At 48.7% G+C, this 115,343-nt stretch carries 105 protein-coding genes; 37 read left to right on the top strand and 68 right to left on the bottom strand.

All coding sequences use genetic code 11. The features are described from left to right. Window positions 1-297 precede the first annotated feature (297 nt). From hxlB to FHS16_RS13735, 3 genes are all read right to left on the bottom strand, one after another. On the bottom strand, window positions 298-858 hold the full coding sequence (gene hxlB, locus FHS16_RS13725) for a 6-phospho-3-hexuloisomerase (protein ID WP_183562987.1): 561 nt from the start codon (window positions 856-858) through the stop codon (window positions 298-300). 5 nt (window positions 859-863) lie between these two features. Beyond that, window positions 864-1,496 (bottom strand): 3-hexulose-6-phosphate synthase, encoded by a 633-nt coding sequence (gene hxlA, locus FHS16_RS13730; RefSeq protein WP_183562990.1) that lies wholly within the window; start codon window positions 1,494-1,496, stop codon window positions 864-866. A 129-nt stretch (window positions 1,497-1,625) separates the two neighbouring features. After that, complete coding sequence (locus FHS16_RS13735) at window positions 1,626-1,961, bottom strand: winged helix-turn-helix transcriptional regulator (RefSeq protein ID WP_183562993.1); 336 nt, start codon at window positions 1,959-1,961, stop codon at window positions 1,626-1,628. Between the two features lie 178 nt (window positions 1,962-2,139). On the opposite strand from FHS16_RS13735, the gene FHS16_RS13740 reads away from it, so the two are divergent. From FHS16_RS13740 to FHS16_RS13755, 4 genes are all read left to right on the top strand, one after another. Next, window positions 2,140-2,859 carry a 3-ketoacyl-ACP reductase gene (locus FHS16_RS13740; RefSeq protein WP_183562996.1) on the top strand — a complete coding sequence of 240 codons (720 nt, stop codon included), beginning with the start codon at window positions 2,140-2,142 and terminating at the stop codon, window positions 2,857-2,859. A gap of 247 nt (window positions 2,860-3,106) precedes the next feature. Continuing rightward, the gene (locus tag FHS16_RS13745; protein WP_183562999.1) at window positions 3,107-4,120 is read left to right on the top strand and encodes an LLM class flavin-dependent oxidoreductase; all 1,014 of its coding nucleotides are present in this window, start codon (window positions 3,107-3,109) and stop codon (window positions 4,118-4,120) included. Window positions 4,121-4,272: 152 nt separating this feature from the next. Beyond that, window positions 4,273-6,423, top strand: a complete 2,151-nt coding sequence (locus FHS16_RS13750) for a YhgE/Pip domain-containing protein (RefSeq protein WP_183563002.1) — start codon at window positions 4,273-4,275, stop codon at window positions 6,421-6,423. 80 nt (window positions 6,424-6,503) lie between these two features. After that, a complete protein-coding gene (locus FHS16_RS13755; protein WP_183563005.1) occupies window positions 6,504-7,073 on the top strand; it encodes a beta-class carbonic anhydrase in 570 nt (189 codons plus the stop codon). Between the two features lie 175 nt (window positions 7,074-7,248). On the opposite strand, the gene FHS16_RS13760 is transcribed toward FHS16_RS13755, so the two are convergent. The 4 genes from FHS16_RS13760 to FHS16_RS13775 form a co-directional block, all read right to left on the bottom strand. After that, window positions 7,249-7,731: a GyrI-like domain-containing protein gene (locus tag FHS16_RS13760; protein WP_183563009.1), complete on the bottom strand. Its 483-nt coding sequence runs from the start codon at window positions 7,729-7,731 to the stop codon at window positions 7,249-7,251. A 65-nt stretch (window positions 7,732-7,796) separates the two neighbouring features. Continuing rightward, on the bottom strand, window positions 7,797-8,711 hold the full coding sequence (locus FHS16_RS13765) for a helix-turn-helix transcriptional regulator (protein ID WP_312890903.1): 915 nt from the start codon (window positions 8,709-8,711) through the stop codon (window positions 7,797-7,799). Window positions 8,712-8,765: 54 nt separating this feature from the next. Then, complete coding sequence (locus FHS16_RS13770) at window positions 8,766-9,575, bottom strand: GNAT family N-acetyltransferase (protein ID WP_183563013.1); 810 nt, start codon at window positions 9,573-9,575, stop codon at window positions 8,766-8,768. Window positions 9,576-9,777: 202 nt separating this feature from the next. Next, the gene (locus tag FHS16_RS13775; RefSeq protein WP_183563016.1) at window positions 9,778-10,683 is read right to left on the bottom strand and encodes an NAD(P)/FAD-dependent oxidoreductase; all 906 of its coding nucleotides are present in this window, start codon (window positions 10,681-10,683) and stop codon (window positions 9,778-9,780) included. A gap of 266 nt (window positions 10,684-10,949) precedes the next feature. On the opposite strand from FHS16_RS13775, the gene FHS16_RS13780 reads away from it, so the two are divergent. The 3 genes from FHS16_RS13780 to FHS16_RS13790 all read left to right on the top strand — a co-directional run bounded on the left by FHS16_RS13780 (window position 10,950) and on the right by FHS16_RS13790 (window position 14,112). Next, window positions 10,950-12,425 (top strand): hypothetical protein, encoded by a 1,476-nt coding sequence (locus tag FHS16_RS13780; RefSeq protein ID WP_183563019.1) that lies wholly within the window; start codon window positions 10,950-10,952, stop codon window positions 12,423-12,425. A 24-nt stretch (window positions 12,426-12,449) separates the two neighbouring features. After that, a complete protein-coding gene (locus FHS16_RS13785) occupies window positions 12,450-12,974 on the top strand; it encodes a hypothetical protein (protein WP_183563022.1) in 525 nt (174 codons plus the stop codon). A gap of 169 nt (window positions 12,975-13,143) precedes the next feature. Next, window positions 13,144-14,112, top strand: coding sequence for an MraY family glycosyltransferase (locus FHS16_RS13790; RefSeq protein WP_376769670.1), 969 nt, complete (start codon window positions 13,144-13,146; stop codon window positions 14,110-14,112). Window positions 14,113-14,180: 68 nt separating this feature from the next. Here FHS16_RS13790 and FHS16_RS13795 read toward each other — a convergent pair whose 3' ends face one another. Beyond that, the gene (locus tag FHS16_RS13795; protein WP_183563025.1) at window positions 14,181-15,428 is read right to left on the bottom strand and encodes a TolB-like translocation protein; all 1,248 of its coding nucleotides are present in this window, start codon (window positions 15,426-15,428) and stop codon (window positions 14,181-14,183) included. Window positions 15,429-16,363: 935 nt separating this feature from the next. Between FHS16_RS13795 and FHS16_RS13800 the strand changes: the two genes are divergently transcribed. After that, the gene (locus FHS16_RS13800; protein WP_183563028.1) at window positions 16,364-18,292 is read left to right on the top strand and encodes an acyltransferase family protein; all 1,929 of its coding nucleotides are present in this window, start codon (window positions 16,364-16,366) and stop codon (window positions 18,290-18,292) included. 114 nt (window positions 18,293-18,406) lie between these two features. Here FHS16_RS13800 and FHS16_RS13805 read toward each other — a convergent pair whose 3' ends face one another. From FHS16_RS13805 to FHS16_RS13820, 4 genes are all read right to left on the bottom strand, one after another. Beyond that, entirely contained in the window at window positions 18,407-20,506 is a 2,100-nt protein-coding gene (locus tag FHS16_RS13805) for a glycoside hydrolase family 36 protein (protein WP_183563030.1), read from the bottom strand. 105 nt (window positions 20,507-20,611) lie between these two features. Further along, window positions 20,612-21,931: an ABC transporter substrate-binding protein gene (locus tag FHS16_RS13810; protein ID WP_183563032.1), complete on the bottom strand. Its 1,320-nt coding sequence runs from the start codon at window positions 21,929-21,931 to the stop codon at window positions 20,612-20,614. 130 nt (window positions 21,932-22,061) lie between these two features. After that, window positions 22,062-23,702, bottom strand: coding sequence for a response regulator (locus FHS16_RS13815; protein ID WP_183563033.1), 1,641 nt, complete (start codon window positions 23,700-23,702; stop codon window positions 22,062-22,064). Continuing rightward, on the bottom strand, window positions 23,695-25,527 hold the full coding sequence (locus FHS16_RS13820) for a sensor histidine kinase (protein WP_246431750.1): 1,833 nt from the start codon (window positions 25,525-25,527) through the stop codon (window positions 23,695-23,697). Before FHS16_RS13820 ends, FHS16_RS13815 begins: the two co-directional genes overlap by 8 nt. A gap of 168 nt (window positions 25,528-25,695) precedes the next feature. Between FHS16_RS13820 and FHS16_RS13825 the strand changes: the two genes are divergently transcribed. Further along, window positions 25,696-26,586 (top strand): carbohydrate ABC transporter permease, encoded by an 891-nt coding sequence (locus FHS16_RS13825; protein WP_183563035.1) that lies wholly within the window; start codon window positions 25,696-25,698, stop codon window positions 26,584-26,586. After that, window positions 26,586-27,425: a carbohydrate ABC transporter permease gene (locus FHS16_RS13830; RefSeq protein ID WP_183563037.1), complete on the top strand. Its 840-nt coding sequence runs from the start codon at window positions 26,586-26,588 to the stop codon at window positions 27,423-27,425. Before FHS16_RS13825 ends, FHS16_RS13830 begins: the two co-directional genes overlap by 1 nt. Window positions 27,426-27,736: 311 nt before the next feature. Here FHS16_RS13830 and FHS16_RS13835 read toward each other — a convergent pair whose 3' ends face one another. Both FHS16_RS13835 and FHS16_RS13840 read right to left on the bottom strand, forming a co-directional pair. Then, the gene (locus FHS16_RS13835) at window positions 27,737-29,794 is read right to left on the bottom strand and encodes a methyl-accepting chemotaxis protein (protein ID WP_183563039.1); all 2,058 of its coding nucleotides are present in this window, start codon (window positions 29,792-29,794) and stop codon (window positions 27,737-27,739) included. 104 nt (window positions 29,795-29,898) lie between these two features. Beyond that, a complete protein-coding gene (locus FHS16_RS13840) occupies window positions 29,899-31,488 on the bottom strand; it encodes a bifunctional metallophosphatase/5'-nucleotidase (protein ID WP_183563042.1) in 1,590 nt (529 codons plus the stop codon). Between the two features lie 191 nt (window positions 31,489-31,679). Between FHS16_RS13840 and FHS16_RS13845 the strand changes: the two genes are divergently transcribed. The 4 genes from FHS16_RS13845 to phnE (FHS16_RS13860) all read left to right on the top strand — a co-directional run bounded on the left by FHS16_RS13845 (window position 31,680) and on the right by phnE (FHS16_RS13860) (window position 35,106). Continuing rightward, a complete protein-coding gene (locus FHS16_RS13845) occupies window positions 31,680-32,624 on the top strand; it encodes a phosphate/phosphite/phosphonate ABC transporter substrate-binding protein (RefSeq protein ID WP_183563530.1) in 945 nt (314 codons plus the stop codon). Window positions 32,625-32,741: 117 nt separating this feature from the next. Continuing rightward, on the top strand, window positions 32,742-33,515 hold the full coding sequence (gene phnC / locus FHS16_RS13850) for a phosphonate ABC transporter ATP-binding protein (RefSeq protein ID WP_183563045.1): 774 nt from the start codon (window positions 32,742-32,744) through the stop codon (window positions 33,513-33,515). Further along, window positions 33,512-34,306: a phosphonate ABC transporter, permease protein PhnE gene (gene phnE, locus FHS16_RS13855; RefSeq protein WP_183563048.1), complete on the top strand. Its 795-nt coding sequence runs from the start codon at window positions 33,512-33,514 to the stop codon at window positions 34,304-34,306. The genes phnC and phnE (FHS16_RS13855) overlap by 4 nt, the downstream gene beginning before the upstream one ends. Continuing rightward, window positions 34,303-35,106, top strand: a complete 804-nt coding sequence (gene phnE / locus FHS16_RS13860; RefSeq protein WP_183563051.1) for a phosphonate ABC transporter, permease protein PhnE — start codon at window positions 34,303-34,305, stop codon at window positions 35,104-35,106. Before phnE (FHS16_RS13855) ends, phnE (FHS16_RS13860) begins: the two co-directional genes overlap by 4 nt. A gap of 65 nt (window positions 35,107-35,171) precedes the next feature. On the opposite strand, the gene FHS16_RS13865 is transcribed toward phnE (FHS16_RS13860), so the two are convergent. From FHS16_RS13865 to FHS16_RS13890, 6 genes are all read right to left on the bottom strand, one after another. Beyond that, entirely contained in the window at window positions 35,172-35,537 is a 366-nt protein-coding gene (locus FHS16_RS13865) for a DUF1304 domain-containing protein (RefSeq protein ID WP_183563054.1), read from the bottom strand. 21 nt (window positions 35,538-35,558) lie between these two features. Further along, window positions 35,559-36,173, bottom strand: a complete 615-nt coding sequence (locus FHS16_RS13870; protein ID WP_183563057.1) for a flavin reductase family protein — start codon at window positions 36,171-36,173, stop codon at window positions 35,559-35,561. A 34-nt stretch (window positions 36,174-36,207) separates the two neighbouring features. Beyond that, window positions 36,208-36,822 (bottom strand): alpha/beta hydrolase, encoded by a 615-nt coding sequence (locus tag FHS16_RS13875; RefSeq protein ID WP_183563533.1) that lies wholly within the window; start codon window positions 36,820-36,822, stop codon window positions 36,208-36,210. Next, window positions 36,822-37,769 (bottom strand): ring-cleaving dioxygenase, encoded by a 948-nt coding sequence (locus FHS16_RS13880; RefSeq protein WP_183563060.1) that lies wholly within the window; start codon window positions 37,767-37,769, stop codon window positions 36,822-36,824. The genes FHS16_RS13875 and FHS16_RS13880 overlap by 1 nt, the downstream gene beginning before the upstream one ends. Before the next feature lie 61 nt (window positions 37,770-37,830). Next, window positions 37,831-38,232 carry a DoxX family protein gene (locus FHS16_RS13885; RefSeq protein ID WP_183563063.1) on the bottom strand — a complete coding sequence of 134 codons (402 nt, stop codon included), beginning with the start codon at window positions 38,230-38,232 and terminating at the stop codon, window positions 37,831-37,833. Between the two features lie 161 nt (window positions 38,233-38,393). Continuing rightward, entirely contained in the window at window positions 38,394-38,846 is a 453-nt protein-coding gene (locus FHS16_RS13890) for a MarR family winged helix-turn-helix transcriptional regulator (RefSeq protein ID WP_183563065.1), read from the bottom strand. A 164-nt stretch (window positions 38,847-39,010) separates the two neighbouring features. Here FHS16_RS13890 and FHS16_RS13895 point away from each other — a divergent pair, with 164 nt between their 5' ends. After that, a complete protein-coding gene (locus tag FHS16_RS13895; RefSeq protein ID WP_183563068.1) occupies window positions 39,011-40,006 on the top strand; it encodes a DUF1835 domain-containing protein in 996 nt (331 codons plus the stop codon). Between the two features lie 77 nt (window positions 40,007-40,083). On the opposite strand, the gene FHS16_RS13900 is transcribed toward FHS16_RS13895, so the two are convergent. The 6 genes from FHS16_RS13900 to FHS16_RS13925 all read right to left on the bottom strand — a co-directional run bounded on the left by FHS16_RS13900 (window position 40,084) and on the right by FHS16_RS13925 (window position 45,429). Then, window positions 40,084-41,181, bottom strand: a complete 1,098-nt coding sequence (locus FHS16_RS13900) for an MBL fold metallo-hydrolase (RefSeq protein WP_183563071.1) — start codon at window positions 41,179-41,181, stop codon at window positions 40,084-40,086. Window positions 41,182-41,286: 105 nt separating this feature from the next. Further along, entirely contained in the window at window positions 41,287-41,538 is a 252-nt protein-coding gene (locus FHS16_RS13905; protein WP_183563074.1) for a GlsB/YeaQ/YmgE family stress response membrane protein, read from the bottom strand. A 140-nt stretch (window positions 41,539-41,678) separates the two neighbouring features. Beyond that, the gene (locus FHS16_RS13910; protein ID WP_183563077.1) at window positions 41,679-42,740 is read right to left on the bottom strand and encodes a sensor histidine kinase; all 1,062 of its coding nucleotides are present in this window, start codon (window positions 42,738-42,740) and stop codon (window positions 41,679-41,681) included. After that, window positions 42,737-43,411, bottom strand: coding sequence for a response regulator transcription factor (locus FHS16_RS13915; RefSeq protein ID WP_183563080.1), 675 nt, complete (start codon window positions 43,409-43,411; stop codon window positions 42,737-42,739). Before FHS16_RS13915 ends, FHS16_RS13910 begins: the two co-directional genes overlap by 4 nt. 20 nt (window positions 43,412-43,431) lie before the next feature. Then, complete coding sequence (locus FHS16_RS13920; RefSeq protein WP_183563083.1) at window positions 43,432-45,177, bottom strand: ABC transporter ATP-binding protein; 1,746 nt, start codon at window positions 45,175-45,177, stop codon at window positions 43,432-43,434. A gap of 69 nt (window positions 45,178-45,246) precedes the next feature. Further along, a complete protein-coding gene (locus FHS16_RS13925; protein WP_183563086.1) occupies window positions 45,247-45,429 on the bottom strand; it encodes a hypothetical protein in 183 nt (60 codons plus the stop codon). Window positions 45,430-45,545: 116 nt separating this feature from the next. Between FHS16_RS13925 and FHS16_RS13930 the strand changes: the two genes are divergently transcribed. After that, window positions 45,546-46,526, top strand: coding sequence for a BadF/BadG/BcrA/BcrD ATPase family protein (locus FHS16_RS13930; protein ID WP_183563089.1), 981 nt, complete (start codon window positions 45,546-45,548; stop codon window positions 46,524-46,526). A 147-nt stretch (window positions 46,527-46,673) separates the two neighbouring features. Here the strand turns inward: FHS16_RS13930 and FHS16_RS13935 are convergent, their stop codons facing one another. Continuing rightward, entirely contained in the window at window positions 46,674-47,048 is a 375-nt protein-coding gene (locus FHS16_RS13935) for a winged helix-turn-helix transcriptional regulator (RefSeq protein ID WP_183563092.1), read from the bottom strand. 138 nt (window positions 47,049-47,186) lie between these two features. Here FHS16_RS13935 and FHS16_RS13940 point away from each other — a divergent pair, with 138 nt between their 5' ends. Next, a complete protein-coding gene (locus FHS16_RS13940; protein WP_183563095.1) occupies window positions 47,187-48,215 on the top strand; it encodes a zinc-binding alcohol dehydrogenase family protein in 1,029 nt (342 codons plus the stop codon). Window positions 48,216-48,361: 146 nt separating this feature from the next. Next, the gene (locus FHS16_RS13945) at window positions 48,362-49,048 is read left to right on the top strand and encodes a class I SAM-dependent methyltransferase (RefSeq protein WP_183563098.1); all 687 of its coding nucleotides are present in this window, start codon (window positions 48,362-48,364) and stop codon (window positions 49,046-49,048) included. On the opposite strand, the gene FHS16_RS13950 is transcribed toward FHS16_RS13945, so the two are convergent. The 3 genes from FHS16_RS13950 to FHS16_RS13960 all read right to left on the bottom strand — a co-directional run bounded on the left by FHS16_RS13950 (window position 49,045) and on the right by FHS16_RS13960 (window position 51,779). Next, on the bottom strand, window positions 49,045-49,677 hold the full coding sequence (locus FHS16_RS13950) for a class I SAM-dependent methyltransferase (protein ID WP_183563101.1): 633 nt from the start codon (window positions 49,675-49,677) through the stop codon (window positions 49,045-49,047). The two genes, FHS16_RS13945 and FHS16_RS13950, sit on opposite strands and share 4 nt — an antisense overlap. 27 nt (window positions 49,678-49,704) lie before the next feature. Beyond that, window positions 49,705-50,253: a class I SAM-dependent methyltransferase gene (locus tag FHS16_RS13955; RefSeq protein ID WP_183563104.1), complete on the bottom strand. Its 549-nt coding sequence runs from the start codon at window positions 50,251-50,253 to the stop codon at window positions 49,705-49,707. Between the two features lie 77 nt (window positions 50,254-50,330). Next, a complete protein-coding gene (locus FHS16_RS13960) occupies window positions 50,331-51,779 on the bottom strand; it encodes a DEAD/DEAH box helicase (protein ID WP_183563107.1) in 1,449 nt (482 codons plus the stop codon). A gap of 267 nt (window positions 51,780-52,046) precedes the next feature. Between FHS16_RS13960 and FHS16_RS13965 the strand changes: the two genes are divergently transcribed. The 4 genes from FHS16_RS13965 to FHS16_RS13980 all read left to right on the top strand — a co-directional run bounded on the left by FHS16_RS13965 (window position 52,047) and on the right by FHS16_RS13980 (window position 59,325). Next, window positions 52,047-53,882 (top strand): HSP90 family protein, encoded by a 1,836-nt coding sequence (locus tag FHS16_RS13965; RefSeq protein WP_183563110.1) that lies wholly within the window; start codon window positions 52,047-52,049, stop codon window positions 53,880-53,882. Continuing rightward, entirely contained in the window at window positions 53,879-54,937 is a 1,059-nt protein-coding gene (locus tag FHS16_RS13970) for a hypothetical protein (protein WP_183563113.1), read from the top strand. The genes FHS16_RS13965 and FHS16_RS13970 overlap by 4 nt, the downstream gene beginning before the upstream one ends. A gap of 251 nt (window positions 54,938-55,188) precedes the next feature. Next, entirely contained in the window at window positions 55,189-56,805 is a 1,617-nt protein-coding gene (locus FHS16_RS13975) for a copper amine oxidase N-terminal domain-containing protein (RefSeq protein ID WP_183563116.1), read from the top strand. 285 nt (window positions 56,806-57,090) lie between these two features. After that, window positions 57,091-59,325, top strand: coding sequence for a GDYXXLXY domain-containing protein (locus FHS16_RS13980; protein ID WP_183563536.1), 2,235 nt, complete (start codon window positions 57,091-57,093; stop codon window positions 59,323-59,325). Window positions 59,326-59,395: 70 nt separating this feature from the next. On the opposite strand, the gene FHS16_RS13985 is transcribed toward FHS16_RS13980, so the two are convergent. Beyond that, window positions 59,396-59,854 carry a hypothetical protein gene (locus FHS16_RS13985; protein ID WP_183563118.1) on the bottom strand — a complete coding sequence of 153 codons (459 nt, stop codon included), beginning with the start codon at window positions 59,852-59,854 and terminating at the stop codon, window positions 59,396-59,398. Window positions 59,855-59,936: 82 nt separating this feature from the next. Then, window positions 59,937-60,245, bottom strand: a complete 309-nt coding sequence (locus FHS16_RS13990; RefSeq protein WP_183563121.1) for an MGMT family protein — start codon at window positions 60,243-60,245, stop codon at window positions 59,937-59,939. Window positions 60,246-60,594: 349 nt separating this feature from the next. Between FHS16_RS13990 and FHS16_RS13995 the strand changes: the two genes are divergently transcribed. Together FHS16_RS13995 and FHS16_RS14000 are read left to right on the top strand one after the other, a co-directional pair. Then, on the top strand, window positions 60,595-61,035 hold the full coding sequence (locus tag FHS16_RS13995; RefSeq protein ID WP_183563124.1) for a DUF1641 domain-containing protein: 441 nt from the start codon (window positions 60,595-60,597) through the stop codon (window positions 61,033-61,035). 36 nt (window positions 61,036-61,071) lie between these two features. After that, window positions 61,072-62,253, top strand: a complete 1,182-nt coding sequence (locus FHS16_RS14000) for an NAD(P)/FAD-dependent oxidoreductase (RefSeq protein WP_183563127.1) — start codon at window positions 61,072-61,074, stop codon at window positions 62,251-62,253. Window positions 62,254-62,322: 69 nt separating this feature from the next. On the opposite strand, the gene FHS16_RS14005 is transcribed toward FHS16_RS14000, so the two are convergent. The 5 genes from FHS16_RS14005 to greA form a co-directional block, all read right to left on the bottom strand. Beyond that, window positions 62,323-62,730, bottom strand: a complete 408-nt coding sequence (locus FHS16_RS14005) for a DUF3502 domain-containing protein (protein WP_183563130.1) — start codon at window positions 62,728-62,730, stop codon at window positions 62,323-62,325. A 616-nt stretch (window positions 62,731-63,346) separates the two neighbouring features. After that, window positions 63,347-63,703, bottom strand: coding sequence for a hypothetical protein (locus FHS16_RS14010; protein WP_183563133.1), 357 nt, complete (start codon window positions 63,701-63,703; stop codon window positions 63,347-63,349). A gap of 53 nt (window positions 63,704-63,756) precedes the next feature. Then, entirely contained in the window at window positions 63,757-64,953 is a 1,197-nt protein-coding gene (locus tag FHS16_RS14015) for a ParM/StbA family protein (RefSeq protein ID WP_183563137.1), read from the bottom strand. 271 nt (window positions 64,954-65,224) lie between these two features. Then, window positions 65,225-65,782: a pyridoxamine 5'-phosphate oxidase family protein gene (locus tag FHS16_RS14020; RefSeq protein ID WP_183563140.1), complete on the bottom strand. Its 558-nt coding sequence runs from the start codon at window positions 65,780-65,782 to the stop codon at window positions 65,225-65,227. A 33-nt stretch (window positions 65,783-65,815) separates the two neighbouring features. Next, window positions 65,816-66,295: a transcription elongation factor GreA gene (greA, locus tag FHS16_RS14025; RefSeq protein WP_183563539.1), complete on the bottom strand. Its 480-nt coding sequence runs from the start codon at window positions 66,293-66,295 to the stop codon at window positions 65,816-65,818. Window positions 66,296-66,509: 214 nt separating this feature from the next. Here greA and FHS16_RS14030 point away from each other — a divergent pair, with 214 nt between their 5' ends. Together FHS16_RS14030 and FHS16_RS14035 are read left to right on the top strand one after the other, a co-directional pair. After that, window positions 66,510-67,046, top strand: coding sequence for a sigma-70 family RNA polymerase sigma factor (locus FHS16_RS14030; protein WP_183563143.1), 537 nt, complete (start codon window positions 66,510-66,512; stop codon window positions 67,044-67,046). Window positions 67,047-67,057: 11 nt separating this feature from the next. After that, window positions 67,058-68,059: a DUF4179 domain-containing protein gene (locus FHS16_RS14035; protein WP_183563146.1), complete on the top strand. Its 1,002-nt coding sequence runs from the start codon at window positions 67,058-67,060 to the stop codon at window positions 68,057-68,059. Window positions 68,060-68,150: 91 nt separating this feature from the next. Here the strand turns inward: FHS16_RS14035 and FHS16_RS14040 are convergent, their stop codons facing one another. The 3 genes from FHS16_RS14040 to FHS16_RS14050 all read right to left on the bottom strand — a co-directional run bounded on the left by FHS16_RS14040 (window position 68,151) and on the right by FHS16_RS14050 (window position 71,795). Next, a complete protein-coding gene (locus FHS16_RS14040; RefSeq protein ID WP_183563149.1) occupies window positions 68,151-68,987 on the bottom strand; it encodes a YitT family protein in 837 nt (278 codons plus the stop codon). A gap of 140 nt (window positions 68,988-69,127) precedes the next feature. Next, window positions 69,128-70,204 (bottom strand): dual-specificity RNA methyltransferase RlmN, encoded by a 1,077-nt coding sequence (rlmN, locus tag FHS16_RS14045; protein ID WP_183563152.1) that lies wholly within the window; start codon window positions 70,202-70,204, stop codon window positions 69,128-69,130. A 412-nt stretch (window positions 70,205-70,616) separates the two neighbouring features. Next, window positions 70,617-71,795, bottom strand: coding sequence for an MFS transporter (locus tag FHS16_RS14050; RefSeq protein WP_183563155.1), 1,179 nt, complete (start codon window positions 71,793-71,795; stop codon window positions 70,617-70,619). 315 nt (window positions 71,796-72,110) lie between these two features. On the opposite strand from FHS16_RS14050, the gene FHS16_RS14055 reads away from it, so the two are divergent. Then, entirely contained in the window at window positions 72,111-73,169 is a 1,059-nt protein-coding gene (locus tag FHS16_RS14055; RefSeq protein ID WP_183563158.1) for a phosphatidylglycerol lysyltransferase domain-containing protein, read from the top strand. A gap of 148 nt (window positions 73,170-73,317) precedes the next feature. Continuing rightward, window positions 73,318-74,550: a peptidase T gene (gene pepT, locus FHS16_RS14060; RefSeq protein WP_183563162.1), complete on the top strand. Its 1,233-nt coding sequence runs from the start codon at window positions 73,318-73,320 to the stop codon at window positions 74,548-74,550. A 169-nt stretch (window positions 74,551-74,719) separates the two neighbouring features. Here pepT and FHS16_RS14065 read toward each other — a convergent pair whose 3' ends face one another. Further along, window positions 74,720-75,061 carry a zinc ribbon domain-containing protein YjdM gene (locus FHS16_RS14065; protein WP_183563165.1) on the bottom strand — a complete coding sequence of 114 codons (342 nt, stop codon included), beginning with the start codon at window positions 75,059-75,061 and terminating at the stop codon, window positions 74,720-74,722. A gap of 371 nt (window positions 75,062-75,432) precedes the next feature. Between FHS16_RS14065 and FHS16_RS14070 the strand changes: the two genes are divergently transcribed. After that, window positions 75,433-75,894 carry a MarR family winged helix-turn-helix transcriptional regulator gene (locus tag FHS16_RS14070; protein ID WP_183563169.1) on the top strand — a complete coding sequence of 154 codons (462 nt, stop codon included), beginning with the start codon at window positions 75,433-75,435 and terminating at the stop codon, window positions 75,892-75,894. Between the two features lie 61 nt (window positions 75,895-75,955). Then, complete coding sequence (locus FHS16_RS14075) at window positions 75,956-77,242, top strand: MFS transporter (RefSeq protein ID WP_183563172.1); 1,287 nt, start codon at window positions 75,956-75,958, stop codon at window positions 77,240-77,242. A gap of 95 nt (window positions 77,243-77,337) precedes the next feature. Here FHS16_RS14075 and FHS16_RS14080 read toward each other — a convergent pair whose 3' ends face one another. From FHS16_RS14080 to FHS16_RS14105, 6 genes are all read right to left on the bottom strand, one after another. After that, entirely contained in the window at window positions 77,338-78,249 is a 912-nt protein-coding gene (locus tag FHS16_RS14080) for an NAD(P)/FAD-dependent oxidoreductase (protein ID WP_183563175.1), read from the bottom strand. Window positions 78,250-78,316: 67 nt separating this feature from the next. Next, the gene (locus FHS16_RS14085) at window positions 78,317-78,802 is read right to left on the bottom strand and encodes an RrF2 family transcriptional regulator (protein WP_183563178.1); all 486 of its coding nucleotides are present in this window, start codon (window positions 78,800-78,802) and stop codon (window positions 78,317-78,319) included. Between the two features lie 127 nt (window positions 78,803-78,929). Beyond that, on the bottom strand, window positions 78,930-80,639 hold the full coding sequence (locus FHS16_RS32445; protein WP_183563181.1) for an S-layer homology domain-containing protein: 1,710 nt from the start codon (window positions 80,637-80,639) through the stop codon (window positions 78,930-78,932). Window positions 80,640-80,679: 40 nt separating this feature from the next. Next, window positions 80,680-82,941: a hemoblobin-interacting domain-containing protein gene (locus tag FHS16_RS14095; protein ID WP_183563184.1), complete on the bottom strand. Its 2,262-nt coding sequence runs from the start codon at window positions 82,939-82,941 to the stop codon at window positions 80,680-80,682. 135 nt (window positions 82,942-83,076) lie between these two features. Then, a complete protein-coding gene (locus tag FHS16_RS14100) occupies window positions 83,077-84,213 on the bottom strand; it encodes a response regulator (RefSeq protein ID WP_183563187.1) in 1,137 nt (378 codons plus the stop codon). A 12-nt stretch (window positions 84,214-84,225) separates the two neighbouring features. Then, window positions 84,226-86,010, bottom strand: coding sequence for a sensor histidine kinase (locus FHS16_RS14105; RefSeq protein ID WP_183563190.1), 1,785 nt, complete (start codon window positions 86,008-86,010; stop codon window positions 84,226-84,228). 199 nt (window positions 86,011-86,209) lie between these two features. Between FHS16_RS14105 and FHS16_RS14110 the strand changes: the two genes are divergently transcribed. Further along, a complete protein-coding gene (locus FHS16_RS14110; RefSeq protein ID WP_183563194.1) occupies window positions 86,210-87,127 on the top strand; it encodes an aldo/keto reductase in 918 nt (305 codons plus the stop codon). A 53-nt stretch (window positions 87,128-87,180) separates the two neighbouring features. Here FHS16_RS14110 and FHS16_RS14115 read toward each other — a convergent pair whose 3' ends face one another. Next, window positions 87,181-88,374, bottom strand: a complete 1,194-nt coding sequence (locus FHS16_RS14115) for a YhgE/Pip domain-containing protein (RefSeq protein WP_183563197.1) — start codon at window positions 88,372-88,374, stop codon at window positions 87,181-87,183. A gap of 181 nt (window positions 88,375-88,555) precedes the next feature. On the opposite strand from FHS16_RS14115, the gene FHS16_RS14120 reads away from it, so the two are divergent. Beyond that, window positions 88,556-89,194, top strand: coding sequence for a TetR/AcrR family transcriptional regulator (locus tag FHS16_RS14120; RefSeq protein WP_183563200.1), 639 nt, complete (start codon window positions 88,556-88,558; stop codon window positions 89,192-89,194). Between the two features lie 187 nt (window positions 89,195-89,381). Here FHS16_RS14120 and FHS16_RS14125 read toward each other — a convergent pair whose 3' ends face one another. The 5 genes from FHS16_RS14125 to FHS16_RS14145 form a co-directional block, all read right to left on the bottom strand. Continuing rightward, the gene (locus FHS16_RS14125; RefSeq protein WP_183563203.1) at window positions 89,382-90,239 is read right to left on the bottom strand and encodes a class II fructose-bisphosphate aldolase; all 858 of its coding nucleotides are present in this window, start codon (window positions 90,237-90,239) and stop codon (window positions 89,382-89,384) included. A 275-nt stretch (window positions 90,240-90,514) separates the two neighbouring features. After that, window positions 90,515-92,479, bottom strand: coding sequence for an S-layer homology domain-containing protein (locus FHS16_RS14130; protein ID WP_183563206.1), 1,965 nt, complete (start codon window positions 92,477-92,479; stop codon window positions 90,515-90,517). 158 nt (window positions 92,480-92,637) lie between these two features. Then, window positions 92,638-92,919, bottom strand: a complete 282-nt coding sequence (locus FHS16_RS14135; RefSeq protein WP_183563209.1) for a putative quinol monooxygenase — start codon at window positions 92,917-92,919, stop codon at window positions 92,638-92,640. Window positions 92,920-92,932: 13 nt separating this feature from the next. Further along, window positions 92,933-93,670 carry an NADPH-dependent oxidoreductase gene (locus FHS16_RS14140; RefSeq protein ID WP_183563213.1) on the bottom strand — a complete coding sequence of 246 codons (738 nt, stop codon included), beginning with the start codon at window positions 93,668-93,670 and terminating at the stop codon, window positions 92,933-92,935. Between the two features lie 137 nt (window positions 93,671-93,807). Next, a complete protein-coding gene (locus FHS16_RS14145) occupies window positions 93,808-94,266 on the bottom strand; it encodes a MarR family winged helix-turn-helix transcriptional regulator (protein ID WP_183563216.1) in 459 nt (152 codons plus the stop codon). 187 nt (window positions 94,267-94,453) lie between these two features. On the opposite strand from FHS16_RS14145, the gene FHS16_RS14150 reads away from it, so the two are divergent. Then, window positions 94,454-95,248, top strand: coding sequence for an AIM24 family protein (locus FHS16_RS14150; RefSeq protein WP_183563219.1), 795 nt, complete (start codon window positions 94,454-94,456; stop codon window positions 95,246-95,248). Window positions 95,249-95,352: 104 nt separating this feature from the next. On the opposite strand, the gene FHS16_RS14155 is transcribed toward FHS16_RS14150, so the two are convergent. The 4 genes from FHS16_RS14155 to FHS16_RS14170 form a co-directional block, all read right to left on the bottom strand. Further along, window positions 95,353-96,471 carry a response regulator gene (locus FHS16_RS14155; RefSeq protein WP_183563224.1) on the bottom strand — a complete coding sequence of 373 codons (1,119 nt, stop codon included), beginning with the start codon at window positions 96,469-96,471 and terminating at the stop codon, window positions 95,353-95,355. Beyond that, entirely contained in the window at window positions 96,468-98,201 is a 1,734-nt protein-coding gene (locus tag FHS16_RS14160) for a sensor histidine kinase (RefSeq protein ID WP_183563227.1), read from the bottom strand. Before FHS16_RS14160 ends, FHS16_RS14155 begins: the two co-directional genes overlap by 4 nt. A 214-nt stretch (window positions 98,202-98,415) precedes the next feature. Continuing rightward, entirely contained in the window at window positions 98,416-98,739 is a 324-nt protein-coding gene (locus FHS16_RS14165) for a carboxymuconolactone decarboxylase family protein (RefSeq protein WP_183563230.1), read from the bottom strand. Between the two features lies 1 nt (window position 98,740). After that, on the bottom strand, window positions 98,741-99,145 hold the full coding sequence (locus FHS16_RS14170; RefSeq protein WP_183563233.1) for a tautomerase family protein: 405 nt from the start codon (window positions 99,143-99,145) through the stop codon (window positions 98,741-98,743). Window positions 99,146-99,253: 108 nt separating this feature from the next. Between FHS16_RS14170 and FHS16_RS14175 the strand changes: the two genes are divergently transcribed. Further along, window positions 99,254-100,138: a LysR family transcriptional regulator gene (locus FHS16_RS14175; RefSeq protein ID WP_183563236.1), complete on the top strand. Its 885-nt coding sequence runs from the start codon at window positions 99,254-99,256 to the stop codon at window positions 100,136-100,138. A gap of 130 nt (window positions 100,139-100,268) precedes the next feature. On the opposite strand, the gene FHS16_RS14180 is transcribed toward FHS16_RS14175, so the two are convergent. The 4 genes from FHS16_RS14180 to FHS16_RS14195 all read right to left on the bottom strand — a co-directional run bounded on the left by FHS16_RS14180 (window position 100,269) and on the right by FHS16_RS14195 (window position 104,423). Continuing rightward, window positions 100,269-101,120 (bottom strand): DUF5666 domain-containing protein, encoded by an 852-nt coding sequence (locus FHS16_RS14180; RefSeq protein WP_183563239.1) that lies wholly within the window; start codon window positions 101,118-101,120, stop codon window positions 100,269-100,271. Continuing rightward, a complete protein-coding gene (locus FHS16_RS14185; RefSeq protein ID WP_183563242.1) occupies window positions 101,101-101,598 on the bottom strand; it encodes an RNA polymerase sigma factor in 498 nt (165 codons plus the stop codon). The genes FHS16_RS14180 and FHS16_RS14185 overlap by 20 nt, the downstream gene beginning before the upstream one ends. A 373-nt stretch (window positions 101,599-101,971) precedes the next feature. Next, on the bottom strand, window positions 101,972-103,708 hold the full coding sequence (locus FHS16_RS32450; protein WP_183563245.1) for a HAMP domain-containing sensor histidine kinase: 1,737 nt from the start codon (window positions 103,706-103,708) through the stop codon (window positions 101,972-101,974). After that, a complete protein-coding gene (locus FHS16_RS14195) occupies window positions 103,698-104,423 on the bottom strand; it encodes a response regulator transcription factor (protein WP_183563248.1) in 726 nt (241 codons plus the stop codon). The genes FHS16_RS32450 and FHS16_RS14195 overlap by 11 nt, the downstream gene beginning before the upstream one ends. 195 nt (window positions 104,424-104,618) lie before the next feature. On the opposite strand from FHS16_RS14195, the gene FHS16_RS14200 reads away from it, so the two are divergent. Together FHS16_RS14200 and FHS16_RS14205 are read left to right on the top strand one after the other, a co-directional pair. After that, window positions 104,619-105,647: a M23 family metallopeptidase gene (locus tag FHS16_RS14200; protein ID WP_183563251.1), complete on the top strand. Its 1,029-nt coding sequence runs from the start codon at window positions 104,619-104,621 to the stop codon at window positions 105,645-105,647. Between the two features lie 15 nt (window positions 105,648-105,662). Next, window positions 105,663-106,436, top strand: a complete 774-nt coding sequence (locus FHS16_RS14205; protein WP_246431751.1) for an alpha/beta fold hydrolase — start codon at window positions 105,663-105,665, stop codon at window positions 106,434-106,436. Window positions 106,437-106,574: 138 nt separating this feature from the next. Here FHS16_RS14205 and FHS16_RS14210 read toward each other — a convergent pair whose 3' ends face one another. The 3 genes from FHS16_RS14210 to FHS16_RS14220 are packed head-to-tail and all read right to left on the bottom strand — an operon-like array spanning window position 106,575 to window position 108,768. Beyond that, window positions 106,575-107,006: a hypothetical protein gene (locus tag FHS16_RS14210; RefSeq protein ID WP_183563254.1), complete on the bottom strand. Its 432-nt coding sequence runs from the start codon at window positions 107,004-107,006 to the stop codon at window positions 106,575-106,577. A 10-nt stretch (window positions 107,007-107,016) separates the two neighbouring features. Next, window positions 107,017-107,556 carry a LytTR family DNA-binding domain-containing protein gene (locus tag FHS16_RS14215; protein WP_183563257.1) on the bottom strand — a complete coding sequence of 180 codons (540 nt, stop codon included), beginning with the start codon at window positions 107,554-107,556 and terminating at the stop codon, window positions 107,017-107,019. A gap of 30 nt (window positions 107,557-107,586) precedes the next feature. Beyond that, window positions 107,587-108,768 carry a serine hydrolase domain-containing protein gene (locus FHS16_RS14220; RefSeq protein WP_183563260.1) on the bottom strand — a complete coding sequence of 394 codons (1,182 nt, stop codon included), beginning with the start codon at window positions 108,766-108,768 and terminating at the stop codon, window positions 107,587-107,589. 237 nt (window positions 108,769-109,005) lie between these two features. On the opposite strand from FHS16_RS14220, the gene FHS16_RS14225 reads away from it, so the two are divergent. Continuing rightward, on the top strand, window positions 109,006-110,385 hold the full coding sequence (locus tag FHS16_RS14225) for an SMI1/KNR4 family protein (RefSeq protein ID WP_183563263.1): 1,380 nt from the start codon (window positions 109,006-109,008) through the stop codon (window positions 110,383-110,385). A 274-nt stretch (window positions 110,386-110,659) separates the two neighbouring features. Here the strand turns inward: FHS16_RS14225 and FHS16_RS14230 are convergent, their stop codons facing one another. The 4 genes from FHS16_RS14230 to FHS16_RS14245 form a co-directional block, all read right to left on the bottom strand. Further along, entirely contained in the window at window positions 110,660-111,157 is a 498-nt protein-coding gene (locus FHS16_RS14230) for a DinB family protein (protein WP_183563266.1), read from the bottom strand. A 270-nt stretch (window positions 111,158-111,427) separates the two neighbouring features. Further along, window positions 111,428-113,977 (bottom strand): winged helix-turn-helix domain-containing protein, encoded by a 2,550-nt coding sequence (locus tag FHS16_RS14235; protein WP_183563269.1) that lies wholly within the window; start codon window positions 113,975-113,977, stop codon window positions 111,428-111,430. A gap of 315 nt (window positions 113,978-114,292) precedes the next feature. Beyond that, window positions 114,293-114,757: a DUF8821 family protein gene (locus tag FHS16_RS14240; protein WP_183563272.1), complete on the bottom strand. Its 465-nt coding sequence runs from the start codon at window positions 114,755-114,757 to the stop codon at window positions 114,293-114,295. A 23-nt stretch (window positions 114,758-114,780) separates the two neighbouring features. After that, window positions 114,781-115,260: a GyrI-like domain-containing protein gene (locus tag FHS16_RS14245; protein WP_183563275.1), complete on the bottom strand. Its 480-nt coding sequence runs from the start codon at window positions 115,258-115,260 to the stop codon at window positions 114,781-114,783. Window positions 115,261-115,343: the final 83 nt, after the last annotated feature.

Raw genomic sequence — 115,343 nt, forward strand, 5'->3', positions numbered from 1 at the left:
ACTACTTTTAGATTCAGCTTTACTCCAATGATTCAGTCTTACTCTTAGATTCAGCTTTACCCCTATGATTCAGTCTTACTCTTAGATTCAGCTTTACTCCTATGATTGAGTACTACTTTTAGATTCAGCTTTACTCCAATGATTCAGTCTTACTCTTAGATTCAGCTTTACCCCTATGATTCAGTCTTACTCTTAGATTCAGCTTTACCCCTATGATTCAGTCTTACTCTTAGATTCAGCTTTATTCCTATGATTCAGCTCTACCTAGATAAAGCTCTTCCCACAATGACTACTCTCTTACTCCAAGTTCGCATGATTGCCGTACATCGCCTTGCCGCTCAGCTCCTGCTTTTCCATCAGGCTTAGAATAACCGCATCGCCTACGATCAGCAGTATCTGCTCGAACAAGGAGCCCATAGGCTGCACTGTCGATGCTTCATGCTCCGCCTGATCCTTCGGTGTACCAGGCAGCTTGACTACAAAGTCAGCATTTCTACCAATGGTCGACTCTGGTGCAAGCGTCAATGCGCCTACAACCGCTCCAATCGCTTGTGCCTTCTCCGCCATCGGCACAAGCGATTTGGTCTCGCCCGAGCCGCTGCCGATCAGCAATAGGTCGCCTTTGCCCAAGCTGCGCGTGACCGTCTCGCCAACGACATACACATCGATTCCCATATGCATCAAGCGCATCGCGAACGCCCGCATCATCAAGCCTGAGCGTCCAGCTCCGGCAACAAACACGCGGCCAGCAGAGCTGACTGCCTCAGCCAAATACGTCAGCTGTCCCTGATCAAGCTGAGCTGCAGCTTGCTGCAGCTCCTTCAGTATTACCGCATAACCAGCATCGCTTGTTTTCATAGCGGTTACCCCTGCTTGATCAATTGCTGCATCTCGGATGCAACGGCACTCATGTCATCTTGTCCAGTAATGCCGCCGCCAACAATTACAAGGTCAGGACCGGCAGCGATAACTTCAGGCAGCGTACCCAGCTTGATTCCACCAGCAACGGCTATCTTCGCGTTTTTGACTACGGACTTCAGCGTGAGAAGATCCTCGAATGAATTTTGTCCAACGGCCTGAAGATCATAGCCGGTATGCACGCAAATATAATCAACGCCAAGCGCATCTACCTGCGCGGCACGCTCTGCTAAGTTTTTCACCGCAATCATATCGACTAAAATTTGTTTTCCTTGCTTTTTGGCTTCTTCCACTGCGCCCGTGATGCTAGCGTCCTCGGCTACGCCAAGAATGGTCACGATATCCGCGCCAGCCTCTGAGGCTTTCATCACTTCATAGCCGCCTGCATCCATAATTTTCAGATCGGCAAGCACGGTCATGTTCGGGAAAGCATTCTTTAATGCCTTTACTGCGTGCAGCCCTTCGTTAATGACAATCGGCGTGCCGATCTCCACGATATCCACGTAAGGCTCCACTTGCTTAACGACCTCGATTGCTCCCTCTATGTTAACCAAATCCAGCGCTAGTTGTAATTTCATTTTTTATCGCTCCTCATCCATTTTTTCGTTCCGACAGCCCTTATTCTAGACCCTCTCAGTCAGAAAAAACAGTACGCACTTTTATGGAACGTAGTTCCCATTTGGGTACTATGAGGGACCTCTATTGCCTCACATGCGCTGCTCGGAGAGCCTTTCCTGATGCTGCTCTCCCCACTGAGACATGACGTTTAGCAATGCTTTTACAGATAAGCCATACTCGGTTAGCGAGTACTCTACCTTAGGCGGCACCTGCACATATACCTTGCGGTCGATGATCGCGTCCTCTTCGAGCTCGCGCAGCTGCTGAGTAAGCATCTTTTGGGTGATGGCCGGCATCTCACGCTTCAGCTCGCCGAACCGGTGCGTGCCCTCCGTCAGATGGCACAGAATGACCGGCTTCCATTTGCCGCCGATGACCTTAAGCGTTAACTCTACCGTCTCTTTAAAATGCTGATCTCCCAACATAAACGACTCCTTTTCAATATAAAAATGATACCTGCTTACTATAAAGTTGCTACTTGCTTTACGTATGATGTAGCATAATAATTAAACCTAGCGTATGTGAAGCCTTCTTAAAAGGATATCATATCGTTGTCGCTATGTACGAATCACCCCTATCAACCATTGAAGAGGAGAGATACCCATGGAATTAAAAAATAGATCCGCTATTATTACCGGCGCGGGAAAAGGCATTGGCAAAGCCATTGCAACCGCACTGGCGGAAGAGGGCGTTAACTTGGGGCTGGTTGCCCGCACCCGCTCCGATCTGGAATCGCTGCAAGCCTCGCTTGCAAGCACTTACGGCGTGAAGGTTTTCATTGCTTCCGCAGATATTGCCGTAAAATCTGAAGTGGACCAAGCTGTTTCCACGCTGAAAGAAAACCTAGGCTCTATCGATATTCTGATCAATAACGCGGGAATCGGAACGTTCGGCACGCTGCTGGATATGGATCACGAGCAGTGGGAAAGCATTATCCAAACCAACGTGCTAGGCACCTATTACGTCACGCGTGCCGCGCTGCCGACGATGCTGGAGCAAAGCAGCGGCAGCATCATTAACATCGCATCCTCGGCAGGCGAGCGCGGCTTTGCGACAGGCTCAGCCTACTGCGCATCCAAGTTCGCGGTAATCGGCATGACAGAGGCGCTTATGCAGGAGGTGCGCAAGTCGAACATCCGCGTAACCGTCCTTACGCCAAGCACCGTCAATACGGAGCTTGCTTCGAATGCCGGGCTCAAAATCGGCGATGAGGATCGCATGATGCAGGCCGAGGATTTGGCCGAGCTTGTTCTTGCCGCTTTGAAGCTGCCTGACCGCGTATTTATTAAATCAGCGGGCATCTGGACCACGAATCCGCAATAATCGACAAGCCGAGAAAGCCCCGCAGCCGTACACGGCGTCGGGGCTTTCCGTTCAGGCGCGCCTAAGTCAGTCAGGGCGGCGCGGTTTTCAGTCGAGGCGCCCGCTAGTCAATCACGATATCGAGGATCTCCGTCAAGACGCGCGCTAGTCAATCACGGTATCGAGGATTTCAGTCGAGGCGCGCGCTAGCCATTCAAAGCGAGGCACATCTGCTGCCTTCGCATATAACGAGGAGGTATTTGTACCAATGACGATTTCGAACATTCCTTTATCCATACTCGATCTGGCACCAATCGTAACCGGCGGTTCGCCCGCACATTCCTTCCGCAACACACTGGATTTGGCGCAGCACGCCGAGAAATGGGGCTATCACCGCTACTGGGTGGCCGAGCATCATAATATGCCCGGCATTGCAAGCTCCGCGACCTCCGTCGTTATCGGTTACATTGCAGCGGGCACGGAAAAGATCCGCGTCGGCTCAGGCGGTATCATGCTGCCAAACCATGCGCCGCTCGTCATCGCCGAGCAGTTCGGCACGCTCGAATCGATGTATCCAGGCAGGATCGACCTCGGGCTTGGAAGAGCTCCGGGGTCCGATCAGGTGGCCGCCCGTGCGCTGCGGCGCGGCCTTGGCTCGAACGGCGAGGATTTCCCTGAACAGCTGAAAGAGCTGCGGCATTATTTCAACCCAACCGAGGAAGGCCGAGGCATCATGCCGCGAGCCGTTCCGGGCGAAGGACTCGACGTCCCGATCTGGCTGCTTGGCTCCAGCGGCTTCAGCGCCCAGCTTGCCGGGCATCACGGCCTTCCGTTTGCTTTCGCAAGCCACTTTGCGCCAGACTTCCTGGTTCCGGCCTTAAAGCTGTACCGCGACAGCTTCCGTCCTTCTAGCGTGCTCGATAAGCCTTATGCCATGGCGGGCATCAACGTCATCGCAGCGGATACGGATGAGGCTGCCGCTTACCTTGCAACGTCGCAGGAGCAAGCTTTCTTGAACCTGATCCGCGGGCGCATGGGGCAGCTCAACCCTCCAGTCGACACGATGGACGGGCTTTGGACCGAGCAGGAGAAGATGATGGTGCGCAAGCAGCTCAGCTTCACCATCTCCGGCACCAAAGCAACCGTCAAAGAGAAGCTGAACGCGATTATCGAGGAGACAGGCGTGGACGAGCTGATCGTTGTCAGCCAAATCTACGACCATAATGCGCGCCTCCGCTCCTTCGAGCTGCTCGCAGAGCTTATGAGCGAAGACCGCACCTAAAGAAAAACACAATTTCAAAGGCAGAAGCTACAGCATAACAGCTGCGGCTTCTGCCTTTTTGAGCTGAACGTGCCATAAATCACTTTATTCCTTGGGTAGATCGCGGATTAATCAGCAATACTAAGATCAGCCATTATTAGGAGTGAGTACATATGAAGCAAATATTCGCTATCTACACCAAGGATCTCAGCAGCATTGCCCGCAACAGCGCTGCTGCCATCATCATCGTCGGCCTCGCATTCCTGCCATCCCTTTATGCATGGTTCAATATTAAAGCGTCTTGGGATCCTTACGGCCAGACCAGCTCGCTTGCCATTGCTGTCGTTAACAATGACGAAGGCGCCGAGCTGCGCGGCACGCCGATCCAAGCCGGAGATGAAATCATCGCTTCCCTGAAGGAAAATAAAAAAATCGGCTGGGTGTTTGTCGAGGGAAAACAAGCGATGGATGGCGTCAAACATGGCGATTATTATGCCAGCATTACGATTCCTGCAGACTTCTCCGCGAAGATGGCCACCGTGCTGACCGACAATCTGCAGCAAGCGGAGCTCGATTATGCCGTCAACGAAAAGATTAACGCAGTCGCGCCCAAAATTGCCCAAAAGGGAGCAAGCGGCATTATCGAGGAGGTTCGCGCCAGCTTCGTAAAAACCGCGAATGAGACGATATTCCGCATCTTTAATCAAATAGGCGTGGAGCTTGAGGAAAACCAGCCCGCTATCGAGCAGGTCCGCCAAACCGTGTTCAAGCTGGAATCGCTAATTCCTCAAATCAATGACGCGGTCGCGCTAGCCGCAACCGATATCGAGAAATCAAAAAAAATAGTCGGAACGGTGCAAGCCGAGCTCCCGAAAGCTGCCCAGCTTGCCCAAGATGGCGAAGCATTCACGAAGCAGCTTGGCCTTTTCTTCGAGCAAAGCACGCTCGCGCTCGACAGCGCAGGTCCGCTCATTAAACAGGATTTGCAACTGCTGCTCGAGACAGCGGAGAGCATGGAGCAGCTAACCGCTATTTTGCAGGACACATCCATTGATCCCGCCGTTGTCCAAACGACGCTCGCACTCGCGGAAAAACGGCTATCCAGCGCGGTTGCCGTGTCAAGCGGGATGGTCAAGCTGCTGGAGCGGTTGAACGCGCTAACCGATGGCAAGCAGCTAACCGCCATCATTGGCCGGCTGCAGCAGGCGAACAGCAGGTTCCAGCAGCAGCTGGAGCTGGTCTCGCAGATCCGCTCCGCCATACAGAAGGGGGAGCAGCCCGCTCAAACTTTAATCGATCATTTAAACGCGCTATCGAAGGAAGCCTCCGCGATGCTAACGGATGTGCTAGGCCGTTATGACAGCGAGATCCTGCCGCGCGTCAAACAAGCAGCGGATAAAGCAAAGCAGGCAGCGGCGAGCGCGCAATCGGTGCTTACGGAAGCAGGTAAAGCTATTCCGGACGCCATCAGCATTGCAAGTGATGCCGCCAAGGGGCTGGAGGCTGGCGGTCGCGAGCTGGCTAAGCTTCAAGCTCGTTTGCCTGAAGCAGAGCAGCGGATCAAGGACTTTGCCCAGCGCATCCGCGAGCTGGAGAAGGAAGGAAATCTGAACGAGCTTGTTGACCTGCTCAAAAATGACGCAGAGCGCGAGGGCGCTTTTTTCGCTGAGCCTGTCCTCTTAAAGGAAAACCGCTTGTTCCCGATTCCGAATTACGGGTCCGCAATGTCGCCGTTTTTCACCACGCTGTCGCTTTGGGTTGGCGCCCTGCTGCTCGTATCGCTGCTGACGGTCGACGTTCACCACGCAGAGACGGCTTATCGGAGCTACCAGATCTATCTGGGCCGCTACCTCACTTTTCTGACTATCGCGCTTGTACAATCGCTTCTTGTGACGCTCGGGGATATATGGCTGCTGAAGGCTTACGTCGCCGATCCGTTATGGTTCGTGTTGTTCGGGCTCCTGCTTAGTGCCGTATTTATGCTGATTGTCTACACGCTCGTTTCCATATTCGGCAACGTGGGCAAAGCGATGGCTATCGTGCTGCTCGTGCTCCAGCTTGCGGGCTCCGGCGGCACGTTTCCCATTCAGGTTACTCCGCCTTTCTTCCAAGCCATCCATCCCTTCCTGCCCTTTACGTATGCGATCAGCATGATGCGCGAGGCGGTCGGCGGCATTCTTTGGGATATCGTCGTTCGGGACCTGCTAGCACTGGCCGTTTTTGCCGGAGCCGCCCTGCTCCTCGGTCTCGCATTGAAAAAGTGGATCAATCGCTATACGGTCAAAATGCTGGAAAAAGCGAAGCAAAGCGGGATCATTCATTAGATCTACATTTGACTCTCTCCTGCTTTCCATGAATAATATTATTAAATAGATAGCAATTATGTTGGCTGGGAGGAAATAATATGTCCATTGTTCCGCGCATTTTGGAGTTTAACAAAAAGTTTGTTGAAGAGAAGCAGTACGAGTCTTATTTGACTGATAAGTTTCCAGACAAGAAGGTTGCTGTTCTCACTTGTATGGATACGCGGCTTGTCGAGCTGCTGCCCAAAGCATTGAACATCAAAAACGGCGATGCCAAATTTATCAAAAACGCCGGCGCCATTCTGACACAGCCCTTCGGCAGCGCCATGCGCAGCATTCTCGTCGCCGTCTACGAGCTTGGCGCTCGCGAGGTGCTCGTTATCGGACATCACGGCTGCGGCATGACGAATTTGGATACGCAGGGCATGGTCAACAAATTTATTAAACACGGCATTGACCCGCTTGCCATAGAAACATTGGAAAACTCAGGAATTCGCATGGAGAAGTTTTTGCGGGGCTTCGCAAGCGCCGAGGAAGGCGTGATGCACAGCGTCGAGCTTATTCGCAAGCATCCGCTATTCCCGAAGGACATTCCCGTTCACGGTTTTATCATGCATCCCGAGACAGGCGCTCTTGAAGTGCTCGTTGAAGATTATCGCGACGAGAATTAACCGCATTTATACTCTCTTAACAAGCGTAACGGCTGAAGCCGTCCTCTGGCGGCCAAGCTAAAGTTTCGCGTAGAAATACAGAGAAAGTTGGCAGAATGATATACTTTCCTATATTTCGAAAAAAACGTACAAGCCCCGCCCAAAGCGGGTGCTTGTACGTTTTTTTCAGTTTCTTCTATTTGACCGCGATATAAATATCGATCTCTGCGTGCTCCGGATCGAAGGTACGTCCGTCATAAAGCTCGAAATCACCGGTGTAGGCACGCTCAAGCGAAGCCTGATCGAAATAAGCCCAAATCTCGCCCCATGCCTGTGCCACAACCTCGTAGACAGGTCCCTTTTGCGTCCTGAATACCTTATATTTCGCTTCAGGAACCTCGGCCAGCTCTAGACCGGCAGGAGTATCCGCTTGTCCAACTGCGCGCTCATGTCCAATAAGAGTCGTGTACGCACCGCTTGCATCACTCTCGTAATCCGTATATAGCGCATAAATCATATGTCCGTTGCTAACCCGCTCACTCTTCGCAATGCCGCTTGCGAAATAAGCTTGCCAGAGTTTGGCTAACTGGCCATCCGGCCCCGCCTCGGCTGCATTGGTCGTGCGGGCAGCTACCCCAATTAGCGATATCGCTGGCTTTGCTACAAGCTGTTCATTCATCCGTTTTTCCCCATTTCGTTATTTCTTTCACTAGTATAGTCGGGGAAACTGGACAGCTGTCTGTCTTAGTTCTCGTAGCTTGCAACAATTTGGCGAGCCCGGCGAACGACCTCCTCCGCGATATGGAATGGATGCTCCACTCTCACCTGGCTGCCATAGCTGAGCACCATGCCGAAGAACCACTCGTCTATCGTCATCTCTCCCTCGACTCGCAGAGAGCCATCCTCAAGTGTGGCAATCATATCCGGGTGGAAAGAATCTCCCACGCGGTAACGAACCTGCGGCTGAAAAAGTAGCGTTACCCGGGCGAGCAAACGGCCAATCCATTCCGAATCCCATGTATAGCTCTCCATTGCAGGTACAGCGCGCCGCTCGAACCGCTCCTCAAGCATAACAAGCTGCTGCACGCGGGAGAGGCGAAACACGCGGAATTGCCGGCGCAGCGTGCAATAGGCGTGCAAGTACCACACGTTTCCTTTCAAGATCAATGCGTAAGGCTCAACTGTGCGCTCCGATTCTGAGCTATTGGAATTCATATAGCTGAACCGCGCCAGCTTCGTATCCTCTATCGCCCGTCTAAAGGTGTTTACCTTATCCCGCGCTGCCTGTCCCAGTCCCCACGGGTTAAGATCAAAGACTAAGCTTTCTGGCCTATGCCCCTCCTGATGCTTGTCCGATTGATGCAGAAGCGTTGTGACCTTTTCATGTAAGCTGGCGTAGGTTGCATCCTGCAACGCCGTTCCGATGCCCTTGACCGCTGCGATAATTGATGAAATTTCTCCCAATGAGAGATACTGGCGCGAAATGGTGTACTGCTCCATAATCTCGAAGCCGCCCGTCGTGCCTTGATGAGCGAACACAGGTATTCCCGCTTGGCTTAACGTATCCATATCACGGTAAATCGTCTTCGTAGACACTTCAAAGCGGTCCGCCAGCTCCTTTGCGCTAATGCGGCGGCGGTTTAGCAGCAGTACGGTCATAGCTAACAAACGATCGATCTTCAGGCTGCTTCCTTCTTTCTGCTGCTGCTTTTTCTACATGAACCTAATCTCGGCAATAGGGCCGCTCTCTACAAATCCTATATTCTTGTATACCTTATTGGCATTCGGGTTTTTAGTATCCGCATAGAGCATCGGCTCGCGGTCCTCTTCCTCCAGTATCTTGCAAAGCCCAGCTACAACTGCGCTTGCATACCCGTTCTTACGCAATACCGGCGGCGTATACACCGTATTGATCCGACCATGCCGAGGAGAACGATGAGCGATATTGGCCATCGACACCGGAAGCTCGTCAACCGTCCAGAAATATAAATTGCCTCTCATGACCATGCCCTCAGCCGCCGGGAGCTGGCTCGCAGGGATTACGGATGCCCCGTACGCATCCTCCGAGAAACCTGCCATAAATTCAGCGACGAGCTCCACATGCTGCCTTGTTGCCTGAACCAGCTTTCCTTTTACCTTAACGGGTTTAATCACCTTTGGGCAAGAATAAGTTTGCATCTTCATATAGGAATGGTATTGCAACGAGTTAATTTCGGAGTATAGCTTAGCGAAGAGCTCTGCCGTAGGCGGGGCACCGCATATGCCAGGCAGATCCATCCCTTGATGATAGCCGACAAGCTCCTTCATGAGCATAATCCTGTGTTCGTCCGTAACGTCCTCCGATAACCAAAGCCAAGCATTATGGCCTGGCGATCCTGCGAACAGCATTCGTCCGTCAGGCGTTTTGAGCGCGGTCGCCCCCTCGATTGCCGTAATCAAATGAATCAAATTGTATTGCAGCTCATCCCGCATAAACGGAAATTGGTTTAATACGCAATCATCGGCTTGCAACTTCTCCAGCATAAGATCCCTCCCCCTACCCACGGTTAGCACAATAAATGAAACATGGAGCAGTTGATTTCGATTGGTCCACATCCAATACCCATAAAGCGACCGGGTGTAACAAATAACAACATATTCTCATTCTCATCCCGCCGGTTCCAACGACTCGGACGGGCAAATGCTTGCTCACCTCCATTTGAATCAGATTCAGCCGAGTAACTTTCTATCCGCCAAAGTCAGCATTCGTCAAATCGGTGTTCGCCCCAATCGCCGCCTTGCTGCCCTCTCCCGCCGCCACGATCAGCTGCGCAGGCACAATAATAGAGGAATCGCCCGCAGCATATACGCCTTTGACGCTCGTACGGCCGTAGTCGTCCGTCACGAAGCCGCCAGACGGCGTCATCGCGCATCCGAGCGCTTCCCCGAATGCGGCGGCTTGATCCCATGATGGCGTGATAAAGCCGCCTGAGCGCTTTACCTCTGCATCATTCTCAAACAGGATTCGCTTCAGCTTTCCGTTCTCGCCTTGAAGCGCTTTGATTTTGTAAGGAGCCACCTGAATGCCCCTCTGCCCAAGCATGGCGATCTGCTGCGTATTCAATGTATTAGCTCCATTCGTGCACACAAGCACGTCCTTGCTCCAGTTATACACGATTTTGGCCAAGTGAAAGAGATTGGAGCCTTCAGATAGAACCATCAGCGGCTGGTCTCGAAGCTCCCAGCCGTCGCAGTACGGACAGCTAAACACGCTTTTTCCATAAAATTGCGGCAAGCCTGGTATAGCGGGCAACGACTCCTTCAGTCCCGCGGCCAGAATAACCGTTCGGGCTTGATACATGACTCCGTTGCTCGTCGTCACCTCAAAAACGCCAGCCATCGGTTTAATTTCGGTAACCTTATCCGGCTTGATCGTGACGGTAGGATAGTTCGCGATATCCTGATGCGCGAGTCTGCGCAGCTCCCTCGGCTCAATGCCGTCCCGTGTAATAAACCCATGGGACTCGCGGGCTACAGCATTTCTCGGCTTGTTCGTGTCGAATACGATCACCAATCTCCGCGATCTGCCAAGCATAAGCGCGGCGTTCAAGCCCGCCGGCCCGCCGCCGATAATGGCACAATCCAGCTTCATGTACACGGCTCCCCCTTCTTCATGCAATGCGTTCTATCTATTAAAGGATCGCTTATCCTTATTCATACGGAAGGAAGAGAATGCCTATGCGTGGCAGCTTATTGAAATTCAAATTAAAATTTTGTCGAAAATAAGGTAATTTGCACCATTTTAATAGTACAATTTGGCAAGTCGTGCTAAGATAAAAGAACTACATTATAAGCTCGGATCACGCATGGTTACACCATTTCGTACAGGCAGGCTTTCCATCTTAGGAGGGGTTATACTTGGCTAACAGTCCATTACTGAAGAAGGCGACTTCTTCCCGCGAATCTATTAAATCGACGCCAGGCCAGCCCTCCGTTACTTCGGACCGGGCGCCAAGCGCCGCAGCCCCTTCCAATGTCCTGCAATTGCAGCGCACGGCCGGCAATCGCGCTGCGCAAGCGAACGTCAAGCAGCTCCAGGGCGACGGAGCCGCCGCTGCCGGAGGCTCGCAGGCAATCGCCAGCTGGCTGAAAGCAGAAGCCGCCAAAGATAAGAAATCGGACTTGTTCGCGTTCTTTGAAGCGTTAAGCACCACCGAACAGAAAATCGTTACGCATCTATGCTCAGGCGGGACCGGCTCGTCCTCGCTCAGCAAGGCGAAGAAGCATATTACAGGCTTTACCGGGCGCAGCGTCGACTGGGATAAATTTTCTAAGATCGTGCGAACCGTTAAAGGCCAGAATACGAAAAACTACAACGATGACACTGACCGCGACTATGTGACGTACGCGACGACAGCGGCAGCAGCCTCGGTCGGTGCTGCAAGCGCAACCGCGACCAGCGTAAGCACGACTCAGGGCCTTGTTGCAGGCGCAGCGCACGAAGGCGCTCTCGGAGCCGTAACAGATATCGGTCCTGCAGCCGCTATGCTCAGCGGGGTTACTTCAGGCATGCAGATCTACAATGCGACACAGAATCATGACGAGGCTCTAAGCACGCATGACAAAGCGCAAAATATTGGAGGAGAAGGCTTTGCAGGTGTTGCCGACCTTACTCGCTTCGGCGCACAAAGCGTGGTCAATACACAGACATATATGGGTGCTGCTGTCAGCACCGCAGCTACGGCAGCAGCCGGGGCAGCCGGCGTAGTTGGCGGAGCGGCCTACCTGGCAAGCGGGGCAGCCGGCGTGTATACGCACGGCAAACGCAAAAAAAATCTCGAAAAGCTGGAGAAGGAAACGGCTGGCAAGGATGCCAACCTGAATCTCGCAGCGAATATTGGGGCAAGTACTCAGGAAATTAATCGCAAAAAAAGCGGTGCCACGGCGTTAAAAGGCGCGGCAATGATCGTCGGAGGCGGATTATTGCTTGCGAGCGCGGCAACACCTGTCGGATGGCTGCTGCTCGGTGTTGCGGGAGCAATTGGCGGTATTGCGGCTATCTATAAATTTTATAAAAAACGTACGCGCAAAGAAGAAATCGTGGACCGCTTCCTTGGCGTGGATAAGAAAGTGGCTGAGCTTCAAGCCGCTGATCCGAAAGCCAAGCCGGACAAATCGGTTCTTCGCAACGGACTGCTTCAGCAGAACGGATTCAACTCCGTTGCGCAATGCTACGCCCAGATTATTACCGATCTTGCACACACGATATACAAAAAAGGCGTGCTAGAATCCGATCCGCAGTATGTAACCTTGATTACCAATATCGGCCTCAAGCCAGATCCGAAGAAGAAAACGCCAAAGGCCGATCTTATCGCGAAGAAACTCCATACTTAGTAAATGCTGGAGGTGTGTATGACCATGGATACGACAGGACCAAACCGATTGCTTCACCTGCTGGAAACCGATTACCGCTCGGAAGGGTTCCGGACTGGCTGGGCCGAGCCTACGCCTGAAGATCCTTTCCGCTCGCTCATCGTCTTATTTGACGACATTGGCGAGGAAGCGCGGGAGATTCAGCTGGAGCTTTGTTTCCTTCCTAATATGGAAGACGCCGAGGCAGCAGGCATCTGTATTCTGCAAGCCTTCGTTACAATAGCCGAGGACGTGTCCTCCGACTATTATGAGCAGCTGCTGCTTCTCGCAGCCAAGCTGAACACCGTATTGCCTTTGGGTGCATTCGGATTATTCGCCGACACAGGCGTCGTCTACTTCAAGCATAATTCGCTCCTTCTGCTTGGCAACGCGGATGTATCCAATGTCAAAGCGATCGATACGCAGAACGGCCTCATTCTTCATCTCCATCAGCTGTACATGGAAGCCTTGCTTCGCGTATCGGCAGGAGACGAAACCGCTGCGCAAGCGCTGGAGAATCTCTTGCTATAGCCTGCAGCAGCCGAAGAATCAACAGCTTATATCCCGCAAGAAATGTGTGGCCCCAGCGCAGTGCGCCGGGGCCACACATATATTAATATCTTCTCACATACGCCGCCGCCAATCGACAATCTTCTGCTCGAATTGTATAATTCTGTTGTTCCTTCATTAATTAACGGTGGTGACCAACATTTTATACGTAATCTCTCTCGTCGTTTCCTTCGCGATCGTTTATTTCTTAATACCGCCGTTTGGCAGGATGGCTTTCCGCTTTGATTTCGTGGACAAGCCCCGGAAGGACGTGGAGCGGAAGCTCCATCGCGAACCGATTCCGCTGACCGCAAGCTATGTTATATTTATAGGATTTTTCGTTACGTATCTGCTTGTCGCTAGAGACTTTTCGCTACAGACAGGCGCTATATTTGCCGGTGGCGTGCTGCTCCTGGTAATCGGCACCGTAGATGATTGGTATAAAACGAAAGGGAAAGATTTTCCCTCCCTGCCTAAATTCATCGTGCAAATATCGGCGGCCGTGCTCGTGTACGCTTCCGGCATATCCTTTACCGGTTTTTATAACCCGCTCTCAGGCGATTACGTCATGCTTCCGGTCGTCTTGCAATTTTTGCTTACGATTTTGTGGATTTTCGGCGTTACGACCGTCATTAATTTCTCCGATGGCATGGACGGACTGGCAGGCGGTCTATCCGCAATCTCGGCCGTGACCCTATTCGTCGTTGCGCTCGCAAAGGGCCAATCCAACTCTGCCATTATGGCTATCATTTTGGTCGGCGTAACCATTGCTTACTTAAGGTACAACAAGCCGCCCGCCAAAATCTTCATGGGCGATGCCGGCGCGACCTTTCTAGGATTCATCCTAGCCGTTATCGCGCTCGACGGCGCATTCAAGCAAGCTACGGTCATATCGCTGTTCATCCCGATTCTCGCGCTGGGCGTACCGATATTCGACAATTTGTTCGTCGTCGTGAAACGAATGATGCAAGGAAAAGCGATCTATCAAGCGGATGCCAGCCAAGCCCATTACCGGCTGCTTCGCGCAGGCTTGAACCACAAGCAGGTCGTCATGTTCCTGTGCTTAATCAGCACATGCCTGTGCTTGTCATCCATCATTCTGCTGCTCGTCCAAATATAAAGCAAGAACCGAGACTCGGCGTCTCGGTTCTTTTTTGTTCGCGTTACAGCCGCTTGCTTGCGATACGTTCAATGTCGGCCATAATAGGAAACTACCTCAGGCCAGCCCCACTGTCCATAATAAGATGAAGCGATGTCTATTTGTTTAATCCATACAACGGCACGGCGGCCGCGGTCATCCGCCAGCATGACGTTTGCCTCCGTCTGATCGGCGTTCACCCATGAAAGAGCGTCTTTTAGACGTGCAGGATCGTACTGTCCTTGTTTTTTCGACGGTCTCGTCAGCTGCTTTTGCTTGCCGCTTGCGAGCTCTATGCTGACTAAATGCGGATAGACTGGACTTGCAGGCTCCATAACACCTGCTTTCTTTTCCTTAGCTCTTGATACGACGATATGAGCTGGGCCCTGCCACGTGAAATCCCCATCTACAAATCCTTTAGGCGTGTAGGCAGCGCTTCTCTCGGATGAAACGGCAATGACCTTCAGCTGCTTGTTGCTGGTCGCCTCGCGTCCGATTCCCGCAATGTAAGCAAGCTGATCACCAGTAGGCGACCACTCGAACCATTCCTCATGACGGACCATCTCATCCAGCGTGCGAAATAAGACACCGTCCGCCGATACGGCGCAAAGCGTGTTGCTGTCAGCGGACAGCGAAGCGGTCGGCGTCGCTAGGAACGCAATCCATCGGCCGTCGGCCGACCACTTGAAGGCACTTGTCCCGACGGCAAAAAAATCATCCGAGGGTTTCGGCAGCACATGCACAGTTACATATTCGGCTGGCTGCCCTAATGCCATAAGCGGAATTTCGTAAAGTGTTATCGGCGTCCATCCATCCGGCAGCAGCTCCGAGCGGGAGGAGGCGAAAAAGCCCTTTCCGCTTGGCAGCCAAGAAAAATTGCCGATGCCCTCTGCCTTCCCAAGCAGGGTGCCTGGCTGCTTGGCATCGACATATTGCAGCTGCCCGTTGATAAGATAAGCCAGCTTCTCGTCATAAGGCGACCATTGGAACCGCTCGCCTCCCTCCGCATGCACAAGAGCTGCTCTAGCGGTACGTAGCTCCAGCACCCACAACTCCTTTTCATCTGCCCCTTTTGTATAGGCGAGCCACTTCCCATTAAATGACCAGCTCGGATTCCGAATGGCCGGTCCTTTATCCAGTAGCTTCTCTTTCTCGCCTGCTTTCACCCATAATCCGCCATCCCTGACGAATGCAGCCACCGGTTGGCCAGTCCCTCGTGCTGCCCCGCTATAGTCAGCTCCCCCTGCCATCAAAGTAAAGGCCATCAACACGGCAATTCCCATTCTCAAAAAATGCATTCGTTGCATTCCTCCTCATGTTCGTCATGTTATGGTTACCGTTCCCTGCACCAGAAGAAACATACTATATTAGTTGAACTTAAGTTTTAGAAACCTATGGTGAGGAAATAACGACCTGCATGTCGAATAAGAACGCAAATAACTCGAACAGGCAGGGATGGACATTATCAAGCTTTATCTTTATATCTTAAAGGAAATCCAGTCAAGGACACCGCTGATTTCTTTGGTTCCTTTGGTTCAACTTATCTAGTTGGGTTAGGTAGTTTAGGGAATAGCACTATAGGACGAGGCTACGCTGCAGTTTGTACAACGTAATCGACGTTACTTGCCTGACTCGCTACCTACACTGTAGTTTGTGCAATAGAATGACTATTCTAGGGCGATATTCGTTGGTTTAGAGCTTATTCTCCTGCAAAATTACAATGTAGCCATCTGAAACGGCTCTCATGTGAGGTTTCTACTGTACAAAGTACAGTCTAGGCGCCTTTCCTTAATCTAGCGAAGCGAGAAGATCGTTTCTCCAGAAACGATCTTCTCGCTTTTACAGCCGTATTCTTACCTTTAAATGTCTTAGAAAATTAAAAAATCTGGCTGCAACCCCGACTCTTCAGAACGATCTTCTCAGGCAGCACCCAAAACGCAAATGCTTAGTTCAACTTATATAGGTTTCCATTCATTATTTTGAGAGCTGCCATTTCGGGTCTGATACGGTTTGATACGGTTTGATACCGGCTTGATACCGCTTTGTAACTGTTCTGTTACGAATTTTCCGAGCTTACCTTTTATAATTGCTTATACAACGATTTAACTTTTAGAGGGGCTGAACATCATTTTTACCTTCCGCAATTCCTTCCTATCGCATCTGTCTCACATGCTTCGCCTATGTCGCTCTGCTGCAAGTCTCCCCATCCTGATTTGTGAAGGAGGCATTCGCCATGCCTAAGCCCGTTGGCAACAGCAGCCGGTATATGCCTGGACTTGATGGCCTGCGCGCTGTCGCCGTCCTAGCTGTTATTGCTTATCATTTAAATCTCAAAGCTGTGCCTGGCGGCCTGCTTGGCGTGAGCATGTTTTTTGTCCTCTCTGGCTACCTGATTACGGATATTTTGCTTAAACAGCTTGGTCAAAATAAAGCCATCGACCTCAAAGCCTTTTTTATTCGCCGAGCAAGACGGCTTCTTCCCGCGATGTTTCTCATGATCGCACTCGTTTCCTTATGGCTGGTCGTCAGCGATTCCAGCAGACTCTTTGCATTAAGAGGAGATATCGGCTCCGCTTTGCTCTATATAAGCAATTGGTGGCTCATTTTTCACGAGATCTCTTATTTCGAAAGCTTTGGTCCCGCCTCACCTTTCGGGCATTTATGGTCGCTTGCGGTCGAGGAGCAATTTTATCTCGTTTGGCCGCTTTTGCTAATCGCTGCTATCCGCTTCGTACCCAAACGCGGTCAGTTCGCATTATGGACACTCGCCGCAGCCGCATTATCTGCCGGCGCTATGGCAATGCTTTATCAGCCCGGGATTGACCCAAGCCGAGTATATTACGGTACGGATACAAGAGCTTTCGCTCTCCTTATCGGGGCTGCATTAGCTGTCGTTTGGCCGAGCTGGAAGCTATCCACGACCATATCGCAGCGCAGTCGCATCCTGCTTGACAGCGTGGGCACGGCCGGCATGACCGTAATCGCGGTTATGATCGCTACAACCGGCGAATACGATGCTTTCCTCTATCGCGGCGGCATGGTGCTGCTTGCCATTGCAACAGCTGCAGTCGTTGCCGCTATGGCGCATCCGGCGAGCAAGCTGGCCAGCGTCATCGGCAGCAAGTCACTCGCGTGGATTGGCGTTCGCTCCTACGGCATTTACTTGTATCATTATCCGATCATCGTGCTAACTACGCCGACTGCCGAGGCAGGAGAGCTTCATCTAGCAAGAGCGTTCATGCAGGCCGTGCTCACCTTCGTTCTTGCAGAGCTGTCCTGGCGCTTTGTGGAGGAGCCGATCAGGCACGGCGCAATCGGGAGGCTGTTTCGTTCGCTTAAGGAGTGCTTCCAGATCCCTCATCTACGGAAATCAACAAGCTACTTCGTCGGCATCGTCTTGATCGTTTCCTGCGTATCCTGCGCAAGCAGCGTCAATCTCCAATCGGCAGCCGTCCAAGCGGATAGCGGTTCAGCAACAAACCACCCAGCCGTAACCATTGAAACAACGCCGACTCCTCATAATCCCGCTGAACCTGACGCAGCAGGCAAGCCAGACAAAATCGAAGACACTCTGCAGACGAAGCCGGATGAGACAGGCGGAAAGCCCGTTGCAGTTGTTGCCAAACCAACGACCCCCACCGCTACGGCAGCGCCCGCACCTGGAGCAAAGCCGGATGCTTCCCATCCGATAGCTGAGATTACGGCAATCGGAGACTCCGTTCTGCTGGATGCCGGTCCTTATCTAGAGAAGCTGCTGCCCGGCATCGCCATAGACGGCAAAGTAGGCAGGCAATTTTCGCAGGCTGTTGCCATTCTAGAGAAGCTGAAACGCGGCGACGAGCTCGCGGACACGGTCATCATTGAGCTCGGTACCAACGGCTCCTTCACGACAAAGCAGATGGCAGCGCTGCTGGATACGATCGGACCGAAGCGAAAGATCTTCATGATCAATACGCGCGTACCGCGCAAATGGCAGGACACCGTAAATAAAATGCTCGCGGAAACCGCAAAAGCAAACGAGAATGTGACGATCGTGGATTGGTATTCGGCAAGCAAGGGGAAGAAGGATTTCTTCTCCACGGACGGCGTCCACCTGAAGAAGCATGGTGCTTCTTTTTATGCGGATATGGTGGCAAAAGCACTCAAACGTGAGGAAGTATGAGGAGATACTAGAAATAGCGTGCAACGGGAGAACCGCATTTCCCGCTGCACGCTATTCTAGTTAAAGGACTGCAAGCTTTCTATTACTCCCGCTTCAACTGAAGCAGCAAGCCGGCTACATGACACGCAGCTCGAACAGCCTAGCCGTTCTCTCTTCCTGCAGACTGACTTCCAGCAAACCTTCCGCTTCATGCCAAATCCAATCAGAACCGTGTGCGTGAGCAGGATACGCGCATTTCACTTGAAGCTGCTGTCCCTTCCACCTCGGTAGCGGAAGCTTCACTGTGCCTGTGCTTCCTTTAATTCGCCACACGGCCAAGTATATGCGGTCCTCATGACGCAGCCCGTAGCTCACCCAATCATCTTGCTGCGTCGGCAGGCCAAGCGGCCAGAATGGGCGTGCAGCTGGAATGTCGCTGCGGATAGCTTTGTAATAATCGAGCGCTTCCTTGACCAGCTCTCTGCGGCGGGGACTAAGCTCCGCCAGATGGCCGCTCTGATGAACCCGCAGCAGCAGCGCGTTGACCATGTTGAAAATAACTTCTTCGTCGTCGCCCTCTCTCAGCGGATAGGACCAAATAGCCGATTGCTCCGGTGTGAGCACCGCAGGCGAGCTTGCCGCGATTGCCGCATACTTTACATAATCCTCTTGGTCGCTCGTCGATTGAATGCTGTGACGGCTGAGCATCGCATAGTCCATCCGCATGCCGCCGCTCGAACAGTTCTCGATGACTAGGCTCGGATACTTTGCAAATGTCTTATCCAGCCAGGCCAGATAAGCTCGGTTATGCTGAAGAAGCCCGTCTCCATAGCTATCTGCATCGGTTTCCGTTCCGATCCCTGCGTTAATATTGTAATCCATCTTAATATAGCCAACGCCATAATCCTCGACCAAACGGCGAATCACCTCATCCGCATGGGCGATAACCTTCGGATTGCGGTAATCCAGCTGATAGCGGCTGCGGTCCTTCACGCGTTTGCCATGCCGCATGAAAAACCAGCTGTCGTCGGTTTCCGCAAGCTTCGGACTATTGATGCCCATAACCTCAAGCTCCAGCCAAAGTCCAGGGATCAGACCTTTCTCCCGAATATAATCGAGCACATACTTTATGCCTTCCGGGAAACGTTCTTCCGACGGAAGCCACTCTCCTACGCCGTCCCACCATTCGCCCGGCGCATACCAGCCCGCATCGATACAGAAGTACTCACAGCCTACTTCCGCTGCGGCGTCAATTAGCGGCAGCAGCTTAGCTGTCGTAGGATCTCCCCATAAGCAATTCATATAATCGTTAAAGATAACGCGAAGCAGCTTATTATCCTCATTAGGCCTCCGAATAAGGCGGCGATAAGCCGTTAGCTGATCAATCGACTCTTCAAATCCTCCAACAACCGACCCGATCGCCAGGGGGACGGAAACAAACTCCGCGCCTGGCGCAAGCTTAAGCCACCAATGGTTGTCATGCTCGGTCGGACCGCTAATGAGCACGGTCAGCAAATCGGACTGTTCAATGATTTCCCAATGCCACGAGCCGTTATGCTCGATCTGCCAGAACAAGCTTGTTCCTGCTTCTTCATTCTGCAGCACAGCCATCGGGATATGCTCAGCAGCTGACCATGAACCGGTATTGCTGCAGGAAACACGCTTCGAACCGCGGTCCTTCATATGGGACATTCCTAGCTCAGGCAGCTTGTACGAGCGCCATTGCAGCTCGCTTTGCCAGCCATTATGGGCGACGTGCAGCCTCATTTTATCATCCCGGTCCAGTTGCCCTTCTTTGTCCAATCCCGTCAACGCGAAAGACGATACGTATTCCACTTCAGCATCGGCCGTACCTTCATTTTTAAGCACAGTCCAGCAGCGAACAGTCTGTACGCCATCGTAGAATTGAAAGTGCTGTACGGCCTTAAGACCCGTGATTTCATCCCGCAAGCCGAGCTCCAGCTTGCGCCCCGCTTCATTGCGCGTATCCTTATGGGCATCATATACCATCCGGAGGCCTGGGTAAGAAGCGCGATGCGTGCGTCCGTGGTACTCGTCACGGTCCTCCCCTGTAAGCTGCAGCTCCATCAAGCGGAATCCCGTCTTTTGATTCGTTTGAATCGTCTCGCTGACCAGCTGTCTCGGGCCGAAATGAAGGAAAAGCACATCTCCGCTGTCCGTGATTTCAAACTCCAGGTATAATCCATTTTCTAAGATTTTAATTTGCTTGCCCATCCCATGTTCACGTCCTTAGCCGTTTGATTTTGATTTTGTTCCCATAAAACAACTTAACCCAGCACTGTAAAAGTGCTGAGTTAAGGTCATGCTTATTCGCGAGACTTATTCTGCGGAGCCGAATTGTACCCAAGCCTTTTGAATTTCGTCAATGGCTTGGTCCTTCGTTTTGCTGCCGCCGATGTAGGCTTGCATCAACTCACCAAACTTTTGGTGGAACGTATCAAGAGAGTAGTTAACCGACAAGTCGCCGGATTTTTCCGTTTTTAGAATTTCTTCCATTTGCTTCGGCATATCCAATTCAGGAAGCGGAGCATCCTTGATTGGAGGAATAACCTTCGCTACAGTGGAGAACCAGTTCTTACCGTAGTCGGAAGTGTACAGCCAATTGAAGAAAGCGATCGTTTCATTAACTACTTTGGAGTCTTTGTTGATGCGAAGCGCTTGGTCAGCGCCTGTCACAAGCAGGTTTTGCTCTGCTTTTTCGCTTACTGGATAGCCTACGATACCAAGCTCAAAGTCTGGCGTAATTTTTTTGATCGCTTCTTCGTCCCAAGCGCCTTTACCAGTCATGAATGCTGCTTTGCCGGAAGCAAAGTCGCTCACTTCTGCGTTGCTGTCACGCTCAAGCGGCTTGCTCGTACCATGTTTAACCGTCGTGTCGATGAAGCTGAAGAAGTTGTCTTTTAGTACAGGGTAGTCGTTGAAAGTCGTTTCGCCTGCAATAAATTTAGCTACCAATTCCTTCGGCGTAATGCCTGCATCCTCTGCAGCCGCATTCACGAAGTTTTGGAAGATATGCTTCCATACCCACCACTCTTTATAAGCGTTGGCGAAAGGAGTAATGCCTTTTGCTTCAAGCTTTGCGATTGCATCCTCCATTTGGGAGGTTGTTTTCGGCACTTCTGTGATGCCTGCATCAGCCAGCAGCTTTTTGTTGTAAACCATGTTCATCAGGTTTCCTTTGACAGGAAAACCAAGCACTTTGCCGTCTTTGGAGCTCATGTTGATTTTGACGGAATCCGTCATTGCAGCCGCAAGCGGCTCGTTTGTAAGGTCTGCGCTGTATTCAGCGAACGTATCGATATCGCCGCCAGCCGTCGTTTGGAACACGTCCGGCGTGCTTCCTGCAGCAATCTTCGATTTCAAAACGGTGTTATAGTCGGCTTGCATAATTTCAAGATTAATCGTAACGTTCGGTTTTACTTTTTTGTATTCTGCAATGTATGCGTTAAAAGCGTCCGTGTATTCGGGAGAGGCCGTAAACATATTGATGGTCACCGGCTTGTCCGAGGCTTCCGTATTCCCTCCGGTATTCGTGCCCTCGTTGTTGCCTGCCGTATTGTTCTTGTCGCTGCCGCAAGCAGCCAGTATTCCGATAATCAGCACGAGGCTGACGGATAGTGCCAGAAATCTTTTGAACATTGAAATGCCCCCATTTCCTTCGTTGGTTGTTGTCTACGATGCCTATTCTAAAGAAAAAGAAATCGGATAAGAATGCACATAAGTGAATAGTTAAGGGTAAAAAAGTGTCATGCTGATTGTTGTTCACTTTTTAACTACTCCCGCTTGATGCCCGATACTCACTTGGCGACAGCGAGTAATAATTGCGGAACGCTTTGCTGAAATAGTTTTTATCCTTATACCCCAGCATCTCGGAAATATCTTGAATTTTCAAATTCGGGTCATCAAGCAGCTCCTTCGCCTTGTCCATTCGCACCTTCTGCACATACTCGTGAATACCGAAGCCGAACTGCTGCTTAAACAGCTTCATCAAGTATTCCCTGCTCAGAAAATATTTGTCCGAAAACATCGAAATTTTGATTTCTTCAAAGTAATGGTTGTCGATATATGTTTTAATATCCCCTACTTCGAAGGGCTGATTCGTCATGAGCGATTTCCTAATTTGACCGCTGAAATAATCCAAAATATCGGCCAGCAGCTGCTCGAATTGCTCCAAATTCTCAAAATCACTGTTAATGCCAACATCCCGCAACGCGTGATCGCCGCCTAGCGGCAGCTCAACTTGCGGTGCGCCTAGCTCAAGCGCCATATCATTCAGCAAAATAACGAACTCATGCAGCGCACGGTCCGCTTCCCCGATGTTGAACCAATCCGATGCGCGCCATTTCTTCATGTAATCATTCAGAATGGATTTGGCATTATGTATGTTGCCGCTTTCCAATGCGCCTCGGATGACCAATATCCGGCTTGTCAAAGACTGCGTTTCCTTAGGGGCCGATGCTTTATCCGTAGCTGCAATGACGGTTGCGCCATTCAGCTTCAGCAAGTCAATGCCATTAATTGCAGCTTTGGCCGCTTCGTAAGAGGATGCCAGCTGCAGCGCATCGGGCGTGGAATGCCCGATTCCAACGGCAACCACGATGCCGAACAGCTCCTTCAGCGTAGAGACGACTTTATTAAATTGATGAACCGATCGATAGGCGATGTCCTCCGGATAACCGCCATTCATCGTCAGAATCGCGATAAACTCGCGCTCCTGCTTCGGGCTTGCGAAGCTAAACGCTCCGAAATGATCGCCTGCTATTTCATTTATGACATTCGCTACAGCGAAGTGCAGCAAGTCGGTATCGTGATGGAATCGTTTTTTACGAATCTGCTCCAGATTGAGCACGCGCAAAACGACCGCCGTAAAGCGGTTGCCGGGATCATCCGCACCGATCAGCGGCAGGAAAGCTTCGTTCGTTTGGCTTTTGAAGCTGCGCTCGATGATTGATAAATAGACTCGTTCCTTTAGTCGCGGCAGCGACATATTCAGCGTTATGTTGCGGTTAATGAAGTCGCTGTCCTTCTTGCGCTTCGCGTCCAGCACGTCGATCGCCTTGCGCAGCGACGCATTGAGATCCTGCCGGTTGACTGGCTTCAGCAAATAATCAACAACCTTGGAGCGGATCGCTTGGCGCGTATATTCGAAGTCATTATATCCGCTAATGACGATCGTCAGCAGATCTGGAAAGTCCCGTTCAATGATTTGAAGCAGCTCCATCCCGTTCATCTCCGGCATCTTCATGTCGATCATAGCGATATCGACCTTATGCTCAGCCAGCATGGCAAGCCCGACCTTTCCGTCGGTTGCTTCCAGTACCTCCACAACGCCTAAGCCCTTCCAATCGCCCAGTATGCGAATGGCTTCGCGAAGCGGCTCTTCATCATCAATAATCAACACCCTATACATGGCTCACGCCTCCCCGCGGTAATAACATTGCCAGCTCCGTGCTGGATTTATCCGTATGGATAATCAGCTCTGCCCCGTCTCCGTAGAGCAGCTTCAACCTTGTATTCAAATTCACGAGCCCAATGCTCTCGTTCTCATCCTCACGATCCTCCCATGCCTGCAGGAAGGATTGCCGAACCTGCTCGAGCCGCTCCGGTGTGAATCCCGGCCCATTGTCCCTTACGGAAATGACGGCATGCGTTTCCGTAACCGCAGCGCGAATTTCAATCGTAATCGTACTCGAGACCTTCTCCAGCGCATGCTTGATGGCATTCTCGACAAGCGTCTGGATCGAGAGCTTCGGCAGCTCCAGCCCCAGCAGCGCTTCCTGCCATTCATATGCCACCTGGAGCCTGCTGCCGAACCGTGCTTTCTGCAGGGAAAGGTAATTCTCGATATGCTTCAGCTCGTCCCTCGCCTGCACGATATCTTTCCCGCTGATGCAATAGCGCAGCGTCAACGCCAATGCATCCACCATATCCGCAATATCATAACGCTCATTCTTTAACGCTTTCGTAGAGATGGCCTGCAGCGCGTTATAGAGGAAATGCGGATTTATTTCCGCCTCTAACGCTTTCAATATGGCGTTTTTCTCTACGAGCTTCATTTTGTAGCGTTCATTGATCAAATCGTTTGTCCGCCGCACCATGAGATTGAAATGACGGGACAAATATGCAATCTCGTCCCTCCCTTTCACTTCCGCCTCTGCATCGAAATCGCCTGTGCCGAATCGGCTCATATGATAGGAGAGCTTCTGAAGCGGCCGCGTAATGGCATTGGAGAAATAAATGACGATGATGATTGACAGCAGCAGGAAAAGCAAGCCGATAATAAAGCCTAAATTCCGCGTCGTGCGAGCGGCCTCATAAATCTGCGAGTACGGAATCGGCTTAACAAGCCTCCAGCCCTCCTGCTCTCCAATGTTATAGACGACCAAATACTTCTGACTTCCCTCCGACCAGGTCAACCGCCCTTTGACTCCTTCAGTCAGCTTTTCTGTAAGGGAAGCTTCCTTCGCCCTCTTGTAAAATGCTTCATCATCCGTATAAAACGGCTCATTGTCCGGACTTAGAAACAGCAAATGCTGCCCCTCGTCAAACGGGATATCCTTCAGGATTTGTTCGCTAACCGAATTGTCGAAGTAGAACGAAAGAACCGCCTGCGGCTGTCTCGATACAATCGAACGAAGCACCCTGTGATAGGCCATAAAGGTATTGCCGAATTTAATCGGATAGCCCACTGCTTCGCTCTCTGATGTAACAAACGATTGGTATGAGCGATTGAAAGGACTTGTCATGGCTTTCCCGTACCATGTTGTCTCGGTAATCTTCGGATCGGTTCCCGTACGAACCGCGATATTATAATTTTCCTTCGTAATGGAGTAATATTTATTTTCGTTTACGACATAAAGGTAGATCGCTTGAAGATCATTTCTCGAATAATACAGCTGGCGCAAATAGTTCTCCAAATACATTTTCGAAGCGTAATCCTCCGACTCGTGCATGATCGCGTACGTAATTTCATCGAACCGGATTTGGGGCAGCGAGAGCTGCTCCATTCCTTTCAAATAATCCTCCATATTCTGATTAACGAGCAGCAGGTTATTGGAAGTGCTGGCAATGCTGTTTGTGACCGACTCCTTCTGGAACATTTGATATGAAATAAAAGTCAAAGACGCCACTACGAGTATAATAATGGTCGTGAAAAGCAAAATAAGCTTGTTCACCAGCCTTCGGGTCACCCGTTCGGCTGTTTCCCTTATTGCCCGCAACGCTCTGTTAGTCAAGATTATCCACCACCTTTTGACACAGCATGAAGTTCACCTTTTTACCCCTAACTGATTTCTTAAATCCATTTTTGCAGGGCGGATGGCTGTTTTATAATACACAATATAGCTAATCCCGATTTTTTGAAATATAAATTTAGATGAACCATAAAGAGATGAGGTATGGCGATGTTCAAATCATTAGGTAGAAAATGGAGCGAGAAGCTCGAATTCGGCATCTTCACCTTGCCTGTATTAATTTGTATCGCGGTCGCTTTTTACATTCCGTTCGCGATGACGATCCGTTATTCCATGACCAAGTGGAACGGGATCTCCAAGCATCCGAAATTCGTCGGGCTCGACAATTTCAAGCAAATTTTCATGGGCGACACGAACTTTGCGAACTCCGCATGGTTTACGATTAAATACGCAGTGCTTTATATCGTTATCGTGAACATACTGGCCATTCTTCTTGCAGTTGTTCTGGATATGAAGCTTAAGACGACCTCTTGGCTGCGGGCTGCTTTCTTTATCCCGTATATTCTAAGCCTTGTGATTGTCGGTTTTATCTGGAAATTCATTTTCATGCAAGGTTTCGAATCACTGGGGCAAAGCACAGGCTGGGGCATCTTCGATCTCAGCTGGCTCGGCGAGCCTAAGCTAGCCTTCGTCTCCATACTGCTCGTCTCCATCTGGCAGTCTATCGGCTTCTATCTTGTCATCTACATCGCAGGCTTGCAGTCGGTGCCTGACGATCTGAAGGAAGCTGCAACCGTTGACGGAGCTGGACCGGTCAGGCGCTTCTTCAGCATTACGCTGCCGCTGCTTGCGCCTTCCATCACGATTTCCGTCTTTATGGCGCTGACGAATTCCATTAAAGTATTCGACGTCATCCTCTCGCTCACGGGCGGCGGACCTGGCGGTACGACTTACAGCATCGCCTATGACATCTATCGCGATACGTTCCAGAACAATCTTTACGGCTACGGCACGGCAAAAGCGCTCATTTTGTTCGTCGCTGTTCTATTCGTAACGATCATTCAATTGACGATCTTCAAACGCAGGGAGGTTGAAGCCTGATGAAAACGCAAAATAAAGGAAGAGCAGGCCGCATTGTCCTTGAGATCATCATGGTGCTTCTCTCGCTCGTATTTCTATACCCGTTGTTCTTAGCCATTAACAACTCATTCAAAAGCTTCGGCGAGGTCATGACCGATGTTGTCGCCCTTCCGAAGCAGCTCGTATTCGAGAACTATTCGTATGTATGGTCGTTCATCAATTATCCGAAGCTCTTTCTGAACAACTTTGTCATTACGACCGTCGGGCTTGCGGGGATTATTCTCGTTTCTTCTATTGCAGCCTACAAGCTGGCCAGAACGAAGACGCGCTGGAGCGGACTGCTCTACATCGTGTGCATCATGCCGATGCTGATACCGTTCCAATCCATCATGCTTACCGTGCTTCAGCTTGCCAAAGACCTTCATTTATCCGAAAGCACTTGGGGACTCGGCATTCTTTATTGGGGCTTTGGCGCACCGCTTGCCGTCTTTATTTACCACGGCTTCGTGAAAGGCATTCCGAAGGAGATTGACGAGAGTGCGACAATAGACGGCGCATCCGGCTTTAAGCTGTTCTTTCTTGTCATCTTCCCGCTGCTGAAATCCGTTACGACAACTATCATAATCATCGATGTCATGTGGATTTGGAATGACTTCCTGCTGCCGCTGCTTATGGTTAACGGCTCGCCTGACACCAAAACATTGACGCTTGCCGCTTACACCTTCGTCGGCCAATATACTTCTGATTGGCAATACGCGATGACAGCCATGGTGATGGCCGTGCTTCCATCGATTATCGTATTTATTTTCTTGCAGAAATATATCGTCAAAGGCGTTGTTGCCGGAGCGGTGAAAGGTTAACTGAAAGTCTGAGCAGAGCCTGGGTTTGCTAATACACTTGTAAACTTCACTTGCCAATGGGCACCAAAAAAAGGAGCTAGCGCATTCAAGCCGCTAAGCTCCTTTTTCGTACGCCTATTCACTTTTCAATGGAGAGAGGTTTGCCAAGGCGCTCCTGCGGACTCTCTAAGCGGATCGAACTTCATCGCTGCGTTGCGCTTGGGAATTATTTTCAAGAATGCGAAATGCCCTCTGCTCGATATGGGACAGCCTCAGTCCAGCCTCATCAAGCGCACCGCGTCGCATGCCTTGGGTGGAGCAGCCTTCTCGCACTATTCTGTTTTAAACTGCGCGGAAGCATCCGCCAAATCCTGCGTCAGCTTATCGATCGTCGTAACCATTGCCGCAAGCTGCTGCACCATTGCCGCCTGCTCCTGCACTGTTGCCGTTACCTCCTCGACCGATGCGGATACTTCCTCACCCGAGGCCGACAAGCTTTGGGCAGCATCAAGCACATCGTTCTTCGCAATCTCGACCTCAGACAGCTCTTCAGCCATCGCCCGTACTTGTTCAATAATATCTTTTACATGCCCGGATACGAGCTCGAATGATTGTTTCGTCTGGCCTACGCTATCATTATGCTGCTCCGTAATGCCCTCAATGACATGTACGCTTTGGTTGTTTTGCTCTACATGGTTGATCGTCAGTCCTACGATGGCATTGATGTCCTGCGATTGAATCGAAGTCTGCTCCGCAAGCTTCCTAATCTCACTCGCCACGACGGCGAAGCCTCTGCCATGCTCTCCCGCCCGCGCCGCTTCAATCGAAGCATTCAAGGCAAGCAGCTTCGTCTGGTTCGCAATCTCGGCGATCGCGTCGGTCATGCGGCCGATGCCGGACGAGCTCTCCGCCAGCTGGCGCGTAATGTCCGAAATTTTGCGAACCTCTTCTTCATTGCGTACATTGATTGCAACCAAAGATTCAATGACCTCGTGGTTTGCCTCGAAAATCTCTGTTATCGCGTCGGCCTTTTCTTTAATCGTATACGATTTGGCTGTGGCGCTGGCGATTTTGTCACCTACGTCCATAAACTTATTGACGATGGACTCCGTATCATTCGCCTGCGATTCCATTGCCTTCGCAATCTCGGACGTCGTCGTCGATGTTTCCATAATGGAAATGGACGTTCTGGCGGAAGTTTGGTCAAGCTCTCTTGTGCTGCCGTGAAGCACTGTGATCGAGCCGTTCATGCTCGTAATCAATTCTCGGTTGCGCTCCGCCATCGTGTTGAAGCTGTTCGCCAGCTCCTTGAACTCTCCATTGTATTTGCCGGTTGCCGAAGTGGTAAGATCACCTGAGGACAGCTTTTTAAAGAGTCCTGTCAACTGAACGATTGGCTTCGTTACGAGCCGGGATATAAGCACGCCAACCGCTATCGATACTGCCAAAGCAATCAACATGACGGTCATCATCTGCCTCAGCATCGCTTGCAGAGGCTTATTCACATCCGAATAGGGATCCTCGACAATGACGGTCCAGTCCGATAAAGGGATTTTGGAATAGTAGGCAGCCTTGTCCTTCAGCTTTACCTCGCCTTGGGCTAGCTCGCCAGAGGCGTTTGGCTTCGTAATGTCTGCATATTCTGCCGTTTCCATTGGCTTTCCGATTAAAGCATCGTCACCCGAGTGGTAGACGATGGTTCCTAATCGGTCCAGAATCATTACTTTTCCTTCTGTGTTGATTTGTATGTTTGCCAGCTTGTCTACAAAAAAGGAGGTAACAGCCGTTGCGATAAACACGCCTTGCACCTTGCCGCTGGAATCAAGTACAGGCAACGAGAATACGTTTACCTGATTGCCGCTTGTTTTGGATACCAGCGCCTCGCTGACTACCGATTTGCCTTGCAGGCTGTCTTGGAAGTACTGTCGATCCGATCTCGTTTTCGTTATAATTTCAGGATTGTTGGATGCGATGATCACCCCGGTCTTGTCAATCAGCATAAGCGATTCAATGCCTGGCATGCCCTTGATGCTGGATATGAGCGTCTGGTTCGCCTTCACATGCAGTCCATTCGCAGCTGAGAAGAAGGCTTCGTCCGCCAACTTGCCGGTATTCCGCTGATTCACTAAGTCGGTAAGCGCCGAATTGATGGATAATAGAAAAACCGACTGCTGCTCGAGCTGTACGGAAGAAAACAATCCTTCCCCAATTCTGTCGGAGATCGCTTTGATCTCATCCTTGCTCTTGTCTAGCGTAATGCTCGAAGCAATTTTGTACGAAATCATGCTGGTAGCCAACAATACGACACACACCAGCAGGCATATCATGGCAGGAAGCTTAAAGCGGAAGGACAGGTTCGATATCGAGTCCCTTTTTTTAGCGGCGGGCATTTCATATTCTCCTTTTTGACAGCTGATATGGCATTCGTGCTGCATAGTACCCCAATCTTATCAAAATATTATTAGAGAAATGAGAGGAATGCTTTAGGATATTGTTAGCTTTCCGCAATGACCCGCCAATTGTGGTCGCATGCTGCATGCACGATGCCTTTCTTCATCAAGTAACTAGCAACCAGCTCAGCCATGTCGATCTGAACCTCTCGAATAATCTGCTTGCCCTGATACATCGTATACCCGCCTCCTCCCGCCGCACGGTAATTGTTCATCACCACGTCCAGCTGCATACAAGGGTCCAGTGGCTGTCCCGCGCGGGTAAGCCTCGTTACCCGCTCGCCGATCGGCATCGCCGCATTCAGCTCGTATTCGATTCCCTCCCACATATCATAATTATAATGCTGTAGTTTTGGCTCCAAATAAGCAGGATTTACGCTGAGCGCTCCGTCCTCCTGCACCTGGAAATAGGCCGCTGTTTGTTCCAGTGCAGCTCTAATGTCCTCGCCGCTAAGCCTCAGAACCGTGAGCGTATTCGGATACATAAAATTCGCGAGTATATCCCGCATGGTCACGTCTTTGCGGAAGCCTTCAGACTCATTGTTCAGCAGCGAAGCGATAGAAATATCCACCCCTGCGGCATCCATCTGAACCCGGTTCATAAATTCCACAAACGGATGGTCGGCGCTGCGGCAAAGGAAAGGATCCGATATTGTCATATCGCCCTCGATCTGGCCGATTGTCTGATCGAGCCATGTCTGAACCTCCGATTCCACATTCTCCGTGAGCCTCATGATGGCAGGATTAGGAGTGACAGTATCGTCAATTCTCACCAGCTTGGTTGTTTTGGACGCGATATCCCAGCCTTCTCCTATTGCATGGAACGAAACGCTAATTCTACCCACAGCTTGTCCGTTGCAGCCTGGCTGAACAATCGCAACGCCGTTCACCTCGCCTGCAAGCTGGCGGTGCTGATGACCGGTAATAAGCACATCTATGCCGGGTACCTCCATACACATGGCATATGCCAGATTCTCCCCTGTTAACGCTTCTGCCGGCTTGCCGCTTGATAGCTCGCGCTCGAAGCCCCCGTGATAAGCGACAACGAGGAGGTCGGGCTGCTCCGTCTCGCGAATGAACGATACCCACTCCTTTGTGGATTCAAGCGCATCGCGGAACGCGAGACCTTGAATATGCGAAGGATTCTCCCAGTTCGGAATGTAATGCGTAGTAACACCTAGTATGACTATTTTGATATTCTGATTGACGGTTCTTACGATATAAGGTTGACCAAACAGCGGCTCCTGAGTTTCACTGCTCGCTATATTCGCTGACAACCATGGGAAACGGGAGTCTGCAACCGCCTTTCGCAGCAACTCCAATCCATAATTGAACTCATGATTGCCAAGTACGGCAGCGTCATATTTCATCTCATTCAGAACAGCGATTGCTGGGTTAACCCGCTCCTTGCCATAAGCAGCTGCATAATAGGACATTGGCGTGCCTTGCAGCAGGTCGCCATTGTCGATTAATAGCAGCTCCGGAGATGCCTGCCTCGCTTCCTTCACAATCGTTGCGATTCGCGCTAATCCGCTATTTTCCGCCTCGCGGGTTCGGTAATCAATCGGCCGGATATGGCTGTGTATATCACTCGTCACCATCATTTCAAAGGTAAAGCTATCTAGCTGCTTCATGCTTCATTTTCCTCTCGTACTGATTTCCCAATCCTCATTCCTTCATAGTAACAGGTTGCCGGGGCAGATAGAGTATGATGGCGCTCCTTTACAAAAGCTTATCCTCTTGTTTACGGCCAGCTAATAAATCGTCCTTATCATTAGGCAGGTACCATAAACTAGAATTTCTGGAGGGTAACCGTTTGAAAAAGATGACTAAGTTTGTTCTACCGTTATTATTGTCCGTTTCCCTGCTCAGCGCATGCGGCGCCAACAATGCGAATAGCGAAGCAACCGACACTGCTCCTGCTGCTACCGAGCAGGCCGCCGGTTATGTGCCAGAGAAGCTGACCGTACAATTCGTCCCTTCCCAGAATGCAGATACGCTGGAAGCGAAAGCAAAACCGCTTGAGCAGCTTCTCACCGATAAGCTTGGCATTCCCGTTGAAGTCAGCATCTCTACCGACTACAACACGATTATTGAAGCAATGGCTTCCAAAAAGGTTGACGTAGGTTTCCTTCCTCCAACAGCGTACGTGCTTGCAAAGGATAAAGGAGCGGCGGAGGTCATTCTTCAAGCGCAGCGCTTCGGCGTGCAAGATGACAGCGGCGCTCCAACCGATCAGCTCGTTGATTTCTACAAATCCATGATTATCGTGAAAAAGGATTCCGACATTCAAAAGGTTGAAGATTTGAAAGGCAAGAAGATTGCGTATCAGAATGTGACTTCCTCCGCTGGTTTTGTTTGGCCGGCAGGCAAACTGCTTGAAGCCGGACTGGATCCGCTGAAGGATGTTACCCCAGTTACAGTTAAAGGCCATGACCAAGGCGTCATTGCCGTCTTGAATGGCGATGTGGATGCAGCAGCCATCTTCCAAGATGCTCGTACGATCGTCTCCAAAGACTTCCCGACCGTATTCGAGGATACCCGCGTACTCGCATTCACCGAGAACATTCCGAATGACACCATTTCCGTCCGCTCGGATATGAACGCGGAATGGGTTGCGAAAATTCAGGATGCTTTTATCGCGCTTGGGAACGACGACGCCAGCCGGCAAATTATTTTCGATATCTATTCGCACCAAGGCTACGTGAAGTCTGAGGACAGCATCTTCGACATCGTTCGTGAGTATGGAGAAAAGGTTAAGACGGAATAAGTCTTATTGCTGCAACTAAGCATTCATAGCTGCCTACGGGAAGCCAGTCCACGTGCGTGAGCGCGCGGGCTGGCTCTCCTTTATTACAAAGACAATGAGCAAAGGACTGGTGTTCCCGTGATTGAGCTGCACAATGTAACGAAATTGTACCCCAACGGGACAAAAGGCTTGAACCATATCGATCTATCTATTTACGAAGGCGAATTCGTCGTTATCGTTGGGCTGTCAGGTGCGGGGAAGTCGACGCTGCTTCGCTCCATTAATCGCCTGCATGACATTTCCGAGGGCGATATCCTTATCAACGGCCAATCCATTACAAAAGCGCATGGCAAGCAGCTGCGATTGATTCGCCGCAGCATAGGCATGATCTTTCAAAGCTTTAACCTCGTCAAGCGCTCCTCTGTGCTCCGCAACGTCCTAGCAGGCAGAGTCGGCTACCATTCTACGCTAAGAACATGGATTGGACGCTTTCCCGAGCGCGACATGCATCTCGCCTTCGAAGCGTTGAACCGCGTTAATATCGCCGAGAAAGCTTACTCTCGGGCGGATGAGCTGTCCGGCGGCCAGCAGCAGCGAGTTGCGATTGCGCGCGTACTCGCGCAGGAAGCAACCATTATTCTCGCTGACGAACCCGTTGCTTCTCTTGATCCGCTTACCACAAAGCAGGTCATGGACGACCTCAAGAAGATCAATCAGGAGCTAGGCATCACAACGATCGTCAATCTGCATGATGTCGACCTAGCACGCCAATATGCAACGCGCATCATCGGCTTGAGAGCCGGGGAAGTCGTATTCGACGGGCCTGTCGCAGAAGCGACTGATGAGCGCTTTGCCGAGATTTACGGCCGCCCTATCGAGGAGGCGGAGCTGATGGGAGCAAAGCGCGAATGAATAGGAAGGCAGCAGCAACCATCCAACCGAAGCCGCCGCGCAGGCTAAAGCATTATTTGACGGGAGCCATTGTCGTCCTGCTGTTATGGGGAAGCTCCGTGCAGACTGAAGCTACAATAGGTGAACTCGTCGAAGGTTTTCCAAACATGTTCGATCTGCTTAAAGAAATGTTCCCGCCCAAATGGACCTACTTCGACAATATCGTCGGTGCCATGCTGGAAACAATTCGCATGGCTATCGTGGGGACCACAGTCGGTGCCCTAATGGCGATACCGATTGCCTTGCTTTGCGCAAGCAACCTGAACAAAAGTCCTTGGCTTCGCCACTCGGTGCGCTTGATTCTAAATCTGATTCGTACCGTCCCCGACCTATTGCTAGCCGCCATCTTCGTTGCTATCGTCGGCATTGGTCCGCTTCCGGGAACGCTGGCGCTAAGCGTTTTTTCGTTCGGATTGATCGCCAAGCTGACCTATGAGGCATTGGAAGCGATTGACCGCGGTCCGCTTGAAGCGATGACTTCCGTTGGAGCGAATGGTGTCCAGCGCATTCTGTTCGCCGTTGTTCCGCAAATACAAGCGCACTTCATGTCATTTGCGCTGTATACCTTTGAAATCAACGTCCGCGCAGCAGCCGTGCTTGGGCTCGTAGGCGCTGGCGGAATTGGCCACTATTATGAAATCACGCTAGGTTTTTTAGAATATGACAAAACGAGTGTCATCATCGTATTCACATTAGCCATCGTCTTGCTCATTGATTATGCAAGCACGAAGCTGCGGGAGAAGCTGCTATGATCAAACCTTGGAATACGATCGCCCAAAAGCCGCGCAAGAGCCATTATCGCTGGTTGATTTATACCGCGCTTGCAGCCGTATACATTTGGGCATTCGCAGGCATCCCTTTTTCGGGTATAAAAGAAACCGCCGTAATGATTACGAAATCCATCGTGACCGGCATCCTATCGCCCGACTGGGGCTTCGTCTATTTACCGGAGGGCGAGGATTTGCTGCGCGGCTTGCTGGAAACCGTCGCGATCTCAATTCTTGGAACTGTTATTTCCTCCGTGCTTTGCCTGCCGCTAGCCTTCTGGGCAGCCGTTAATATGAGCGGGTCCAGATTCATATCCGGCTCAGGCAAAATGGTGCTCAGCTTCATTCGTGCCATACCCGAAATCGTACTGGCTCTTATGTTTATCAAAGCGGTTGGTCCCGGCTCGTTCGCAGGCGTGCTCGCGCTCGGTCTGCACTCCGTCGGTATGCTTGGCAAGCTGTTCGCCGACGAGGTGGAAAATATGGATAAGGGGCCTGTAGAAGCGCTTCTCTCTTCCGGTGCCAATCGGCTCCAAATATTATGGTTTGCGGTCATTCCGCAGGTGCTGCCCGGCTTTCTATCCTACATGCTGTATCGATTCGAGATTAATATGCGCTCCGCAACCATTCTTGGCGTCATTGGAGCAGGTGGGATCGGTACGCCGCTAATCTTTGCGCTAAGCACCCGCAACTGGGATCGCGTCGGCATCATTCTGCTCGGCATTGTTATTCTGATCACCATCATCGATCTCCTCTCAGGGGCGATACGCAGACGTTTGGTCTGATCCATAAACAAACAGCCCGCACCGGTGATCATCACCAAGGTACGGGCTGTTTGCGTTTGAACATTTTATGAAGCAAGAATGACGAATAGGAGAGCGATAAGCGCGGGCAAGCCTTGTACGACGAGAATCGACTTCTTCGCCGTCAAGCCGCCGTATACGGCAGCAACGAGCACGCAAATTAAGAAAAAAAGCTGGATTTGCTGGCCGAATTCGGCATTCGGATGGAAGAGGCCCCATGCCAGTCCCGCTGCCAGAAAGCCGTTATACAATCCCTGGTTGGCTGCTAGCGACTTCGTGCTCTCCGCGAACTCCCTCGTCGTGCCGAAGGATTTGCGCGCGCGCGGCGTATTCCACAAAAACATCTCTAGCAATAGAATATAAATATGCTCTACTGCCACAATGGCGACGAATATGATGCTTAAGATAACCATTATGTCCTCCTCTCGCTTGCCTTAACTAGGCCGCTCAATCATAAACTGTTCGCCAAGCTTTGCATAGTCGCTCCCGGCAAGGCGGCTTACCGGCATCAAAGCCTTGGCATCAATGCGGCCTTTCTCGTATAAGGATTCGTCGATATGGAATTGGACGACTCTGCCGATCAATAGGTCGCAGGCAGGCGATTGCCCGTCTCCGCCAAGCGGGAGTGCCTGCTCCAGCACGCATTCCATCCGTATGCCAGCCTCAGCTACGCCGGGCACGGCGATGCGCTCACTTGCTACCGTAGTTAACCCCGCAAGCGCTACCTCGCTTTCATCCGGCGGGACATTCGCCGCAGTCACATTAATCGCCTCAATGTAGCTTTCCTGCGCAATATGTACGACGAACTCGCCGGCATGAACGGCATTGCGGGCGGTGTCCTTCTGGACACCGCCCGGTTTGCGTTGTACGGATACCGCTATCATCGGCGGATTTGCCGTAACGATATTAAAAAAGCTGAAGGGCGCCGCATTCAGTACGCCCTCGCTTGATAGCGTCGTAACGAAAGCAATGGGCCGCGGTATGATGCTGCCGATGAGCAGCTTGTAATTATCCTGCACGCTTTGACTTGTTGGATCAATCGATTTCACGGACCATCCTCCTATACCAGCATTTCAATTCAGTTTACTCGTTTTTGAATGTACTTGTATACCAAGCCGCAGCTGCTGCGACCTCTGAGCTAGTCAACTGGTGCCCGAACTGTTCCCAGTGGAGCGTGACGGAAGCGCCTGCTCCTTGCAGCATTTGATTCAGCTCCTCGGTTTCCTGCGGCGTGCACAGCGGATCATTCGAGCCTGCCCCGATAAAACAAGGGACATCTGTCAGATCCGGCAGCGCTACATCGCGAATCGGTACCATCGGATGATGCAGAATCGCTCCGCGCAGCGTTCCCTGATAGTGGAACAAGAGGCTGCCTGCAATGTTAGCGCCGTTGGAATAACCGATCGCCACAAGGTTGCTGCGGTCAAACCCGTACTGCTCTGCGGCACTGTCTAGGAAATCATTCAGCTCTTTGGTCCGGAACACAAGATCCTCAAGATCAAAGACGCCTTCTGCAAGCCTGCGGAAATAACGCGGCATGCCGTTCTCCAGTACGTTGCCCCTCACGCTGAGCACCGATGAGGCTGGAGATAACCGGTCGGCTAGCGGGAGTAAATCCCGCTCCGTTCCGCCTGTACCGTGCAGCAGCAGAAGCACTGGTGCCGCTGGATCCGTTCCTTGCTTGAATATATGCTTCATCATTTGTCCTCCTCCAATACTCTGATGTCAAAAGGCGTTAACAATTGTTCGATATCTTTGCGGCGACCCTCGTACCATTCAGGCAGCATCAGTTTCTCGCCAAGGTGCTCCACATCCTCGTCACGGGCAAAACCCGGAGGATCTGTCGCAATTTCAAACAATATGCCGCCGGTTTCCCGGAAGTAGATGGCGTTGAAGTATTGCCGGTCAACTATCGGAGTAGGAAGGAAACCGCTGCCCTCCACTTGGCTTCTCCAAAGCGCATGCTCCGTATCGTCTTTTGCCCGCCAAGCGATATGGTGGACGGTTCCTGCTCCGCCATGGCCAAGCTCCATGCTTTCCACATTTACGTCAATCACGTTGCCGAGATCACCTGACGATTGAAAGCGCGCATATCCGCCTTCTTCGCCTATTCTCTCAAGACCCATTACGTTCACAAGCGTTTCGGCCGTTGCTGCAGGCGCCGCACTGTACAGAATCGCTCCGCCAAAGCCTTTAATCGCTTTCTCCGCCGGTACTCCGCCGAATGTCCATTTGCTTGGCGCTCCCGATTCACGGGCCACAATCTCCAGCTTCAAACCATCCGGATCCTCAAGCTGCAGGTACTGCTCGCCGAATCTCGATGTTTGGGCGAAGGCTACGTTCAGCTTCGTAAAGCGCTCTTTCCAGAAATCGAACGCATCATTCGGCACCACATACGTCGTGTAACCCACCTGTCCAGCGCCGACTTTGCCTTTGCGTGAGTTCTCCCAAGGAAAGAACGTAATGATCGTGCCTGGGCTTCCCGCTTCATTACCGAAGTACAGATGGTAAACCTCAGGTGCGTCAAAGTTAATGGTTTTTTTAATCAAGCGAAGACCTAGCACCCCTGCGTAAAAGTCAGCCGTTACCTGCGGATTTCTTACAAAAGCGGTGACGTGATGGATACCTGTAGTTTTGTTTGTCATTTTAAACACTCTCCTTATTTTATATGAATTTCAAAAGTATTGTAACTAACAAAATCTCAGATTAGCGAATGAGTGCGTCGATCGAATATTCACCCGCTCCAGTTAATGCAACACCTATAGCAATGGCTAAAAGCACAAGATTATATTCATAGCCGTTAGCAGTAGCCCACAAGCCGTTCTGCCCATGCACCTTCACGATTGCAACCAGCATCGTCATGACAATCAGTACTGCGGCAAGCGGTGTAAGGAGTCCTGCTACGAACAGCAGCCCGCCGACAAGCTCCATGAGCCCCGCAACCACTGCCATCGCTACACCCGGTTTCACGCCAATCGACTCCAACCAGCCGCCAGTTCCTTTCGGTCCGTAGCCTCCGAACCATCCAAACAGCTTCTGCGCGCCATGACCTACGAACAACAACCCGACAACCAGACGAACGATCAACAATCCCAATGCAATACTCATTTTAATTCCTCCATTATATTTGTTTTTTGTTTTTATTACTAATTAAAGAATCTTTAATTTAAGATATTTGACAAGCGTAAACGGTTGCCTGCAGCTTCCCGCCACGAGAGCCCGTTTGGCTTCTATCAAGAAAGAGGTTGTTATGCTGCTCTCAAACCTCGCTACTTGTAATGCTCCTGCGCAAATTTCCCCAGCTTCTTAAGCAGCTTGCTTGCAAGCTGTTTCTCTTCCGATGACAATCCGTCTACTGCCTGTTCGATAACCGCTTGGTGTCCGGGAAATACATTCTCTACAAATTGCTTGCCCTGATCCGTTAAATCCGCAAAAATGAGGCGACGGTCTTCGGTTGATGCTCTGCGGCGAACCAAATCCTTTTTCTCCAGCTTATCAACAACGTACGTAATGTTGCCGCTGCTCATTAATACCTTTTCACCGATTTGCTGCAAGGGCTGAGGTCCTCGATGGTATAACAGCTCCAGCACGCCGAATTCCGTTCGATTCAAGCCGTTGCTTCGTATGTCGCGATCCGCATGTGCGTTGACCCATTGGGTCGCTCTCGACAATGCAATGAAAAGCTCCAATGATACATTCGGTTTCGGATTGTCGTTTGCCATGATGCTCACTCCCTTCTGCGTTTCGCATGTCTTTAAGTTAAATATCTTGAATTAAAGATAATATATTTTCAGGACGTTGTCAACACCTTATTTCAAATGATTGGTTTTGCTGCTTGCCAAACCATTCTGGATCGGCGAATATCAACGTATAAGGAGGCGGTTCGATGATTCATATTGTTAACGGTGATTCAATTGGCAGCAAGCTTCATGCGGCTGGCGTGCAGGGAGAGGTACTTGTATGGAGGGAAATGTACACTTTCGGTCCCGTCTCTCTGCAACCCGAACTGGCTGAGAACCGGCTGCGCCGAGCTGCTTATATGGAGCAAGCCTTTGGCATATCGCCGCTCGAGTGGATATCTTCTGCCGAGGCACAGGAACGCCCGCTCGCAGCTTTTCGCGAGCATCGCGAGATCGTGCTCTGGTTCGAGCATGATCTGTATGACCAGACGATGCTGAGCTGCTTGCTCCGTTGGTTCGCGCTGCAGCATGTGGGCAGCACTAAGCTGTATTTGCTAAGCATCGATCAGTTTCCAGGCATCGATCTATTCCACGGCTTAGGCCAATTGACGCCGGCTGAGCTTTCCACGCTCAACCATACTTGGAGTGAAATTAGCGATAAACAGCTGGCATTAGGCAAAAAAGCATGGGAAGCATACGTCGCTGATCATCCGATGGCCATCGTGGAGCTGCTGAAGGAAGATACGTCAGCGCTGCCGTTCCTGCATGACGCGTTCCAGCTTCACTTAGGTCGTTATCCGTCAGTTCGGAACGGTCTTGGCCTTGTTGAACAAACGACGCTGGAGCTGCTTGCGGCAAAATGCCATACTCCCGTGCAGCTCTTTCAACAAATAAGCAATAAGCATCACCGGCTCGGGTTGGGCGACCTGCAGTACTGGTTCATGCTTAAGCAGTTGTCGGAAGGCCGCGATCCCTTAATATGCATAGAAAACGATGTGCCTACTCCCGGCCTGCATGATTCACCGGACCAATTCCTGCAAGCCAAGATCCATCTTAACGAACGAGGCGAAGAGGTATTGGCCTGCAGAAACGAATGGGCAAGGCCAAGCGGCTGCGGCAGCTGGCTTGGCGGGTTCTTTCTAGGGGATAATAGATCGCAGTGGCGGTGGGACGATGTAAATGCAGTTATCCTGCAGAAATAAATGAAAGAGCCTCCCATCTTGGGAACTGACACCTGTCTCACAAAGTTCCATGATGCTTGGAAGGGCTCTTTCTCTTGTTAATTCCACCATACCGAAGAGGGATACGCTGCACCATGAATCAAGACCGGCTCGCCTATACGCGGAGTCGCTATCCTTGCGCTGTGCGCCTTCGCCGCCTTCACTGCTCGTTCAATAGGATCCGACCAGCTGTGAAGCGCAAGAGTGAACGCACCCCAGTGAATGGGGATCAGCACCTCTCCACGCACATCCAGATGGGCTTGTACCGTTTCCTCGGGCATCATATGAATGTCTGCCCATCGCACGTCATATTGTCCACACTCCATTAAGGTAAGATCGAACGGCCCGTATTTATTTCCGATTTCCTTGAAATGCGGACCATAACCGCTGTCGCCGCTAAAAAAAATTTTGGCCGCTTCGCCATGAATGACCCAAGAGCACCACAAGGTTGCGTCCCGATCCGAGAGACTTCTCCCGGAGAAATGCCGTGCAGGCGTGCAGGCTAGCCGCAGCCCTTCATATTGAAACTCGTCCCACCAATCATGCTCTTCAATAATAGACGGACTCACGCCCCACTTAATGAGATGCTGCGCTACGCCAAGCGGAACAATGAACCGTTTCACCTTGTCCTTTAGCTTAACGATTGAACCGTAATCCAAATGATCGTAGTGATCATGGGAAATAAAGACGGCATCGATAATCGGCAGCTGCTCAATCTCAACCGGCAGCTTGCTGCTGAATCTTTTTGATCCAATGAACGGAAATGGGGAAGGCGCTTTGCCGAACATCGGGTCTAGCAGCAGGTTTTTACCGTCAAGCTGCAGCATGGCCGCCGAGTGTCCGAACCAGGTAAGCTTAGGGGGGGAGCCCGCCTCAAGCGAATGAACGTTTTCCATCTGCAGTGTAGCGATCGGCTTATCCGGCCTCGCGTGCGGATTGCCCTTAACTAACGCGGAAACCATTTCCAGTTTTTCTCTTGTCGAGGTCTTCATTGAAGTCGGAATGGCGTTAACGAACCTTTTGCTGGCATATTGCTCCGACCTGCTGAGCCGCTGCCGCTGCTTCTTGGACGGTCCAGCTCCGAATGCTGGATAATACTGCAACACCAAATATACAACGACCACACATAAAGCGATAATACCGATTGTTATTAGCATTCTGTTCGACCTCTTCCATCCTAGCTTATAGACGCAGAAAAACCGCTATTGAAGTATACGTTACTACTTCAACAACGGTTTTATCAAGTTTTGGTAAAATCATACTTACGCTCTTCTTGCGCCGCGCATAATTGCACTTAGAATCAGCACGACTACAATCGCTCCGATGATGGCTGGAATCAATGCGAATCCGCCAACCGAAGGACCCCAACCGCCCAGCAGGAGCGTACCTAGCCAAGCTCCGACAAGTCCAGCTACGATATTCCCGATGATACCGCCTGGAACGTCACGCCCTACGATCAAGCCGCCTAACCAACCTATAACGCCGCCAACAATCAATGTCCATAATAAACCCATATTTATCTTCCCCTCTCTTTGCTTGCGATATAGCTAAGATTAACCTTATTCGCGTACTTTGAAACAAATGAGAGGAAGCTAAAATTTGGATATTGAAAATCATTTTTCCCGTGCGCCTAAACGCTCAGCCTGCTCTCCCGCTATGGGAGAGGTAGCGTCACCTCAAAGGAGGAGCCCTTATTCAGCTGGCTATCCACCTTTATTGCCCCATGATGCAGCTCAACGATTTTTTGGACAATCGATAAGCCGAGCCCGCTTCCGTCTGCCGTTCTTGTCCGCTGCTTATCCCCTTTATAGAAGCGTTCGAATATCCGAAGCTGGTCTTCCTTGGATATGCCGATACCGCTATCAGCAATCATAACTGTAACTTCATTCGGAGAATGGTGGATTGCGATCTTAATGCTCCCGCCGACTTGCGTGAATTTAATGGCATTATGGAGCAGGTTCACAAAAACCTGGCTTATCATTTCTTCGTTCGCTTCGACTGTCGTTTCTTCCAGCTCCAGCTCCAGCTCCAGCTCCTTCTCCAGCCACTGCGGCTCGCAAGCGAGGACAATGCTCTCAAGCTGTGTGTCAAGGCGGTAACGCTTCAGATCGAGCTGCTGATGCTCCGATTCTAGCGTAGTCAGCTTGAGCAGGTTATCGCTAATTTTGGAGAGCCGCGTCGTTTCCTTCTCAATGATGGACAAATAATGCCGCTGCTCCTCCGGGCTTAGCCCTTCCCGCTGCAGCGTGCTGGCAAAGCCCCGAATCGAAGTCAAGGGAGACTGTATCTCATGGGATACATTCGATATAAATTCCTGACGCAGCAGCTCGACCTGCTTCAGCTCATGCGCCATGTCATTAATGGATTGCACGAATTCACCGATCTGGCCATGGTATTTCTTGTCGCGGTCGAGCATAATGTTGAAATTGCCTTTGGCCATAAGCTTGAGCGCATCCATCATTTCAATCCAGACTTTCCTTTGCTTCGGCACCGTCACTAAGTTAACGGTGCCTGCCAGCAGTATAAGAATAAGGATACCGAGCGCCCAGTTGACGAGCTGAAGAAGATATTCGGGCAGGGCGACCTCATGATGTGAGTAAAACCATCTCGTCAGCCAATATGCAAGCGAGAAAGCTAAGCCGCTGAACAAAAATAGCATGGTGATGGCTCCCGCGAAGCGAAACACAATGCCTACTTTGGAATGGCGCCGCTTCATTTCAGAGCCTCCAGCCGGTAGCCTAATCCGCGGATCGTACTGATTTTAATGGATATGTTCCATGTAACAAACCGTTCCCGCAGACGGTTGATATGAACGTCAAGCGTACGCTCATTGCCGTCAAAGTCATAACCCCAAATGCCCTCAATAAGCTGATTGCGCGTCAGCGTTCTGCCCAGATGACTGACCAGCATAAACAGCAGCTCAAATTCCTTCGGCGGGAGCGTGATGTAGCCAGCGCCAACCCGAACCTCATAGGTCTGCCGGTCCAGCATCAGCTCCGCTACAGACACCTGCTGCGAAACGGCAATCCGGTAGCGCTTTAGAAGCGCCTTAACCCGGACCGTCAGCTCCGCCGGATCAAACGGCTTTACCAAATAGTCGTCGGTCCCCAGATTGAAGCCTTTTACCTTATCGCCCATCTCCCCTTTGGCCGTAAGCATAAGCAGCGGAATATCATAATGCTTGCGCAGCTCTCTGCACAGCTCCCAACCGTCCATATTCGGCATCATGACATCCAGAATGACCATGTCTGCCGGCGCTTGCTCCATCTGTGCAAGCGCTGCTTGCCCGTCCGAAGCTTCCTGCACGATCAGTCCCTCCTTCTGGAGAATGACACGAATAAGCTCCCTTATGTGCGGATCATCGTCTACTACAAGAATATGCCCCATCTTAATCCCTCATCTCTCACTTAGGAAGCCGTTTTGTTCATGCGCAGCTGGCCATTCGCGAATTCACGGTACATCGCGTGGCTCGCATAGAGCTGCTCATGCGTTCCGACGCCGGTAATGGCGCCTTTCTCCAGGAACACGATCGAATCCGCATCGACAACCGTCGACAATCGATGCGCGATAACAACCGTTGTCCTGCCGATCATCAGGTTTTTGAGCGCATCCTGCACGACTTCCTCTGACTTGCTATCCAGATTCGAGGTCGCCTCATCGAGCATAAGGATGCGCGGATCGCGAAGCAGTGCTCTAGCTATTGCTATCCGCTGTCGCTGGCCGCCTGACAGCTTGATGCCCCGTTCTCCAACCTCTGTATTGTATCCGCTGGGCAGTGCTTCGATAAAGCCGTCTGCATAGGCCATACGCGCGGCCTGCTCGATCTCCTCCTGCGTAACATCCCGTGTGAGTCCATAGCATAGGTTATCCTTAATGGTGCCTGCTATAATCGGACTTTCCTGAGATACGTAGCCGATCTGGCTGCGCCATGAGCGCAGGGACGCATCCCGAATGTCCTTCCCGCCAAGCCGAATTGATCCCGAGGTCGGATCATAGAACCGCTCCAGCAGCGAGAATAGCGTTGTCTTGCCGCTGCCGCTTGGTCCGACGAGCGCCGTTACCTTGCCCGCCTCAATCGTCAGGCTCACATCCCGCAGGATTGGCTCCTCTGCCTTATAGGCAAATGAAACATGATCGACCTGAATCGTTTGATTCATTTCCGAAACCGCTTTGCCGCTCTCCTGATCTTCCTCTTCTGATTCGATAATCCCAATAATACTCTCCGTTGCGCCCATTGCCTTCTGGAACTGCGTGAAAAACTGTGAAATCTGCGTAATCGGCAGCATAATTTGGAACAAATACATAATGAATGCGACCAGCTCCCCGGCTGTCATAGCTCCGGAGGAAACCTGCACACCGCCAAAGCCGATCAAGCATACGAGCAGCAGCAAGATGATAAACGAGACCATTGGCGAGATTAGCGCCTGCATGCGAGCTTCCTTCAAGCCGAAGCCGAATAGGTTCTGAATGCCGCTGCGCCCCTGCTCATACTCTGCAGGTTCGGACCCCGATGCCTTTACCAGACGAATCTCCGATACAACGCGGTTTACAACCGAAGTGAACTTTGCGTTCTCGGCTTGCGTCGCCTTCGAGATCGTGTACATTTTGCGACCGATCGGCACCATAATGAGTGCCGCCACCGGGAAAACGGTAAGCATGATGAGCGTCATTTGCCAGTTCATGTAGAAGAGGATCGACAAGGCGCCGATAATGGATAGAATACCAGTGAAAAAGCCGGTCACATGATCGGTTATTAGTCCCTTTAGCAGCGCCGTATCGTTGGTTAGGCGGCTAATGGTTTCGCCCGAGGCTTTGTTATCATAATACGGGACAGGCAGGCGAAGCATCTTGCTCCACAGCCGCTCGCGGATGGACGATACGATCTTGTTGCCGCTGTAATGCAGCAAATATACCGACAAGCCGCCCGATACGACCTGCGCAATAAATGCTGCCGCCATCAAGACGATTTGTGTCGTGCTCAAGGAGCCAAGCGAGAAGCCGTTGACCATGTTTTTCGTAAACAAGGGAATCGTCAAACTTACAAGCGTCGTAATCACGCTTAATATAACCGCTATGGACAACATCATTTTCGGAGGGTTTGTCTCCATGATTAGTCCAATAAACCGCCTAACGTTGCTTTTTTTGTCTTTCATAACTACCACTCCTCTATTTCTCTTCTCTCCGCTATGCTGTTTACTTTACCTTGCTTGTTTAAACGGAATTTAAACGAGCGGCATGCTGCCCCAGGTTCGTTGAATACCTCTTAATACCTTTTTCTGAAAAAAGAGTTGCACCTGACGCTTCGTGAAAGTTATAGCGAGGTTAACGGCAAATACGGCATGAGCGAGCTTCTGAACCGCAATATTCATCATGTATTTTCGCTTCAACAGAACGTCAACGAGCATGAAAGAAGCTGTCTCCTCTATAAAGGAACAACTTCTTTTTTATGGAAATCGGAGGTAAAATAAAAATGCGGCCCATCCTGATCCGGGCCGGTTAACGAAAAAGATGGGGGCTTCCAATGGACAACAATCATGTAGTTATCGGCATTGACGGCGGCGGGACGAATACCCGTGTAATAGTAAGCGACAAGCATGGGCATGTATTGGCTTATTTGGAGCGAGGCTCAGCCTCTATATATAAGGATAAGGAAGCTGCGTCAAATGTGCGAGGAGCCATTGCCGAAGCGCTGCAGCAAGCAGGCCGAACAGCCGCTGACGTACAAGCTCTGGTTGCCGGTATCGCAGGTTACGATGCACCCTCCGATCTCGAATGGGTAACGCCATTAACGGAATTAGCTGGCCTTGCCTGCCCGAAAATGCATGTGAATGACGCCGTATCCGCCCATTCGGGAGCGCTAATGGGCAGACCCGGCATCGTCGTAATTGCCGGAACCGGCTCCATTATTGTAGGCGTGACGGAGGACGGGCAATTCATCCGCAATTACGATTTTCATCATTACGCCGCAACGGCTGCCCGCTCCATCGCTTACGATACCGTATATGAAGTGCTTGCCGGCGAATACGACGAATCGGACCAGCCGTTTCTGAAGGCTATACTCGCCCACTGGGGTGTCGCTAGCTTAGGCGGCCTTGCCCAAATAGCCAAACAAGGCTTCGCGGCGGACCGCCGTGAACGCGACAAGCTGTTTGGCGAATTTGCCCCTGCGGTTACAAAGGCAGCTGAGCAAGGAAGCCCCGTCGCAATCCGTGTATGCGAGCGGGCAATTGATCAAATCAAAATCGGCATCGAACTCATTGCCTTCTCCTTCGCAAGCGAAGAAGTCGCAGTCGCCTTCATTGGGAGCGTCGCGAACAGTAGTTATTACTTGCATGCACTGAGAGGCAAGCTTGCTCAAGGCAATCATAAACGCTATCTCATCACACTTCCGCAGTTCTCGCCCGCCATCGGTTCCGTTTTGCTGGCGCTCAAGCAGGCAGGCATTAGCATTGATGATAACGTCATTCATCAGCTTCAAAGGTTTGAGAGTAGCAATAGGTAAATTCCGCTATTGAATCGGCTTGGAATCGGCGCCCGCATGCGACTCCAAACCAAAAAACAGCCATGCCGCAACGATGCAACATAGCTGCTCAACGAAGCAGTGAATGAGTCCCTATCCTGCCAACGTGCAGGGCATCCTGCTGGCCGATTATTTCGTCTGCCTATTTTTCGAGAGCACCAGCAGGCTGTCCTTATAGGTATCTCCCCACTGCTTCATTTGCAAAATAATCGGCTTTAACGTTTCCCCAAATGCCGTCAGCGAATACTCGACCTTGGGCGGCACCTGATGATAGACCTCGCGATGAACAATTCCGTCATTTTCCAGCTCTCTAAGCTGCAGGGTCAGCATACGCTGCGTAATATTAGGGCAAATTTTGCGAAACGCGTTGAATCTTTTCGTTCCATCGATCAGGTGGTACAAAATGACGCCTTTCCACTTGCCGCCGATCACGTCCAGCGTAAATTCAACGGGGCAGCCTTCGCCTGTGGGACAATCGCCAAACCCGCTTATCCGGTCTCTCATCTCGCATCGTTCCCTCTTCTATAGTATACAATTTGATACTACATTACATGAATGTGCGTACTTACGTATCTGTAGGTTAACACCTATACTAAGGCTATGGCTAGGGCTATGGCTAGCTAAAAGAGAGGAATGATTCCTATGACCACTATGAAAGCAATTGGATTACACCGTTACTTGCCCATCGAGGACGTGGAAAGCCTCATCGATCTGCACATCGAAAAACCTAATCCTACGGGACGAGACCTGCTCGTTAAGGTACAAGCCATTTCCGTCAATCCCGTGGATGTGAAAGTCCGTTCACCGAAGGGAAAAACGGAAGCCGCTCCTCGCGTGCTTGGCTGGGATGTCGCAGGTATCGTCGAAACGGTAGGCCCCCATGTCTCCCTTTTTAAGCCGGGTGACGAGGTTTACTACGCAGGCAGCATAACGCGTGCCGGCGGCAACAGCGAGTTCCACCTCGTCGATGAACGCATTGCCGGCCATAAACCAAAAACGCTTGATTTTGCTCAAGCAGCAGCTTTGCCGCTTACTGCCATCACCGCTTGGGAAGGATTATTCGATCGTCTCGGCATCTCACATAACCGTGACCTTAATGATGGCAAGTCTATTTTGATAATAGGCGCTGCTGGCGGAGTCGGATCTATTGCCACTCAGCTCGCTAGCGAAGCTGGGTTGACCGTAATCGGAACCGCTTCAAGGCCTGATTCAGCGCAATGGGCACGCTCATTTGGCGCCCATCATACGATTAACCACCATTCCGCGTTCCTGCCGCAGCTGCAGACGCTCGGCTTTGCATCGGTCGACTATATTTTCTGCCTTAACCAGACGGAGCAGCATTGGTCCAATATGGCTGAAGCGATCGCGCCTCAAGGGAAAATTTGCTCCATTGTAGAGATGAGCTCGCCTATCGACCTGACTCTGCTCAAAAACAAAAGCGTTACCTTCGTCTGGGAACTCATGTTCACGAGAGCGATGTATGAAACGGCAGATATGGAAGAACAGCACCGGCTGCTGAATGTGATTGCCGAGCGGATCGATAACGGTGTTCTCCGTACAACCATTGCCAAGCGGCTGTCGCCAATTAATGCCGCCAACCTGCGGGAAGCCCATCAAATCGTAGAAACTGGCAGCATGATTGGAAAAATCGTTCTGGAGCGGTTTGAGTAAGCATGCGAATCGTATGCCAGCCTGCAAAAGCAAATAGATGGAGCTGCTACCAGCTCCATTCCTGCATTCCGAGGTTGACTTTAACGTTACGTATACCTTTATTCTTGGGAAGTGAGTGATACATACCATAGAAGGAGGAGTTGCCGATGCCTGATCATGGGGCAATCTACACGCAGCAAGCGGAGCGCTACCACGAGTTAATCGCGAAGCAACCGAGCTTAAAATCAATCATAGAGGAAATACGGCCCGTGGCAGGGCTAGACGTAGTCGATCTTGGCGCTGGCTCTGGCAGGCTTGCTGCCGTATTGGCAGGTCAAGCGAGGTCGATTGTCGCGCTTGACGCACAGGCAGCGATGCTGGAAGTAGCAGCGAAGAGGCTGGCGCAAGCGGGATATACGAATTGGAGTACGAGCGTGGCCGACCACCGAAGCCTCCCCTTGGAGAATGACAGCGCAGACTTAGTCGTATCCGGCTGGAGCATTGGGTATCTAGGCAGCGACACACTCGCGAACTGGGAAGACAATATCAGGCAGGTCATGAGCGAGATCAAACGGGTGCTTCGCCCTGGCGGAACGGCAATCCTATTCGAAACGATGGGAACCGGGTTCGAAACGCCGAATCCCCCTCGCTTCCTAAAACCTTATTTCCATGCGCTGGAACGCCATTACGGCTTCTCGTACCGATGGGTGCGAATGGATTACGATTTCGACAGCGTGGATCAAGCCGAACAGCTGGCCCGCTTCTTCTTCAGCGACGAGCTTGCCGACCGAATAGTCGAGCAACAGCTTATTCGTCTGCCGGAATGCGCGGGTATCTGGTGGCTGCAGCTTTAGAGCTGCGCTAGCTGCTGCGACGGCTTTTGAACACATAAGGTCGTCATGCAGCGCTTGCCCGCTACGATAACGGTTTTGAGCGGCTCATACAGCAGTCCGCCTGCTCTCTCCGTAAGCCCCTGAATTCGCGCTTCATTCACAAGATAACGCCTGCTTCCATCAGGAAGCAGGTATTGTCCGTCTCCGAGGGGCTGCATGCTGGACTCCATCCCAATCGAAGAAGCCAATCGTGCGAACAGCCTGCCTCCGGGCGCAAGCACACGCCATAGCTCATCCCACATTTGATCGAAATGGGCGTCATTGCTTGCGAAATGCAGCACCGCGCTGCTAATAATGAAGTCAAAGCTATGATCCTTGAAGCTCAGCCGTTCGACAGCCTCCACGCTTGCTTGCTGCCCTGACCAATCAGGCGAGCATGCCGCTCCCAGCCTTTGAACATCGGCGATTGCCGCCTCTGAACGATCAATTGCCACGACCGAATAGCCGTTTCGAAGCAAATACACAAGATTGCGCCCCGAGCCGCAGCCCGCGTCCAGTATGCGCATATCCTTTGTTATTCGCCCCTTCAGCAGTTGGTCGAACAAATATATATCGATATCGCCAAAAAGCGACTTCAGGTCCGTTTCCATGCAATCGGCCCTCTTCCTTATGTGTGATTACATCTCATAAAGATAGATCTTTGTGCGGTACAAGTCTCTGCACTGGATGATACGCTCCGGCTTCCGATACGGCAGAGCAAAGCAAATGCTGATGACATACGCACCTGGTTTTAGCTGCTCGCCAAAAATCGTGTCCAGCCGCCGCATCGCCCCCGGATACAAGTAGCACACAACCCTATCCACATCTCTGTACGAATATGTGTATAAATCCTGCTTCATAAATGATACATTCGTCCGATTCTCAAGCTTTGCTGTAAAAAAAGATATCCACATGGGGATAACTGAATTCTCGATACCGATAATCCGCCAGCCTCTGAAGCTTCTTCCGAGCTGAAGCGCCAGCGTTCCCCAGCCAGAACCGGAATCAACCATAACCCCCTGCCCGGGCAGGCTTCTCAGCAATTGCAACACCTCTCGCCGCACCACGGCCGAGGAAGGCATCGGCGATATGCCATTGCGCCAGCTGACGAATACAATGGACAGCAAGGCAAGCAGCATCGCTGCCGCCGCCGTCAGCATAACAACCTGGTATACGAAGCTTTCCATTCGATTCTCCTGAACTTTAATCTGCCTTTTAACCGTATTGCGATGCCCAAGCTGGCAACCTTAACGTATACTCCTTGCTAAGACTTGTTGCCTCTGCGAACCTTCAGCTGCTTGCCTTTGACCGTCGTGTTTCTCATTACCTCCAGTACGAGCGAGCCCTTGCCGTTCAAAATTTCCACGTCCGTTACATTGTCCAGAATCGTAATAATCCCGATATCGTCGGCGGAAACGCCTTCTATCTTCGCGATCGTTCCGACGAAATCCACCGCACGCAGCTTTTTTTTCTTGCCGCCGTTGAAATTCAGCTTCATAATCTGCTTGTTCAGCTGCTCCCGCTTGTCCTTCTTCAGCTCAGGTCCGATATTGAGCTTCTCCTCAAAGGCTTCCCTGCGAAGATCGACGGCTTCCTCAGACGGCGCCTTTGCTTTATGAATAGCAAACCCGATATAGCTCTCGATTTCGGCAAGGCGCCTTGCATCCTTGGAAGCAGCGAAGGTGATGGCTTTGCCCGTTTTGCCAGCCCGTCCCGTCCTGCCCGTCCGGTGAACGTAGCTCTCCTTCTCAAGCGGAATATCAAAGTTGATGACATGCGTAATATTCGTAATATCGATGCCCCTCGCGGCTACATCGGTTGCGATCAAATAGCGGAATTGTCCTCTGCGGAACGCGTTCATAACCTCGAAACGCTCATCCTGCTCCATGCCGCCGTGAATGCGGTCACACGGGTAATCAAGCTCAGCCATCTGCCGGAATACGTGATCAACGTTCTCCTGCGTGCGGCAAAAAATAATGCAGCTGTCCGGATTTTCGACGATCATGACATCCTTCAACAGGGCAAACTTATCCGATTCCTTCACCTCGATGACCGAATGCTCAATCGTAGCGGTTGTTAGACCTGCCGCTTTGATCTCAACCTGTGCAGGCTCATGCATGTATTTGTGCGACAGCTTGGCAATGTCTGCCGGGAACGTCGCCGAGAACAGCATCGTCACCCGATCATTCGGCAGCTGCTCAATGATCGCTTGCACCTGCTCGATAAAGCCCATATTCAGCATCTCATCTGCTTCATCAATGACCAGATACTGAATGCGCTCAATCGGGAGCGTACCCCGTTCAATATGGTCGTGCACGCGGCCAGGCGTCCCTACAACCATATGTGTCCGCTGCTTCAGCTCCGCTCTCTGTATATGAAAAGGAGCCTTTCCGTAAACGGCCATGGATTTAATCCGCTTGAAGCGGCCAATGTTCGTTATGTCTTCATTGACTTGAAGAGCCAGCTCCCTGGTTGGCGTGAGCACAAGCACCTGCGGTTTATTTTCGTTCCAATCCACCAGCTCGCACAACGGAATGCCGTATGCCGCGGTTTTGCCGCTGCCCGTTTGGGACTTGACGACCAAGTCCTGCTTGCCGAGTGCTACCGGTATAACCTCGCGCTGCACCTCTGTCGGCGTCTCATAGCCAAGGCTCTCGAGCGCCCGTACAATTTCTTCGCTTAACGCGTAATCCGCAAACTTCATTTCACTCATCTATATACCTCTTCCGCACATTTTTAGTTTTTTCGTAACTTCAAGCATAGCATACTAGCTGTTCTTTTGATCCATAAACCTTCATCATCTCATTCGGCATGCTGAATATGGCTTATTTCACAGGACTTATGACTCATCTGCGATTAAGCCCTTCGTCTTATTATTGAACCAATATTGGAAATAAAACACAAAAGAATAGTAAACTAAGGATGATACCTACCAGCATTCGTGTAATTTGGTTACTACTTACTTAAGGGAGAGTGTCTGATGAGCGAACAACAGGAATATCGGTTTCAGGTTAATTTAAGCGGAATGATTAATATATTATCCAATCACTTATATAGCAGTCCAAAGGTGTTTTTGCGGGAGCTGCTGCAGAATGCCACCGATGCCATTACGGCGCGAAGCAGCATGGACCCTGTCTACAAAGGAAAGGTGTCCGTTGAAATCGCCGGAATCGGCGAGCATGTCACGATGACCGTGGAGGATACGGGCATCGGCCTTACCGAGGAGGATATCCATCAATTTCTGGCGATGATCGGCCATTCCTCGAAGGTCGGCAAAGATTTTCTCGCCAATGAAACCTCCTTTATCGGCCGCTTTGGCATCGGCCTCTTATCCTGCTTCATGGTAAGCGACGAGATTGTCGTACTGACCCAGTCCGCCAAAGGCGGCCCTTCCATGGAATGGCGCGGCAAGCCGGACGGCACCTACACGATCCGCAAGCTCGATACGCAGCTCGCAATCGGAACGAAAGTGTACCTGCGCTGCAAAGCCGATAGCGTTGACTATTTCGAGCCTGCTGCCGTTGAAGAGCTTCTCTTCTATTACGGCGCTTTGCTGCCGTATCCGGTCACGCTGGTCGCAGGCGGACAGCAGAAGTCCATCAATGCTTCTCAGCCAGTCTGGTTCGCGGAGCCTGAGCTTGCCCGCGGCAAACGCCGGGAGGTGCTCGAATTTGGAAGCCGACTTCTCGCGGAGCCCTTCGAGGATTTCATTCCGCTGCGCACGGCGAACGGGCGTACCGGCGGCATTGCCTATATTTTGCCGCATAGCGTCAATCTAAATGCTAGGCGCTCGCATAAGGTTTATTTGAAACAGATGCTGGTATCGGACAAAGCGGAAAATATTTTGCCGGAATGGGCCTTTTTCGTCAAATGCCTGATCTGGACAGATGAGCTGCAGCCAACCGCCTCGCGAGAGCATTTCTATGAGGATGACCGGCTGCAATCCGTGCGCGATGAGCTGGGAGAAGCCATTCGGGACGAGCTGGTTCGCATGGGGAGCCTTGAGCCTGAACGTCTTCAACGCATCATTGCCCTGCATGCTCTGCCTATGAAGGCGCTGGCCGCGGAGGATGCCGCATTCCTGAATACCATATACAAGTGGCTTACGTTCGAGAGCACTTACGGCGAACGCACGCTTGGCGAGCTGATGAATGAGAAGCAAAAGATTTACTATACCGCTACCGTTGATGAATACCGCCAGATCACGCATGTGGCGGCCGCACAGTCGCTGCTCGTACTGAACGGCGGTTATATATACAACAATCAGCTGCTTGACGGCATCGCATATTTGAACCCGGAGCTGGAGCTGGAGCGGCTGATGCCCGAGGATGTTTCGCTCTCCTTCACCGATCTGACGATGGAGGAAAAGAACAGCTATTACGATATGACCAGGCTTGCCGATGTCACGCTGCAGCGGTTCCGCTGCCATATTCAGCTGAAACGCTTCAAGCCATCGGAGCTTCCGGCGCTTTACACGCTATCGAAGGAGTCATCTGCGCTTCGATCTTTGGAGAAGGCGAAGGAATCGAGTACCGATCTGCTTTCGTCCGTGCTCGGCAATCTAGGAGCAAGCTTCGGCGAATCTGCCTATTCAACCTTATATTTCAACCTAAACAACCCGCTGATCAGCCGATTATTCGCGGCAAGCAGCAAAGAAATGCTGCCGGCCGCGGTTGAGATGCTGTATACAAACGCGCTGATGATGGGGCATTACCCGATGAGCCGGCAAGAGCTGGCTGTGCTGAATCAGGGCATTGTACGATTCATTGACTGGGGCTTGTCCGCGAATGCGGGGAATGGAGGGACATCCATATGAACTACGATTTCGAAACGTTGATGGACGAGGCTTACGATTTGCCGGATGGCCTTGCAAAGCTGGAGGTTCTGGAAGCAGCGGCGCGTTATGCCGATGCCGAAGGGAATATCGAGCAGGGCTATGAGGCTAGAAGCGAGATCGTTCAAACGGCTATTTTCCATGGCTACCCGCTCAAAGCGCTTATCGCGTTCTCCTGGCAGCTTGGCCAATACGACCGCAATCCTGAATCGTTCGCAAGCTTTAACCTCATGTGGTCCTACAAATGGATAGTCGGGCAAATTTCGCATTTCCCGGAAATTCCGCTCCATAAAATCGAAGAGCTTGTCGAGGATCTGGGCAAGCGGTATAAGGAGCATGGCTACGACGACCGCACTTATTTATATTATCGTTTCCGCACCGCCATGGACTTAGGCCATATGGAGAAGGCACAAGACTATATGGAGCAATTCCAGAAGGCCGACCGCGATCACATGAGCGACTGCGAGGCTTGCGAGCAAAACCAGATCGTGCAACTCTATTCCCTGCTCGGCGAGCATGAGAAGGCGCTTGAAGCCGCGAAGCCGATCCTGTCCGGCGACATGAGCTGTGCGGAGGTACCGCATATTACGCTCGCCTATCTGCTCCTTCCGATGCTTCATCAACAATCCGAGCAGGAAGCGCGCAAGGCGCACGTCAGGGGCTATCGGCTGATCAAGGGCAAACGGGACTTCATCGAGACGATCGGCAGGCATATCGCTTTTCTATCGTCAACGGATCTTAAGAAGGGCATCGACTTATTCGAACATCACTTGGCGATGGCCTATGATCATGAGGATCCGTTTCACAAAATGGTCTTTCATCTTTACAGCGCGCAGCTGCTTCAGAAGCTTGCGGCAAGCGGCTCGAAATATCGGCCGCGGCTGCCTGTCTCCTTCATTGGAACGGAAGAGGACACAAGCCTGGAACGCCTGGCCGACCACTTTGCCCAGCTCGCTTTGTCGTCTGCGCAGCAATACGACACCCGCAACGGCAATTCGTATTATATGGAATGGGCGGAGGAAGCACTTCGCCCGTAAGCATAGCGGCTTCTCCCTATGGTCTGTCATGGACCGCGGGGAGAAGCCTTTTTGAATAGGCATGTAAAACAGCTAGATAAGGCGCCAAAGCCTTGGCCGCCCCCGCATTTCCCCTTCTGCTAACGGCCTCTCTCCATACGCGAATTGTGCTTCAAAAAAACTTTTTTCGAAAATGGTGATCCGATTCTTCCTCCTCAGCGTGAGCCTTAGTAAGAAAGCAAAACAACCACAAAGAGGAGAGTGAATGTACCATGAAGATGAAAAAATGGCTTGCCCCCGTACTTAGCTTGTCTCTGCTGCTTCCCGCACTGGCAGGTACGCAAAGCGTTCGCGCAGAGTCGATGAAGCCGGGCGTAGAAACGCCTGCAGTCGAGCTTCGTGCAGGGCTCGATTACTTGCTATCCGAGCACTTCACGCTGGCGGTCGTCTCCATGACCAAAGCGTATGACGGCGCATCGGACGCAGCCTCGGCCCAAGCTGCGCTGGATCAAAATGCGAAAGACATGGTGCCCGCGATCGCTTCCATCTATGGCGATGCAGGCGCCAAGGAGTTCGACCGCATTTTCGCAGCTCATAATGGCTACACCGACAAGTATGTGACCGCTGTGAAAAGCAAGGACATGACGGGCCAAACGGCAGCTCGGAACGAGCTGGAGGCCTTTGCGAAGGAATTCGGAAGCTTCCTTGGCTCCGCGACGGAAGGCAACCTGCCTGCCGCTGCCGCTCAGGATGTCGTCCGCACGCATGAGAAGCAGGTTCTCGAAGTATTCGATTCCTATGCTGCAGGCAATTACAAAGCGGCATATACCGAATTTCGCGAGGGCTTGGGCTTCATGTTCGGCGTCAGCGATGCATTGGCAGGCGCAATCTCGACGCAGCTGCCGGCCAAATTCAATCAAACCCGCTCCGATACGCCTGCCGGAGACTTGCGTTCCGCACTGAACCACTTGGCTGCCGAGCATTACGCATTAGCCGTACTCAGCATGCAGAAGGGCTTCGACACATCGCCAGCCTATGCCGCTCTCTTGGAAGCTCAAGACGGCAACACCAATGATTTCACGGCTGCCATTACATCGATCTATGGGGCTGAGGGCGGTGCGGCATTCAAAAAAGTATGGACAGGCGACCATATCTTCGCACAGGATGAAATCATCAAGGCCGTGCTTGCAGGCGATACGGCCGCCATCAGCAAAGCAAGAGCCAAGCTGGATGCGTTCTCTGTAGCTTTCGGCAAATTCCTTGGCACAGCTACAGGCGAGAACCTGCCAACCGCAGGCGCTACTGCTGCAATTGCCGAGCATGAGAAGCTTGTGCTTGAAGCCTTTGATATTTATCAATCGAGCAATAAAACTGGTCTGTACGACAGCTTCCGCAAAGGCTACAGCTTTATGTTCGGCGTAGGCAAAGCGCTTGGCGGGGCCATCGTTACCCAAAAACCGGACCTCTTCCAAGTAAAACCGCCGGTTACGCAGCCTGAGAATCCGAATAACGTTACGACGATTTGGTTTCAGCTTGGCAACAAAAATGCCCAAATCAATGGAAAAAACGCGATGATGGATGTCGCTCCGTATGTCAAGAACGGTACGACCTTCGTCTCTCTCCGCACATTGACGAATACGCTCGGCGCAAACGTGCAATATGTACCGGCAAACAAAACGGTAGAGCTTAGACTTGGCGAGGATAAGGTCGTATTCTGGCTAGGCAAAAATGTGATTCAAGTCAATGGCGCTAACGTGACCCTTGATGCCGTCGTTCATATCAAAGACGGGCGTACGCAAGTTCCTCTTCGTTTCATTGCAGAATGGCTTGGCTGGAACGTCAATTGGAAACAGTCGAATCAATCCGCAACGTTGACGAAAACCATGTAATTGGCAGCTGGAACAAGCAGAAAACTCCTGACGGAAGCTGTCGGGAGTTTTTTATTTGCCATAGGATTCAAGCTGGCAGCTGGCAACATTCATAAACCTGACGCAGCCATCCATTTCGCCATGCCCATAAGGATTTGAGCGATTAACATGCGGATAACGAGGGTAATCATATTGCAACGAGACGAATGGCTCCGAGGGATAGTACTACAAAAAGTGAGTACTATCTCACCAAGGATTGGGTCATTATAATACAAGACATACCACCAAGAAAGGCATGTGAGTACAATGCTTCGATTGAATGCTACCCGCGTCGGCTTCCTGATGGGCGTGTCCCTGCTGCTTGCTGCCATCATCTACTTTTTCGCTGCCAACTGGGGCGGCTTAGGCCGTGCCGATAAAATTCTAGCCTCCGCCGGCATCATGGTGCTGTTCTACGGAGCATCTGCCTTTTTTGCCAAAATGAAAATCATGCTCGGACATCACTCTTTCCTGTCTGCTCTATTCCTAGTGGGCGGCTGCATTTCATTCGGCGCGGCCGTTGCGCTGCTCAACCAAATTTACAATTCCCATGCGGACACGTACGAGCTGTTTCTCGTATGGTCGGCTCCCGCACTGCTGTTCTCTTTTATTACGCGCTTCAACCCGTTTTATCTGTTGTCCTATGTCCTTATCCATTTAACGCTGTGGCAATATTTTTTCCCAAGCTCCATGTACATTGAACGCACAGATAACGAGCTTTGGCTGATCGGCTGCATGTTTACGCTCATCAATCTTATTCTGCTCCTGCTCACACAGTCCAAGCTTCTGCCTTCAGCTCCGCTGAAATTTGTTAGTTTTATCGTCTTCCATATTGCCTTGCTTTTTCTAAGCAATTCGACACAGTTTGAGCATTTGGGCTTTTGGATGAACATCGCTTGCATCACTGCAATTGCGACCGGATTCTACTACTTCATCCGAGTCCGACTAGACAAGGTGATGCTTACGCTTAATGCGTTGGCCGCATCCGCATTTGCTGTCTTTAAATTTCTAGAGCTGCTCTCCGAGCATGCTTCTACAACATTTTTTGTTTTCGGCTTGCTATTCGTCGCCTTGCTGCTGACCGCAAACTTCTTTTTCTTCCGCTTCCTCAACAAGCTCGGAGCTGATGAAGCAACGGATGAGCCGCATGCGGAGCCTAAGCTGAAGGAAGAGCATCAAAGCGTGCTCGTCGGCAAAATCGTATCCACAATCGTCACAGTAATCGGCGTGTTGATCGGGAGCATCTCACTGGTCGGATTAGTTTTGCTTGCATCGAACAATGTCGATCCGGAGCAGGTATTGCTCGTTCTCTCCTTCCTGTTCGTGCTTCCGATGCTGCTGCTTCGCCGTCTCAATCCGGTCATCCGGTATACGGTTCTAACGATCGGATACGCGGCAGGAATCGTCGCCATCGTATGGATCGACGCCGCAGCCTTAACGCTTCTGTTTCTTGCCTTAACGGCGGCAGGCTTGTTTAGGCTCCGCGGAAGGGCGCAGCATCTATTCAGCTATTCGCTCATTAACTTGACTATCGCCATTCTGCTGTTCCAGCTGTTTGAATACGTTCAACATGCTTCATCCTTTATTGTGCTCATTATGGCTGCGCTGAACGCCGTCGTCTTTGCGAGCCACCATCTTCTAGGCGAAGGGGCGATGCGACAGCATGTGAGGGAATGCGGACTGCTATTTACGCTGCTGCTGATGTTTTGGCTCACGTTTATGCCTGATATTTTCCCGTATTCCTATGAGCTTTTTAATGTAATCAACTTCCTTGCCGTAACCGTTCTTTCCTTTCTATTCGTTCGCCGGAAGCAAGCTCTGGAAGCAGCGGCGAGCTTAGTGTTTTGGTTCATTTACGTTGGTTTCAAATATTATGACTTATTCTGGACGCTGCTTCATAAATCGATAACCCTTGCTCTGCTAGGTGTGATCGCCATTGCCGTTACTTATTTGTTTGCCTATCGGTCACGCGCAGCCGTTCCGGAGGAAACTGATGTGTACAGCCGAATTCTGCATAAGAGTCCTATTCTAATCGCCATCGTCATCGTGCTTCAGCTTGGCTATGTCGGGTACCATGCTGCGACGAGCGAGGCCCTGCTCTCAGGCGGAACTCCCGTAAAGCTTGCCATTGAGCCGCTTGATCCCAGATCGCTGCTGCAAGGAGATTACGTTACGCTCAATTACAGTATTTCCACTCCGCCGTCCATCGTAAATAAGGAGCTTGAGGCCCGCGGAGGCTCGCGCCGCATCAAGGCTGTACTCCAGGAAGATGCGAATGGCATCTATCAATTTAGCCGGTTATATGTGCAGGGAGAGCCGATAAGCGCCAAAGAAATCGTCATTAATGGTGTCTATAATGGCTGGGATGGCATCTACTACGGCATTGAAACCTACTTTGTTCCGGAAGGCACCGGAATGGAGACCGAGCGGCAAGCGAAGTTTGCGCATGTCGTGGTTGGAAAAAACGGAGACTCTCTTCTGAAACGATTAAGCAAAGAATAAGCATTTGCCTCTGCAATTGAAAAAAGCAGGACATGCGCGGCTCATTCAGCCGGTTACGTCCTGCTTTTTCTTATGAGGTCAGCCTGCTCAGCTCCGGAAACTCCTCCAGGTAGCCATTGCGTTCGAGCTCCATCAGCGCCTTCCGAATGCTTTGCTCGTCTTCACCGGACTGATCCGAGAGCGTCAGCAGCTCCGCCAACGTAATTTCCTTATGCTCTTTACAATACGTAAGCAGGCCTTTGGCTGCCCAGGACAATCGGTCATCCTGGAATTCTCCGATCATTTTACGGAACAATTTATGTGGTATTAACTGCTCATCTACTAAGGACTGCATCGCTTTTATGGCTAGTTTTGTCGTCATGCGTCCCTTTTTGGCAACCTCATCCAAGGTGAGCGACGCGGTATCCGCCGTGCTAGAGCTCAGTACGATATAAATCATTTGCGAATAAATATCCAAGCTCGGATTGTAAAAGATTTCGGTCGAAACGGTGAAGTTTCGTACATTTCCAGGTGTTATTTCAGTAGTCATATTCTTTCTCTCCCTTCCGATTGGTCTATACCATAATAAAGGTTCGGATACGGGGTTTCAAATCAGCCTTTATTAGAAAATGTTAATTGTAGCCAAACCGGTATTTCTCTAAATCGATTCGTCCCTCTGCGCTTACTTCTATGCCTTCCTCTTCAAGAAAACGAATCTGCGAATACCGCGCCTCCTCGTCGGTTATGGCAATTTCTCCTTTTGCATTAATGACTCTGTGCCAGGGAAGCTTATGAATACCGCTAAGCGAATGCAGAATGCGAACGACCTGCCTTGCGCCTCTTCGGCTGCCGGCCTGCTCGGCTACTTGGCCATAAGTCATGACAGCTCCTTTCGGTATCGACTGGATAATCAAGATTACCTTTTGGGTAAATGGCTTCATGTCAATCGTTCTCCTTCTCTTCATTAGGCCTGTTAAGGGCGCTGATTACCCGTTTCTTAGCCAAAAGCGACAAATCGCAATTTTTTTTTACAAAAAGTAATAAATTTCTTTTTAACTTTTGGCAAAAACGATGTAGAATAGAAACAAAGGGTTCAATCCGATTACGTCATACTCGCTAATGCTTCCTTGTCCGATAGCCGGGATAAGGCTGTTGCTGACGCACACACATTTTTTTGCGAAACTATGTGAAAAGTGTAACAAACTTCAAGGATGTTAAACTTCACTTAGCGACTGGCACAATTGAGACCACAACTTACTTTCAAATTTACGCAAAGGAGGACATTCTATTATGTCACAACCAACTGCTGGACAAGAGGTCGCAGCTAGCCTCGTGGAAGAAAAGCAAACTTTGGATGTACTTGATCAGTTATTGAAGCCGGAGGTTCAACAGTCATTGACTGTACTTGTAGACAACCTTCCCAAATTAGCTGAAATGGTTACGCTGATGACTAAAGCTTATGACTTCGCGCAAGGCATTGCAACAGACAAAGTGTTGATCAACGATTTCGCTCAAGGTATCGGTGAATTCGTCAAACCGGTTCAAGAAAAAGCAAAAGGTATCGCTACTGCAGCTATGGAAGCTGGCGAGCGCTCGCAAGAGGCTGCTGGATCATCCGTTGGCCTATTCGCTATGCTGAAAATGCTGAAGGATCCAGAAGTTCAAAAAACGCTTCGCTTTGCACAAGCATTCCTTAGCGTATTGTCGGAACGGAAAAACGAAAAAGCATAATACACTGATTACGTATAGAACGAACGGAGGATGAACATGTCGAAGCAAATTCTAATTCTTGGTGGCGGTTACGGCGGTCTTCTAACTGCTCTTACAGCTCGCAAGCACCTAAGCGCAGCAGAAGCAAGCATCACAATCGTAAACCGTTTCCCTACTCACCAAATCATCACTGAGCTGCACAGACTTGCCGGCGACACGATTGCTGAGCAAGCCGTTGCTCTGCCGCTAAGCAAGCTTCTTGGCGACAAACAAGTCAATGTCGTTGTTGACACCGTAAAAGAAATCAAACCGAACGAGAAGCAAGTGGTTCTCTCCAGCGGCCAAGTACAAAAGTACGATACGCTAGTCGTTGCCCTAGGCAGTGAAACGAACTACTTCGGAATTCCTGGACTCGAAGAGAACAGCCTTGTACTTAAATCCGTTTCCGATGCTAACAAAATTCGCAAGCATGTGGAAGACCGTCTTGACGCTTACAAAAAATCAGGCAACAAAGCTGACGCAACAATCGTTGTTGGCGGCGGCGGCTTGACAGGCGTTGAGCTTGTTGGCGAATTCGCAGACAGACTTCCTGAAGTATGCCGCAGCAAAGGCATTGACTTCAATGATATTTCGCTATATTGCGTAGAAGCCGGCCCTGCCGTTCTGCCAATCTTCCCTAAAGTATTGATCGATCGTGCAGTGACAAGCCTAGAGAAGCGCGGCGTGAACTTCATTACGAGCGTAGCGATTACCGAAGCAACCAAAAGCTCCGTTTCTTTGAAAGACGGACGCACAATCGAATCCAGCACAATCATCTGGACCGGCGGCGTTAAAGGCAACCCTGTTGTCGGCAGTAGCGGCCTTGCAGAGGATCGCGGCCGTTCGACGGTTACGCCTACTCTTCAATCCACTTCGCACGCTGACGTATTCCTAGCAGGCGACTGCGCGGTAGTATTCCCTGAGGGCGGCGACCGTCCTTACCCTCCTACAGCTCAGCTTGCTTGGCAAATGGGCGAAACGGTAGGCTACAACCTAGCGGTTCAAATCAAAGGCGGCGTAATGGATAAGTTCGTTCCGGTATTCTCCGGTACGCTCGGCAGCCTTGGCCGCAAAGACGGCGTGGGCACAATCGGCGGAAACGCAACGCAGCTGAAAGGCTTGCCTGCATCCCTGATGAAGGAAGCGAGCAACATTCGTTATCTTTCGCACATCCACGGCCTATTCGCACTCGCACACTAATACACATAAAGAAAGAAGGAGAGCATCGCGCTCTCCTTCTTTTTTTGTCCTTATTCGGCATTGCTTGGCCTATTTCTGCTGCTCGGCCTGCCATGCTTTGAACTGCTTCTCGTATTCGGCAACCACTTTGTCCAGCCTTGCTGCCTTCAAGCTTTCCAGCGCGGCCGGGAAGTACTTATCATAATCCACTACTCCCATTTTGATCGGGAAGATTGTGGACTTAAGCTCCGACAGCACGTTCGCGTATTCGACGGCAATCGGCTCCGTGTTAAGACGGAAGCCCAGCACTGGCGAGAACTCGACCGGGTTCGTCGGCTCTGTCGTCAGTTCCTTCAAATAATCCTCGGGCGTATTTACGTCAAACAGCGTGTATCGGTTATTGCCAATCATCCATGAGTCAAAATAATAGGACGCATTGTACCCACTGCCTGCGTTTCCGTTAGTTTCCTCATTGTTAGCGAAATTTCCGTATGCCATCAAATGATTGCTACCGCTATTTTGAATGATTCTGTTGGCAACGTTATGTTCGAAGCCACGACCCCTTGCATCTAATTTACCATGTTGATATCCGACTGCAGCTTGTACAATAAATTCTGGAGCGGATACAAGCTTGCGTTGTCATTAGAATATGGCGACTGTTGCCTTTCCTTCCATACACTGAGCCCGACGAGATTGCCTGTCCATGGCTTCGGATCGGAGTACCAATTAGTATAGACCACAACCTATTTTTTTACCTTATTCAAAAAAACCTACGGAATCTCGCCTGCCCAGTTCCGTGAACAACATAGCCAGTGAACGAAAAGAGGCCGAATGCTGGGAGTAGAACATCCTCTGCATTCGGCTCTTTTATTAAGCTGGAACAAGCGTTAAAATGGAGCCCGTCTTAGCTGATTCAATGAACAATATCCTGTACGAGGCATGCGGAAAAATGAGTTAAATCGGCTCGGCATTTCTAAGTATTATGTAGTAATACACAATATTATTTAACAATGCTAAGTCATGTTATTTTCACAAAAATCAAGAAATGCCTAGTAATACTTAGTATTACTAGGCATTTCTTTTAACTAATAACACCAGTAAAAACGTTATTCCGCTAGCTCCATGCTTCAATATCATCGTCATCGAACTCTTCTTCAACAGTAGGCTCCGGCGGTTTCGGAGGCGCGATTACCTCTTCTACCGCCGCTGCGAACTGTCCAAGCCCAGCAGCCAAATGCGCGCGAAGATCCATTTCTTGCGGCGCAGGCTCACCCGCTTGCAAGGTGCTTCGCTCCATCGGTACGAATGCTTGCAAATTGCGCACACCGTTGCTCGCGATTTCTTTCTCGACCAAATAACGCAGCGAATCCATGAGATTCGATTGCGTATTCAACCACTGCATAATCAGCGGGTCCTCCGTTTTTTTGGTTTTCAAGCTAATATTGTCACCGGGCAGTTTTGTTTTTTTCATATCAATCACCTACCAGAATCCGTTAGAATATGCCGATGTTTGCGTGATGCTCCTTATACGGGCTGAACCGCTTTGCTTTTGAGCGCTTCATAAATTTTTCCGCGTACGAAGGCATCAAGTCCCATTGCATTAAGCTGTACGGCATATTCAGCCGGAATATAAAGCAGCTGCATTTCCCGTTCCTCACACAGCTCCTTGAGCTGTGCGTACAGTACGGAGCGCATAAGTATGCTGCCTCCGCCGTAAACGCAGATCAAGTCAATTTCATTGCGCGCTTTGGTCAGCTGCTTCTTCACATGCTGAACGATTTGCCTAACTTGGCTCTCAAGCGGACGCTTCAATGTCTTAAGCGCACGCGCATGATATTTATGACCAGGGTTTTTAATGACATCGCTGAAAAATTGGCGTGGGCTGTCCGGCAAATGGATGAGGCGATTAAATTCCTGCAGCGCTTCTTCGATTGCGTAACCAGCGCCATGATGGCTGCCATGAACGAACTGGCGCAGAAACTTATTGCCCTCCGTAATCGGATATTCCGTCGAGCCATCGCCAATATCTACGTGGAGGATACGCTTGTCCTTGAAATAGCTGCCGTTGAATTTCTTCTCGATACCGTAGGATTCAAGGAAATCGCCGAATATTTCTCCTTCTCTCCAGCTGCCCGCAGCGTCCTTCTGCAACGTGAATATAACTGGTGTTGCTTCCGGAACGACCTTGGCAAACGGGAATACGATCTTCACAGCTACACGCTGCATACCCAGATGCACCGTTACGTGATGCGTGCCTGAAGTGAAACGCTTCTCGAACTTTGTCGAGGTTTCATCCGTGTGCTGGGTTACCGGCAGCGCCGTTGCCATATCAGCTTCCACGTCGATTTGCGCAGGGATCTTCTTTTCTTCCTCATAAGCCTTCTGCACGGCCATGGCTGCGATTTGGGCAAGCGTATTAATGACCGGAAGGTCCATATCGCTTTTCAAATCGATTCCGATCTGCAGGTTGTCTAGAATTTCTCCGCTTTCCAGCGCGAATTTGCCGACGTAATACATTCCCGGCCGAGCGGCTGGCGAATCGATCGTAACGACGAGCTGATCCTGCAAGTTTTTGATAAAGCTTTCCGGCGTTTGCTCCTCGCTCCACGGGAGCTCGTCCACCGTACAATTCACATTGGGCTGCTGGACCAATTTTCCGTCGATAATCAAATCATGCTCACTGTTTCCGTTATCGTTGCCTACAAAGAAATGATAATTCATAATTGCTTGCCTCCTTGAAAAGTTTTGGTGAAACCTATCTAGCTTCCAAAAGTTAATGGTTCGTGTATCGCATTCCTAAGTATTACTTTGCCACACTAAGTGTTAGTTTACATCATGCTTGAGTCCCATAGCTCATTAATCTTTTCTCATCTCATTTTGTCGATCCTTGTTTTTTACGCTCCATAGATGCATATTGCTGTCGTTTCCGCTAGTATTCGCTAATTAAAAAGGCTAATTCGACAATGTCGAATTAGCCGGCCGCGCTGTGCTATTACTTATAAAGAACACTTAAAGTGGTTGGCATACCATCGATGCTCTTCATGTTTTTCTCTTTCCGGTATTCGATCAACCCGTCATCACCCTGTTGAACCGCCCACCGCTGGAGCGTATCCCGCTCGCCTTCGTAAGACATAAACGGAATCGAATACCCGCAAGAGGTTTGCACCATATGCACCTCGATATCCATAATCTGTCTAGCGCCCGGCAGCGGCGTAAACAACGGATAAAGCGTATCCCATTCCGGTGAATCAGGAAGTACGACCTTTCCCGTACCGTAGAGTCTAAGGATATTGGGTGCTCCGTCAAATGCGCAGAACATCACCGTAATTCTTCCGTTCTCTTCAAGATGCGCGCTCGTTTCATTGCCGCTGCCTGTCAAATCCAAGTAGGCGACGCGGCTCGCAGACAGAATCCTCAAGGAATCATGTCCTTTAGGTGATATACTGACATGCCCTTCTTCCGACAACGGAGCCGATCCGACAAAAAAGATATGCTGCTGGCGAATAAACGCCTCATGCTGAGGTAACATGGCATCAAATAGCTTACCCATTTTCCCCTCATCCTTTGCTTTAGGAATGTATGATTACACTGATTTTATTTCAAGAAGCTCATATTGAATAACGCCCATTGGTGCGTTGACGCTGATGATGCTGCCTACGGTTTTCCCAAGCAGCTCCTTGCCCAGCGGGCTTTCGTAAGAAATTTTATTTTCCGCTACGTCCGCTTCCTCCGTGCCTACGATCTTATAAGTGATTTTCTCGGAAAATTCGATATCGTTAAGAATAACGGTCAACCCGATATTCACCTTGGACAGATCGAGGGAATCGGCTTCGATAACGCGAGCTTTTTTGAGCATCTTGGTTAATATTATGATTCTCGTTTCCATAAATGACTGATCGTTCTTCGCGGAATGGTATTCGCTGTTTTCCTTCAAATCGCCGTAGCTGATTGCCAGCTTAATCCGAGCGGCCAATTCCTTGCGCTTAACGTACTTCAAATCGTCCAACTCGGCTTGCAATTGCTCTAAGCCCTCTTGGGTTAATATTACTTCTTCGTTCGACATTTGAACAGCTCCCATTTGCTTTCTTCCTCTAATCTTACCCTATATTGCAAAAATAAGCGAAAAGCGATGACTTCCAGCTGATGGGATAGCGCTATAATGAGTGAAATGAAAAGAATACAGCATAAACAAATCCTTTTCTCCTGTGATAGATCTGCCGTTCCAGCTTCGTATTACCTAATAGGAACACTAATTAACGGCAAGGAGGGCTGAACACTTGAAGATTACTGAACACAATGTCGTCGAACAGCTGCTGAATAAAAACGAAAAAGCGATAGCCTTTATGATCAATCAATATGGCGGCTTGCTAGCCGCTATTATTAAACGCCATTTAAATGACCAGCAACAGGATTATGAGGAATGTCTCGATGATGTGTTGCTGTCGGTGTGGCAGCATGTCCATTCCTTTGATCCGGCAAAAAACTCTTTTAAGCAATGGGCCGCAGCGATAGCCAAATACAAAGCGATCGATTATCAAAGGAAGCAAATCACGATGCGAAGCCGGCAATTCTCAGTTCCCGACATAAAGGAGAACATGATTCATTCGGTCACGTTGCCCGAGAACATAATCGACGAAGCGCTTGAGCAGTTGACTCCGAGCGAAAGGCATATTTTCGAAAAATATTATTTGGAAGGCACGCCGTCAAGCGAGATCGCCCAAGCGTTTCAAGCAAAGGAATCGTGGGTGCATAACAAGCTCTCCAGAGGACGAAAGAAGCTGAAGCGTTTTTTGATCAAAAGCACTGAAATATAAGGGGTGAGAGAATGTCAATCTATACGGAACTCAATGATTCAACAATAGATGTAAGCGAGTATGAGGAAATGCCTCTAACCGATCACCAGAAGAAGAAATGGAGAAATCGCGTAGTTAAGAAGATAAGAAACCGCAAACAGCAATTTAGGAAATACACAGGAATTGCAGCCCTCTTTATCCTCGCAGCGGGCATCTCTTTGAGTATGGACAGGGTAACCTTTGCTGATATCCCCTTTGTCGGCGCTAAGATTGAAGGATTCCTAGCAAGGAATGCACATACAGATTATACGCCGTTCAAAACACAGGTCGGCCAGGCTGCCGAGAATGCTTTTGGCAAATGGACGTTAAACGAGGTGCTGGTGGACAACGGCCAATTAATAATCAGCTCCACGTTCGAGCCTGCTAAAGGGGTTAAGTTTCATTATAAAATGCATCCACAGCCCACCATTCTCATGAATGGGTATGCATTGACGCGCGGCAGCCTGCAGCAATCCATTAAAGTAAACGACGCGATGTTTACCATTTATAATAAAATGGAGCTGCAAGAGATTCCGGTAGGGGAAACGATTCAATTCCATATTACCTTCGATAATCTGGACAATAACATCATTTCGGAAGGCGTACCGGTTGATCAGCCTTGGGTGTTTGACATTCAGGTACCAACGGAACAGCTGGCCGCGACGAGACAAACGATACCGCTCAATCAAGAGCTTTCACTTGGGAATGGCCATTTCATAAGGCTAAAGCAAATGGAGCTGTCTCCTATTTCGACGATCCTTTATTATGACTGGTCCGAGCAAGCGAATCATATCGCCTTTAAGCTTGTAGCCGAGTCGGGTACGGAGATCCTTCCAAGCGAAGCGACCATCGCTTCTGATGGCTCCTATAACCGCTTTCCGCCTATTGATCTGAAGTCAGAGCACTATTATTTGGTTCCGTTCGAAAGCTCAGTTAACCCTCATGCCGACAATCCAGGCGAGATTCCAGAGCAGCGCATCCCGATTAATCCCTAAGTCAGTCAGCACTGTCTGCTAACGCAATAGACTGCATCTGCAAGAAAAGGCAGCCTATGACAATCTACAAGTCATGGGCTACCTTTATGATCTACTTCGAAATATCAATAAAGCCTTCCCCGAAAACGTCGCGTACGTCATGGATCGTAATAAACGCGTTTTTGTCGGCTGCCTTCACGATTTTTTTGAGTATGCTCAGCTCTTGCTTGCTGATGACGATATAAAGGATCTCCTGCGGCGTTTTCGTGTAATAACCGCGCCCGTACATCACCGTAACCCCTCGGTCCATCACCACATTGACTTGTTCGGCGATCTTGTCCTGCTCCTTCGAAATAATCGTAACGGCTTTCTTCGGATTTACGCCCTCAATGATGAAGTCCATCACCTTCGTCCCAATATAAAGCATGACTATCGTCAGCATAAGCGCCTCTGCCCCGATAATGAAATAAGACGAGAAGGCAACGATTAGATCGAAAAACAACAGCGCGTAGCTGATATTCCAGTCCAAATACTTATTGGCGATACGGGCGAGTATCGTCGTCCCGGCAGTCGTGCCGCCAACTCGAATGATGAGGCCAATTCCGATCCCGCCGAACAAACCGCCGAATACCGCATTAACGGTAATCTCATCCGAAGCAATGCTCCAATTCTCCGTCAGATGCAGGAAAAGCGAGTGGAACAACACCGCGGCGATCGTATAGATGACCGTTCTCCGGTCAAGAAAACGGTATCCGACAACCAACAGAAAGGAGTTGAATAGTAAACTGATTAAGCTTGGCGACCATTCGAACAAATAATATAAAATAATCGTTATTCCCGTAACTCCACCCTCTCCGAGCTCATTCGGAATAACGAATAAATTGATGGCTAAGGCAAATATAAACGCTCCCGCCATAATGATAAGCAAATCCATTGCTTTTTTCTTCATGTTTTTACACCCTTCTTAGCCAATATCATGCTGCTTAGCAAATTCATCTTAACAGATAAAGGATGGAAGCAGAAGACTGTCACGTTAACGCAAAAAAGAACATTCCCAGAATGGAAATGCCCTATGCAAACGGCAATTATTTAGCCAAGCTGAAGCTCCTTGGTTTTCTTGATTTGCTTGCTTCTAAGCTGTCCGCAGGCTGCATCGATATCGGTACCGTGCTCCAGACGAACGCTGACGCTAACCCCTTGTTTCTTCAAGGTGTCATAGAAGGCGCGTATGGTCTCTCTATCCGTCCGCTGATACTGGCTATGCTCATCGACCGGGTTATAGGGAATGAGATTCACATTCGCCAAGCTTCGGCGATTGCCAATCAGCTCCGCAAGCTCGAGCGCATGCTCCTTCTGATCATTCACATCCTTGAGCAATATATACTCCAGCGTAATTCTGCGATTCGTCTTCTCCAAATAATAATCGATGGACTCCATCAGTTTCTCGATCGGAATCGCTTTGTTAATCTTCATTATCCGAGTCCGCAGCTCATTGTTTGGCGCATGAAGGGATACGGCAAGATTAACCTGCAGATCGGAATCAGCGAACTCCACAATTTTGCCTGCAAGACCGCTTGTAGATACAGTAATGTGCCTGGCTGCGATGGCAAGCCCCTTCTGACTCTTGATGACGCCGATAAAGTCAGTCATGTTTGTGAAATTGTCGAATGGCTCGCCGATACCCATAACGACAACATGGCTCACATGCTCATTCTGCTGCATCCGATCCAGGTGCAGCTGCGCCTGGACGATTTGCTCAACAATCTCAGCGCTGGACAGGTCGCGGCTCTTGGCGAGCAGGCCGCTTGCGCAAAAGCTGCAGCCAATGTTACAGCCTACCTGAGTCGTTACGCATACAGACAAACCGAATTTATGGCGCATTAATACCGTCTCGATCAGGTTCCCGTCATGCAGCTTAAATAGAAACTTGTTCGTTCCGTCCGCCGATTCCTGCCGCGTATGCTCCGTAAGGGTCAGAAGAACAAAGTGCTCAGAGAGCAGCTTGATGCATTCCTCCTTGACGTCAATCATATCACTGAAAGCCGTAACCCGTTTCCTGTACAGCCATTCCCATACTTGCGCTGCCCGGAACTTCGTATAGCCATGCTCCTTAAAAAAGTCCGTCAGCTGCTCAAAAGTTAATCCATATATGGATGGTTTGTTCATGTATAATCCTCTTTTCAAAACTGCAAGATCCAGTCTATTCCCGCCTATATAACCAAAGCGCGTATTCTGCTTATTATTGTCCCAAAATTGGCTCGCGAAAACAAGGGGGCTATCCGTCTATTAACGAATATATTCGCGCCGCTCAAAGGCGCCTGCGGATAACTCACGGAGAGCTGAATGCTTAAAGGTTGTACGTGTTATTGCAAGCGTAAGCGGCTGAAGCCGTCCTCTTGCGGCTAAGCTTACGTTTCGCGTAGAAATATAGAGAAAGTATGGTGAAATGATATACTTTCCTATATTTTTAAAAAAACCTTCAGTTCCATTTTTACGGTGGAATTGAAGGCTTTCACGCATTCTATGAGGTTTGCCTATTCCGGATTTACCTGAGGATAGACAGCTTGCCTCCACTTTTCTACTCTATAACCTTTTTGGACGCAAATAAAAAATAAATAAAAAACAGGCTGCAAATAACCGCAAGGAACCAAAATCCGCCAAAAATATCGAGCTTTGAAGAAAAATAACCGAACCCTAAGCCAGTTAGCGTAAGCAGCACGTTCTCCCCAAAGGATTGAAACGAGCCCATTGTCGCTCGCATCGATGAGTCGATTTGGTGATGCAGATAACCAGCTGCAAGCGGCTCAATGACACCAGCAACTGTACAAATGATTACGATTGCGATCAAGCTGCTGTAATTCTGAATCATCGATATATAAATGAATCCCACAGCAAGAACGGCAGTTATGCCCAAGAGCAAAGCTCGATAGCTGATCCAATGCTTTAGTTTATAGGCGAGCATATTGCCGGGCAGCCTGAGCAGGAATATGGCGGCAGAAAAGACTCCGAAATACAGAACCGGAATATGTAATCGGTCCAGATAGATCTGCCAGAACTCATCGATGAAATTAATAGCCGCTCCCATAACCATTCCCGATAGCATAACCAAGCTGAGTCCCTTGTTCCTTCTGAAAAACCGGATGGAAACGAGGATATACTGCTTGAAAGGCAGGGAGCCATCATCTGCTCCTCCGCCGATCCGAGCGGGTTCGGCCAACAACAGTGTGACCGCTAGCGATACGACCATGGCAAATAGGGAAATCCAATAATTCAGTTCCAATCCGAAGTGGCTGGCTAAGAAACTGCCGCTCAGTGCGGCAAGGATGACCGATACCAGGCCCCATGCGTTTAATCGGCCTACTACTTTCTCGAACTGCGACTCTTTTGCTTCTGCAGCCAAGGAATCATACAGCAGGGCATCCTCTGCCCCGCTGCTTGCGGAATGGCCGATTGCAGCTAGAAACACAACCCATGCAAAGTGCCAGAACGCCGTCGCGAACACGAGCAGAAAAAATTCAAGACAACCAAGCAGCGCAGCGCATACAAGCAGCTTCTTCCTACCCCATTTGTCTGCCAGGATCCCAGAAGGCACCTCGAATAGCACAATTGTGAATGCATAAATAATTTCAGTGTACACAACCATTTGTATGGTCATGCCCCGCTCTTCCCAAAACAGCCTTTCAATCACATAAGCGGGAATTAAATGGTTGCAAAAACGAATGACGAAAAGCTTCCAAATATTCGGTATATGGCCCATGATGACGGCTCCTCTCCTTTTTGAGTGCAAATAGCGCAATCAAATAAAGCGGAGGGGCTCGTGGTCGATAGGCAGCATTAGATTAACAGGGAGGTCTTGCAAATCTCATAGCGATATCCCCTTAAAATTGTTTTGTACTCTTTATAGGCTAGTAATGGATCCTATTATACCTTCTAGCCCCGCCCGAAAGCGAAATTTCTTTATCGATGCAAATACGGATATACTCTTCCCTCTTTAAACAATGGAAGTTCACGCCGATAAACATAATATGCGACATAATTCGACATATTCATTGCTTACTTGGAGGATTTTCAAATGATCGATAACCTTTCTGAAAAACGCCTGAAGGACTTACTAAAAACCTGCGGTCACCAATCGCATTCACATTTATATTACCATTGCGACAAAGAATGGCTTTGGGATTCCCAGTATGAGGCACTTCTCGTTTACCGATCTATCGGAAACCGTAGAATTGTACTCGGAGACCCGATTGGCAAGCCAGCCGCCGTCGAGCGGCTTATTATGCAGTTTATCGAGGAATGCTCTCAGAACAAGCGTGTCCCTGTCTTTTATCAAACCAACGCGACATATCTCTCTTTGTATAAACGGCTAGGGATGCTCAGCTCCAAAATTGGAGAAGAGGCTCAGGTGGATTTGGCCGGTTTCAGCCTAAAGGGAAAGCAATGGCTCAAGCTGCGCAACCGCATGAATAAGTCACAGCGCAGCGGCTTTGCCTTTGAGGTGATGCAGCCCCCTTATTCGGCCTCGCTGCTGAACCGGCTTGAAGCGATCTCGGATGAATGGCTCGCCAACCGGAAGGAAAAAGGGTTCTCCGTCGGCTCGTTCTCGCGAGCCTATGTCAACCAGTTTCCGATAGCCGTGCTGATTGGTCCGAGCGGACAGTATGAAGCCTTTGTTTCTATTGCCGGCGGACATTCCCAAAGCCCAAGAAAAAAGGAAGATTCGCTCCTCGGACGTATAACCATCGACCTGATGCGATATACGAAAGCATGCCCGCATGGGACGATGGATGTGCTGTTCGCATCCTTATTTCTATGGGCGCAGGAGCAAGGTTATCCGATGTGCAGCCTCGGCATGGCTCCGCTCGCTAATTCGAATCTATTCCCGGCAGCTGGACTGCTGTATCGATACGGGAACAAAATGTACAACTTCAAGGGGCTTTATGAGTATAAAAACAAGTTTGCTCCCATGTGGAAGGATGTTTATTTTGTCTATCCCCCAGGCACCTTGCCCCTAAACTTGGCGCTGCTTTCGCTAATTATTCATAGACCTAAAGCCCAAAAGCATATGCAACAGCATATCGCCATATCTCAGGTGTCCGAGAAAGTATCCACAATCAAAAAACGTGCTTAAAAAAGCGCGGTTGACAAGGTAGATCAGACTCCAATAAGGCCTATATATCAAGCATTAATCGAGCGCGAGACGGCATCATTTGGGATGCCGTCTCTTTTGTATTATACTTTTCTACATAATCAAATGTATGGGAGTTGTGGAATAGACCATGAAAACGGAAATCATAAACCGCTTTATTGCTTATGCACAAACCGAAACACAGTCCGATGAGAACAGTGAGACATGCCCCTCAACGCCTGGCCAGCTCGTGCTAGCCCGCAAGCTTGTAGAAGAGCTGGCAAGCATAGGCATGGAGGACATCACGCTGGATGAGAACGGTTATGTAATGGCCACGCTGCCTGCCAACACGGACAAGCAGATTCCCACCATCGGTTTCCTTGCTCATGTTGATACGGCCACCGATTTTACAGGAACGAACGTAAAGCCGCAACTTGTAGAGTCATATGACGGGAATGATATTATGCTTAATCAAGAACTGAGCATCGTGCTCTCTCCAAAGGACTTTCCTGAGCTCTCCGGCTACAAGGGCCACACCTTGATTACGACCGACGGAACGACGCTGCTAGGCGCTGACGATAAGGCCGGCATTGCCGAGATTATGACAGCTATGGCTTACCTCCTTGAGCATCCTGAGATCAAACACGGCAGAATCCGGGTCGCTTTTACACCGGATGAGGAAATCGGCAGAGGTCCGCATCGCTTTGACGTGGCAGCCTTTGACGCTGTTTATGCCTATACGATGGATGGGGGTCCATTAGGTGAACTGCAATACGAGAGCTTCAATGCGGCAGGCGCCCATATTACGATTAAAGGTAAAAACGTCCACCCCGGCACAGCCAAAGACAAGATGATTAACTCCGCGAAGATCGCCATGGAGCTGCAAGGCAAGCTCCCAGCTGAAGAAGCTCCCGAACACACGGCGGGTTATGAAGGTTTTTTCCATCTTGCCTCCATCGAGGGCGACGTTGAGGAAACGCAGCTCCGCTATTTAATACGCGACCATGATCGCAAGCGATTTGACGAGCGCAAAATACAAATGACCCAGATCGTGGAGGGACTGCAAGCACGCTATGGCTCGGATCGTATTGTACTGGAGATTAAAGACCAATACTTCAATATGCGAGAGAGAATCGAACCGGTCATTGAGATTGTGGAGATCGCAAAACAGGCGATGGAAAATCTCGGCATCAAACCTATAATTGAACCCATTCGCGGCGGCACAGACGGCTCCCAGCTTTCCTATATGGGACTGCCTACACCCAACATCTTCACAGGCGGGGAAAACTATCATGGCAGGTATGAATACGTGTCGGCAGACAACATGGTGAAGGCCGTGCATACCATCATTGAAATTATTAAGCTTTATGAGCAAAAGGCATAACGTCGTTCACTGCTTGTCGGAGCCGCACTTTTGCTGGGATTAGCCTGCTATATTTCCGAGCGCAGAGTGTTATCCATAAAAAGAGGTTATCCCCGTAACGACCGGGATAACCTCTTTTCATATACATATGCAGATAATCTGATGGTGATAAACAGCCGAGCCTTCATCGTTACGCCTTTTTAACAAATTCCGATTTCAACTTCATTGCTCCAAAACCGTCGATTTTACAATCGATATCATGGTCTCCGTCAACCAAGCGTATATTCCTTACCTTGGTGCCAATCTTCAGTACGGATGAGCTTCCCTTCACTTTCAAATCCTTAATGACCGTCACCGTATCGCCGTCAGTCAAAACATTGCCATTCGCGTCTTTTACGATTTTTTGGTCATCGCTGGCTGCAGAATCGGACGAAAGCGTCCACTCATGGCCGCATTCTGGACAAATGAGCATATTTCCGTCCTCGTAGGTGTATTCTGATTGGCATTTCGGACATTTCGGCAATTCCGTCATCGTTTAAGTTCCCCATTCATTCTCTATTGTGAAGCGTGATGCAGTGCCGCAATCGGGCACTTGAATTTCTTTTACAAGTATAGGGGATTTCCAAAAGGGATGCCACTAAGGCACTATGCTGGCTAAAGCAAAATGCGATTTTCCATTATATTTTTTCATGCCGATCCGCGTATTGGAAGGACCCATCCGGACTAGTGAGTCTTGAAGTACAGTTAATTCCTCAATGGAGGTGGAGGTTTGAACTTGCATCAGATAATTAAATTCGCCGCTCGTAAAAACAATTGACAGCCCTCCTAAAATGATTTATCTTTGTTGTACATACAAAATAAAGGTTGCAAGTTAAGCATATATCCTTAAGGAGGGTCTCTCCTATGACAAAAGAACAGAATGAATCCGCCTTGCGGGATCCTAGCCCTGACGAATCGTTTCTGCACACCTGTTTATACTTCACTGCCAACCGATTAAGCCGCGCGATCACACGAATGGCAGATGATGCTTTTGCTACGACTGAACTTACGCCAGCCTACGGTTATTTGATTCGACTTGTTATCGGCAAACCCGGTATTACGCAGAAGGAGCTTTCCGAGAAACTCCATATTACGCCGTCTACCCTCACGCGCTTCATTGATAAGCTCGAGGGAAAGCAGCTTGTCGAGCGTAAGGTGCAAGGAAAGACTGTCCTCGTGTATCCAACGCCTAAAGGAGCCGGGATGGAGCAATCGCTGCGCCAAGCCTCCAAACAGCTCAAAGCCAATTATGAAGCCTTGCTGGGCAAAGAGTTGGCTGAACAATTGACACGTGACGTGGAAACAAGCAGTGCTTTACTGGAATAAGTAAAGTGCTTGATTGCCATTACATTTGTATGTACAAACAATATATAAAGGGTGGATAGGCATGAATAATACCAAATTGACAAGCGAACCTAAAGCCAAGTCCCGCTTCTACTATGGCTGGATTATCGTATTGCTGACCTTTGCTACATTGCTCGTATCCGCGGGGATTCGCTCGCTGCCAAGCATTCTGCTCGTTCCCTTTCAGGATGAATTCGGGTGGAGCAGAGGTGGAATTTCCAGCGTCATTTCTATTGGTATCTTTCTATACGGACTTGTAGGCCCTTTCTCTGCTGCCCTGCTGCTGCGCTTCGGAATCCGCAAGGTCGTTATTAGCGCGCTTGTCGTGCTGGCTGCCAGCCTTGCAGCTACTCCGTTCATCAGCTCCTTGTGGCAGTTCGAGCTGCTATGGGGGGTTGTATCCGGGCTTGCGACGGGTATGATGGCTAATGTGCTCGGCGTAACTGTCAGCAATATGTGGTTCGTCAAGCGAAAAGGCTTGATCATCGGCTTGTTAACGGCAAGCGCCGCGACCGGCCAGCTGCTATTTCTCCCGCTGTTCGCCAAGGTCACCGCCGATTGGGGCTGGAGATACGCCGTTTATGCCGCTGTCGCCGGCGTTCTGATTGTACTGGTGGCTGTAACGATCTGGATGCGCAATCACCCCTATGATGTAGGAGCAGCACCTTACGGCTCGGATGAAATCGTCAAGCCTGCTGCTTTCAAAGGCAATCTATTCCTAACCCCCTTGCAAAATTTGCGGTTCGCCATGAAGAATGCCACCTTTTGGCTGCTTGCTGGCACCTTCTTTTTCTGCGGGTTCTCAACAAACGGCTTAATCGGCACGCATCTGATTGCGGCGTGCGGCGACCATGGCATGCTGGAAGTTACAGCAGCTGGCCTGCTAGCCATGATGGGACTATTCGATTTGTTCGGCACTACGATTTCTGGCTGGCTGTCCGACCGGTTCGACAGCCGCTGGCTGCTCTTCTGGTATTACGGCTTACGTGGACTATCCCTGTTGTTCCTGCCCTATGCGCTTGACGCAACACCTGCCATGCTTGTCGTTTTCTCCGTATTCTACGGTCTCGACTGGATTGCCACCGTGCCGCCAACCGCCAAGCTTGCTGGTGAAACATTCGGCAAAGAGAAATCTGGCATGATCTTCGGTTGGATCGTGGTTGCCCACCAAATCGGCGCATCAACTGCCGCTTATGGAGCTGGCGTCATGCGTGATTGGTTCGGCAGCTACTCGCAAGCTTTTGTTATCGCCGGCTTCGTCTGTTTCTTCGCAGCGTTAATGGCCGTGAGAATAAGGAAAAGCCAAGCAGAGAAGCTGCAGGCTGCATAAATATCTTTGAAAAATGAATACTCCCTACTAAAAAACTCGGGATCTGATCATCCCGAGTTTCTTATCTTATTTGTATGAACGGAAACCGGGCATTGCTAGCTGTTCCACGCCTCTGTAAGCAGTTCGCCATTTATAACGGCTCCTGCGAGCGATCCCATGGCGGCAGCCGCAATGGCCTGGTACATTTGCGTTGCCGCGTCTCCGGCGCTAAATACACCAGCTATATTCGTCTTGCCAAAGGTATCTACGACCACGGTTCCTTCCTCTGTTACCTCGCAGCCAAGCGATTGTGGCAAATCTGACCCAGCTGCCAGCTTGGGCGCAAAGAAAATGCCTGTGCACGGAATAACGGTTCCGTCCTGCAATACTACCTGCTCCACCATACCCTCCTGGGATGCGATACGTTCGATTGGGGAGGTATAGGTCGGGACGTTGTGTCGATCGAGTTCCTCTCTCTCTTCATTCGTCCATTCGTCCGGCCCATCCGTACATATCGTAAATTGACTGGTCCAGCCTGATATCATCTTAGCGAGGTGCATTGCTCTGGCGCCCTTAACGATTAGAACCAACGGTTGGTCCCTAAGTTCCCATCCATCGCAATAGGGGCATACAAAGGCGCTTTTGCCATACACTTCGGTCAATCCGTTCACGTTCACGGGCAGATCCCTCATGCCGACAGCAAAAAGCAGCTTCCGGGTCCGGTATATCGCCCCCTTCGCGGTGGTCACTACGAAGTCACCATCGGTTCCTGCTACTTTTACAGCCGAGTCCTCTGCGAACTGAACGCCAGGATAAACACTAATTTGTTCCTTCGCAATACGACGGAACTCACTCGGACTGATGCCGTCACGGGTTAAGAAGCCATGCGTCTCGCGGGTTACTCGGTTACGAGGCCGACCCTCGTCGATGACAACTACGTTTTTTCTTGCTCTACCCAATACCAACGCTGCATTTAAGCCCGCCGGACCACCGCCAACAATAACGACATCACTATACTTCTCCACCATAATCACTCTCCTAGATCTTTAATGTCCATAATTAAAACGCAAGAAGCTCGCGGCTTCTCGTTTATACTTATTTGTTATGACAGGCTGCGGAATCCAGTATCCACTGAATCGTATGCTTGCGTAGGTAATCATACATTTGCCGTTCGGCTCCATCCATGACTTTCTTCACAAGGCAATCCTTGCCAAACGCAAACACAGGCTCTGAGCTATCCGCATCTTCTGGCTCCACCTTCTCTGCCTCAAAGAACATCGGATGATGCTGCTCGTCGATGCTAAAGCAATCGTACAGGTGCTGACGCCCTTCCACAACTTGAATGACCTCAAGGAACGTAATCTGACTGGCATCCCTTGCAAGCTCGTAACCTCCGCTTACGCCCGTCACGGCGCGAACGATGCCATCTTGGCGAAGCTTGGACATGATCTTGGACAGATAGCTCTCCGAAACGCTGAGCGTTCTGGCTAATTCCTTAATGCCTACGTTTTGCCCCCGCTCACCATGCGCCAGATGGATTAATGCATGCAAGGCATAACCCGTACTTTTTGAGAACTGCATGATAAGCTCCCTTCTACCTGGGTTTTATCTTAATTACCGACTTCCAATGTCCATTATAGACAAATTGAGTCCATTATACAACATAAAATAACCGCCAAGCTAAAATGGCCTTGGCGGTTAGCACAAACTAATTAATAAAGTGCGTATATTGCATCAAACGCTTGAGCATAACAACGGCTTGCGCACGTGTAGCATTTGCGGAAGGAACAAACGTCTCCTCCGTCATGCCCGTAATGATGTCGGCCTTAACCGCTTGTGCAACTGCGGATTTCGCCCAGCTGCTGATGGATGCCTGATCCGTGAATACATCTAATGAACCATCCGGCTCACCCGCAGCATTCAAACTTACACCCGATGCTGTAATCGCTCTTGCGATCATAACAGCCATTTGCTCACGAGTAATGGTGTCATTAGGCTTAAAGCTATTGTCACTGAAACCATCCACAAGCTTCGCTTTCACAGCCGAGCCAATCGCGCCTGCAAACCAGTCGCTTGATTTAACGTCGGTGAAATTCGCTGCGGCTGCATCTAACGATAGCCCTAAGGAGCGAACGAGCAACGCCGCGAACTCTGCTCTTGTAATCTGATTATTAGGAGCAAAGCTGCTGTCCGTTACGCCATTAACGACCAGCTTTGAGGCAAGCAGCTCGATATCTGTTTTGGCCCAATGCGTACTTACATCATTAAAAGATTTTGTTGAGGAAAGAACAGCGTATACACTGTTGCCGTTGCGTTTAAAGGTTACTTTCGTAGAGCCATCGGCTTGCTTTTCAAACAGAGCTGGAACGAATGAGAACTTTCCTGTTTGCGGATCATAAAGTACAACAGTCGTGCGCGTACCATCTACTGCATTTGTTAACACCATGCTTCGCTCCACATAGATGGAACCGAATTGATTAAGCTCAATCGTCTTTCCGTTTCCTGTTGCAGTCACCGTAAACGTAATAGCTTTGCTAAGCTGGGTTGTGGAGATATTGAGCGCGCTTTTCTTGATTTGGGCATCCAGATCTGCAGCTGCTGCCGCGATGGTTACTTGTATGCTTACATCTTTACTATCGGCTCCCAGGCTTTGCGCGATTGCAGCAAAATCAATAATGCTTAGCGGTAATGAATACTCTCCATCATTCGTTTGCAGCGAGATAATGGTGTTCGGAGCGCCTGCTGCGGCTGCAGCTAATACGGCTGATGATAGATTAAACTGGACCGTCTCACCGGAAGGATTATTGTATGCGATAAAAACAATTGGCGCATCTCCGCGGTTATCTTGTTTTGCCGCTTTAGCAAGAGCGTCCGCCAATGCCGCTTCATTTTGCTTTACAACTGTTACGGCATTTCCAGCGGCATCCTTAGAAGGCGCAACTTCATTCTTGCTTGTATCTACCGTTACGGGATCTGCATTCGATTTGGGCGGGGTTACGGGTTTGCCGATCGCTCCAGGCGTCTCTATCGTTCCGATAGGCGTACCGCCACCTGGGTTGTTTCCACCGCCCGTACTTGAGGGATTAACTTTGAAATCCATTGTTGCTACTTGTTCAGCTTGTCCTGCGACAACCCTATAGGTACCCGATGCTTCTCTGCTTGCCAAAGTAAAGGAGCTGGTAAACTTCCCCTCGCTTACCGGAGCAATCGTGTAGTACACGACGCTGTTTCCCGGACGCAATACTTTAATGATTACCTCATCCAGAGTGGATGTTCCGTTAATAACAACATTACCGCCTTGTTCTACAGGCTCTATTGCGTTTATTGCAACCGCTGCAGTGCTTGCGAAAGCCGTGACGGGTACAAGCATGAAACAAAGCATCATGACCAGCATCATATTAAGCTGTCGTAATTTCACTTTTATATTCCTCACCTTCATATAATTCCTTAATTTACTACTATTCCGGACTATTATTGTTATGGTTTTCACTTAAAAGCAGAGCTTGATCGAATTCGCTTTGCGTCTTTACGGTAGCTAGATTCAATCCTACATCGGCCGGGTCATTGCTGTATTTGCTAACAATATACGCTTTGACGGTGTAGTTAGCATTTGTCGCTGCATCGCTAACATTGAAGTTCGCCGAATAGGTGCCTGTTCCTACTTTCAGATCAGCAGCAACGATGCTTACTGGCGTTGTTCCATCAAACAACTGGAAAACAACCGATTGATTGCCTCTTTGATTCGTATTGTTATTACTCTCGCGTGTGAGTGGATTTGAATGGTTGCTTTGATTAGCATGATCGCGTGCGAGCACATTAATCTTCGCAGTAATTCCATTTACGGGAGTAACAACTGGTGCAGTCATGTAAAATAGTTCGGTGGATTTCATGGCATAACCCTCAATATATTTACTGCTGTATCCGTTCGCGTTGATAGTGATGGAGTATTGGTGCCCTTCTAGAAAAACGCCTTTCTGAATTGTAAGCTTCCCTTTCGACAGGGAGTATTCAGAGCTCGTAAGTTCTCTAGTAACTTCGTTGTAATCATCATACACTTCGATGCTGGTTACTTGATCTCGCCAGCTTGCATTATCTTCGAATAAAAATTCAGTTGCTGTGTTGCTCAGGAAAGAACCCCTAAAATCAGGTGTGTTATTTGCAATCATATGATTAATTTCAATGTTTGTTTGGTATTTATATTCGTCGCCTACAATGTTTGCCTCTATCTTTACCTGAATGGTCCCCGCTGTTATAGGGTTCTCAAGAATAATTTTCATTTCATTGTTTTGAAGCAAAACAATGTCATTCGGACCAAGATCAGCAAAAGTAGCACCTTGATCCAACGAAACTTGAATCGATTCTTTTAAATGCGAACCCATTTCATCACTTGTTAGATCTACTAAGTTACCGTAGCTATTCAGCCCTAAGCTTATCATCCGGCCATCATAAGATAAATAGCCATGATTCAAGTCCATTAATTCACTCGTTTCAAACCATTCAGTCCTCACCGTAAAATAATTAGCCTTATTTCCACTCATATCGGTAATTCCATTCATACCATAGAAATGAAAATATCTATAATTTCCTGGTGGCTGTGTCACGAAATGAAGGTTAATGGTGCTACCCGATACGGTTACTTCAACATCATCAGCAAGGCCCGAGTAAGACTGTCCAGTTTCACTGTTATACATTTCTGTGTTCTGTTTAAATGTTGCAATAGCCTCCGAATCCATTTGGATATCCTCATCAAAATGCAAGTTCAAGTCTTTAAGACCATTTGAGAAATAATAGTTCACAAATTGAGGAGGTGTTGTATCTCCCGGATTAGGATCCTCTACGCCCGCGTTTGCCTTAATATAAGCTGTCACTCTTGTATCCGTCTGCACATTGCCATCAGCATCTCGAACAGCATAACCGTTAATGAAAACTTGGTTGGATTCTCCTTTAATCGCTTCCGCCAAATGAATATGCAGCTTACCTGAAACAACCGTAGCCGTATCCTGCTCCGTTAACTGGATTGGATTTCTTTGGGGATCCCTTGAAATACTAATATATTGTTTAAGATAGCTTTCATTTTCGGCATCATTGGCAACCACTTCACTAAGACCTTTAAGATAAATTCCATTTTCAGCATTATCGAAAACTTCTTCATTGAAAGTAATCACGATATCATGATTATCAGCACTAACTTCTGCGCTCTGTATGACTGGCGGGCTTACTTGAAGATTCATCTCTTCGTTCAGGTTTCCAGACTCGTCCTTTAGCGTACCCGCTGCAATCTTAATTACCGTATTAGACCCAACTATAATTTTCATATTTTGATAGTAATGCAAATAGATCTGATTCCCATTATATATATAGGCTTCACTCTCTTGCATTTGGAAAGGTGTGAAATTCACGCCATCGTTCGATATGCTGATATTATTCTTCAGAAATGCTGCAACTTCTTCATAACTTGAATTTTCTGGTGCATTAATATCAAAATATTCATTAAAATTTAAATATACTTGACTTCCTGACGAGGATCCCGCCCCAACAAAAGCAGGAGGTGTCGTATCCGACGCTTCAAGCGGCACAAAGCTAACCTCTCCTCCAACTGGTGCTGCATAACCTGCTACAGGTGCTGCGCTTAGAACCGCCGCCGCTGTCAGCGTAACCGCCATCCATTGCGAAACCTTTCTTTTCAATTGCGTCTTGCCTTTTTTGTTTCTTTTAATCATTTGAATTTTTCACTCCCACTTCAATAATTTAACCTACTAAAGTCTAGTGTATATGAGACCAATGACGGGGAAATGACAAACCTCGACAAGAAAAAAGAATTCCGCTATCGCGAAACTCTTTTTTCTGACAAATTATTATGATTTTAGTCCCAATAACAACTGACTGTATAAGTCCGAGGCCTCAGAAGAAGGCTTTATGCCGATTTCTCTATGTAGGACTTCCACAAACTGAGCATAATTTTTCACAATTGCTTCTTTATTTTCTTGCAGCGCCCACGCCTTCATGAGCAGCATGAAGGATTCTTCATCAATTTCGTTTTGCGTCATTAGTTTTAACAATAATCGAATCGACGTGTTGATTTCTCCGACTTGCATCAGCGCAATGGATAACCGCTGCGTAAAAGCGTTGTACATTAACGTTAACCGCTCCACCTCATTCCATGCCCATGGAAAGGCACGCTCTCCGAACAAATGACCGGTGTATTGCTGCTCCAGCTCAATAGCCTGCTGAATATTGGATTCATTAATGGTTGCCAGTAGCCTGCAGCCTTCTTCAAAGCTTAAAAAATCAACATGAACCTGACTAAGGCTGAAAGCATAATGGTTGCTCTCCGAGTGCAGGTTTTCCTTCAAGCCGTAAGCCTCCAAAACTTTTCGAAGCTGATAAACTGTCGTATTCAAATACGTTTCAGCATTTTTTTGGGCCATGCCGCCGAACAAATCTTCAATGATTTTGGACCGGGACACCAGCCTGCCTTTATGTAATAGCAAATAACCCATAAGCTCCGCGCTTTTGCTCGATTTCCATTTGACCCTGACGCCATTAACGCTCTGAATATCAATACCGCCTAAACAGAGCAGAGTGGCCGCCTCTTCATCCGGTTTCCGAATCGACTGTAATAAACGCTCCGAACGTTTCTCTGCGAGCGCTTTTTGGACCGTTTTTTGAAGCCTCTCCTGCACAACGGGCTTTACGATATAGTCAAATGCGTCCACATCGAAGGCAAACACAGCATATTCCTTATGTGATGTAATGAATACGATCTTCGTTTGTCGTCCGCTCTCCCGTATTCGCTCCGCGAACTCCACTCCGTTCTCCCTCGGCATACTGATATCCAAAAATACCAGGTCTACCTCATAATGATTGAGGTAGGAGAAAGCAGATTCCGTTTCTTGGAATACACCGACGATCTCCACCTCCGCAATTTTGCCGAGCATCCGTTTCATAATTAAGTGCATCGCCTTCTCGTCATCAATGAGCAAGACTTTCATGGTACTCCCCCTTTATGCTAGGTAGCGGCTTGATGATTCAGATGGAGGAATAGGAATCGTGAAATAAAAGGTGCTTCCCTGCGACGGCTTGCTTTCAAACCAGATTTCCCCGCCATTTAACTGAACGAATTCCTTGCATAAGGTGAGCCCGAGCCCTACGCCGCGTTCTCCAGCCGTTCCTGCCAATGAGCTCGGGTAGGCTTCTTGCAGAAGCTTATCCGCTTGGTCATTGGGTATGCCTAAGCCTGTGTCATTGACAGATACCGTTACTTTATTGCTGCTGATTTCCGCTTTTATCCGAATGCTCCCATCGAAGTCTGTGAACTTAATCGCATTGGATAGCAAATTACGAATAATAAGATCGAGCATTTCCTTGTCCGCATAGACAAATACGCCTTTCGGTATGTCTGTATAGATGTGAATCCGCTTCGCCTCGCTCCTAACGCTAAGCAAGCGCATATTGCTCTGAATCGCATGCAGCAGGTCTCGCTCCACAGGACGGAATACCATGCCTCCTCTTTGGCTCCGAAACCAATCAAGCAGGCTTTCCACGAGGTCAAAGGTGTTCTTGATTTGCTGACCCATTTCATTCAGCAGCTCATCGTGGCTTTCTCCTTGATCCTGCATTTCCTCTTCTATTAACTCCATGAGGTTAATGAGAACGGCTAGCGGATCACGTATATCATGGGCGACAACGTTAAACATCTTATCTTTGAACGTATTCAGCTCGCTAAGCTGTCTTGCATTCTCAAGCAGCTTCTGCTCCGACCGCACGGATTCCGTCACATCGATTAGCAGAATCATTTTGCCAACAGGCTTCCTGCGGCTATTGTTGACATATGACATATGAATATTAAAGAACAGCTCATCCAAGTGTCCGGAAATCTGCGTGTGGCTTGCATGAAAAGGCAGATGGACTACCCTCTCAAGCAATAAAGGATATTCCGAGAAAATGGCTGCGGCCGGCTGTCCAATCTTTTTTTTGCTCAAGCTTTGGATTGTTTCAGCTGCGGATTGGTTAAAGCTCATTAGGCTGTTATCCATATCGAGGACGATAACGGCATCCTGCATGGATTCGAACATTTTCTGATGCGCGAGCGGCGCCAGCCTGAGCATATTGAATTGATAGATTCCCCACATATAGAAAATACCCGAGAATACAAAGCCAAATGGGGAAATGTCAATGGGCATGTACACTATATCGCTTACATAAATCAGAGCAAATCCAAAAGGCCCCCAAGAGCCAATAATCATCAAGGCGACTTGTTTTTTTATGCGCGGCGTTTCTTTCAGGAACATTCGGACCAGCATGACCGTGCCAATAACAAAGAAAACGTAAGAATAATAAACATGCGTATAGTATAGAGGTCCCTTCTCCAACACGAGCACAGGGAATCCTTCTGAATAATCGAGTGTCATACTTTTATAGAATAGATGATGTAATTCATTCGTGTGGTGGGCAATAAACGTAATCATTGGGACGGACATAAGCGCGGCCACGACCCGTTTGTTAACGAGCGCTTGGCGCCCCGTGTACTGGAGAACCATGATGAACCAAAAGAGCGTGCCGAAGGGTATGCCCATGTATTCCAGCCTAAGCCAGAATCGAATGTGATCGAGCGAGGTACTGACAATCTCAAAAGCATATCCGAACGTGTAAAAGACGCCCGTAAGCATTCCCAAGCCGTAGCTCACGGAAATGGGAAGATCTCTTCTTTTCCAGCAAAGGTAGCAAATGATTATAGCGCAGCAGGCCGCTGCCATCAGAAAGACCGATAAATATATATTGTAGCTCATAAAGGGCTATCCCCCACGCTGGATATGGTCTTCTATTAAAACGGTATATTGTTCATTTAAGTATATCACTTTTAAATGACGTAAAAATGACAAACTTCGACAAGATTTGCAAGCAAGGTTTGAAAAGTGAGCCAATTGTGTGAGACAATCATTTCGTTCAGTAAAGACCACGCTCACAGTACAGAGGAGGAGTTTCATAATGAGAACGATAAAGCTTGGAACAAGCACGCTAGACGTACCCGTTGTTGCGGTAGGCTGCATGCGGATCAACTCACTCGATAAAACCGAGGCCGAGCGCTTTGTCCAAACGGCACTTGAGGAAGGCGCTAATTTCTTCGAGCATGCCGATATTTACGGCGGCGGCGCGTGCGAGGAAATTTTTGCGGAAGCGGTCCATATGAGCGCAAGCGTACGTGAAAACCTGATTTTGCAATCCAAGTGCGGAATCCGCCCAGGAATGTTCGACTTCTCCAAAGAGCATATTTTGAATTCTGTTGATGGCATTCTGAAACGATTGAATACGGAATATTTGGATGTCCTTCTGCTCCACCGTCCGGATACATTAGTTGAGCCAGAAGAGGTAGCGGAAGCCTTCGATCAATTGGAGAGCTCAGGCAAAGTACGTCACTTCGGTGTATCCAACCAAAACCCGATGCAGATCCAGCTTCTCAAAAAATCGGTCAAACAGCCGCTAGTCGCCAACCAGCTTCAACTGAGCATTACCAATACGACGATGATTTCTGCCGGGTTTAACGTGAATATGGAGAATGATCCTGCTGTAAACCGCGATGGCAGCATATTGGACTTCTGTCGATTAAACGATATGACTATTCAGCCTTGGTCACCGTTCCAATACGGCTTCTTCGAAGGTGTTTTCCTTGGCAATGAGAAGTTCCCTGAGTTAAATGCAAAAATCGATGAGGTTGCAGCCAAATACGAGGTAAGCAATACGACGATTGCCGTTGCTTGGCTTCTGCGCCATCCTGCTCGCATGCAGCCGGTCATTGGCACAATGAACATAGAGCGGTTGAAGGACTGCTGCAAAGCTAGCGAGATCTACCTAACCCGCGAGGAATGGTATGGTATTTATCGCGCAGCCGGCAACGTGCTGCCATAATGCCCATAAAGTCAAAACAGCCTCCTGTCTTCTTGGACAGGAGGCTGTTTTGTTTAATTTATCGGTGCTGGCACTGCCGAAGCACGGGATGCCTCGACCGATGCCTTCCCTTTTTTGAACCCTGAAGCAAGCAGCAGTAAGAGAAACGCTCCGCCGATGCTCCATACAATCGCTGCATTCGATGCAGCCGCCTTCAGCCCGCTGAAGTACATGACCTCTCTCAGGCCATCCGCAACAAATCGAAGCGGTGTCCATGAATAGATCCAATCCCGCGTCGTTTGGGTTAGGAATTCAGGCGCAGCGTTCAGGATCGGCATCGAGAAGAACATCAGCAGCACCATGATCGCCATCGCCGGGAATCCAATCCAATTGAGCAATGCAGACTGAATCAAGAAATACATCGATCCAGCCAGCCATAGAAACAACCAGGTTTCCGACGCGTGAGCCAGCTCCATCCCGTACCACGAAGATGCCATCCATATAAGGAAGCCGGAAGCCGCTCCTATCATAATGACCCCCGTACCGAGCTGCGCCAGAATGCTCGCCCAGCTATTCGCCCCAGCCTTCCTTGCATTCCCTCTAGCGAGGAACAGGATTACGGCTGCAATCAGGCTTCCCATCCACATGATCTGCGTCAATAAGCCTGGCGCATTTCCTGAGGCATTGTTCGCTCCGACGGCATGAACAGCCTCTTCCTGTACCTGAATAGGCGATAACAAAGCTTGAGCGACAGCAATCGACAATTGTTCTGTCTGGCTGCCTATTTGTGATAGCATCGACCTGGCAAGCTCTGCATTGACCATCCGCATAGCTTGGCCCAGCCCTTGCTTCACGACAGTAGCTGCCTGAGTATTGAGCCCGTCATTGCTTATCATGCTTACGGAAGCTTGAACCGGCTGTGCGCTCATTAACGATGAGACATTCGCGCTTAGATCGGCAGGCAACACTAACGCACCATAATATTTGCCTTCGTCTAAAGCTTCGCGTGCAGCTGCTTCTGTTTCAATTACAGTAAACGTGAACGGCATCTGCTCATTAGCAAGCAGCATCTGCTTTATCATTTCTCCCACTGCGACTGCTTTACCTTTCGCTGTCTGAGCAGGCTGATCAGCAACGACTAGCGCTACAGGCAGATGCTGAGGCTTCATGCCCAGCACAGATCCCATCATTGCCGCGCCGAATACGATCAGAACGACAAAAACACCAACAAACCCAATCCAAGTTATCTTTTGCTTAAACAATGTCATCCTATACATTCACTCCTCTATTTTAATGGACATTCTGTTGATTAAAGGTCACAATGCTTATTATAATAAGTAGCAGTGAAAGTACAATAATCAGTTCTTCCCGTACTGTTTATTACTCAGCAGTTCAAGGATAGAGTGTTGATTTTCTCATAAAATAGTGACGAGGAGGTGACAGGATTAGATGAGCAATCAGTTGGACCGGCGCCAGGTGCGCACAAAACGTCTGCTTTATGAAGCACTAATGAGCTTGATTGCGGAGAAAGGCGCTGATCACGTAACGGTTACGGATATCGCAAACCGCGCCGAGATAAACCGCGGCACTTTCTACCTCCATTACCGGGATGTGCCCGATATGCTGGAACAACTGAAGGAGCATGTTTTTGAGAAGGTCAGAAACCGGATTACGCAGCTGAACTTTCAAGATGCCATACACTATATGGACAGAAACGAAGTCTATCCTGTGAGTGTTCAACTGTTCGAGGAGATAGCGGAGCATGCCGATTTTCTTAAGACCATGTTTGGTCCCAAGGGCGATCTTGCTTATGCGATTCGATTCCGGGAGCTGTTCGCCAGCCATATTTATGCCAAAACGCAGCAGCTAGGCGGCACAAGTCCTGCTGCTATTCCACCGGATTATATCGTAGCATATGTGACATCTGCCAACTTTGGCCTGATCATGCACTGGCTTGAAACTGGCCTAAATCGAACTCCGAGCGAAATCAGCTCCTATATGGCGCGAATCATTAAATTGGGCCCGATGCTGGCGTTTGGCTTACATGGGTTGCCTAATGTGGATCATACCCTTAACAGTGAACGGTAGTGGACATCATTCTTTAAAGGATTACGCCAAGCGTAAACGGCTGTCGCCGCCCTCTATGGCAAAAGCAGTCGTTTCGCGGAGATAGATAAGCACATTTATAGGTGAAAACATATAAAATCTTATAAATAAAAAAAGGTTGGGAAGAATGCTTATCGCATTCTTCCCAACCTTTTTTCCTGTATGTGGATTACGCTTTGTTTGAAGAACCAAACTCACGAATTTTGCCTTGAACGGTTGCTTTGATTGCATCGCGGCCTGGGGACAAAAATTTGCGCGGATCGTAAACTTCGGAGTCAGAAGTCAAGATTTTACGAGCAACTTTTGTGAACGCGATTTGGTTTTCTGTGTTTACGTTGATTTTTGCAGTTCCCAGTGAGATCGATTTCTTAATGTCTGCAGTTGGGATTCCTGTACCGCCGTGCAATACCAATGGAAGCTTGATCGTTTGGCAGATCTCTTCCATTTCTTTGAAGCCTAGGTTTGGTTCGCCTTTGTAAGGACCGTGTACAGAACCTAGAGCAGGAGCTAGGCAATCGATGCCTGTAAGCTCAACCAATTGTTTACACTCTTGTGGATCAGCGTAGATAACGCCATCAGCGATAACATCGTCTTCTTGTCCGCCAACAGTACCAAGCTCAGCTTCAACCGAAACGCCGCGCTCATGAGCGTAAGCAACCACTTGTTTTGTCGTTTTTACGTTCTCGTCGAATGGCGAGTGCGAAGCATCTATCATAACGGAAGTGAATCCAGCATCGATCGCTTCTTTACATTTCTCGAAGCTTGAACCGTGGTCCAAGTGGATCGCAACAGGAACAGTGATCTTCATTTCTTCGATTAGGGATTTCACGATTGCAGTTACAACTGTGAAGCCGCCCATGTAACGAGCTGCACCTTCGGAAACGCCAAGAATAACAGGGGATTGCTCAGCTTGAGCAGCACCTAGAATCGCTTGTGTCCACTCCAGGTTATTGATGTTGAATTGACCAACTGCATAACCTTCTTTCAAACCTTTGTTCAGCATTTCTTTCATTGATTCCAAAGCCATGATAAATCCTCCTTCAAAATAATTGCAATTTAGTAACTCGACCTTTCAATCATACCCAATTCATCCGCAGTTTAAAAATGCGTCCGCAAACTGCGGTGATACTGGCACGAACGGAATCGGCTTTCCCACGTTCACGTTCTACTTGTCAGTCTACATGTTATCACAAATTTCGTTATAAGACTACCTATAGGCACTGCGCCGCAGGTTTCCAACGGCTCCGATTTAACGAAAAACTGCAGCGGTTAGCTGCAGTCTCCGATTGAGAAAGCTATGATTTATTGTAAAAGCTCGTTAATCGCCGCTGAAGTACGCAATGAACGAATAATAAGCGTTAATGCTTCAGCGCGCGTTGACTTATTCTCTGGGGCAAACTGATTCGTGCTCACTCCATTAATCATGCCTGCGCCTGCTGCTTCCTCGATAGCTGCTTTCGCCCAGTATTCGTCCGAGATATCCGAGAATACTGCAGGGGCATCATTCTGGCTCAATGCTTTCAAGTTCACAATCCGAGAAATAACAGTCAGCATTTCCGCACGCGTAATGTCATTGTTTGGTTTGAAGGTGCCATCTTGATAGCCGTTGATGATGCCGCTCGAAGCCAAGCTTTCGATGTAGGCGCTTGACCAATTCTGTGAATCCAGGTCGCTGAATGACGTGCCTGTGGAAGCCTTGCCTAAACCAAATGCCCTTACGATCATCGCACTGAACTCTGCTCGAGTTACCGATGCATTCGGCTTGAAGCCGCCGTCTTGGAAACCTTCAATAATCTGAAGGCGTGATGCAATACCGATATCCTTGGATGCCCAATGCGAAGCCGTATCCGTGAAGGCAACCGGTTCAGAGGCTGTCCATTTTTGTTTCAGCTCATCTGTCAGCTTGTCGACATCAATGGCAGCAGCCGACAAGAACGGATTGGATGCCGCTGGCGTTGGCGTAGGTGCAGCCGTCGGATTTGGTGTTGCCGGCGATGGTGTTGCCGGTGTTGGAGTTGCTGGTGTTGGTGTCTCTGGCGCGGAAGCCCTTGTGACAGCCACTTTATAAACCTCTGTGCTGCCGTCCTCTGCTGTAACGACGACACTAATTTCATTTAAACCTACTTGCAAGTCAATCGGATTGCTTATCGGGGTTTCATCCCGTTTATAAGCAACAGCAGCGAAGCTATCATCTGGCGTGTAAGTCGCCGTTGTTACAGATACCTCGTAAGGTGCCTGCCCCGTGTACGATAGTACTTGACCGCTAAAAGCTTGATCAAATGCGACTCCGCTTAAAGTAAGCTCGCTTAGGGTAGCAACATTACTGAAGGTATCGCCTATCACGCGAAGGTCAAACGATTTAGTGATAACAAAATCATAACCGGATATCGTTGCTGTCATCGTGACGTCTGAGAATCCGGTGCTCGTTTTTGGCTTATGAATAACCCCAGCCTCAGTAATGACATCTGGATTGCTGCTTGCCCATGAGATGTTAATATCCTGGTCTTTAGATGGCGGCAAACTAATATTTCGGGTTACATTCTGTTCGGTATCACCTTCAGCCAATCCAATTGACAATGCAGAAGCAGCATTATTAATCATGGAGTTATATATTAATTTCGAGCCCGAGTACAAGGAAATGGGCAGTTCTGAGACTTTATCAACAGTTGTCTTGATCGTAAATGTAACCTTCCCTCCTTCCGTGTAAGAAGAGAAACCTCCCGCGACTTCAGTAGCAGTAAATCCACCATCCTTATCATAAAAACTTACATCCGAAGCAGTGGATTGAGCAAAGACTTCCGTGCGGCCAGTCACTGGTGATCCCTCCGTCCCATATACGGAATAAGTCACTTTTACAAACCCCGGATGTTCGTTATCAGCCACAGGTTCGGGTTGTTGAACGACATAACCAACCGGTGATGACGGTTTGGAATAGGTGATGTTTGTAACCGTAACAAAATTATTACTAATATCCACAGTATAAGACAAGGATGGAACCCAGCTTACATTGCCATCGCTGACATAGCCGCCTACAATACTTTTTTGATCATCTGTCACGACTACTGTTGGTGATGGACTTGACGGTTTAATCGGTGCGGCTTGTACTGAACCGTCTGAGTATCTAACATACATCTGCTCTGAGCCTACTAAAGCTTCTTCAGGGCCGAAATAAATGGTGAATGAGCTTGTTTTAATTATGCACCCGCTTAATAGTAGCAAAATCACTGCAGGGATAAGCAAAGAACGACCTAACGAAAAACGTTTCATTACATATTCACTCCTAAATAATAGTTTATTCCGACGTATGAACCATCTATCTAAGCATATAACATCCCAATGACGGGAAAATGACAAACTTCGACAAAATCACTAAGGTATATAAATCAACAAAAAAGAGGAGAAGCGCGGTGGCTTCTCCTCTATTCCTAGTCGTTCAAGCGATTTATTTTCACGGGTTCAACGAGAACTTGGCGTGCGTAAGCAAAAAATTCGGTAAAATGCTCCGTTTGGTTATGAAGGTCAATCGCTTGCTCGTCCTGCCACTCCTCCAGCATAACGAACTTGCCCGGCTTAGACACATTCTCGAACAACTGGTAGCTGATATTGCCTTCCTCGGCTCGTGTCGCGGACAGCAGTGTCGTCGATTTAGCAAGAAACATCTCACGCTCTTCTGCTGCCACAGTCATTTGCACTTGTAAAATAACCATGTGCATCCTCCTTTTATTTGGTATCGAATTTTTGCTGCTCCAGCATCGTTCTCACTTCCGGATAATAGATCCGGTTGTACAAGGAAGACACGGCTTGCGACCAGCCTCTGGACTCTTTTCCGTCCGTACGTTTTAACATATAGGCAGAAACCTCTTCGTCATATCGTTTAATTAAGCCTTCCAGCTCCGTGTTGTACTTCTCCTTATGCCACACGGCAGCTTGCGGCAGCCGGTGCTTTTTCTCGGAAGCTCCAGCCGGGTGACCGACCACTAGGCCGCTAACGGGGAACACATAATCAGGCAGCCCCAGCAGCTTAATCAATTCAAGAGGCTGTCTTCTCGCACCGCCAATAGGCACAATACCGAGCCCTAAAGATTCTGCGACGGCAATGGCGTTACCCATAGCTAAACCTGCATCGGTAGCGCCGACAATAATGGATTCGACTCCATCCGTCACAACCAGTTCTTCGCCATTCAGCTCGGCCGCAATTTTGGCGCGGTAGAAGTCTGCGCAAAACAGCAAGAAAACAGGTGCCTGTGCAATCCAAGGGTTCCCCCCTGAAAGCTCTGCGATCCGCGCTTTCGTCTCTGGATCCTGTACGCTGATGACTGTTACCTGTTGTCCATTAATGGACGATGGCGCAGCCTGTACGGCTTCAATAATCATCGTCAAATGCTCTTCGCTCACCGGTTCATTCGAATAACTTCTAATTGATCGGTGGTTTGTCACGGTATCATATACTTGATTCATTATAAGCAGCTCCTTCATCGGTCATTTAGTCAAATCTATATTTCCCATTCACTCTCAGTCAAATCTCAACTCAATACAACTAATGAATTTACACATAATTGATTTTTGCAACTATCAATGAAATGCAAGCCTTCTTACTAGGAAGAAGGCTGTTTCTTGAATGGGGTACTGTTCAATGCCTGGTTCATCATACTTAACGTTTCGAAAACTTGTTCATGCTTCTCAGCCGGAATACTTGCAAATACATCCTGCAAATATAGCTCCATGGATTCTGTAATATGCAGCTGCTTCTTCTCACCATCAGCAGTCAGCGACAGCACAACATAACGCCGGTCATTCGGATCAGGCAGCCTATTAATCAAATTATGCTCTACAAGCTGCTGTACTTGCCTGCTAAGGGAGCTTGTATCCGTCATAAGCAGCTGCGCAAGATCATTAAGCGAGATATTTGGCCGCTTGCCCAGCTCGTACAAAATATGGCTCTGGATAACCGAGACGCCGCAGCCTTGCGCGCCATCCTTCTGCAGCATGCCGAAAACCCTAACCAGCAGTTGAAAAGTTTCCCGTACATTTACGTAGGGAGAAATCTTATTCATTGTCATCACCTGAACATAGTTTATCATACAATAGTTTAACTTTGCAACTATTGCAAACTTCATAAGTCCATAGCTAAAATGAAGAATTGAATAGAAAATGGCAAGGATACTGCCTCTTTTTGTCGAATACCTAGATCTGGAAGGGTTTAATTTGATCAACATAACTCTACAGGAGGCGAGTATTAGAATGGCTTTCACAATAAATAATTTAAAGGACAACAACAATGTTGTCATTAAGGAACAGCTCGGTGGTTTTACGGTAATCGAGTATAAAGAGGATTTGAGCAACACGACCATGCTAGATGCACAAGCGAACTTTTTTATGAGCAAAAGCAATATGCGCAACAAGCAGCTCATGGTTGAGATCAAAAATAGCGAGGTCATGCTGAGCGCTGGCGCCATGCAATATATGATTGGCAATATTGAAATGACTTCTGGCGTTAAAGGCGTCGGCGGCCTCATGAGAAATCTTGTGTCCAGTGCAGTAACGGGTACGAGCGCCGTCAAACCCCTTTATAAAGGCACAGGCACCATTTTGCTGGAAACGACCTACAAGTACCTGTGGTTAATTGATGTCGACAACGACCACATTGTCATTGATGACGGCATGTTCCTCGCTTGCGAGACGACTCTGGAGATCGGTGTAACTGCGCGCAAGAGTCTCTCTTCAGCCGCGTTAGGCGGAGAAGGACTGTTTAATCTTAGCGCCAAAGGAAAAGGCATTCTAGCGCTCGAAGCGCCGATTCCATCAGAAGAGGCTGTCGTGATCGAATTGCAGAACGACGTACTGAAGGTCGACGGGAACTTTGCACTTATGTGGTCGAATTCCTTGGAATTCACCGTCGAGAAATCGGGCAAGACTCGGATGGGCTCTGCGGCTTCCGGAGAAGGACTCGTCAATGTGTATCGGGGGACGGGCATGGTCTGGCTTGCACCGCTCATGCAATATGGCAACGGCCTGATCCCTAAGAATACGCCATAATTGAATGATAAAAGAAGGTGCCCCTAAGCCTACGGCTATCCGGACACCTTCTTTTGCATGATAGACAACATCAGCTTACTGCCAAAAACTTGTATATTCGATAATTACTCATATTGTTCATATAGCTGCTGAATGGCCGGTGAGGGCTGCAGGCCAAGCTCTTGGAACAGCGATTGCGCATAGTCTTCATAATAATGATGCAGAGACTGTCGATCTCCCATAGCCCCATATATGTTCAGCAGCAACATCGTAGACTCTTCTTCGAACTCATTGCGTGACACAATTCGTCTTGCGATGTGCGCTGCCTCTCTATAACGCTTCTGATCCAAGAGCCAGCTTGCAAGGCGCTTAGCAAAGGAATCGTAAACGATCGATAAACGCTCACGCTCTAAATTCACCCATTCAAAGGACTTATCCTCAAGCAGCTCGCCCGCATAATGTTTCTCCAGCTCTATGGCCATCGCTTCATTCGCTATATTGATTTCGGGTAATTCCGTTACGGCCTGTTCGAATTGAATAAAATCAACATCTATATGATCCAGTTGAACACGATACTGCTCCTGCGCAGATATTACGATTTCTTTAAAACCGTGCAGCGACAGCACCTTCCTAAGCTGATAGACTGCCGTATTCAAGTAAATTTCCGCATTTTTAAGAGGCATCTCCGGAAAAATGTCCTCCAAAATCCGTGCCTTCGTTACGCTTTTGCCTTGATGAACAAGCAAATAGGCGAATAGCTCCATACTTTTTTTCGAAATCCATTTCAGCGTATCAGCTTGCTCACTGCTTACTTCGAAACAGCCAAGGCCCCGAATTATTAAGCGATTGGCAGGAAGGGCAACGTTCTCCGCATGCAAAGAAGCATTGCGTTTGCTAGCCGCCCGTGAAATCGTTTGAGCCAAACGGTTTCTGGAAATGGGCTTAACCATATAATCCAATGGATACACGTCAAAGGCTTCAAATGCATAATCGGAATGAGAGGTTACAAACACGATGTCGAGATCCGTACAAATGGAACGCAAGCTGCGGGCGAGCTCTAAACCATTATCTGCTGCGATTTTTATATCCAGGAACGCGAGGTCTACATCCGTTACCCGTACAAATTCAAGCGCCTCCGAAGCCGTTTGGAATCCTCCAACAAGCTCCACATGTTCAACCTTTGAGAGCAGTCTTTCCATAGCCAGCAGCATAGCAGGCTCATCGTCAACAATGAGAACCCTCATGATTTGCCCCCGCCTTTCATCGTGAAATGAAATATGCTTCCTTCTCCGGCTTGGCTTTCTACCCAAATGCGCCCGCCGCTTCGTTCAACGAATTGCCGGCTGACGAGAAGTCCAAGCCCTGTGCCCTTTTCTCCCAAGGTGCCCGTCAATGAGTTAAGCTGCTTATCGGCAAATAATTGACGAACCTGCTCTTCATCCATACCGACTCCGTCATCTCTTACAGAAACAACTACCATGTCTTCCGATACCTCTGCGAGGATTTGAATGAATCCTCCCGTTTCAGTAAATTTAATCGCATTGGACAACAAGTTGCGGATAATTAATCCGAGTGCTTCCCGGTCGGCATACACGAGCGTTTCTAGGGCAACGGCATTATTCATGCGAATATGCTTGGCTTCATAACTGATGTGCAGCATTTGGCAGCAATCTTCGATAACCTCATGCAATTGCAGCATTTGAGGGCGAAGCGCCATATCCTCCCTTTGGCTTCGAAACCACTCTAACAAATTATTTGTCATTCCCAGTGTATGACGAATCTGATCTCCCAACGTCTCTATGATATCCCGGTGTTCCTTATCGAAGCGCTCCCTATCCTCTTCCAACAGCTCAATAAGTTGGAACTGCAAGGCAAGCGGACTGCGAATGTCGTGAGATACGATTGTAAATAGTTGATCCTTCAATTGATTCAATTGTGCAATCTGCTCGAGATGCCGCTGCTTCTCCGTAATATCGACAATAAGCGAGATGCTTCCTTGCCCTTGACGGCGCAGCATATGTAACGGGTATACGTTCACGCTGTATATTTTTCTCTCCCCACCCAGCAAGACCTCAATCTCAACATTTCCCTGCTGCATAGACTTGCACAGCTTAAGCCATTCCGGCCAAGCGTCCAATAATTCGGATATATTTTTGCCAAAAACAGCCTCGTAACCCATTTCCGTAAACCAATCTATGGCTCTTTTGTTGCTGTCAATGATTCTCCCCGCTGCATTCGCTGTAACAATGCTCTCCTGAAGCGTATCGAGCACAATGCTTCTCGCAATCGGAACGGTAGAGAAGAACTTGATCTGCAGCATAATAACCAGCATCAACGTACCTGTAAACCCGCAGTAAACGGTCAATGAAAGCAACCAAGAAGACCATTCCGGATTTACAAACCTCATAATTTCAATCATGAACGGCAACATGGACAGAAGAAGCACCCACATCCCCGGCTTCCGGAAATCGTTGCGAATGCTCCTTATATACTGAAATAGAAAATAGATGCAAACGATCACAAGGCTGTAGCAAATCATAGTAAACGTCATCGAATAAATCGTCTTTGTTGTTACTAAGTTGCCGTTATTGAGCTCAATTGTACGAAAGATTACATGTAGCTTTGGATCGAACCAAACAAGCAACGACCAAAGTGAAAATATAGCGAACACGATTATTTTCCATAGCGGCTTTAACAGCTTGTTACGGCCAACTAGCTGATAAACGAATAGCACAGCGAAAGGTACCATTATATTAAGTGCCGTATGCTGAGCATTACGGAAAATCAGCTTTTCCATCAATAAATCACTGTTCTTCTCCAAGATGATGCTGCTGGAGTATACCATTCTGCATACGATCAAGCCAACGAGGTAGTAGACCCCGCGCTCTCTTCTAAATCCATATACATAAATTAAAATAATGCCCATCATAATCAATGATGCAATCATAAATACGAGTTCAACAGTGGAGCTCATGCAGGAAATCCCCTATTTCTGAAATATGATGTTTACTCCTATGAATATCGGCTTTCATTCCAGTATACGATACCATAGGGTGGAACATATCATATTTAAGGGAAAAACGGCAAAGTATTTGTCCAAAATTGTCAAAAATAATAATAGTTCTGGGCTGATTAGCATGCATGTGTATAAAAAAACGGCAAACTTCTATTCCTACCCTATACTTTATCTATTCTCCAAAAACAGCTTTCGCAACCTGAAGTGCTGAAGCCGTGCGCGGCCATCCCGTATAAAAGGCTAGGTGCGTCATGACCTCCACCAGCTCATCTTGTGCCACCCCGTTCTCTACAGCTAATCGCAAATGATAGGTAAGCTGCTCGCTCATGCCTCCCGCCACAATCGCGGCAACCGTAACTATGCTGCGATCCCTGAGCGATAATTGCTCCCTTCGCCAGAGATCCCCGAACAACACGTTTTCCGAATACGCGACGAATGCCGGAGCTATGTCTCCGAACGACTCCCGTGCGCTGGACTTAAATTTCCGATGCGCCATGTCATGCCTCCCCGGCTGTTCGTTGCAGCATTTGGGCGATTCCGTTGCCGAACGACCAATCCTCGAACTCCGTATCGACAAGAACGATGAAGATATCTTCTTTCCGCATGGGAAGCCTCTTTGATAATTGTTCAGCCAAGCAACCGTAAAAACTTTCTTTCTGCCTCGTCGTTCTGCCGGACTTGAGCGTAATTTGAATGTAGAGCAGTGCATCGCTTCGTTCAATGTTTAAATACTGTTTGCTGTAATAGAATTGCCCTGCTTGATGGGCATGGAACACCTGGAACAGATCGTCTTCCGGCACATTGAAATGTTGAACCAGCGCGCCCATAATCGAGCAGCTGATTCGCTCCAATTGCTTGTTATCATACAAATGCTCCAAGTAGCTAACCCTAACAAATGGCATAGTCACCACTCCTTCATTAAGATAGCTTTATTTTACTTGGCTTTTTATTATTTATATAATTGAATAAGATGATAATCTTCATCCATTATTTCGATCGAGGTGATTGAATTGGATTTAAGAGAGATGGTTGCTTTCCAAACGATACTTGAAGAGGGAACCTTCTCCCGGGCAGCCCAAAAATTAAATTATGCGCAATCGACTATAACGAATCAAATTCAACGTTTGGAGAAGCACATTGGCGTGCAGCTATTCAAACGGGGCTGGGACGCGGAATTAACGAGCGCCGGTCGAGTGCTTGCGGCAGAAATCGGCAAGCTCATTCAACATTGGAACGATGTATCCGAACTAGCCAAGGGTCTGCAGCAAGACGAGATAGGCAGCCTGCGGATCGGAGGAATCGAGTCCATAATGGATGGCGTTCTTCCGAATGCCTTGCGAGCCTTTCATGCGCATAAGCCTAAAATGACCTGTCAAATTGCTATGGGGAATACCGACTATTTATCGCGATTGATCCTTCAAGACGAGCTTGATTTCGCTATTTGCGGTGAGCCTGCCGATGGGGCTTCTTTTTATTTTGAACCTTTGTTTCAAGAGAAAATTAGTTTTGTCGTAGACCGTAAACATCCGCTTTGTGAAAAAGTTGATATTTCCTTCCTGGATATTCTAGGTTACTCCGTTATAACCGGAGGGCCTACTTGCCTCTATTATTTGTATTTGGCTAAGCAGCTTTCCAGATATGAAGCAGCGCCGCCTCGTCTAAACACAGTTAGCCAGATTTCTGCAATCCCGCATTTCATTAAGCAAACGCTCGACGTCGGTGTCGTGCTGGCTTCAACTCTCCTAATCCCCGAGGTAAAGAGAATTGATGTCGAATTACAGGATCCTTTTATTCTCGTAGGCTTATTGCAGCCTCGTGGCAGAGCGTATCCGTCTGCATCCTCCAAGGAGCTTCTCATATCGATTATAAGGGAAGAGATCGGATCTCCAAGTTAAGAGCAGCGAACACAAAAAAGAACATTCCCCCTATGGAAATGTTCTTAGAACATGCAATGTTCAGAAGCCTTTATGCGTAGTAAACGATTGTTTTGCCGACTTCATGCTAATGTGCGCTATGCTGATTCGCTTATTTTTGGGGAACCATATTGTTGTAAATGTTCGTTGCATTCACTTTTCCTGTACCGACATCCTCAGTCGTAAATCCGGACACAATATTGCCGACTTTGAATTCTTTTTGCAGCAGCTCTTCAGATGGCTCAGCAGCCGTCGGGCCTCCGATTCCAAGTTCGGTATCTGGCGTTACCGTTACCCACAAATCGCCAACCTTGAAGCTATTTCCGTCTACGCTTACTTCCGTAATCACGCCTTCAATATTGACTGCCGCTTTGCCTGTAGTTGGCGGGTTCACGCCAGCGTCCTTCTGCGGAGCCATGTTGTTGTAGATCACATCTGCAGTGACTTTGCCGGTGCTGACATCCTGAGAAGTGTATCCAGTCACGATATTGCCGACTTTGAACTCTTTCTGCAGCAGCTCTTCGGAGGGCTCAGCAGCTGTTGGTCCTTTAATTCCCAATTCGGTTTCTGGAGCTACTGTTACCCACAAATCGCCTACTTTGAAGCTTTTACCATCTGCGCTTACTTCAGAGATGACACCTTCAATATTGACCGACGCCTTACCCGAAATCGGAGGCTGTGTTATGCCAGTCGTAGGCTGAGGTGTTACAGTCGGGGCATTCTGGTTCATGGTGAAAATACTAACCGACAATACCGCACAAGCTGCAATTCCGACTGTCCAACCCGCTAATGTTTTTTTCTTTGCTCTTTCCATTTTAAACCGCTCCTTTTGATTGCTATGATTGGTTTCAGTTGTTTGAGTTGTCTTGTCCAATTCCTGCATTAGCTTCTGATAGGTCTCTTCTTTGAAATCCTCACTTGTTTTCACACGGGACATTGCGGATTTATAAACAGATTTCTTCATCCTCAAGGCCTCCAATCTTCTCTTTTAAGATTAACCGTCCTCTTGCCAGCCATGTTCCCACCGTTGCAGGCTTAGATTGCAAAATAGCTGCAATTTCCTGAATGGAATATCCTTCGTAATAGTGCAAATGTATCGGAATGCGATATTTCTTGTCCAAGGCCAGTACGGCCTGCAAAACATCATTTTCTTCCCTCGGGAGGTAGCTCAAATCTTCGGGAACAGGGTTCCTGCTTTTGAACCATCCGGTTTTAAGCATATTTTTGCTTTTGTTAATGGTCGTACGAATCAGCCATGCTTTTTCGTGTTCGCTATTTTCAAATACAGGGCGCTTCTGCAAGTAGGCGAGAAATACTTCCTGTGCCACTTCTTCCGCGTCAGCTATATTTTTCAAGTATGCAAAGGCAATTTTAATTAAGCTTTGTGAATGTAGATCCAAGGCCTGCCGCACAGATTCATTGAGCTCTAATGAATTGTACACCTCAGCACCCCCTTTCACTATGAATACAACTGAGAACCCTCATATTTTTCGTTGCGGAAAATATTTTTTTAGCATACGGCTATTTCCATTAAAATAAACGTTTGGCTGGAAGGAAAACAACCAGATTATCCGCTCCATACGGCTGCACAACCATTTTTTATCTATAGACGCAAAAAAAGCGCAAAAGATACACAAGTGTCCTTCGGCGCTCCATTTACTTTCAATTAAACCTTTTCACCGAGACCAAAGCAGCAGCGAGTGTGGGTACAAACAATACGCTTGCGGCCATAGCAGTAAGCTTGCCCATTCGCCTGCGACTAGAAAACGAAGCATAGCCCCGCTACTTGGATCTTGGTCTGCATTCAAGCTGCGTTCAAGAATCCCAAATTATACTGATCACTGTGCCTTGGCCCATTCTCGAGTTGACTTGGATCCGCCCACCCATTGCATGTACCAGCTCTTTGGTAACAGCCATTCCAAGACCGCTGCCCTCCACTTCGCTATCCGTGTTCGTTCCGCGGTAATAACGGTCGAATAGTCGATCCATTGTCTGCTCGTCAATCCCCTGGCCGTTGTCCCGAAAGTACATTCGCCATCCCTTTTCCGAGAACTTAACCAATTCAATGTCTATCCTGGTGCCTGGCGGATTATGTATAAGCCCATTGGCAACAATATTTTCAATGATCCGATCAAACCATGGCCTGTAAACGGCAGCAAAAATAGGTACGGACGGCGTAGAACAATGAACCGTTCTATCTTCATATGCCGGATACGCAGCAGCCCGCGAGACAGATTCGGTTAATAGCATGCCAATGTCCATTGACTCGAACGAAACATGCATTTCACCGCTTCTAAGCCGGTACGTTAGCGCTAGATCATTGATGAGTTTGTCCATATACGCCGTCTTCTCCAATATCGTTGACGCAAACCGCCGTACCTCCTCCTCGGACCAGCTATATTTCTCAGCCTCCAGCATATGCGCGTACCCTTGTATAGAAGCAAGCGGCGTCTTCATATCATGCGTAACGCCTGCGATCCACTCTTCTCTGTTCCGCTGGGTTTGCTCCGCGGCATTGCTCCCTGCATGAAGCCTTACAGCAAGTGCATGAATGGATTCTATGACTTCTTCAAAGATGCGGTACTTGCGCTTCCAATTCCCCTTGCTGTTTCTGCTTTTCCCGTTGCTATCCTCGGTATAATCGCCTTGCCCCAGCCTTTGTATCCACCCAAGCATATAAAGAATTGGCGTTCCAAACCGGTTTGCGTACCAGAGGGAAAGCAGGATAAACACGATAAATGATGAGAAAAGAAAAGCGGCAATTCCGATGATTATAACCTGGACTTCCGATTGTACAAACGGGGCAAGACCTGCTTGATTTTCGGTTTTGCTCATTGGATATTGAATAACCCAAGTCAGACCAGTCTTACTCTGATATTGCGTATCCATAGCTGTGCCGTAATAAACCTGATTATGGGCTCTCATTGCTAATTCCTGCAGCGTATAAGATGTCATAGCATCTGCAGGCTTCTTCCAAGCTGCGATCTCCGTTCCTTCACGGTCAAGCACTTGAACAAAGCCACCTATTTTATTTAGCAAATCCACCGAGCTGTCTGTAAATACAATCGTACGGTCCACGATATGTCCATCATCAATAATCCGTTGGAGCAAATCCTCTGTTTTGGACCGTGAGCCATAAAGCAACGTATATAAATGCCCATCCTTTTCTTGAATCCACAGCCCTAGCTTATAGGGAAACGGCTCGTTGCCAATCCAGTAATCGATGAGTTGCCCAGGTAAATAACGAGCTGGCAAGTCATTCGGAGTATTAAAGGACTGAAGGACATTACCCTTCCCATCCAGACTTTGCAGCCAACCTCCGTCATCCCGAAGCTGCTGCAGCAGCTTCGGATCTACGATTAGCCCTTGCGAGTCAATGCCCGCTCCCGAGATCAGACGCGATAATCCTATTGGGGCAAAATTTCGGCTAACCTCAATAGCTTCGAACTCCCCCAGCATCCATACCACAATGACTGCAGCTAAAAGTACCAGCATTGCCCCAGCGGCTGCCATTTGCAGCGCAAATCTTATCGCCAGTCTTTTACGAATCACCTGAATCTTCTCCTTGCGGCAGGATTAGCTTATAGCCCATTCCTCTAACATTAACAAGGTACTGCGGCTTTGACGGGTCTCGCTCAATTCTCTCCCGTATGCGATGAATATGGACCATGACGGTATTGTCATCACTGTACATTTCCTCTCCCCATACTCGTTCATAAAGCTCGCTCTTGCTGAATATCCGGTTAGGATGCTCACAGAAAAACAAGAGAAGCTGGAAAACGAGTGCCGGACAAGGCGATACACGACCTTCTACCGTCAGTGTTGCTTCAGATGCGTCTAATTGAAAGCGGCCAATCTTAAAAATCCGGGAGGGCTGGTGATTTTGCAGACGACTCTGCAAGTACCTGCGCAGCTGGGCTTGCATTCTTGCAACAACCTCGAGTGGATTAAAAGGCTTGGTTATGTAATCATCCCCGCCGACGGCAAACCCCGTAAGCTTATCGAAATCTGAAGTTCTGGCCGTTAGGAACAAGATTGGCGCATCCGTAGTGCGACGTATAAACGGACAAATGTCCAGACCGCTTCGACCGGGCATCGTAACATCAAGAAGCACAATATCATACCGTTTACGTTCACATGAGGCAAGCGCCGATTCACCGTCAAAAAAAGTGTCGATATGAGAAAAACCTTCTTTGCGCAAAACGGTCTCCATGATATCTACAATTGCACGTTCATCATCAACAATGAGTATATTAACGTTCTTCATTACCATCACCCCAACAAAAGATATGTTTATTCTATCATGTGTAGATTGCCATACGGGAAATGGAATCTTAACGCAGCCTTAATTTTCAACCATAATTGCAAATCATGTTTAACTGGAATTTATTTTCGGTTAGAGGCGGCGTAAGTTTCATGCATTATACTGACCTAAGACATTAGAAAGGGGGACATTCTTGAGATGAAGAAGAGCAAAGCAGGACATATATCCCACCCGGGAGCTATCATCATAACTGCGTTCACATGCATGCTGATTCTGGCAAGCTGCATCAGCGATGGCGAAAGGAATAAGGAGGCGAATAGCGTGACCGCTCAAAAAGAAGAGATAAAGGATAGCCTGAAGCGAATTGGCGGAGAGGACATTGCAACTGCATTACTTGCGGGTGAATATGAACGTTTATATACTCAGTTTAGCAATCCGTTGAAAGACGTCGTCACGCTTAAAGACTTCCGTTCCATGGGCCAAGACTTCGTATCCGACATTCATTCATTCAAGCTCACATCGAAATTGCAGCTTAATGGCCAGGAATCCATCGTTTGGGACGGCCAAACGGGGAATAAAGGATTGACGGCAGCCATAGATGAGAAAGGGACAATCAACGGTATCCAGATTATTCAGCATTCCTCATATCCGCAGACCGATGAAGCCTATTCCAAGACGGAATTCCATTTCCCTTTTCAAGGAGAATGGCTTGTTTTCTGGGGAGGAAAAAATACATTTATCAACTACCACTACGAGTACGAACCCGTTCGCTATGCATACGACTTTGTGGTAGAAAAAAACAGTTATTCCTATGAGGGTGATCCAACCGTTAACGAAAGCTACTATGCCTTCGATGAAGATGTTCTGGCACCAGCTGAGGGTGTGGTGGCAGCAGCAGTTGATGGTATATTGGATAACGATCCCGTAGGCACAGTTAATGAAGATCAGCCTGCAGGAAATATGGTCACGATACGGCATAGCAATGGGGAATATAGTACGATTGCCCATCTGAAAAAAGGCTCCGTAACAGTGAAAACGGGGGATACCGTTGCTGCGGGACAGCTCATCGGGAAATGCGGCAATTCGGGAAACTCTACAGAGCCCCATATCCATTTTCAAGCATCTGCCCCAGCGGATGAAGCAAATCATGCTACCATTCCGATCTTATTCAAGGACCATATACAGCCGATTCGCGGTGATAAGGTGACGGGATCTATCCATTCATAATAAAAAGGTGGCACTATGATGAAATTCATTCCTAAAGCTAAGACTCATACGCCAAGCGGGATGATGGAATACGCACAATCGATTAAGGAAGGTCCCGCTGTCATTCTCATTAACGGGGGAAGCGGCCCTATAGAAGGCTGGTACAAAATTTTTCATGAACTAGCAGAGACAGCTACCGTCGTGGCATATAATCGATTAGGTGTTGGCGGCAGTGATAAGCCGTCAACTCCCCAGCATGGGGAGACTATTGTAACCGCACTTCGTCAGTTACTCGCGGAAATGAGCATCCGTCCTCCCTACATTCTCGTTGGACACTCCTTAGGAGGATTATATGCCAACCTGTTCGCAAGACAATTCCGAGACGAAATAGCGGGCGTTGTGCTGCTGGACTCCAGCCACCCGCAAGATTTAGGCATAAATGAAACACAAAATCCATTCATCAAGAGGATTAACCGGATATTAGGAATGTTTGATTCATTCTCTTTAGGGCGCAAGTGGAGCGAGGTTAACTTTGTGGAAGAAACCGTGGCGCAAATTGAAAAAGCAGGCTCCTTCCCCGATATTCCTCTTGTTGTTGTATCCGGAGGCAAAAAACCGCCCATGATGCCTGAACATGTCATGGAGATACGAGCAAACAACCAATTAGATTTCGTCCGGTTAAGCAAACAGGGCCAACATATAATAGCTCACCGAAGCGGGCACTTCCCGCAGCTAACAGAGCCTGATATTGTTATCCGTGCGGTTCTGGACTGTATTCAAATGGCAAGAAAGAATCTGCTAAGGGAATAAGCCATTAGATTCCTCTTGGCTCACTTATGTCCACAGAGTGACTCATGGAACAACGGAGTAACAAGACGAGGTTGAAAAGGACCTTTCAGCTCCACTTTTATAGTGATGTAGAAGGGTCCTTTGCGTATGTGACATAGCTTATTTATCTTTTATCCATGCCTTGAAGGTTTTCAATTTATTCTGAGCTCGCCGATACATCAAATAATCAAATAAATTTGCTAGGCATATAATACCCAGCACAATCAGTAATACCTTCATAAATTGCTGCTTAATCTCCATGTCACTGCTTGTTATCAACATTAAGGCTGCCAGAATGAATATTGTTACTACTAATGCAATGAGGTTATTGATAAAGAAGTACACTCGAGCATTTGCGATACTAATCGGGAGTATGGCCGTTAGCCATTCTGTAATAAAACCAATAATAAATCCAATGCTTCCGCTCGCTAATATGGTTAGAATTTTATAGCTGACCAACACCTCTGTACGATCGTAGAACTGCAGCACAATGCCCATAAAAATTCCGAGAAAAAAAGATTTTATAATATTTTCTAGATTTATTTTTTCCATTATGCTTCTCCTACATCTTGAGTGTGTTTCTAAGCTTTTTTGAATACATTTTGGATACTTCCAGTTCAGCTAAATTATCCATTCTAAGGACATACCTTGAATTAAACCAAGGAATAATTTCTTTTACGTGCAGCAAATTAACGAGTTGTGATTTATTGATACGTATAAATCCTTTTGCCGCCCAAATGCCCTCATAATATTGCAACGTTTCTTTGATGCTGTAGTGATTAGACTTTGTATAAGCCATCATGCCTTCTGGACCTGCTTCTAGATATAAAATATCCCTTGGTTCAATAACGGCAAACTTATTATCGCTTAAGCCTGTGAGCGTATTCATATAATGTATGTCTTCTCGAACGCCGGAGACCAACAGCTTGACTACATCCATGTAATCAATCGCATCGAATACAACACTAAGCTTTCCGCTAGGTATGCCATATCCATTCTCAACGAGTACCAACCCGCCGTCTTGCTCGATTTCTATTTGGTATTTGGATAATTCTTGCTTCAACTTCTCATAAACCTTATTTGAACACAATAATTGAACCATCTTATCTCCTAATGACGCCATTTGGATTGTTTATTCAACTATCATCCTATCATAAATCATTCTTATTTTTACTAATTCTTCTATCCCTTTTTCCGCAAAATCAAGCGATCCAAAATTAGCAATGAAAAAGGTATCCTTTTTCTTGTCATATAATATATAAGTCCCTGTTGCTCCGACACCGCCATATACATTCGTCATGGAGCCAAGCAGGAATGACAGCTCGCTAAAGTCAAAATACATCATCCCCATGCCGTAATAAATTCCCTTTTCGTAGCGTTGGTTAAACTCAGTCATCTGTTTATACACTTCGTCAGACAGTAAATTCCCCTTTTCCAAAGCTCTCATGAACGTTAACAAGTCATTCATAGTCGTTACTACACCACCTCCTGACCAGTCAATCGATAATGCGTTTTTGGCGCTATAATCGATGCCGTTCAAGTAAACCCCTAGAATATCGGCCGGTTCATCATGATAAAACATTAAATAGCTATCCTTCATGCCTAATGGCCCGAATATTCGCTCCTCTAAGATATCGGAGTAAGGTTTTTCCTCGATTGCTTCCAGAATAAGTCCAAGCAATATATATCCCGTATCCGAATAATTAAATTGTTGACCAGGCTGTCCGACAGGCTCCTGATTTTCCCTAGTAAATGCAATCAACTCATTGGGAGTGAATGAAAGGTCCGGATTGGTTGTGATTATTTCCAATATTGGTTTCCCGCTTTTGACTGGACCTTCGAAATAATCGGCGACCCCCGATGTATGGCTCAGTAAATGTTTGACTGTCACTTGATCACTATAATCTATGCCGTCGATTACAAATAACCCCTTTAGAATGTCGGGAGCTAGCCAAGAACTGATTTTATCGTCATAACTCATTTCACCGTTATCTACTAGCAATCCATAAACAACAGCACACATCGTTTTGCCGACACTTGCTGCATGATATTGACTATTGGTTTGAGCAGGCTGATCTGAAATATGATTTTTAGTGCCTACTGCAAATTGCTCCATGTAGTCTGTCTGGTCAGATTGTATGGTCAATAACACGCTCGATAACGAATCATTTTTTTCGAGTACCTTTGTGATATGTTTATCAATCTTTTCATGAACGGCCTCTTTCGATATCGACCGATTCAAAAACGCCAATAAACCAATTCCAACTGCAACCAAGACGATTAAACCAACCAATATTCTAATTCCTATTTTCATGTTGACCACCCTTCGCGCAATGTCGTTTATATCCATTAATCTAAGCGATGGTGTATGTATGAGGAACGCTTTTGCCCCAAGCGGTCGTAATTGAAGGTTAACATGACTTTTGGGCGGTCTAACAATAGACCTTGATTTTTGCCGAATGGATTGGCTCCATCGCCAATTTCCGTATACAACCTTATATCTGGTAATATAGAGAAAATTATATTTTCACTTGGGAGGCAGAAGAAAACGATGAAAGAGGAGCCAAGCGTACAAATTATGCAGTGGCACAACGATAGCGAACACCAGCAAATTATTGACATGCTGATGAAAATTCCTCCTGCGGACAGGGATTACGATATGGTCAGCAGCATGGGCCGGGCGTATAACAATCTAAGTTTGTATGAAGAAGCGCTCGAACAGTTTGCTTTCATTGCTGAACAGGGAAAAACTGATCCTTTATGGTATTTTCGCGTAGGGTACTCCTATTACTATATGAAGCGTTATGAAGAAGCGGTAGATGTGCTGCACACCGCTCTGGAGCTGGATCCTGACGATCAACATTCAGCCCGGTTGCTAGACTTAGGCCGTCATAAATTACAGAAGCAACAAAAAGCCGAAGCCCGGCGAACAATCAGTAGGCATCAGAAGGATTTGGAATCGCCTCCATTTGAAGGAATGGATCTCGACAGCTTCTGGGAAGACAGTGCCTATGCCAGAGATCAATATGTTTCTGAGCCGCCTACGGATGAGCTAATTGCTTCCGTGGAAGAAGAACTCGGCTATAAGCTGCCAGCAGCCTATATTGCTCTTATGAAGCATCAGAACGGAGGAATTCCCCATCGCACATCCTTTCCGACAGATGAAGCCACCTCTTGGGCTGAGGATCATATTGCCATAACTGGAATTATGGGAATTGGACGCGACAAAAGCTATGCGATCTGCGGTGACCTCGGCAGCCCGTTTATGATTGAAGAGTGGGGCTATCCGCATATCGGTGTGGTGATTTGCGACTGCCCTTCGGCAGGTCATGATGTCGTAATGTTGGATTACAGGCACTGCGGAAAGGACGGCGAACCAGAAGTCATCCATGTCGATCAGGAGGATGATTACGAGATTACGTTTTTGGCATCGGACTTCGAGACGTTCATTCGCGGGCTGGTGAGCGACGAGGAATACGACACTTCTGAAGAGGATAAAGAGGAGGATCTGCGTAAAGTAGCAGAAGGTACATTCTCGCCACTTCTGGCAGAGCTCTGCGATAATGCCTCTGAGGTGGACGATCTGGAGCCCACTATTCGCAGTATCTGTACCCGGATTGTTCAGGAGAAAGGCCATTTCTCATTTCATGCGGATGAGCTGTCTCATCTCATGTACGATGTGCAGTTTTGGCTATACACTCACTCGTACCCGGCTACAAGTCGTCAGCTGTATTTAGATACCTATAGTCAAATCATTGCTTTTGGCGGCGAATTCGGACAAGGCGGATATGCTCCCGGCTTCATCAGCGATTGGCTGGATGGGCGAATTCGGGAAGGCCTTATCATTCACGAGAACGGAGCTTTCCGTTTCACAGACGAGGCGCTCAGCGCTGTAATTGCAAAATTTATTGCAGAAGGAGGAGTTGCATAGGCATTGGAAGCTGAAGGAAAAATGAAAAACGTGGGTCCATATACATACCATCCCGGTAACAGTTAGCACTGCTTAGATTACGGGTTCGCTGGAAAGTCTAACCACGGTGATAACGCACGCAAGCTCAACTACTTTGACTAAAAAATTGCCGTAACTTATGAAACGGCTGACCCTATCACAAGCAGGGCGAAAGATGAAGGCACCCACTCGAGCGCCTTCATCTTTCGAATACATAATCTTTTCATTATAGTGAATGCTTGTGATGGGCGCCCACTCAAAGTGGTGGTGTTACTCCAAGTTGCGCCCACCCCTCCTTGGAAGGACCATATACTGCGGGTATAAGTAATCCCGCTTGGCGCATTAGCACTGTAACCTGTCCCCGATGATGAACGATGTGCTTAATCAATCCCATAAAGATCGTCGCGTTGGACTCTATTCTTCCGAATGCCTTTTGATTTTGTTTTAACGTGTCATCCGTCCATTGCTCCTGAAGAGCATTCGTTACCTGGGAGCTTATTGTTTGAAAAGCTTCCGTTATTTCCTTTGCGGCTGGCACTTCGCTCGGATTTGGCACTTTTGCTACGGAGACTCCAAAGTCCGTTAAATAATCCGGAATGTTTGTAACAAAATGCCATGCGATTCTTCCCAACGTGCGTCCTTCCGGATAAACCTGCTGCAAGAGCGCTTCATCGGTCAAGCTGTCTAATACCTTCTGAGTCAATACCGCCTCGCGCTTCCACTCCATTATCAAATCTTCGACTGTACCATACATCTAGTCGTCACTCCTCTTTGTTCAACTCTAATCTGCCACAAATCTATAATAACCGCTAATAGTGACAGCTATTGTCATTGTTACATACACTTTTAGCACCTATGTTAAAAACCATGGTGGTTCATTTCAGCTTCTTTCCCGCTTCATGCGCCACAAAAAAAGACAGCATTCCCGTGGATGCTGTCTTTTGAATAAACATAGGTTTCACTTAAAGCTGAAACTCCTTTACGATGCCGTTTATTATAATCATCGTCCACGTCAGCCTCACGCTCAATTCAGAAGCCGATGCTGCTTAACGCGTTGAATGGCTTGTGTCCGATTGCTTACCCCTAGCTTCCGATAAACATTCTTCATATGGAACTTCACTGTGTCCAGTGTAATGTTCAGTCGTACGGCTATTTCCTTATATATGAATCCTTCTGTAAGAAGAACAAGCACCTTCTCTTCCTGTTCAGTCAGAGCCTCATTCGACAACGTCTTATATGGCTGTCCGCTGTTTGCAGCTTCAAGAATCTGATGGGTATATTTCAAGGGCATCCTCGGCTTTGCAGCCTCTTGCTGCTCTTTCACAAGCTGACTTAGCATCTCGACCATCAGCGGACCTTCATCGAGAAAGCTTCGAATATAGCCCGCCGGTTCCGAGAGCCTCAAGGCCATCTCCAAGGGAACGAATGCCTCTTTGGGATAATCAGATTGCCAAAGCACTATGCTTTGCAAAATTTTCAGCTTTATTCGGCCTCGCAGACGATTTTCCTTGTCCGCCAGACGCTCCAACTGCTCGAGCAATTGCTTAGCTTCCTCAATCCGTTTGTTCGCCGCGAGAATTCTCACCATAATCAGATACTCCTCAAAATAGCGAGGCGTAACCTCGTCCGCATACGACATTCCGCTTTGCTCCAACCATTCGCATGCCTGTTGCGGCTGCCCTTGGCTCAGCAGCAATTGAGCTTGCTCCGCCTTGATCCTCTTCCAAATGGCTTGCTGATCAGGCGAATCCACGTTAGAGCCGAGATCATTAAGCCATTCCATTGCTTGGCTTTCTTTCCCCAGGGCGCGTTGAACCCAAAATGAAGCAAGACCAATATGGATCCAGATCCATACGTTGGTTCGCAAATCCTCCCGGTTCATGGCTTGTTCAAGATACAGCTCCGCCTCTTCCAGCCGATTCCATTCATATAGAAGCAAGCAATACGATAAATAATGGTACCCGACAAATGGGTAGTTTTTTTTCTTCTCCCACGTCTTAATCCACTTCAGCAGAAACAACTCCACTTCGTGAAGATTGTTGCTTAGTGATAGAAGATCCATGAATCCTTCGTGTCCTTGATACCGTTTGCTTGAAATTTTCTGAAAGCTGCTAGCTTCCGGCAAATGTAGCTCCGACAGCTCAAAATATTTTGAAGTTAGCGGCAAGTCCTGCTGTAAATAAGAAAAGATACCGCATAGGTAATAAAGATTGCCCATTAACTGATTAAATGCGGGTTCCGGGATAAATGCTCTCATAGCTTCAAACCGTTTTTCCGCTTGCTCAGCCCTGTGTAGCCCCTGACGCCATTCTCCTTCCATTAATAAGTTGGAGATATAGAATAATTCGAAGGTCGGCATGTGCTCGTAGCTGCTCTCCGGTAGAGATGTAATCCATCTCACGAGTACGCTGCCTTTCGCTAACATCAGATCCGGCAAGAGGCGGTCGATAAGCCGAACGGCATCATTTGACTGCTGCGCTTTGATGTAATGCTCCATGGCCTCTTCGTAGAGTCCTTCATTCTCATGCCAAACAGCGGCTCGCTGATGAGATTGTCTCCACAGCTCCGTATGCTCTCTAGCGCTTAGTTGCTGCAAAAACTCGGACAATAGGTGGTGATATCGGAACCAATTGCGTTGATCATCCAGTGGAACAATAAACAAATTCAGCTGTTCCAGCTGTTCTAATTGTTCTTGACTGTCGTTCTTTCCCGTTACCGCTAAGCACATCTCCCAGTTCATGCGATTTAGAACAGACGTGGCCAGCAGGAACTCCCGCAAGGATACCGGTAAATGCTCAAAAACCTCTTCCAACAAATAATCGGAAATGTGACGCTGTCGACCATTAAATTGACTAATTGAATCGGCTATGTTGCCGCTTCGTTTCAGTGAGATGGCTGCGAGCTGCAGTCCGCTTACCCATCCTTCCGTTTGATGGAACAACTCAGCCACTTGCTTTTCGGTCAATAATAAATCTGTCGTCTCCTTGAAGAAAACATACCCTTCCTCCAGTTCGAATCGCATATCTTCAACCCGTATAATATTTATTTCCCCCTTGGCCAGCAGCCTGGCAGTAGGAAACAGTAATTCGGTGCGACTTGCTATATAGAGATGAACATGGGTAGGAAGATGTGCAAGCATATATCGGATTGATTCGTTTACCGTCGCATTCTCAATGACATGGTAGTCGTCTAAAATAAGAACGAAATCACCTTTAATTGAATGTAGCTCATTTAAAAACGCCAAAACGGCGGAATCAATGGATGCCGCCGACGCTTGCTCAAGCATATATTCAATCGACTCCCCGAACCGTGGCACTTTCTCTCGTATGGATGCGAAGACGCAGCTCCAGAATGCACTCCAATCGTTATCGTACTTGTCTAGTGAGATCCAGGCAACTGGATGTTGGCATTGCCTCGCCCATTCGCTTAACGCTGTCGTTTTGCCATAGCCAGCTTGGGCGGATAACAACGTCAGCTTGGTCTCCATTCCGTCCTCAAGCTTGCGCGTCAGTCGTGGCCTTGATACCAACACTTTTCGCACAGGGGGAATAAGAAGGCTTGTACTGCTAATCATAATCGAGTCCTCCGCACGCTGAATTAAACAAATAATATCTTCGATATATTCGACGTGTTTAGACATATTCCTTGTTGTTATCATGGTGACAATTGTTAATTTTTATACTATTTATATTGATGTTCTGCATTAAAGCGCGCTATGAATACGACTTTTATGGTGAAAGTTTACCTTTGATTGGCTCATTTGTAGTACGGTTCTCCGTTCTGTCTGTCGTGACAAGACTAAGGGCCATCCCTCAAAAGGATAGCCCTTAGTCTTGCATTTGTTTACAAATAGAAATGAGGGATTCCCCCATCTGCACTTTTGCTTACTTTAATATTCTTTTTTGATTACAAAAAACGAACCCCGGATTGTTCCAGCTAGCTTAGACTTCTGCCTAGCAAACTTAAATTTCTCTGCTAACTCCTTTGGTATCTCCATACCTTCAGAAAGCTTAAAACCAACGGCTCGCTTCTTAGGGTCATCAACCGTATACATGACGTTGATTGAAAGACCATCCTCATAAAACACATAGGCAAATTTAATATTTTCAACTTGAAACCGCGATGTTTCTAAAGGCTTGGCCGCAAACTCAATATCACGTTCTTCTTTCAAAATGCGGTTGACGTAATCAAGGGTATCCTGACTTTCGCTGGCTTGTTCAACCGTAAATTCATGCTTGTATTTGTTCATAAAGTAACGAGCCTCATTAGCACGCAAACCAGCAAGCGCTTCTACTACAGGTGAAGACTCTAAACCAACCGTAGACACATTTTTAAAATCAACGATCTGAGACACTCTCATCCCTCCTATGATCTCGCTTATTTTGTAACAACAGGAATCCATACTTCACCATAGACGAGGCCGTCTCGCTGCCCCATCTCTACCGTTGCATTTGGCCCGCCAACATAGGAGAAATTTTGTGCTTCCGGCAATACTTGGCCAAAGGCAATGCCAGTGAGCTTATTGCTCATCTCTTCGGCCGTATTCCCTTCGCCTTTAACGACGAGGTATTGCCCCTTCGGGAATTGAATAACTCTGTGTTCTTCCGGTACCGATGTTTCTGTCATGACACCAGCATAATACATCATCTTGTGATTTACCGCTTCGTTCACGGCAAAAATGTAGTCATTCGTGGCAATGGCCTTTAAAGCGTTTAGCCTTCCATCTTGCTCCATTGCCCGCCAAAAGCTTTCCTTCTCCTTGTTCATGCCGGCATAATCCGTGTAATCGCTCTTTAGCTCCGTTCCAATACCTAGTACGATAAAGCTGTCTTTTTCCTCAAGGTTATATGCTGTCATCATCAACACTCCTTTTTTTGAATAGATCAAATGATTTGTTTTTCACTTGATACGTCTATCATAACTATAAATCATGTCAAAAT

Source organism: Paenibacillus endophyticus, from assembly GCF_014192395.1.
GTDB lineage: Bacteria > Bacillota > Bacilli > Paenibacillales > Paenibacillaceae > Pristimantibacillus > Pristimantibacillus endophyticus.

What these genes read in the sequence shown, in the direction of transcription:
- hxlB (WP_183562987.1), bottom strand. Translation starts at nt 858, where the DNA reads ATGAAAACAAGCGATGCTGGTTATGCGGTAATACTGAAGGAGCTGCAG.
- hxlA (WP_183562990.1), bottom strand. Translation starts at nt 1,496, where the DNA reads ATGAAATTACAACTAGCGCTGGATTTGGTTAACATAGAGGGAGCAATC.
- FHS16_RS13735 (WP_183562993.1), bottom strand. Translation starts at nt 1,961, where the DNA reads ATGTTGGGAGATCAGCATTTTAAAGAGACGGTAGAGTTAACGCTTAAG.
- FHS16_RS13740 (WP_183562996.1), top strand. Translation starts at nt 2,140, where the DNA reads ATGGAATTAAAAAATAGATCCGCTATTATTACCGGCGCGGGAAAAGGC.
- FHS16_RS13745 (WP_183562999.1), top strand. Translation starts at nt 3,107, where the DNA reads ATGACGATTTCGAACATTCCTTTATCCATACTCGATCTGGCACCAATC.
- FHS16_RS13750 (WP_183563002.1), top strand. Translation starts at nt 4,273, where the DNA reads ATGAAGCAAATATTCGCTATCTACACCAAGGATCTCAGCAGCATTGCC.
- FHS16_RS13755 (WP_183563005.1), top strand. Translation starts at nt 6,504, where the DNA reads ATGTCCATTGTTCCGCGCATTTTGGAGTTTAACAAAAAGTTTGTTGAA.
- FHS16_RS13760 (WP_183563009.1), bottom strand. Translation starts at nt 7,731, where the DNA reads ATGAATGAACAGCTTGTAGCAAAGCCAGCGATATCGCTAATTGGGGTA.
- FHS16_RS13765 (WP_312890903.1), bottom strand. Translation starts at nt 8,711, where the DNA reads ATGACCGTACTGCTGCTAAACCGCCGCCGCATTAGCGCAAAGGAGCTG.
- FHS16_RS13770 (WP_183563013.1), bottom strand. Translation starts at nt 9,575, where the DNA reads ATGCTGGAGAAGTTGCAAGCCGATGATTGCGTATTAAACCAATTTCCG.
- FHS16_RS13775 (WP_183563016.1), bottom strand. Translation starts at nt 10,683, where the DNA reads ATGAAGCTGGATTGTGCCATTATCGGCGGCGGGCCGGCGGGCTTGAAC.
- FHS16_RS13785 (WP_183563022.1), top strand. Translation starts at nt 12,450, where the DNA reads ATGGATACGACAGGACCAAACCGATTGCTTCACCTGCTGGAAACCGAT.
- FHS16_RS13795 (WP_183563025.1), bottom strand. Translation starts at nt 15,428, where the DNA reads ATGCATTTTTTGAGAATGGGAATTGCCGTGTTGATGGCCTTTACTTTG.
- FHS16_RS13800 (WP_183563028.1), top strand. Translation starts at nt 16,364, where the DNA reads ATGCCTAAGCCCGTTGGCAACAGCAGCCGGTATATGCCTGGACTTGAT.
- FHS16_RS13805 (WP_183563030.1), bottom strand. Translation starts at nt 20,506, where the DNA reads ATGGGCAAGCAAATTAAAATCTTAGAAAATGGATTATACCTGGAGTTT.
- FHS16_RS13810 (WP_183563032.1), bottom strand. Translation starts at nt 21,931, where the DNA reads ATGTTCAAAAGATTTCTGGCACTATCCGTCAGCCTCGTGCTGATTATC.
- FHS16_RS13815 (WP_183563033.1), bottom strand. Translation starts at nt 23,702, where the DNA reads ATGTATAGGGTGTTGATTATTGATGATGAAGAGCCGCTTCGCGAAGCC.
- FHS16_RS13825 (WP_183563035.1), top strand. Translation starts at nt 25,696, where the DNA reads ATGTTCAAATCATTAGGTAGAAAATGGAGCGAGAAGCTCGAATTCGGC.
- FHS16_RS13830 (WP_183563037.1), top strand. Translation starts at nt 26,586, where the DNA reads ATGAAAACGCAAAATAAAGGAAGAGCAGGCCGCATTGTCCTTGAGATC.
- FHS16_RS13835 (WP_183563039.1), bottom strand. Translation starts at nt 29,794, where the DNA reads ATGCCCGCCGCTAAAAAAAGGGACTCGATATCGAACCTGTCCTTCCGC.
- FHS16_RS13840 (WP_183563042.1), bottom strand. Translation starts at nt 31,488, where the DNA reads ATGAAGCAGCTAGATAGCTTTACCTTTGAAATGATGGTGACGAGTGAT.
- FHS16_RS13845 (WP_183563530.1), top strand. Translation starts at nt 31,680, where the DNA reads ATGACTAAGTTTGTTCTACCGTTATTATTGTCCGTTTCCCTGCTCAGC.
- phnE (WP_183563048.1), top strand. Translation starts at nt 33,512, where the DNA reads ATGAATAGGAAGGCAGCAGCAACCATCCAACCGAAGCCGCCGCGCAGG.
- phnE (WP_183563051.1), top strand. Translation starts at nt 34,303, where the DNA reads ATGATCAAACCTTGGAATACGATCGCCCAAAAGCCGCGCAAGAGCCAT.
- FHS16_RS13865 (WP_183563054.1), bottom strand. Translation starts at nt 35,537, where the DNA reads ATGGTTATCTTAAGCATCATATTCGTCGCCATTGTGGCAGTAGAGCAT.
- FHS16_RS13875 (WP_183563533.1), bottom strand. Translation starts at nt 36,822, where the DNA reads ATGAAGCATATATTCAAGCAAGGAACGGATCCAGCGGCACCAGTGCTT.
- FHS16_RS13880 (WP_183563060.1), bottom strand. Translation starts at nt 37,769, where the DNA reads ATGACAAACAAAACTACAGGTATCCATCACGTCACCGCTTTTGTAAGA.
- FHS16_RS13885 (WP_183563063.1), bottom strand. Translation starts at nt 38,232, where the DNA reads ATGAGTATTGCATTGGGATTGTTGATCGTTCGTCTGGTTGTCGGGTTG.
- FHS16_RS13890 (WP_183563065.1), bottom strand. Translation starts at nt 38,846, where the DNA reads ATGGCAAACGACAATCCGAAACCGAATGTATCATTGGAGCTTTTCATT.
- FHS16_RS13895 (WP_183563068.1), top strand. Translation starts at nt 39,011, where the DNA reads ATGATTCATATTGTTAACGGTGATTCAATTGGCAGCAAGCTTCATGCG.
- FHS16_RS13900 (WP_183563071.1), bottom strand. Translation starts at nt 41,181, where the DNA reads ATGCTAATAACAATCGGTATTATCGCTTTATGTGTGGTCGTTGTATAT.
- FHS16_RS13905 (WP_183563074.1), bottom strand. Translation starts at nt 41,538, where the DNA reads ATGGGTTTATTATGGACATTGATTGTTGGCGGCGTTATAGGTTGGTTA.
- FHS16_RS13910 (WP_183563077.1), bottom strand. Translation starts at nt 42,740, where the DNA reads ATGAAGCGGCGCCATTCCAAAGTAGGCATTGTGTTTCGCTTCGCGGGA.
- FHS16_RS13915 (WP_183563080.1), bottom strand. Translation starts at nt 43,411, where the DNA reads ATGGGGCATATTCTTGTAGTAGACGATGATCCGCACATAAGGGAGCTT.
- FHS16_RS13920 (WP_183563083.1), bottom strand. Translation starts at nt 45,177, where the DNA reads ATGAAAGACAAAAAAAGCAACGTTAGGCGGTTTATTGGACTAATCATG.
- FHS16_RS13925 (WP_183563086.1), bottom strand. Translation starts at nt 45,429, where the DNA reads ATGCTCGTTGACGTTCTGTTGAAGCGAAAATACATGATGAATATTGCG.
- FHS16_RS13930 (WP_183563089.1), top strand. Translation starts at nt 45,546, where the DNA reads ATGGACAACAATCATGTAGTTATCGGCATTGACGGCGGCGGGACGAAT.
- FHS16_RS13935 (WP_183563092.1), bottom strand. Translation starts at nt 47,048, where the DNA reads ATGAGAGACCGGATAAGCGGGTTTGGCGATTGTCCCACAGGCGAAGGC.
- FHS16_RS13940 (WP_183563095.1), top strand. Translation starts at nt 47,187, where the DNA reads ATGACCACTATGAAAGCAATTGGATTACACCGTTACTTGCCCATCGAG.
- FHS16_RS13945 (WP_183563098.1), top strand. Translation starts at nt 48,362, where the DNA reads ATGCCTGATCATGGGGCAATCTACACGCAGCAAGCGGAGCGCTACCAC.
- FHS16_RS13950 (WP_183563101.1), bottom strand. Translation starts at nt 49,677, where the DNA reads ATGGAAACGGACCTGAAGTCGCTTTTTGGCGATATCGATATATATTTG.
- FHS16_RS13955 (WP_183563104.1), bottom strand. Translation starts at nt 50,253, where the DNA reads ATGGAAAGCTTCGTATACCAGGTTGTTATGCTGACGGCGGCGGCAGCG.
- FHS16_RS13960 (WP_183563107.1), bottom strand. Translation starts at nt 51,779, where the DNA reads ATGAGTGAAATGAAGTTTGCGGATTACGCGTTAAGCGAAGAAATTGTA.
- FHS16_RS13965 (WP_183563110.1), top strand. Translation starts at nt 52,047, where the DNA reads ATGAGCGAACAACAGGAATATCGGTTTCAGGTTAATTTAAGCGGAATG.
- FHS16_RS13970 (WP_183563113.1), top strand. Translation starts at nt 53,879, where the DNA reads ATGAACTACGATTTCGAAACGTTGATGGACGAGGCTTACGATTTGCCG.
- FHS16_RS13975 (WP_183563116.1), top strand. Translation starts at nt 55,189, where the DNA reads ATGAAGATGAAAAAATGGCTTGCCCCCGTACTTAGCTTGTCTCTGCTG.
- FHS16_RS13980 (WP_183563536.1), top strand. Translation starts at nt 57,091, where the DNA reads ATGCTTCGATTGAATGCTACCCGCGTCGGCTTCCTGATGGGCGTGTCC.
- FHS16_RS13985 (WP_183563118.1), bottom strand. Translation starts at nt 59,854, where the DNA reads ATGACTACTGAAATAACACCTGGAAATGTACGAAACTTCACCGTTTCG.
- FHS16_RS13990 (WP_183563121.1), bottom strand. Translation starts at nt 60,245, where the DNA reads ATGAAGCCATTTACCCAAAAGGTAATCTTGATTATCCAGTCGATACCG.
- FHS16_RS13995 (WP_183563124.1), top strand. Translation starts at nt 60,595, where the DNA reads ATGTCACAACCAACTGCTGGACAAGAGGTCGCAGCTAGCCTCGTGGAA.
- FHS16_RS14000 (WP_183563127.1), top strand. Translation starts at nt 61,072, where the DNA reads ATGTCGAAGCAAATTCTAATTCTTGGTGGCGGTTACGGCGGTCTTCTA.
- FHS16_RS14005 (WP_183563130.1), bottom strand. Translation starts at nt 62,730, where the DNA reads ATGGCATACGGAAATTTCGCTAACAATGAGGAAACTAACGGAAACGCA.
- FHS16_RS14010 (WP_183563133.1), bottom strand. Translation starts at nt 63,703, where the DNA reads ATGAAAAAAACAAAACTGCCCGGTGACAATATTAGCTTGAAAACCAAA.
- FHS16_RS14015 (WP_183563137.1), bottom strand. Translation starts at nt 64,953, where the DNA reads ATGAATTATCATTTCTTTGTAGGCAACGATAACGGAAACAGTGAGCAT.
- FHS16_RS14020 (WP_183563140.1), bottom strand. Translation starts at nt 65,782, where the DNA reads ATGGGTAAGCTATTTGATGCCATGTTACCTCAGCATGAGGCGTTTATT.
- greA (WP_183563539.1), bottom strand. Translation starts at nt 66,295, where the DNA reads ATGTCGAACGAAGAAGTAATATTAACCCAAGAGGGCTTAGAGCAATTG.
- FHS16_RS14035 (WP_183563146.1), top strand. Translation starts at nt 67,058, where the DNA reads ATGTCAATCTATACGGAACTCAATGATTCAACAATAGATGTAAGCGAG.
- FHS16_RS14040 (WP_183563149.1), bottom strand. Translation starts at nt 68,987, where the DNA reads ATGAAGAAAAAAGCAATGGATTTGCTTATCATTATGGCGGGAGCGTTT.
- rlmN (WP_183563152.1), bottom strand. Translation starts at nt 70,204, where the DNA reads ATGAACAAACCATCCATATATGGATTAACTTTTGAGCAGCTGACGGAC.
- FHS16_RS14050 (WP_183563155.1), bottom strand. Translation starts at nt 71,795, where the DNA reads ATGGGCCATATACCGAATATTTGGAAGCTTTTCGTCATTCGTTTTTGC.
- FHS16_RS14055 (WP_183563158.1), top strand. Translation starts at nt 72,111, where the DNA reads ATGATCGATAACCTTTCTGAAAAACGCCTGAAGGACTTACTAAAAACC.
- pepT (WP_183563162.1), top strand. Translation starts at nt 73,318, where the DNA reads ATGAAAACGGAAATCATAAACCGCTTTATTGCTTATGCACAAACCGAA.
- FHS16_RS14065 (WP_183563165.1), bottom strand. Translation starts at nt 75,061, where the DNA reads ATGACGGAATTGCCGAAATGTCCGAAATGCCAATCAGAATACACCTAC.
- FHS16_RS14070 (WP_183563169.1), top strand. Translation starts at nt 75,433, where the DNA reads ATGACAAAAGAACAGAATGAATCCGCCTTGCGGGATCCTAGCCCTGAC.
- FHS16_RS14075 (WP_183563172.1), top strand. Translation starts at nt 75,956, where the DNA reads ATGAATAATACCAAATTGACAAGCGAACCTAAAGCCAAGTCCCGCTTC.
- FHS16_RS14080 (WP_183563175.1), bottom strand. Translation starts at nt 78,249, where the DNA reads ATGGTGGAGAAGTATAGTGATGTCGTTATTGTTGGCGGTGGTCCGGCG.
- FHS16_RS14085 (WP_183563178.1), bottom strand. Translation starts at nt 78,802, where the DNA reads ATGCAGTTCTCAAAAAGTACGGGTTATGCCTTGCATGCATTAATCCAT.
- FHS16_RS14095 (WP_183563184.1), bottom strand. Translation starts at nt 82,941, where the DNA reads ATGATTAAAAGAAACAAAAAAGGCAAGACGCAATTGAAAAGAAAGGTT.
- FHS16_RS14100 (WP_183563187.1), bottom strand. Translation starts at nt 84,213, where the DNA reads ATGAAAGTCTTGCTCATTGATGACGAGAAGGCGATGCACTTAATTATG.
- FHS16_RS14105 (WP_183563190.1), bottom strand. Translation starts at nt 86,010, where the DNA reads ATGAGCTACAATATATATTTATCGGTCTTTCTGATGGCAGCGGCCTGC.
- FHS16_RS14110 (WP_183563194.1), top strand. Translation starts at nt 86,210, where the DNA reads ATGAGAACGATAAAGCTTGGAACAAGCACGCTAGACGTACCCGTTGTT.
- FHS16_RS14115 (WP_183563197.1), bottom strand. Translation starts at nt 88,374, where the DNA reads ATGACATTGTTTAAGCAAAAGATAACTTGGATTGGGTTTGTTGGTGTT.
- FHS16_RS14120 (WP_183563200.1), top strand. Translation starts at nt 88,556, where the DNA reads ATGAGCAATCAGTTGGACCGGCGCCAGGTGCGCACAAAACGTCTGCTT.
- FHS16_RS14125 (WP_183563203.1), bottom strand. Translation starts at nt 90,239, where the DNA reads ATGGCTTTGGAATCAATGAAAGAAATGCTGAACAAAGGTTTGAAAGAA.
- FHS16_RS14130 (WP_183563206.1), bottom strand. Translation starts at nt 92,479, where the DNA reads ATGAAACGTTTTTCGTTAGGTCGTTCTTTGCTTATCCCTGCAGTGATT.
- FHS16_RS14135 (WP_183563209.1), bottom strand. Translation starts at nt 92,919, where the DNA reads ATGGTTATTTTACAAGTGCAAATGACTGTGGCAGCAGAAGAGCGTGAG.
- FHS16_RS14140 (WP_183563213.1), bottom strand. Translation starts at nt 93,670, where the DNA reads ATGAATCAAGTATATGATACCGTGACAAACCACCGATCAATTAGAAGT.
- FHS16_RS14145 (WP_183563216.1), bottom strand. Translation starts at nt 94,266, where the DNA reads ATGAATAAGATTTCTCCCTACGTAAATGTACGGGAAACTTTTCAACTG.
- FHS16_RS14150 (WP_183563219.1), top strand. Translation starts at nt 94,454, where the DNA reads ATGGCTTTCACAATAAATAATTTAAAGGACAACAACAATGTTGTCATT.
- FHS16_RS14155 (WP_183563224.1), bottom strand. Translation starts at nt 96,471, where the DNA reads ATGAGGGTTCTCATTGTTGACGATGAGCCTGCTATGCTGCTGGCTATG.
- FHS16_RS14160 (WP_183563227.1), bottom strand. Translation starts at nt 98,201, where the DNA reads ATGAGCTCCACTGTTGAACTCGTATTTATGATTGCATCATTGATTATG.
- FHS16_RS14165 (WP_183563230.1), bottom strand. Translation starts at nt 98,739, where the DNA reads ATGGCGCATCGGAAATTTAAGTCCAGCGCACGGGAGTCGTTCGGAGAC.
- FHS16_RS14170 (WP_183563233.1), bottom strand. Translation starts at nt 99,145, where the DNA reads ATGCCATTTGTTAGGGTTAGCTACTTGGAGCATTTGTATGATAACAAG.
- FHS16_RS14180 (WP_183563239.1), bottom strand. Translation starts at nt 101,120, where the DNA reads ATGAAGAAATCTGTTTATAAATCCGCAATGTCCCGTGTGAAAACAAGT.
- FHS16_RS14195 (WP_183563248.1), bottom strand. Translation starts at nt 104,423, where the DNA reads ATGAAGAACGTTAATATACTCATTGTTGATGATGAACGTGCAATTGTA.
- FHS16_RS14200 (WP_183563251.1), top strand. Translation starts at nt 104,619, where the DNA reads ATGAAGAAGAGCAAAGCAGGACATATATCCCACCCGGGAGCTATCATC.
- FHS16_RS14205 (WP_246431751.1), top strand. Translation starts at nt 105,663, where the DNA reads ATGATGAAATTCATTCCTAAAGCTAAGACTCATACGCCAAGCGGGATG.
- FHS16_RS14210 (WP_183563254.1), bottom strand. Translation starts at nt 107,006, where the DNA reads ATGGAAAAAATAAATCTAGAAAATATTATAAAATCTTTTTTTCTCGGA.
- FHS16_RS14215 (WP_183563257.1), bottom strand. Translation starts at nt 107,556, where the DNA reads ATGGTTCAATTATTGTGTTCAAATAAGGTTTATGAGAAGTTGAAGCAA.
- FHS16_RS14220 (WP_183563260.1), bottom strand. Translation starts at nt 108,768, where the DNA reads ATGAAAATAGGAATTAGAATATTGGTTGGTTTAATCGTCTTGGTTGCA.
- FHS16_RS14225 (WP_183563263.1), top strand. Translation starts at nt 109,006, where the DNA reads ATGAAAGAGGAGCCAAGCGTACAAATTATGCAGTGGCACAACGATAGC.
- FHS16_RS14230 (WP_183563266.1), bottom strand. Translation starts at nt 111,157, where the DNA reads ATGTATGGTACAGTCGAAGATTTGATAATGGAGTGGAAGCGCGAGGCG.
- FHS16_RS14235 (WP_183563269.1), bottom strand. Translation starts at nt 113,977, where the DNA reads ATGATTAGCAGTACAAGCCTTCTTATTCCCCCTGTGCGAAAAGTGTTG.
- FHS16_RS14245 (WP_183563275.1), bottom strand. Translation starts at nt 115,260, where the DNA reads ATGACAGCATATAACCTTGAGGAAAAAGACAGCTTTATCGTACTAGGT.